The sequence below is a fragment of the Pedobacter rhizosphaerae genome (genome assembly GCF_900111155.1).
GTDB lineage: Bacteria > Bacteroidota > Bacteroidia > Sphingobacteriales > Sphingobacteriaceae > Pedobacter > Pedobacter rhizosphaerae.
In genome coordinates this window covers 1-115,343 of the sequence record NZ_FOGG01000015.1, presented here as the reverse complement: position 1 = coordinate 115,343, position 115,343 = coordinate 1, and the positions used below count along the sequence as shown (strand labels likewise).

Genomic DNA, 115,343 nt, shown 5'->3' with positions numbered 1-115,343 from the left:
ATTTTTTTTGTTACAATAAATTCTAACTCTCTAATAACAGCAAAGTTAACAATTTATTGCATTGACTTAAAATAAATTATGCAATGTATTATTTATTAGATATTTTGATGTAATTCTCAATCGCCATAGTCATGGAAGGGACTCCAGGAGTTGGCGCAGCAATATCTACTATTAAGTCCATGTCTGTAGCAGCCTTATTGGTGTTTGTTCCGAAGGCAGCAATACGCGTATTGTTCTGTTTAAAATCTGGGAAATTCTTAAACAGCGATTGAATACTCGATGGACTAAAGAAAGCGATTACATCATAAAAAACTTCGGCAAGATCAGAAAGGTCGCTTACTACCGTTCTGAACAAAACAGCAGGTGTAAAATCATACCCGCTTTTTTCCAAAAATTTCATTGTATCCTCTGTGGCGACATCCGAACAAGGGTATAAAAACTTCTCATTTGCATGTTTTTTCAACACTTCTGCCAAATCAGCAGCAGTTTGTTTGCCAAAAAATATTTTGCGTTTTCTATACTGAATATACTTCTGAAGATACAAAGCAATTGTCTCTGAAAGACAGAAATACTTCAGTTCTGCAGGTACATCATATCTCATTTCTTCACAAATCCTGAAGAAGTGATCAGCGGCATTTCTACTGGTAAAAATCACTGCTGTAAAATCGGCAAGGTTAATTTTATCTTTCCTAAAATCTCTTGCCGGCACTCCTTCAACATGAATGAATGACCTGAAGTCAACTTTAAGGTTGTGCTTCTTCGCCAAGTCGTAATAGGGAGATTTTTCTGTTTCAGGTTTTGGTAAAGTAACTAAAATACTTTTTACTTTACGAATTCTAGAGTCGTTCTTTTCTTGCATTTTTTCCTTTTTCCTGCTACAGTCCTATCGTTTTAATTAGTATCAAAATAGGACATATTTCGAGGGCGCAAAAGTACAAAAATAAATGCATTTTAGAAAACTTATTATTAGAAAGTATGCTTATGCCAGCCCTTAGTAACTGAAAGGCAAAGATGACTCCTAACAGCAAGTATGCCAGCACAATATACACTACACCGTACTTCAGAGGCGATAATGCGAAGGCCACAACCAAGGGAATAAACAATAAAGAAGCGTTAAAATAACTTAAATATAATATGGAAATATACTCACCGATTGGCTTCTGCACATTAAACACATACCCTAAAAACCTTAATATAACTAACTTAAGCGCGTAGAAAACAATAATCGTTATCGAAATGGTGAAGAAAAAACGGAATCCTTCCCTAACCTGATACATGTCGTAATACTGCGCTACAAGAAAGAAAAACATCCCCAATATAAAGCCAAATTGGATAAAAAGGAGCAAAAACGGCCAGGAACTAAAAAGGTTATCTTCCTTGTTGATGTTATTGAGTACACGATTACTAAAAAACGATTGTACAATTGCAGATAATTGCTTGTAAAAAGCATTTTTAAGTATCGCAAATATGACCAGCATAGCAAAAATAAACCCTAATAATCCAACATTTCCTTTGGGGATTAATTTACCAAGCTGGTATGGATTCTCCTTCTTTTTAAGGTGCTGATACTTCTTCTGCCAGGCCAGTAAATCTAAGGTTGGGAATAGATATTCTTTTTGTACACTATCTAAAAGCGCTGTTTTATTAATCAAACTATCGGGAAGCACCCATGTATGGGTCATGATAGAGTCGGTAACGAACTTTTGCCGGGCAAGTGTTGCCGAATCTGGCCTGTAACGCCTGTATTGTACAGGAGCTACCGTTGCAGTATCTACTTGCGTGGACAGTTCTTGAGCCTCTGCAAATTGCAAGGAGAGCACAATCGCTAGTAAAACAAATAGATATTTCTGCATTTAAACCAAAAGTTGAGCCGCAAAAATAGTTGATTATTCATTGTTTACCTAAAGAAAATAAATCCGATAGCAAATTCTGCTTTTTGATCTTGAAAAATTAGGTGGCGCTTGATAATTCCCCAATCATTTATTACCTGTATAACTGGTATGATTACAATTACGAACTTTAATTATGAATAATATATTATTCATTAATAGATAAATTAATAAAAATGATTAATATACTATTCAAAAAATACATATATCAGTGTAAGCTAATTAATCGATAAAATGAATAGTATAATATTCATTTTCACAATAAATGATATATTTGAATATTATTTTATTCAAAATGGCAATAATAAAATCCATTACTGTTAAGGATATAAAACTAGAACTCGGCGAACTGATTAGGCGGATTAGGAAAGAACATCGGCTTAATCAGGATGAATTGGCCGATGCCCTGAATATATCTAGGATTACAATATCCAATTTGGAACTGGGGAAAAACACTACATTAGATACTTTGCTTAAAGTTTTTCTCTATTTCGACAAACTTGACAATTTTCATGAATATATAAAGGAACTGGCAAGAAACAGCTCTCTAGAATCGCTTTATTGATTTTACCATGGCAAAAAACAATATTTTGTCGCTTTTCTGCTTCGGAAAGGAAATCGGCCGTATCGGTCTGGATATAGACAGCAATAGCTCAACATTTCAATATAACCCCGAATTTCTCAGTTCTGGCCAGTACAGCCGGCTGTTTCCCTATATCTTCAAAAAAACGCAGCTTCCGCAACGCTTTTCCAATTACAATAACGAAACGTTTAGGGGGCTTCCTCCCATGATTACAGATTCCCTTCCCGACGTATTCGGGAATATCATCTTCAAGACCTGGTTGGAATCACAGCATAAAGATTTCAAAAAGATAACCGTTCTCGAACAGCTCACCTATGTTGGCAACCGTGGAATGGGCGCATTAGAATATCGTCCAAACAGCCCACTACCAAAAGACGGCACGATTAACATTGAGGAGATAACAGCAGTACTGACGAAAGTACTTAACCAAAAAAACCACATTTCAGGCGATGAGCTCAGCGGCGAAGCCTTGCTCAACATCTTTAAAATTGGGAGTTCGGCTGGAGGAGTGCGTCCAAAAATATTGGTATCCCAGCACAAGCAGTCCGGAAAAATCATTCCTGGCGACCTAGAATATTCGGACGATTACGACCATTACCTGATTAAACTCAATATACCAGAGGAAGGGTATCACTACAACCGCGAGGTTGTGGAGTATTCCTATTACCTTACTGCAGTTGATCTCGGCATTACGATGATGCCATCAAAACTCATAGAAGGCAAACATTTTGCTACCTTGCGTTACGATCGGCAACAGGGCATCAAAAAACATGTCCTTACTGCCTCCGGTATGACGGGATGGGATTTCAAATCACCTAACGAATCAAGCTATGAGAACTTGTTCGAACTAGCCCTCAGCTTAAAGCTTCCTCCTAAGCAAATCGACGAGTTGTTTAAAAGAATGGTCTTTAATGTAGTATTCTTCAATATCGACGATCACTTGAAAAATCATTCATTTATATACAACGAACTGGAGGACAATTGGGACTTAGCCCCTGCCTACGACCTTACCTATGCACTGAACCCGCTATTAAGGGCAACTAAAGTAAACCGGGTACTGTCAGTCAACGGAAAAAGAACAGAAGTAACTACTGATGATATTTTGCACATAGCTGACCAATACACTATAAAGCAGCCTAAGAAGATCATAGAAAGCGTACAAAATGCCATTCCAAGATGGGAAGAAAATGCACGGAATCTTGAAATTCCCGGCAGGATTATAGGCGAGATGAAAAAGGACTTCATCATCTTTCCTTTATAACCCAAAAACAATACACAACACCAATGCCTCGTAGACTTGACAAATAGCTTTTAAGACTATGAATAACAGCTAGTTAACAAATAAACTCTTTGATCTACCCATTTGATTTTACTCATCATCCAATCAATTTTGTTTTTGTTACTTTTGTCACTCTAAATTTAGTCCGGGTAATACATGGGCAACGATAAAAGGACAAATTGATATAAAATGAGAAAGATGAGTAAAACAGTCCGCAAAAATAGCCCATTGATTTGTAATAACTTAACTCAAGAAAACTGTATTATTCTACAACACTTAGCTTCCTAAATAATGGCCGGTATTTACATCCATATTCCTTTTTGCAAGAAAGCTTGCCATTATTGTGATTTCCATTTTAGTACTTCCCTTAAGTATGCAGATGAAATGGTCGAAAGCATTTGCAAAGAAATTTTATTGAAAAAAGACAGAATAAATGGTTCAGTAGGCAGTATCTATTTGGGTGGTGGTACTCCCTCTATTCTTTCACAGCACCATTTGCAGAAGATTTTCGACACCATTAATCATGTTTTTTTTGTCGATTCGAACGCGGAAATTACCATAGAAACCAATCCCGACGATTTAACTGCTCAAAAGCTGAAGGAGCTTCGCCAGCTTCCGGTCAATCGCTTTAGTGTAGGCATTCAATCTTTCTACAACGAAGATTTGATTTGGATGAACCGGGCGCATAATGCCGATGAGGCCGAAAGTTGCATCAAACGGAGTCAGGATGCCGGGTTTGAAAACCTGACATTAGATCTTATTTATGGTTACCCGCTCTTAACTGATGCAAAATGGTTAAATAATATAGAGAAGGCGATTAATCTGCAGGTTCCTCACATTTCTGCTTACGCCTTAACAGTTGAGCCCAAAACAGCTCTGGCACATGCCATAAAAACTAAAAAACAGCCTCCTGTTAGCGATAACCAAAGCGCTGCTCAGTTTGTTATCCTGATGGATCAACTTCAAAATGCTGGCTTTGAGCATTATGAGATTTCCAATTTTGCATTTCCCCAGAGGTATGCAGTACACAATACAAACTACTGGAAAGGGGTTGATTACTTGGGTATTGGGCCATCGGCACATGGCTTTGACGGCCATAACAGATATATTAACCCCGCAAATAATGCACTTTATATGCAGGAGTTAAGCCACAGCAAACTCCCCGAGGTTGTAGAGGAACTGAGCAAGAATGACCGCTTTAATGAGTACATCATGACCGCTTTAAGAACCATGTGGGGAATCGATCTAGAAAAAATTAATACTGATTTTGGTCAAGATTTCTTAACAGAAACCAAGCAAAATATGGCACAATTAGAAAATAAAGATTGGTTAATTGCCACCGGGAATAACATAAAATTAAGCCCAGGCGGAAAATTATTTGCAGATCATATTGCTTCGGAGTTGTTTGTGGTTGATTAATTAGTGAATGTGGGAATGATTGAATTAGTGAATGATTGATTGAATGAATGAATGTTGAACGATTAAATAAAGATATGTCTAAAATTGTTTGGATTACAGGTGCATCATCAGGAATTGGTGAGGCTTTGGCTTACGAATATTTTAAAGCTGGTGATAAGTTAATTATTTCTGGACGTAACCGTGATGAGCTGTTTCGGGTGAAGGGGAACTGCCAGAATTCTTTTAATGTACATGTTTTACCTTTTGACTTGAGTGAAACCGCAACTTTAAAAGGCAAGGCCGAAGATGCTATCCGGATTTTTGGGAGAATAGACTTATTAATTAACAGTGGTGGTGTAAGTCAGCGAAGTCTGGCCTTAGAAACTAACCTTGAAACCGAACAAAAGATTATGGACACCAATTTTTGGGGTACTGTAGTTTTGAGTAAAACCGTACTTCCTTTAATGATTGCTAATGGTGGTGGGCACATTGTGTGTATTAGCAGTTTGGTGGGCAAGTTCGGCACGAAGTTACGCTCTGCCTATGCCGCATCTAAACATGCTTTGCATGGATATTTTGATTCGTTACGTTCTGAAGTTTACGACAAAAACATTGACATTACCATTGTATGCCCGGGTTTTATTAAAACGCAGGTTTCTGTTAATGCTTTAACCGCAAGCGGAACAAGTCAAGGTACAATGGACGATGCCCAGGCCAATGGTATGAGCGCAGCACAATGTGCTTCGGAAATTGTAAAGACTATAAAAGAAAAAAAGGAAGAGGTTTACATTGGGGGTAAAGAAACAAAAGCCGTTTGGTTAAAGCGCTTTTTACCAGCATATTTCTCTAAAAAAATACGTGAAGCGAAGGTGGTTTAAAATTTAACATTTAAGCATTTAATGTTTCCTATCCGCTACTGTTTGAGGTTAAATAAACCGCATTGAAGCGGTATACTTTTTTACCCCTTTCGGGTAAAAAAGATTTAGCGAAAAGGCGGACCTCCCTTTCCGATGAAATACCGCAGAAGCTTTTCAAAGAAAAAAACAAATTTTAATCACCTCAAAATCAACAATTTAATAACTTTTCATAGCTCTATAAAAACCAAGCTGCTCAAGGTCGTCGTAAATGCTGACAAACAACAGAAACTAAATTATAGAAACAATGAAAAGATTAATTTTAGCTGTATATGCTGTTATCGCAATGGCATCTACCACAACAGTTTTCGCACAAAAAAATCCAATGGTTGGCGGTGCAGCCATGTACGCTACGAAAGACATTGTTGACAATGCTGTAAACTCGAAAGACCATACCACTTTAGTTGCCGCAGTAAAAGCAGCAGGATTGGTAGAGACCTTAAAAAGTGCTGGTCCGTTTACGGTTTTTGCGCCAACAAATGCAGCTTTTGACAAGCTTCCAAAAGGCACGGTAGAGACTTTGGTGAAACCAGAAAATAAAGCTACACTAACCAAAATTTTAACTTATCATGTTGTAGCGGGCAAAATGGATAGTAAAGCCATTGCTGCAGCTATTAAAGCTGGTAATGGCAAAGCGGAGTTAACCACTGTAGAAGGCGGCAAACTTTGGGCCTGGATGGAAGGTAAAAAATTAGTATTGAAAGATGCTAAAGGAGGAATGAGTACAGTAACCATTGCCGATGTTTACCAAAAAAATGGTGTTATCCATGTAATTGACACCGTACTAATGCCTTAATAATAGTCATCCCCTGATTAATATCTAAACGTTCTTGCCAAAAGCAAGGGCGTTTTTTTTTGTTGCACGAATAACTTTCTGACCTTTATAGATTAATTGTCAGCTAACTTTCAAGTTTTATAAATTGTGGTGTTAGATATTTTGAGGTTTTTAATTTTGCCCCGTCTGCGTTAGATAGCGTAAAGAACAAAGAGCAAGGATTAGAAATCAAACCGTTAAGACAAACTAACAAAGAGTTTAAGACTCCTATTCATAAAAAATTGCGGTGTGTGTTGGAGATCATAATTCGAACAGACTGAAAATTAAATTTAAAAGAGAATGCACCCCAAGATTTCAAAAATCCAGGAAAGTATAGCGCCCTTAAGGCAGCAGATTATCAACCACAAAGTTTACACTGAAATTAGTGAATTAGAAGATCTCCGCATTTTTATGGAGCACCATATATATGCGGTTTGGGATTTCATGTCGCTTCTTAAAGCATTACAAGTTAATTTAACCTGCACAACCTTACCATGGGTACCTGTTGGGGATGCTGTTACCAGACAGTTAATTAATGAAATTGTTGCCGGCGAAGAGGCTGATGTAGATGCACACGGAAATGTTAAGAGTCATTTTGAGCTTTACTTAGATGCTATGGCACAATGCGGTGCTGATGTTTCTACTATTAATAAATTGCTGATTTCTTTAAATAACGGCAGAAGCTTAGAAATGGCGCTAGAGCTGGCCCAGGTTCCTGCAGCCGGACAAGCCTTTATCAATTCTACTTTTGAAACCATCAACAGCAATCAAGCCCACCTTCAAGCGGCCAGCTTTACTTTTGGTCGCGAGGATTTGATTCCTAACATGTTTTTAAGCATGGTTAACGATTTGAATAGCACTCAACCGGAACAGGTTTCTGATTTCAAGTATTATTTAGAGCGCCATATTGAAGTAGATGGAGATCACCACAGTCATTTAGCTTTAAGTATGACCGAAAAACTTTGTTCGGCGGATGAGGCTTTCTGGCTTGAGGCAGAAGAAACCGCAAAGCAGGCTTTGCAACAGCGCATTAATCTTTGGGATGCGGCTTATGCTGCAATTGTAAAAAACAAAGCGGTATTGGTAAGCTAATCCATTATTGTTTTTTAGATGATTATGTTAAGGTAAAACGCATTAGTAGTTAAGTAATTTACGTCACATTTCTTTTCGAATATTCAATTTGTAAAATAAAATTTACACTTTTGCTATTCGGCCATAAATACCCGAGTAGCAAACATGAGTTTCATTTTAAAACCTGTAGATACAGTTGAGAGTATAACTCCAGAAGATTTTAAGAAAAATTATCTGAAAACTAAACGTCCATTAGTGATTAAAGGCTTAACTAAAGACTGGCCTGCGAGAGAAAAATGGACTACAGAATACCTTAAAGAAATTGGTGGAGATTTAGAGGTTCCACTTTATGATAATTCAAAAGCTGATCCTTCAAAACCAATTAATGCGGCTACCGCTCACATGAAATTTGGTGATTACCTGGATTTGATTAAGCGTGAACCTACTGAATTGAGAATTTTCTTCTTCAACTTGTTTAAAAAAGTTCCAAGTTTAATTAACGATATCAAAATCCCTAAAGATTTAATGGGAGGTTTTATTGAGAGTATGCCTGCCATGTTTTTTGGCGGTTCTAACTCGGTAACTTTCCTGCATTACGATATTGATCTTCCTCATATTTTCCACACGCATTTTGGCGGAAGAAAGCACATTGTCTTGTTCGATTATAAATGGAAAGACCGTTTATACTGTCTTCCAAACGCAACTTATGCTTTAGAAGATTATCAGGTTGATAATCCAGACTTTGAAAAATTCCCTGCACTAAATGGTGTTGAAGGCTATGAAGTTTTCTTAGAACATGGCGATACCTTATTTATGCCTACAGGGATGTGGCACTGGATGAAATACGTTGATGGATCGTTTTCATTAAGTTTAAGGGCCTGGGATCAATCAATCAGCCGTAAGGTAGCCAGCGTATGGAGTTTGTTTACACACGGCGCTATAGACAGCTTAATTAAGATGACATTTAAAGAGAAGTATGCACATTGGAGGGAGAAAAAGGCCGTTAAGATTGCAGAAAGAGCTTTAGCAAAAGGTAAGCCTTAAATTATTGATAAAATATACTAAACGGGATATCGGCAACGATGTCCCGTTTTTGTTTAGAATGGAAATGTAATGGTTTTATTTTTAAATTAGCCGCTATGGAAGCTATCGTACTTACGGAAAAACAAAAAATGCTGGCAGGTAAAGCCTACCAGGCAGGTGATGCTGAACTATCAAAAGAAAGATTAAAGGCACGGGAAGTTGTTTACGAGTTTAACAACCTGGCCCCGAAGTTTATTAAACAACGAAAAGAATTACTGAAAAAGCTTTTTGGCAAAACAGAAAAGATGTTTTATGTTGAACCTCCCTTTAGATGTGATTATGGTTACAATATTAAAATTGGCGATAACTTTTATGCTAATTTTAATTTGGTCATACTAGATTGTGCCAAGGTAAGCATCGGCAACAATGTGTTTATTGCTCCTAATGTGGCCATTTATACTGCTGGTCATCCTATACACGCACACTTAAGAGATCAGGAATATGAATGGGCACAGCCTGTAACCATAGGCAACAGTGTTTGGATAGGCGGCAATGTGGTCATTAATGCGGGCGTTAAAATCGGGTCTAATGTGGTTATCGGTTCGGGCAGCGTAGTTACAAAAGACATCCCCGATAATGTACTGGCTTTTGGAAATCCCTGCAAGGTGATCCGTCCAATTACAGAGGAGGATAAAGATTACTATTACAAGAATTTTAAGTTAGGGGAATAGTGGGAGAAATGTGTTACGGGTTGCAAGTTGCATGGCTGAATGCCTAGTGCTGTAAGGCCGTAGGGAGACGGTACCAATGCTGTAACTTAAGCTAAATGCTGTCACCTAGAACAAGTAATCGACGCTACAACCAGCTATCTTAAAAAGCCACGGAAGCACGAAATACACGGAAGAAAACAGGAAATAGACCGCCTCAATACTTAGGTGCCTGAGTTGTATGAGGTGGTTTAAAAAAGAGTAGGTTAATATGCACCCAGCTTTGTGTACTTTGTGAAAATCTCTGCGTTCTCTGCGGTTAAATGTGTTGCGTGTCTGGATGCCTAGTTCTATAAGGCCGTAGGGAGACGCTACCAATGCTGTAACTTAAGCTAAATGCTGTCAGCTAGGACAAGTATTCGAATACCTTTCTTGATAAGTCGAAAACTAAAATGGATTACCCTTCGACAACTTGTCCCGATTTTACATCGGGAGGCTCAGAATTGACAATCTATTTTATTTTCTCCTTAAGATAATAGCATTCGAGACGCTACAACCAGCAATTTTAAAACGGCCACGGAAGCACGAAATACACGGAAGGAAAATATTTAACTCGAATGATCTACCACTACTTTCCATTCTCCTGCTATTTTCTTTAAAATCAATGTAAAATAGCCTTGTGGTTCATCTTTTTCTCGCTTAAGATGCCAGCTACCTAACACAAGGGCAGTTTCTTTGCTCAGAAAATCTACTTTTTTAATACCGAACGTTAAAAATCCCATGGCAGCCTTATCCGGATAACCACGTTTGTAATTGTCTAAAGTTTTTTGCCAGCCATAAGTTGGTCCGCTTTTTCCTACAAAAAGCAGACTATCTGTTTTCGCATAACCTTGCATATATGCCTCTATATTCCCTTTGTTCCAGTCGGTTCTTTGTTGCTCCAGCAAATCCAGAATGGCTTGTTTATCTTTCTTACTTTGGGCAAAGCCGTTTAAACAGGTAAAGAGCAGGATAACAAGGAAAATTCTTTTCATAAAAGTTAAGTATTGGGGTGATTTGAATAAAGATATGAAAACAAATATTTCGTTCCCTCATTAAAAATTGTTTATTTACGACTTTAATCGAAAAACATGCAAAATAAAGTTATTACAATAGGCGAAATATTATGGGATGTTTTCCCGGAAGGAAAAAAAGCGGGTGGTTCTAGTATGAATGTAGCTTTAAATCTTCACAAACAAAACATTGAAAGTAACTTTATCAGTGCGGTGGGCGATGATGAGAATGGCAGAGAACTCATCTCATTTTTGCATTCAAACGATTATCCAACACATTTGGTTCAGGTACACCCAAAGCTTCCAAGCAGTACAGTGGAGGTGCATCTGGATGAAAACCATCAAGCTACTTATACGATTAAACAGCCCGTTGCCTGGGATGATATTCAGATCAGCAACGAAAATATAGCCGCTGTAAAAGCAGCTGATGCACTTGTTTATTGTAGTCTGACTTGCAGAGCAGCATCCTCTAAAAACACGATACTCACCTTACTGGAAAATGCCAAGACGAAGATTTTCGACATTAATCTCCGAAGCCCATTCTACCATCCTGATCTTATTGGCGAACTGCTCAAGTATGCTGATATCTTAAAAATAAATGAGGATGAGTTGATCTGGGTAAAAGAATCCTTCCAACTCAGTGGAAATACAGACGAGCAACTTTTAAAACAACTTGCTAACGAATTTAATATAGAGATTATCTGTCTTACACTAGGTGATAAAGGAGCCTGTGTTCTTAAAGACGGTAAGCTTTTTAAGCACAGTGGCTACAAAGTACAAGTGGTTGACACTGTTGGTGCCGGAGATTCCTTCCTCGCAACTTTCATTGCCTGCTATCTAGAAGGATATCCTATGGAAAGAACTTTAGATTATGCATGTAAAGTTGGTGCTTTTGTAGCCTCACAAGCTGGCGCTAACCCTGAATACAACAAGAAAATTTATCAAATGGCGCTTTAAAGTTGAAGGTTAAAAGTGGAAAGTTTAAGGTTCTCCAAGCCAATTGTCTGATCATGTTAGACAGTATAATAGTAAACCAGTTTTCAGTTGGCAGTTTTCAGTTCACAGTTGCCCACAGCAATTCAACAATTAACCAATTAAACAGTTAAACGATAGTACAGTTCACAGTTGCCCGCAACAATTCAACAATTAAGCAATTAAGCAATTAAACAGTTAAACGATAGTACAGTTTTCAGTTTTCAGTTCACAGTTGCCCGCAACAATTCAACGATTAAGCAATTAAACAGTTAGACGATAGTACAGTTCACAGTTGCCCGCAGCAATTCAACAATTAACCAATTAAACAACCAAAACAGTTTTCGCACCAGACAGCTCAACAACTCAGCGATTAACCGACTAAACTATCCAGAGCAGTTTTCAGTTCGCAGTTGGCAGTTCACGGTTTTCAGTTCACAGTTGCCCACAGCAATTCAACAATTCAACAATTAAGCAATTAAACAATAGAAACACCAGTTAAACAGTTAATCAATAACCACATTATGACATCCCGCTTAAAATAATGCAAATTGAAACTTTTATCTTCGATTATTCGTTAATAAGAGCACATGAGAGGTTTTCGTTTTTCTGATTATAAGCCGGGTGATTCACCGCAAGGAGGTTTTGAAGAGTTGCTGAAATTATTTAGCGAGTTGCTCAATTATACCTCAGGAGATGCTGCCGAAGCCCTGAGCTGGCTAAATGAGTTAGACAAGCAATACAAACTCACCAACAATGATTATGGCATCGGCAATTTTATTGACGACCTGAAGGAGAAAGGCTATCTCACGGAAGATAACCAGTCGGGAGAATTTAAGATTACCGCCAAAACGGAGCAAACGATGCGTAAATCGGCACTGGAAGAAATTTTCGGAAAGCTAAAAAAAGCAGGAAAAGGTAACCATAACAGTAACCAATCGGGAATTGGTGAGGAAAAAAATGCTGACAGGCGAGAGTTTAACTTTGGCGACAGCCTGGATCAGATAGACATGACTGCCTCTATCCACAATGCGCAGATTAATCATGGCATTGGTAACTTCACCTTAACGGAAAGGGATTTAGAGGTTGAAGAGAAGGATTTTAAGACCCTTACCTCAACGGTTTTAATGATCGACATTTCCCACTCCATGATTTTATATGGAGAAGATCGGATTACACCAGCCAAAAAAGTGGCGATGGCACTTGCAGAGCTTATCAAAACCCGATATCCTAAAGACACTTTAGACATTGTAGTTTTTGGAAATGATGCCTGGCCAATTACTGTTAAAGATCTACCCTATCTTCAGGTTGGTCCTTATCATACCAACACCTATGCCGGCCTTGAGCTTGCCACTGATTTATTAAGAAGACGTAAAACCCATAACAAGCAAATCTTCATGATTACCGATGGAAAGCCTACCTGCTTAAAGGAAAATGGCAAATACTATAAAAACAGCATCGGATTAGACCGGAAGGTAATTAATAAAACATTAAACATGGCTGCCCAATGCAAGCGGTTAAAAATTCCGATTACAACATTCATGATTGCAAAAGATCCTTATTTACAACAATTTGTTCGCCAATTTACACAAATAAACGGTGGACGTGCCTTTTACAGTTCGTTAAACGGACTAGGTGAGTATATTTTTGAGGATTATATTAAAAACAGAAGAAGAACTGTGAAATAGTAGTAAAGATTAAGTAAAAATCTTCAAAAATAGCAACCGCTCTAATTAACTTCAAACATTAAACAACGAAATGCAAAATACAACACTAGGCCAACTTAAAACAACCGACTATAAATCAAGATCTGTAAAAGAAGAACTGCGGGAAAACCTGATCAAAAAACTGCGGGGAAACAAAGCGGATTTCGAAGGGATTATCGGATATGATGAGACTGTAATTCCGGAACTTCAAACTGCTATATTATCACGACATAACATTTTACTTTTAGGTTTACGTGGCCAAGCCAAAACACGTATTGCCCGCCTGATGGTTAATTTGTTAGATGAGTATATTCCGTATGTGGCAGGAAGCGAGATTTTCGATGATCCTTTAAACCCTATTTCCTGGTATGCCAAAAATGAGATCGCAACCAAGGGTGATGATACTGAAATTGCCTGGTTACATAGAAGTGAGCGTTACACAGAGAAATTAGCCACTCCGGATGTAACAGTAGCCGATCTTATCGGAGATGTTGACCCAATAAAGGCAGCGACATTAAAATTAACCTACAATGATGAGCGTGTAATTCACTTCGGATTAATCCCAAGGGCTCACCGTGGTATTTTTGTTATCAATGAATTACCTGATTTGCAAGCCCGTATTCAAGTGGCTTTATTTAATATGCTACAAGAGAAGGACATTCAAATCAGAGGTTTTAAACTGCGCTTGCCACTTGACATTCAGTTTGTATTTACAGCCAACCCGGAAGATTATACCAACCGTGGAAGCATTGTAACCCCATTAAAAGATCGGATTGAGAGTCAGATTTTAACACACTATCCAAAAAGTATTGAAATCTCCAGAAAAATCACCTTCCAGGAGGCTAGGTTAACTGCTGAACAGAAATCGAGTATAGAAACGGATGGTTTAATTAAGGATTTAATTGAGCAGATTGCATTTGAGGCGAGAAAAAGTGAATACATCGATCAGAAGTCGGGGGTTTCGGCCCGTTTGACCATTTCTGCTTATGAAAATTTAATCAGCACTGCTGAGCGCCGAATGATTATTGCTGGAGAAAAGGACACTTTTGCCCGGTTATCAGATTTAGCGGGAATTATTCCAGCCATTACCGGAAAAATTGAACTGGTTTATGAAGGGGAGCTTGAAGGCCCTGCGCACGTAGCAACAACCTTAATTGGAAAGGCTATTAAATCGCATTTTGCGAGATATTTCCCTGATCCGGAAAAGGCAAAGAAGAGTAAAAACGCTAATCCATACACCGAGATAGCAGAATGGTTTACTGAAGGAAATAATCTTGATGTAACAGATACTTTAACCAATGCTCAATACAAAAAAGTATTAATGAGCGTGCCTAGCTTGTATGATTTGGTGAAAAAGTTTCATCCGCGCCTTAGCGAAAACCAAACCCTGTTGCTAATGGAATTTGTTTTGCATGGCCTTGCAGAATATTCACAGTTGAGCAAGAACTTCTTAAACGGTGGTTTTGGCTTTACCGATATGTTTGGAAGCTTGTTCAATGCCGAATTTGATCAGGAAGATGAAGACGACTTTAGATAACTATCTATTTCTATAATTTATTTAGCTTTGAACAAACCTGCTATTGCAGAATTGTTCAAAGCTTTTTTTATATCACTATTACGCTTAAAATGGGAAGATTACCTTTTATCATTGCTGCCAGCATTTTTATCATTGCCTTTGATATTTACTGTTATAAAGCCATAATTGCCGTTTTCAAAAAATGGAAACCCAGCACTAAAAGGCTGTTCGCTATACTTTATTGGGGCTATAGCATCCTTCTGATTATAGGTGTTTTTGGAGGAATTTACCTGAATCTCTTTTTAACACTTCGTGCAGTAATATTGGTAGCATTCTTTTTAACTGTTGCCTGTAAAATCGTTATGCTTCCTTTCTTATTGATAGATGATCTCAGAAGAGGCCTGATTAAACTTTCCAGAATCATCAGGAAGAAAGAAAAAGTTAATGCAAAAGAACCCATTAGTGAGGCAGAGCCTATTACCCGTTCGGAGTTTTTAGTTAAGGCAGGATTAGTTGCCGCAGCTGTTCCTTTAACTTCTTTAAGCTGGGGCATCATTTCTGGTGCCTACGATTACCAAGTTAGAAGAGTAAACCTAATCCTCCCAAACTTACCAAAGGCCTTTGACGGGATTACTATGGCTCAAATTTCGGATATTCACTCCGGAAGTTTTTACAACAAAACCGCGGTAAAGGGTGGCGTGGAAATGTTGTTGGCAGAGAAGCCCGATTTTGTATTCTTTACAGGTGATTTAGTAAACAACCTCACCAATGAAGTAAGAGACTATCAGGATATTTTCGCTAAAGTGAAGGCTCCGCTGGGTGTATATTCTACTTTAGGTAATCATGATTACGGCGATTACACATTCGGTAAAAATCCATCACCTGCGCGTACCAAGAATCTAAAAGATATGATAGATGTGCACAAGATTATGGGTTATGACCTTTTGATGAACCAAAACCGCAGGCTAAAGGTAGACGGAGAGGAAATCGGGATTTTAGGTATAGAAAACTGGGGAATGGGACGTTTTCCTAAATATGGCAAAATGGAATTGGCGGTACAGCACACCGATGATTTACCTGTAAAATTATTATTAAGTCATGATCCTTCGCACTGGAGAGGAGAAGTGCTTCAAAAATACCCTCAAATAGATGCCATGTTTAGTGGACACACCCATGGAATGCAATTTGGGGTACGCTTCAAGGAAGCTCAATGGAGCCCCGTTCAATATATTTATAAAGAATGGGCAGGCTTATACCAGGAACAAAAGCAACAGTTATATGTTAACGTAGGTTACGGATTTTTAGGCTACCCGGGAAGAGTTGGGATATTACCAGAAATTACTGTATTTACACTCAAAAGAGCATAATTAATGAGTGAATGACTGAATTTTGAATGAGTGATTTGCATGATGCCTAGCCCATTCAAAATTCAAAATTCAATCCTTCATTCATTCACTCACTCATTCTCTAATTCTCTCATTCAAAATTCAATCCTTCAATCATTTCAACTTATCCCGCATTAAAGCGATATCCAACCCCTCTAACAGTTTGCAATAACTGAGGATTATCTGGATTAAGTTCTATCTTTTTACGTAAACGTACAATGTGCATGTCTAAGGTTCTGGTATTCACATCAGAGTTGTAGCCCCAAACCACCAACATTAGTTCATCGCGATTAATTACCTTTCCAGGGTTTCGCAAGAAGTACAACAAAATACGGTTTTCCAGAATGGTCAACTCAATTTTTCTACCATCTCTAAATAAGGTGTGGATATTGGGATGATGCTCCATATTGCCAAAGCGGTGAATCTCTGCAGAATCCTTATTGACAATAAATTTCACTTTACTTTCCAGCATGGCAACCAGCACATCCATATTAAAAGGCTTGGTGATGTAATCTGATGCACCAAAGTTATAAGCATCAATTTTATCCACATCTTGTGCTTTCGCTGTCATCATGATGATCAGGTTCTCGAAACCTTGCTTACGCACGTTTTCACAAACCTCAGCGCCCTGTCTGCCTGGCATCATCCAATCTAATAAAACGATATCGGGTTGATCTGCTAAGATCATTCTTTCGCCCGACTCGCCATCATTGGCTTCTAAAATGATGTAACCTTCGGCTTTTAAACGATGGGCTACTAAAAAACGAAGATTTTCATCATCTTCAACAATTAATATTTTTACTTCTTTAGACATTTTTGTGTGTTTAAATTACCTCATTGCTCTATTTTCATCTATCGATGAGAAAGAAAACCGAGATAATATTTCCATTTAATTATTATATGGGAGTACAATTTTAAACTCTGTACCTGTCCCGACTTTACTCTTTACTGTAATTTCGCCCTCCATAAAGTTAACCAGTTCTTTGCAGAAAGCCAAACCAAGTCCAACACTACCCATTTGGTTATACTCATTCTGTATCCGGAAAAACTTTTTAAAGATATTATTCAATTCCGATGCAGCAATACCAATTCCTTTATCAGCAAACCTAAAAACCAACACTCCCTTGATCAGCTTGGCTGAAATATGGAGCTTTTTATGATCTGGCTTAGAATATTTATAGGCATTCTCTGCTAAATTATCGAATAAGCTACCTAGTAACACCGGGTCGGTAATAAAGGTTTTAAAGCCCAACACCTCATAGGTAATCTGAAAATCCGGATGTTTTAAGGTATGAGATTCGATAGTACTTTCGATAAAATCTTCAATATTAACTTCTTCCTGATTGAGTTTAATGGCTTTGTTTTCTATCTGGGTAAATGCCAGCAACTTATTCATTAAGCCATTAAGCTTATCGGCCTCTTCATCTAAGATTTTCCCGTATAAGTTAAGTTCCCGTTCAGATAAGCTGGTTGCACTTTTAATGTTATTTCCAGCAATTTTAATCACACTGACGGGCGTTTTAAACTCATGCGTAAGATTATTCACAAAATCATATTGCAACTTAAACATTTTACTGTTGATGTTTAGATTCCGATAAATGAGGAAGGCAACCAACAATAATACACCGTAAACCAATAGTAACACCAGGGCAATAGGCATAAAATAAATGAATATCTCCTTCTTAATGTATGATTTTGAAGAGATGAGATACAATTTGAAGTCTGAGAAAGCACCTGGCAGTGCAATTTCTGTAGTAATATTTTCTTCTGATGTATCAATAGGATCGTAAGTTAAAGGCTCTATGCGGATAGTTTGATATAGCAATGGCCTTGTATTTACAATCTTAATCTTATTGGCATCAAGTTTAAAAACCAAAACATCCTGCTGATACACTGGTGAGGGATCAAGTTTCCTTCTCACCATATCCTTATAAGTTTTTAAATCTTCTCTTCTGGGAATATTGAGATAGGTAATCTTATTATCATTAGAGTTAACGATAGAAAAATTGGTAAACAGCTCTTCTTGCGTAGGTACGGCAGCGGTATCCAAATCCTCTACAAAAGTAGCCAGCTTAATAGCCATGGCATTAAAATCATCCCCAACATTAAAAGAACGGGTGTTATCTTCCGAATAGATTTTAATTGAATCAGGGCTTACCTGCTTGCCGAATTGAAATATGGCCTTTGGTCCTATACCCAGGTGATTGGCATTTACGCCGTCCTTAACCGGAACGTTTTTCACTTCCGTATCGTAGAAGGTTACTTTAGATACAAAAGGATATTTCAAAATTAAGGTATCAACAAATCTTGAAGCTGTAGCAGAATCCAGATAGCCGTTATAATAGGAAATCTCGGGCATTTTATTCTGAAAGAAATCGTTATATGGCTTAATGCTCTGCTCGAGTACATTTACCTTTTCTGCCACAAAATCATTCTCGATAGACTTTTTACTGTAGTTAAAAGCCAGGAATAAGGAGAGAATAAAAAGGATCGATATTAAGCCAATAAAGATAATGCCCAATGAAAAATTCTTACGGTAACCTGCTTTTTTATCCAAGGCCATAACCTATCTCTTATTTAGGTTATTGTGTAAAAATTCTTCTAAAGCCTTATAAAGTGCGGTTCTACTTTGTTGACGAATCACCCAGTTCGGACCTTCTTCTTTCTCGATATAGGTTACCGGGACGTTACGTTTTTTGAGTTCCTTAATAAATTGAACACCTTCTGCAACATTTACACGAGGATCTTTAGGGTTCTGCGCAATAAAAACAGGCGATTTAAACCTATCCGCATGGAACACGGGAGATGCAAAACGCATATATTCTGTATCTGTTACGGGGTTACCCACAATTTCGTAGTACATCTGTAAATTCGACTTTAGGAATGGTGGAATAGTTTTCAGGTAGCTGAATAAGTTGATGACACCTGAGTTTGATCCTCCACAAGCATAAATATCGGGATTTTTATACAAACAGTTAAGTGCAATATATCCGCCCAAACCATTTCCATAAATGGCTACCTTTTTGGGGTTAACAATCTTTTTAGCGACTAACCATTTCACACCATCGTTTACGTCCTCCTGAATTTTATCGCTCCATTGTTTCAAACCCGCAGCATAAAAGGCCTTTCCATACCCTGATGAGCCGCGGTAATTAACCTGCAACACTGCATAACCCCTGTTGGCCAGGAACTGGACATCGGCATTGTAGCCCCATGAATTCCTTAATCCGGGTCCATTGTGTGGAACAACAACCAATGGTAAATTTGTTGCCTTTTTTCCCTTCGGCAAAGTTAAATAGCCGTTAATCTTCAAACCGTCTTTGCTTTTGTAACAGATGGGCTTCATTTCACTCATATCCTCCTCTTTGATAGAAGAATTAATATCAGTGAGTTTTTTAAGCTTATTCTGGCTGGCGGTATATAAATAATAAGATCCCGGATTTCTATCGGTAAAGGTTCTGACTACAAAAACGCCATCGGCTTTGTCCTTATCCATTATCCGCCACTCGCTACCGGGTAAGAGTTTTTCTATCTTGGTGTAAGTTTGTTTCGTACTTTCATCCAGATAGAATTTGTTTTTTTTCCAGGTTTCGCAGGTTACAAAAATCATTTTCCGCTTGGTACGCGAATATTTGGCATCTACTACATTCAAGGTATCATTAGCAAACAGCACCTGTTTCTCCTTGCCTGTTTTCAAATCAAGCGCAACCAGTGCATTTTTATCACGGTTAACATTTGAAATGGCAAACAGCACGTTAGGCTCATCTTCAGAAAAAGCTATCGGTTGTAACGTTGTTTCAAAATTATTGGTTATGACCGGGCTAAAAGGCTGGCTTTCATTTTCTCTATAAAAAAGAGTTTCGTTTACACCATCGCTGGCAACAGCAATTTTTAAAACACCCTTATTGTCAGTCATCCACTCGGTAACATTGCCAGGATTTTTGGCTGCAATATCCATTTTCCCATTCCGTACGTTTAACCTGTAAACATCAAAAACGGTAGAATCCCGTTTGTTAGAAGCGACAATGATGTATTTATCGTCAATCAGCTGATCCTCTATTACGCGAAGCCTCGTTTTTTCATTCGAGCTCAGCTGAACCTGTCTGCTGCCATCTTTATTGATCACAAAAAGATCAGATTTCCTGTCATTGGAGTCGTCCTCAGTATAATAAACCAACTCATTATTACTGGTCCAAAAGTAGAAACTGATACTCTTATCTGTTAAATGAGTAAGTTGAACACTACTCCCTGAGGCCAGGTTCTCTACAAATAAATCTAATTTTTTATCGCGTAATTTAAGGTACGACAAGCTTTTACCATCTGGTGAGATACGATAATAAGCCTTGTCCTGTGTTTTGAAGAAATCATCCACAGGTATAATCTTCTCTTCTTTGAAACCCTTACAAGCCCAAACCAATACGATTAATACCAACACTATTATTCTCTTCAACATAAAAAAACCTTAACGGGGTAACAAAAATAACTATCCCGATTGCTTAAAAAAGTTATACACCAACAATGTTACCTTATCACGGGGTAAAATATGGTCGGGTTCAATTTAGTATTTATAAAATAGACACAAAACACAATACAAGTAACATTTAAAATACGTTTTATTGTTATTTAAGCTTTATTGAAAGATGTATTAAAATGTTACATTTAAACCATATAAATTTGATGTATGAACCGCTTGATTTTGTTCCTTCTGCTCTTTTTAACCGTTGATGCATCTGCTCAGGTCTTCCGGCAAGGTCAGCAAATGGCTCAGGATGAAAGTGCCTTGGCGGTTCAATATTACCAGGACGGAGATTATGAAAAAGCGGTGGTCCTTTTGGAAAAGCTGTTTTCTTCTCCTAATAACGAGGCCTATTTTGACCTCTATTTTAGTGCACTACTGAAATTAAAACGGTACGAAGTGGCTGAGAAAGTAGCCAAAAAAGCAATCAGGCAAAATCCAACTTCTGATCTTTATCCTATAGCCCTGGGGAAACTCTATCAGGAAAAGGGCGATGTACAAGGTGCCAACAAGGTGTTTACGGACATTATTAATAAACTACCCAAGGATGAATTTAAGATCCGGATGCTGGCCAATAATTTCTACCGTTTTGAAAATTACGATTTCGCTGTGCAAACCTTTAAACAGGGTAGAAAACTATTAAATAATGATCAACTTTTTGTTTTTGAGCTTTTAAATATCTATCGTTTTAAGAAAGACAAACCCATGCTGATGCAGGAATACCTGGATGCCATAGGCACCATGCCCCAGCTCCTGGCACAGGCACAATCGGTATTACCCCTGGTTTTTGATGAAAAAAGCGATTACGAGAATTTTCAAGTGGGCATTCTTAAGAAAATCCAGAAAGAGCCCGATGCAGAAATCTATGTTCAACTTTTAACCTGGAATTATATTCAGCAACGCGAATTCGACATGGCACTCCGCCAGTTGATTGCCTATGATAAAAGAACAAAATCGGATGGCACGATGCTTTTCAACACCGTTTACACTTTTGTGGATAACAATGCTTACGAAACGGCGATTAAAGCTTACGAATACCTTTTAACCAAGGGAAAAGAGAATCAGTATTATCTTCCTTCCAAAATTGAGCTCCTGAATACCAAATATAATTTACAACTTTCGGGCAAGTACAATGTGGCCGATTTAGAATTATTAGCTAAAGATTATGAGGTTTTAATGGAGGAGAATGGGAAGAATAAAGGAACATTGTTTGCGATAAAGCGACTGGCCAATCTCCAGGCATACTACCTAAATCAACCATCTAAGGCTGAAACCGCACTGGAAGCCGCCCTGCAATTCCCTGGACTTACACTTCAGGATATCGGGCAAATTAAACTTGACCTTGGTGATGTGTACATCTTAACCAACCAACCCTGGGAAGCTTTTTTAGTTTATGAACAGGTTAGCAAACAGTTTGAAGGACAGCCCATTGGAAATGAAGCCCGTTTTCGTAGTGCAAAGCTCTCCTTTTATCAGGGAAATTTCGAATATAGCAATGGTCAATGTCTGGTTCTTAAATCTGCAACCTCGCAACTGATTGCCAATGACGCACTTAACTTAAGCCTGTTAATTTCTGACAATATTCAAACCCCTGCAGATAGTAATGCTTTAAAAATGTATGCAGATGCAGAAATGCTGACTTTCAGAAATCTTCCTGCCCAAGCGATAAAAAAACTAGACAGCATTAATGTTGCTTACCCGCAGAACAGCTTGTCTGATGCGATTATGATGAGCAAGTCCAAAATTTTTATTAAAGCCAATGAGTTTCAAAAAGCAGCAGATATTCTTAAAAAAATAACAGAAGATTTTAAGGACGGCATTTGGACTGATGATGCTTTATTTACCCTTGCTGATCTTTACGAGAAGAAGCTGAATGACATTGTGCAGGCTAAGCTCTACTTCCAAAAATTAATTACCGATTACCCGGGAAGTATGTTTAGTGCAGAAGCCAGAAAAAGATTCAGAACGCTTAGAGGTGATGGGGTTTGATTTGGTTCATTAGTTCATTAGGCATTGGTCATTAGTTCATTCCCACATCCACTCATTCACTCATCCAATCATTCAATCATCCAGTCATTCACTCATCCACTCATTAATTAATTCAGTCACTCATTAATTCTATCATTCTTATCTTTGCATATGCTTTTATACAACGTAACTTTAATTTTAGAAGATTCAGTAGCCGAGGAGTGGCTTCAATGGATGCAAGATATACACATACCACAGGTCATGGGAACGGGCATGTTTGCCTCTCACCGCCTGCTCAAGGTACTCGATTCGCCGAATGAAGGAGTTACCTATTGCGCCCAATATGTTGCAGATAACCTTGCACTTTATAATGAGTACCAGGAAAAATATGCTCCTGCATTACAGGCAGAGCTAAACGAAAGATATAAAAATCGTTTCGTGGCTTACCGTACTTTAATGGAATTTGTAGGATAACTTTAGCCCTAAAAATTAGCGCAGTTTCTGATTATTCTTGTGTCGGTCTGCATCACGGATACTTTTCTTTTGAAGATTCTGCGCTAATGCTTCGGTTAAATCTATTCCGGTTTGATTGGCCAGGCAAATCAGCACAAACATTACATCAGCCATTTCATCTGCCAGATTCACCTCTTCATCACTTTTCTTAAAAGATTGTTCACCATACTTTCTGGCCATAATACGGGCTACCTCCCCTACTTCTTCCATGAGGATTGCCGTATTGGTTAATTCATTAAAATAACGGATTCCAGTGGAATTAATCCATTGATCTACGGTTTCTTGTGCTTCTTTAATGGTCATTTTGCTCTTCTTGTATTTCTTGTTCAATTCTGCTGTTAATATCAATCTTCGCATTTTCAAGTAAGAAAACGCTTGCACCCTTTTCTCGGGCATAGGGGTTCGTTACTTCACCGATTTTGGTAATTTTCTCAAAAAAGGGTCTTTCCTTCTTTCGCTCTGGATCCTCTTCATTGGGTTCTCTGATTAAAATCAGATGTTTTATCTCCTTATCCAACTTAAACCAGTATAAATAATCGGCATTGTATGAAACTGTATTGATGCTTTTAAACCTGGAGTAATAATTAACTGCACCAGCCTCGCCATAATTATCTGCCCTTACCAATACCTCCGACCTATCCTTCACTTGTGCATAAGCCATATCTGCGAGATGTGCCAATTCCTTCCAACCTTGCATATCTGCGTAATCTTGAGGCAGCTGATGATTTTTTCCGTCTTCCCAGCGTAAAGCTCCTACCCTTTTAAATCGCTGTTGATGGGCAACGATTTGTTTGGGTGAATATACAGGCATAATCAGCGGCAAAATATAAATAAACGAACCAACGGTAAACAAAACCAATAAGCCTGTTAGTATTTTACGCTGAGCCAACTTCTCTCCCAGGTAGCTTGCTCCAAAAACAAGTATTATGGGATATAAACCAAGTGCATAGTAATCTTTCGCCCTGAAATAACAAAACACGGTAAGGGTAAAGATATAAGTTAATATCACCCATCGATAAGCTTTAAAGGGCTTGTAAAAAATTAAGCTAAGTAACCCTGCGAATAAGATAAAAATAGCGTTCGCAAAGAAGAGTACCTGATGCCATAAAAAATCAACCCGACTTACGTTAACCAACTGGCTCCTTTGCAGTTCCTTCATATGACTAATAACCGGAAAGTGATGATTGACTTGCCAAATTAAATTAGGAGCGATAAGTATCAAACCTAAGGCTGCTGCAAAATAGAAGTGTTTATCGGTAAAAACATTTCGTCTGGTTGTAATCAAAAGTGACGGCAATAATCCAACCAGCAGAAAGAGAATATTGTATTTATTGAGAAAACCTAAAGCCACCCAAATGATCACCAAATAAATTGCCCGGTAATCTTTTTGTTCAAAATAAACCAGGAGGAAATAAAATACAGCTGTCCAGGCCAGCACGTCAAAAGAGTTAGGCTGGTAAAGCGTATTTAACCTTAAAAAAGCCGAACACAAACAAGCTATGGACACCAAACACCTGGCCAAAAGATTGCCTTTTAACAGCTCAATAGTTTTCCAGCAAAAGTAGATGGTCCATGCGCCAAACAACGCAGGAAAGAGCTTTATCCAAAAATAGCCATTACCTAAAATCTTAATCAACCAAGAGAAAATAGCGGTTAAAGGGGGAACGGAGGTATATCCGGCAGCCAGATGATTAGCCTGATCCAGGTGTAAAAATTCATCCCGATGAAGTTCATAAATGTTATTTATCAACAGGAAAGACAAAACAATTTTGAGCAACAGAAAAAAAGACAATATCAACTGATCTTTATATAGAGGATTGTTATTTCCCGTTGGTTCTTGCATAATCTGCCAATTAAATATTCCCTTATTCCTTGTTCTTGGTATCAATCATGATGGTAACTGGCCCATCGTTAACTAGTGAGATTTTCATGTCTGCACCAAAAATGCCGGTTTCAATCTTTTTATTGGTTAAAGCAGCCAGCTTCACAATCATTTCTTCATATAGCGGAATGGCCACATTGGGCTTAGCCGCACGCGTAAACCCTGGCCTGTTTCCCTTTTTAGTGGAGGCAAATAAGGTAAACTGACTAATCAGTAAAATATCTCCATTCACATCTGCAATAGATTTATTCATCAGGTCATTTTCATCGCCAAATATCCGCATACCCACAATTTTTTGAGCCAGCCAATCTAAATCTTCAGCTGTATCGGCTTCCTCAATTCCCAATAAAACTAAAAATCCCTTGTTAATCTCGCCTGTGGTATTTCCATCAACAACGCAACTTGCTTGTGTAACCCTTTGTAAAACTGCCCGCATTTTATACTATTTTTGGAGGAATAAAATTGATATGCGCAAGATAGGTATTTTAATAATTTCTACATTTTTATTGGTGGCAGGTTGCAGGGAGAAATCTATAATACACCCCACTTTCTATTACTGGAAAACCATTTATCAGGATAAAAAAGTAGAAACAGATTACCTCAATAGATTTAAATCGCCTGCGCTTTATGTTCGGATAATGGACGTAGATATCGATCCCAATACTTTAGAACCGGCACCGGTTTCGCCCATTACTTTTCAAGACCCCATACCTGCCAAAACTACCATTATACCTGTGGTTTACCTGGTAAATAACTTATTCAACACCATCGATTCGACTAAAAGCAACGTGCTAGCCAACCATATTGCCAAATTTGTTGATGCAAAGGTTAAACAAGCAGGAAAAAACAATTATTCGGAACTCCAAATTGATTGTGACTGGACCAAAACCACAAGAGATAGTTATTTTACTTTTTTGCGCCAACTTCAGGATCAACCTTTATTAAAAAGTAAATTGATATCGGTTACTTTACGCCTGCACCAGGTAAAAAATATTGTTTCTAGTGGCATTCCTCCTGTAAAAAAAGCCATTTTAATGTGCTATAACATGGGAAACCTGCGCAAGTACGGCGAACAGAATTCCATTTTAGATTTAAAAGAAATGGACACTTACCTCAAGAAATATCTGGAAAATTATCCGCTGAAGTTAGATGTGGCCTTGCCGATATTTGAATGGGCGGTTATTTTTAGAAATAAAGCGTATGCAGGGATCTCTAAACGCCTGAACAAGCAGCAGATTTTAGATCCGAGAATGTTTAAGCGAAGGGGATCATCAATATTATTCGACCTCTTGGTTAACCTTCCGCAAGCCGGGCTTAAAAAAGGTGATGTAGTGCGCTGGGAAGAGATTACTGCCGATGATTTGCTTGCCACTTCTAAATTTTTATCCCGATATTTAAAGCCAGATGATCGAAACCTGGTTTTTTATCATCTAGACACCGACCTATTAAAACATTATACCCATGACGACTTTCAAAAAGTTATCGCTAATTTCTAGCGTTTTCTTACTTTTTTATTTTGGAGAAATTGCCGTAAATATCGCCTGCGGTGGTGAATCAGATCCTTACGATTATTACATTACCTATTTCCACAACAACATTCAGGGCGATGAATATGCGCCTTTTGCATTCAACAAAATGGTTTCTCTTTATGACGACCAGGAGGTTAAATCCGAATCGGATGTGAACAGTGAAGACTGGGCTAAACACCTTAACATAAAGGAGCAGGATGTAAAACAAGTGATGTATAAAACAGATAGTGCCACCGATGTGAAACTATTGGCATTCAATGGGAATACAAGTGCGTTGCCCGATAGCCTTCAACGCAATACATTTGTGCAAGCTCTGGCAAAGAAAAAAGATCTGCTTCAATACTATCAGTTCGCTAAAGCCTGTGAGCCATTGGCTAATGTAGCCTTTGATTTATGGGATCCAAAACCCCGGGATACTTCTGCCATGCAAAATAAAGCTGAAGAGGCTTCAAAACTGCTTTCAACTTCAAAAGATGATTTCTTAAAGCTTCGTTACGCCTATCAGGCAGCCCGGATGTCTCATTACGCAGGAAACTACCCCGCGTGTAAAAGCACTTATGAACAATATATCAAAAATGCGAAAGGCAATAGCCCGGTAAAAGGCTGGGGATTGGCACTTTATGCAGGTGCAGTTAGAAAAACCGGCAATCCTGGTCAATCTGCTTATTTATTTTCCAAGGTCTTTAATTCTAACCCAGAGCGTAGAAACCAGGCCTACAGAAATTACTATTATACTGGTGCTCCCGCAGATGCTGCACTAAAATATGCAAAAGGCGATGCAGAAATTGCCAATATCTGGGCCATTAATGGTTTTGGTAATTACGATTATGACCTTAAAAGCCTAAACAAAGTTTATTTATTGGATCCTAAGAATGTAATTAATGGCGTACTGCTGTTAAGAGAAGTAAATAAATTAGAAGAAGCACTGATTAAAAGCAGTGATATCGCAAAGGTATCCTATAGCTATTATTTTGACGAAGGAAGATCTGCTAAATACAACGACAGTCTAAAAGCGGTGAACTTAAAACATCTCCTGGCAACCAAAGATTTTTCATTAAAACTGGCCAAAGAGAAGAAATATGCAGAGCCCGATTTAGGTTACGTTACGGCAGCTTACTTATCGTGGATTGAAAACAAGCCCGATCAGGGAACTTTATATTTAACCAGCATTAAAAATCCGGATAAACTTTCAGCAAGATTAAAAGATCAGATCAGAATTGTAAAGTTGCTTTGCGAATCGAGCAAAATAAAAAAAGGAAGTCCTTTTAATGAAAATGAATTAGTAGCCAGTTTAAAGTGGTTAGATGAAAAAAGGTTTGCTGAAAACCCTGTAGCGCCCAAAGGGGATTATTACGATTCATGGGGCAATGCCGATAAGAGATTTACACTGACTACCAGGAATTTCTACCAGCAAATTTTAGCACCAGCCTACCTGAGTTTAGGCGATACGGCTAAAGCTGCATTAGCAATGGTTAAGGGTGATTTGAAATACAAAACCTTGTCACAAAATTCGCTTTTTAAAAATATGAGCTACCAAACTCTATCTTTCTGGCAGCGCTATTTAAGTCCTAAAAGCATGCAAAACCTGAGTGCTTACAAAGCTAAGTCTGGCTCGGAAGATATGCTTGGTTTATTATCAAAGGGTTTAAATCAACTCAGCAATGACGATTTTTACGAGCTTTATGGTACAACTTACCTCAGAACACACCAATATGATAAGGCAGTAGAAATGTTCAGCAAAATATCTCCTGCGTATCAGTACTTCAGTCCGCAAAACTGGTACGCTGGTGATGACAATAAACTTTTTGCTAACCCGTTTATCGAAACCATTAAAGATTACCCTAAAAATTACGCCAGTAGCAAAACCGCTACCACTAAAAAAACCTTCGCCCAACAAATGCTGCGTTTGCAAAAACTAACGGTTACTGATAAGAAAAATGCAGCTTACTATTATTATAAAATGGCTAATGCGGTTTACCAAACCGGATATTATGGCAACAGCTGGTTTTTAATTAGCTATGACTGGTCGTCCTATGATAATTTCAGTAAGCCTAAATACAACTATGATGTAGATTATAAAAAAGCCCAAACCGCTAAAGCCTGGTATTTGAAAGCACGAACATTGAGCACTGACCCAGATTTTAAGGCAAAATGTACTTTTATGTTGGCCAAATGTGCGCAAAAACAAATCATCCTGAATGCCTATCCATTGTCGTTTAGTTGGTATGATAAAGACGATGTAAAGTTCAAAGACTTTATAGCAGCCAACTATAACAACCCCTACTTCAAAGAGTTAAGATTAAAATACAAACAAACGCCATTCTATCAGAAGGCTTCTGGTGAGTGTAGTTATTTGGGAGATTTCATTGGAAAATAGGCTTATAAGTCCGAGGCTTAAGTCTTGGTGCCGATTCTGTATTTATAAAATAAGAAAATCAATCAGAGAATTAAGAGTTGGTTTGACCCCAATTCTTAATTCTTTGGTTAGCCCTGCTTAGCTACATTATAGTAAGAGCGTATTAAGTTTAGTTTCTGCACTTGCCTGGCTACTTGCGTCTACCTTATGAAATAGATAGATTTAACGAGGAAAGCTCCTGTCCCAATTGCCTAATACCCGTTAAGATCCTATCAATTTGTTTTGGCCCCGGTTTTTTATGGCCATTAGCATATTGAGAAATCAATGTCTTATCCATACCTATCATGGCCCCAAGAGCACTTGCATTTATGATCTTATAATAATCAAAGAACTGTTTAACGTCCAATGTGATCAATATATCGTTGATGGAAACTTCCTTTAGGCCTTTAATTTCAGCATAGGAGTTGTAAGCATCAACAATATTTTTTTTTAATTCTGTTACATCGTCTCCTGAAGTTCCTATGGGAAACGACTCATCCGAAGCATACGCAGAAAAACCTGTATCGGTCTTTTCTACTATAAATTCAATTTTTGACATTTCGTACTGCCTTAAATGATTTAAAAACTACCATAAAACGGTTTATAACGGGGATTTGCATTACTTGAGGCTATTTTAGCCCTGCCTGTTTAAGTAATTTATGAGCTAGACCTGTAGTACCTACTTCTTTAGAATTATGGCTAGTGAGAACCATCTCACTGTTGGGTCTATCAGGATGGTGCCAAATCTCATGACTACCTTTTGCTTCTCTGAGGAAAACAAAACCTCCATCCTTCAGTTTGCGCTTAAGTTCGCTTCATTTCTCCTTGTTACCAATACCATAACAACAAAAGTAAACAATAGTATACCAAATTACAATAAAATAAAAGTAAACTATTTTATACTTCTATATTGCAATAAATTAAATACAGCGCTTTAGTCTTTATTCTTTGCTACTTGTTCTTTGCTCTTTATAAGCTCTTACCACCTAATCAACGCACTAGCCCAGGTAAAGCCAGAGCCGAAAGCAGCCAGGCAAACCAGATCGCCATCTTTAATTTTTCCGGCTTCCCAGGCTTCGCAAAGGGCAATAGGAACAGATGCTGCTGTAGTATTACCGTATTTTTGAATATTATTAAAAACCTGTTCGTCGTTTAAGCCCAACAGTTGTTGCACATATTGACTGATTCGTAAATTAGCCTGATGGGGTACCAGCATATCAATATCCTTTTCGGTAAGGTTATTGGCTGCTAAGGCTTCTTTAATAACCTCAGGGAATTTTACAACCGCTTTCTTAAATACTGCAGGGCCATCCATATAAGGTAATGCCGCTCCACTATTCAATATTTCTTCAGTCATAAATAAACCACCCAGCTCCTGATCGGGAAAAGCAGGTTTATCCTTCATCCATTTATTGGCATGAGAGCCTGGATAATACATCGCCAAAATCTCGGCATCAGCTCCATCACTATGTAGGTGCGTACTTAAGATTCCCTTTCCTGGTTCATCAGTAGGTTGTAGAACCACTGCACCTGCACCATCGCCAAAAATAACCGACACGTTTCTGCTACGGGTTTCAAAATCCATTGCAAAGGAATGCTTCTCACTCCCAACTACGAGTACGTTTTTATACATCCCTGTTTTTACAAACTGATCTGCTACAGATAAGGCATAAACAAAACCTGAGCATTGATTGCGGATATCCAGCGCGCCAATCTCACCCATCCCCATTTCTCGCTGCAATAAAACACCACATCCCGGAAAGTAGTAATCCGGACTTAGCGTAGCAAAAACAATAAAATCAATATCTTTAGCTGTAACACCAGCACGTTCGATGGCTATTTTAGCAGCCTCAATACCCATGGTTGTAGTCGTTTCCTCATTCCGATCTGCAAACCTCCGCTCTCTGATTCCTGTACGCTCCTGAATCCATTCATCACTGGTCTCCATGAAACGGCTCAAATCGTTATTGGTATATACATTTTTCGGAACGTAATACCCTATTCCCGCAATTTTAGATTGGTGCATGGTCATTATTTATAATTTGGTCGTACAAAGGTAGTTAATAAAAAAGATATGAGATGTGAGATATGAGACTCGAGAATGCACATTATCAATAGCTACTAGTTCAATATCTTACGCCCATGTTCTCAAATCTCACATCTCATGTCTCATATCTTCCAATTATTGTTTATTTTTGCAAATATGTCTACAGAAACCAAAGAAGAGACCTTTACGCTCGAAGAAATTTTAACTTCACTCAAAACTGTTCATCGCCTGATTTTATGGAACGATGATATCAATACGTTTGACCATGTTATTTTTTGCATGATGAAATATCTGGATTATAGCGAATCGCAGGCAGAAAAAATCGCCTGGAAGGTGCATAACGAAGGTAAATGTGCCGTATTGGAAGGTTCTTTTACAGAGATGGAAGTTTACCGGAAAATTTTGCAACAAGAAGGTTTAACGGTTTCTGTTGACTAGTCCTGGTTTATCTATTGGAGTAACTACCCCAACTTTTTAAACAGCTCGTTCATCTCTAATTGCGTAGTGAGTGTTTTATCTTTGGCGTACCATCCATGAAGCTTTTCGGCAATGATTGGCATTTCTGTAGTTTCTTTTTTCCACTCTGCCAACAGGTGTTGTAAAATTTGTGGTCTTGGTGCCCAACTGAGCAATACCTTGTCTCCCGTTTCATTTAAAACTAAAAGTACCGGGATTGCCCTACCACCATTAGTTAAATGTGCATCAATTAATGAAAGGTTCTGATCGCGAAGTACAAATTTCAAATCTAATTGTCCGCTTGCAGTAGAAGCTATTTTATTGAAAACAGGAATAATCTGTGCAGCATCACCACACCAACCTTCGGTAATAACCAGCAACTTGTAATTCCCCTTTAAGTGATGAAGGGTGGTTGTTAATTCTTCTGTTAAATTAACCGTTTTATCTACCCGGTTCATGCGCTGAACATTCATTTTACTGTAATGCAACATGGCTTCCGAATCATCTGGACCTGTTGTTTTACCCTCTGCCAGTAGCTGATCTACCAGTTGACGGTAAGTAGTATAATCCATTCCCTGCTGCTCAAAAATTTCGCGATAATTAACCATAACATTTTCAAAATTACAGCGCAAAGGAAAGGAGAAAAACGATGGAAATAATCATTGTTTTGCAAGAAAACGACAGGAAAAATTAATGGCTTGTCAGAAGGATTTTTTTCCTGTTATCCAGGGCGATAGCAAGAATCCATCAACTCTAAACGCAAGACTCCTCCGAATTGAGAATGACACACTCACCTTGATACTCTCAACCTATAACTTTCTACTCAATACTTGATACTCGATACTTTCTACTCAATACAAGCGCAGCGCCTCTACGGATTACAACATAACGTTGAATTTCATAACACAACATTACTTAAACCGAGTCCAAGACTCTCCTCCATTTAACAATCCGTAGAACTCCTGCGGAACTCGACGGACAGGATTGCAAGACTACTCCGAATTGGGAATGACACACTCGCCTTGATACTCTCAACCTATTACTTTATACTTTCTACTTGCTACTCGATACTTGATACTTTCTACTCAATACTCGATACTTTCTAAGCAGACATCAACTTACTCACATGCTGTGTTAAGGCTACAAAATCTGCAACTGTTAATTGCTCCGCGCGTTTTTCAAAATAAATATGGTCGTCCATTTTATCCTTAGGCATTACCGCAGAAACTGCATTACGCAAAGTTTTTCTCCGCTGATTGAATCCTGCTTTAACCACTCGCCAAAACAATTTCTCGTCGCAATCCAGCTGCTTCACTTCATTGCGGGTTAAACGAATTACGGCAGAATGCACCTTGGGCGGTGGATTGAAAGTTCCCGGTTTTACAGTAAACAAGTATTCAATTTTATAATAAGCCTGAAGAAAAACGCTCAAAATGCCATATTCTTTATTTCCGGCAGGGGCTGCACAACGCTGTGCCACTTCTTTTTGAAACATTCCTACCATTTCAACTACCTTGTGTCTGTTATCCAAAATCTTGAATAAGATCTGCGAAGAAATATTGTATGGAAAGTTTCCTATTATAGCGAACTGATCAGAAAAGATCGAATCAAAATCGAGCTTTAAAAAATCTCCATTAATTAAGCGATCACCCAGCTGAGGATATTTTTCATTCAGAAAATGAAAAGATTCAGTGTCAATATCAATTAAATAGGTTTGTAAATCCTCGCGCTGCAATAAAAAATCAGATAAAATCCCCATTCCTGGCCCCACTTCTAACACCTGATTATATTTATCGGTATTCACCAAACTTTCTACAATGCGATTGGCGATACCTTTATCGGTTAAGAAATGTTGTCCTAAATGTTTTTTTGCTTTTACTAAACTCATACCCGAACCCCAAAAGAGGCTTTAAAATTGAAATTATAACCACAAAGATAGGCTTATTATTTCTTTGCAAATAACTTCGTGTTGCTTAGGCTTTCATTTTTTTTAAAGTGTTTAAGCTAAAATCAGTAATTTGCGCTAAAATTTTCCATTAATTATGAGCAATAAACTTAAAATTGGTATCAGTATAGGCGATGTGAACGGCATAGGTTTAGAGGTGATTATTAAAACCTTATCTAATCCCGTAATTTTAAATTACTGCACACCAATAGTTTATGGTCATACCAAAGTTTCTTCTTTTCACCGCAAGGCGAATAACCTTGGCGACTTCAGCTTCAATGTGATCAATCAGGCTAATCAGGCCCAGCCTAAAAAGGCCAACATGATTAATTGTTGGGAAGAGGATGTTAAGATAGAGCTTGGCCAGGTAACAGAAACAGGTGGAAAATATGCGCTTTTATCTTTAGAAAGGGCAACGAGCGATTTAGTAAACGGTGATATTGATGCGCTGGTTACTGCTCCAATTAATAAACACAACATCCAATCTGAAACTTTTGCCTTTCCGGGGCATACCGAATACCTACAAGAAAAGAGTGGTAGTAAAGATGTATTGATGTTCCTGGTAAGCGAAGGCCTTCGTGTGGGGGTTGTAACCGGTCATATTCCAGTTAAGGATGTTCCTTCGGCCATTACCAAAGAGAAAATAATCAATAAGCTTAAACTCATTAATGAAAGCTTAAAAAAGGATTTCTGGATTGAAAAACCCAAAATTGCTGTTCTTGGGCTTAATCCCCACGCCAGTGATAACGGTTTATTGGGCACTGAGGAGGCCGAAATTATCAGTCCGGCCATACAAGAAGCTTTTGATAAAGGCATTATGTGTTTTGGCCCATACCCTGCCGATGGCTTTTTTGGCAACAGCAGTTACAAAAAATTCGATGCGGTATTGGCGATGTACCACGACCAAGGTCTTATCCCTTTCAAAACCCTGGCCTTCAGTAATGGCGTTAACTATACCGCAGGGCTAAACTTTGTGCGTACCTCTCCTGATCATGGTACAGGTTACGATATCGCAGGTAAAAACTTAGCCGATGAGACTTCATTCAGAGAAGCCCTTTTTGCAGCCATCCACATTGTAAAAAACAGACGCGAGCAAGAAGAAATGTTGAGCAATCAACTCAGAACTGGTGGAAAAATTGTGGAAACGCAGTTTGACATTAAGGATGATGCTTCTTAATTGGGTTGTGGGTTACATGTTACCTGTTACGGGGCTGGGTGACTAACACTTCGAGCGCTAAGGAGTCATCCTAGCACAATAGCTAATCGAATTGCAGGTTATAGGGTTACAAACTCTCCACTCAAAGCTTTGAACTAGCAGGCTAAGGTATAATGCCCTATTTCGGTAGCTTTTTGTAGCTATTTCCAATTGATGTAAGCTAATTATGACAGTTTTTTTTGAAAGTTAAACTTTTAATCTTTAATTGCATCAATAAACCAAACGCTTCTCTTGTTGAAAACCGCACTAAGCTTTATTTGTGTATTCCTAATATCTTTTATCGCATCATTTTCTGCTGCGTTTTATAAAAAAAACAGCTATCATTCAGTACCGCCTTATCCTGTTCAAGATTTTTCCAGCTTACACCAATCAAAGTTAAAGTATGCCTGCACAGCTACGTTAACGGGAAACGAATGTGTAGGCAGTGAGCTCCTGGTAACCAGTAACAGTGCAATTGCCGGCATTTCCTGGTTATTAGACGACGTTTCTATACTGGAACAAAGTAATGTTAAACAAAACAATGGTATTATCGTTGCAGGGGGAAATGGAAGCGGCTCAGCGCCCAACCAACTCTATAATCCTAATCGAATATTTGTAGATAAGGCAGGAAATATTTTCATACCTGATATGGCCAATAACAGGGTGCAGAAATGGGCACCAGGAGCTACTGTAGGTATTACTGTGGCAGGTGGAAACGGCACTGGAAATAGTTCCAACCAGTTTAACAGACCCACTGCAGTAGCGGTTGATGGTCTTGGAAACCTTTATGTAGTAGATCAATCCAACTCCCGTGTTCAAAAATTCAGTCCCGGAGCAACGTCTGGAATAACAATAGCCTCATCGCTTATTTTACCAACCGGCATTTGTATTGATGCACAAAACAATGTTTATGTATCTGAACAAAATGGTCAGCTGGTTAGAAAATACAGCGCCGGAACTGGCCCGGGAATAATAGTTGCGGGAGGAAATGGCTATGGGAGCGCAGCAAATCAGCTTGCTGCTCCTACCGGATTGTTTATACAAGACAACAACCTATACATCTGCGATACAGATAATTACAGGGTACAAAAATGGATTATAGGAGCTAATACTGGAACAACTGTTGCCCGTACTTCTGGTAACCCACTTGGTGTTTATGTTGATGGGAGTAAAAACATTTATGTATCAGATTACACTGGATATGCTGTTCTAAAATGGTTGCCTGGGGCGAATTCAGGCTCTATCATTGCTGGCGGAAATGGCCAGGGCAATGCCCCTAACCAGATTATGCCTACAGGCATTGGAATGGATGCTTTCAATAACTTATATGTTTCTGATTTTTTAAATGGACGGATTATTAAGTTTTCCAACATCTTTACAGGAACTTACACCACTTTAAAAGCCGGAACTTATCGCGCAAAAATAACTACAACAGACGGCTGTACAACCATTTCCAACCCCATAACTGTAAGTGAAAATCTCCTTCCTAAGATAACTATCTCTGCTGATAGAGATGTACTTTGTGATCATTTCCAACCCATATTTACTGCAGTTACTGTAAATGGAGGAGCTAATCCTGTACTGCAATGGCAAATAAATGGCAGAAACATTCCCGGAGAAAACAACGACACTTTTAGCCCCAATAACTTAACATCAACAGATGTTGTAACGTGCAACCTTACAAGTTCCGAAACCTGTGTTACAAGTAGATTGGTACCGAGCAACAGCATCTCACTAAGTAGTCAAGTTACAGAAGCTCCTGGTGTTACCATTCAGACTGATCAATCAACCACTTGTAAGGGTGCATTAATAAAATTTAAGGCAACAGCAACCCGTGCAGGCGAAAAACCTATTTATAAATGGAAAATAAACGGAAACGATGTGGGTATCGATTCAGATATTCTCGAATTAGATGATCTTGAAGATAAGGATCAGGTGAGTTGTACCGTGGTTAGCAATGCTCAAAATTGCCAGGTGAGTACTACCGCAGAAAGCAATGCAATTATTGTCAGAATCAATCCCATTCTCACGCCCACCGTTAGCATAGAGAGTGATATTAGTAAGATATACAGTTCATCTACTGTAAATTTTACTGCAACCACCACCAATGAAGGAACAAATCCAGAATACCAGTGGTTTGTGAATGGAATTCCAACTGGAGCAAACAGTCGTTTTTTCAGTAAAAATAATTTACAACAAGGAGATCAGGTAACCTGCGAGTTAACTGTCACCACCCCCTGTTCAAGCACAAATAGTGTATCATCTAATACAATAGACATTAACATTACTATAGTTGTCAAAATTAAACCAGCCAATGCATTTAGTCCCAATGGTGATGGGGTAAATGATTTGTGGCAGATAGCAGACCTTAAATCGTTCTCCAATTGCCAGGTATCAATTTTTAACCGGTATGGAAACTTGGTCTTCTTCTCCAAAGGTTACGAACATCCATGGGCAGGAAATTATCAAGGCAATACCTGTCCTCCGGGAGTTTATTATTACGTGATCAACCTAGATGGACAACAAACGCTAACCGGGAGCTTAAGCATTATCAAATAAGGCACCTCCCTGTCATAAAGCCCCCTTTAATTGGGTAACCCCATATAAACTGAAGAAATTAATTCGAGTCTGGATATAAAAACTACCCGCTACACAAAGATTGGCCTTCTATTGCTTAACTTTAACTAACCAAATACGACAACAATGAAAACCAAATTATTTATACTGGCAAACCTTTGTGCAATATTTCTATTTAGCCAACCAGCGCTTGCATCAGATATTTACTTAGAATATACCATGACTACCTCTGGTAGTAAGCCCATCCTCAGTAAGATGTACGGTAAAAATGGTGATTTACGTACAGAAACAAATATGATCATTGCGGGCAGGCAAATGTCTACCACACTGCTGATGCTTAAAAACAGGCCCGGGGTAACTCTTGTATTTAACTCGATGAACAGAACCTACACGGAAGCCAAAATGAGCAATAACGACGGCGAAAATATCGACATCAAGGTTTTAGGGAATGAAAAAATTGGCAACTACAATTGTTCTCACGTAAGAATGACTGCTGAAGGGAAATCATGGGATGCCTGGTATAGCAAAGAACTACCAACCTTTGATTTTCCAATGATGGGAAATAATGCCAATACTAAAAAAGTTCTGTCGCAATTAAAAAGCAAAGGAATATCAGGTATGCCTGTAAAGGTGATTGTATTTAAGCCTGGCACGCAAACGCCTACCCTAACCATGTTACTAACTAAGCATGAAACAAAAACCCTAAGTCCGGCACTATTTACCATCCCGGCAGGTTATAAAAAAAGCAGTATAGATTTTGATGCCAATAAAATAAAAAATATGACCACGCAACAAAAAAAGGAGATGATGGAAAAATTGATGAAAGAGCAATTGAAACACTAACGCTACTGCTTATTTTAGGTAACATTGTGCATTTAAAAGATGACCAGCATTAATCCACCCAAATTTGTTCTCCCCGTTATTGTTATAGGCCAGTTCTTATGCACCTCCTTATGGTTTGCAGGGAATGCAGTGTTGCCAGATCTGGTCAAAAATTTTGCGACAGATCCAAACCTTTTAGCCAATCTAACCAGTATGGTACAGTTTGGTTTTATTGCCGGAACACTGAGTTTTTCTTTACTTGCTATCGCAGATAAATTTCCCCCGTCAAAAGTCTTTTTTATTTGCGCTTTGGCTGCTGCCTTCTTCAACGCTGGCATTTGCCTGAAGATAAATGATGTTGCCTTTCTACATTTATTCAGATTTCTAACAGGATTCATGTTAGCAGGAATTTACCCGGTGGGAATGAAAATTGCATCCGATTATTTTAAGGAAGGCTTAGGCAAATCATTAGGCTTTCTAGTAGGTGCCTTGGTACTGGGCACGGCTTTTCCACATCTGCTTAAAACACTCACAGCCAATTTCCATTGGGAATATGTAATTTACACCACCTCATTTCTAGCCATTATTGGAGGTGCAATGATCGCTTTCTTCATTCCAAATGGTCCCTTTAGAAAAGCAGGACAACAACTCAGGTTCAATTCCTTTTTAGAGGGCTTTAAAAATGCTGAGTTTAGGGCTGTTGCCTTTGGTTATTTTGGACATATGTGGGAACTGTATACTTTCTGGGCATTTTTGCCGAGCATCCTTCTTTCTTACCAAACCAGATATCCAGATGCAAATCTTAACATTTCTTTGCTCACTTTTCTAATCATCGCCGCAGGCGGTTTATCTTGCATGGTAGGCGGGTTACTTTCGCAAAGATTCGGTGCCAAAAAACTAGCCACTATTGCTTTATTATTATCAGGTTTATGCTGCCTGCTCTCTCCGCTTTTCCTCTTTACTGATTATACGATGGTTCTTTTAGCCATATTGTTTTTTTGGGGCTTAGTTGTTACTGCTGATTCCCCGCTATTTTCCTCATTGATTGCCCAACATGCGCCAGAAGCATCAAGAGGTACATCGCTAACCATCGTAAACTGCATGGGCTTTGCCCTAACAATTGTGAGCATCCAGGTGATTAATCTATTGTCAAAACAACTGAATTCTCAATATCTTTATATGATCTTAGGCCTCGGCCCTGCATTGGGGTTATGGGCTTTGAAACAATCACCAAAAAAATAAATATAAAATGCAATCAAAATTATCACCCATTATAAAACCAGCAGATTTAATTCAGTTAAGTCAATCAGAGGAAATAATTATCATTGATGCCAGTGCGGGTTCGAAGGCCAGATATGAAGAAAACCATCTTGCCGGAGCGCTATTTGCAGATGTGAACACCGACCTTGCAAACATCGGAGATTTCGCCATTGGCGGACGACACCCCTTGCCAACATTGGAGCAGTTTGCAACATTTCTGGCCAAGTTTGGTATTTCTCCAGATAGCCATGTGGTAGTTTATGATGATAAAAACGGAGGAAACGCCGCAGCCAGACTTTGGTGGATGTTAAAGGCTATTGGACACCAGAAAGTACAGGTAATTGACGGTGGGTTTGATGCCGCGGTTAGAGCAGGTTTCCCGACCAGTTCAAAGGTAGAAACAGCCAAACCTGCTAAGCCTTACGCCCTTACTTCCTGGAATTTACCCTTATCAGATATCAATGAAGTAGAGCAAGTAGCCAAGAAGGATAACTATATTGTAATTGATGTTCGCGATGCCAATCGTTTTGCAGGCCTTACAGAGCCAATAGACCTCATTGCAGGCCATATCCCCGGCGCAACCAACATTCCCTTTACCGAGAACTTAGATGCAACCGGAGCGTTCTTAGCCCCTGAATTATTGAAAGCTAAATACACCCAATCATTAGCGGGTATTGAACCCGAAAATATAATTGTGCACTGCGGATCGGGAATTACTGCTTGCCATACACTACTGGCTCTGGATTATGCTGGCCTACCGATCCCCAAACTTTACGTAGGTTCTTGGAGTGAGTGGAGCAGAAATAATAAAGAAATGGTTTTAGCTCCTGCTCAGTAGCAGATACAATCTGGGCACCAATACTGAGGTAAAAAGGGCTGCGCTTCTAGAAGCATGGCTTGGTAATTTTGTGGCTGAAAGAATTCCCAACTGCATTAATAACTGCTGGCAGATGAACCAATGACTACTCAATAATGAACCAACAACCCCATAACTTCTTCAATACCTGCTCAATCAAAGGAATAATTTTTAAAAAACATTTTTAATCTAATTATTTTATCCCTACATTTGCAGGCTAAAATTTTACAGTACTTTGAACCCGCTAAAACAATTTTCAGTACCGTTTACCGGATTAAAATTGGGAACTCATGAGTTTGATTTTCAGCTTGATGACACCTTTTTTAATGCATTTGAGTATTCATTGATTAAAAGCGGCGACTTAAAAGTTAACCTGGAGCTTGAAAAACAAGAGACCATGTTGATCTTAAGGTTTAAAGTAATTGGCACTGTTAATTTGGATTGCGACAAATGTTTAGCCGAATTTCCATTGCCTGTAAATCTGTACGAAAGACAGATTGTAAAGTTTGCTGAAGACGAGCTGGAGAGTGATGATGATGAAATAATCTCATTGAGCAGAAAAGAAACAGCCATTGATATTGCAGAACCGTTATATGAAATGATCAACGTTTCGGTTCCATATATCAAAAACTGCGAGCAGGCTGATAAAGATTGCGACCAGGAAATGATTGATCGATTAGAGAAGCTTTCTATCGAAAATCAGAGTGAAGAGAACGAACAAACAAGCGACCCACGTTGGGAAGCATTAAATAAGTTAAAAAAATAATTAGATTATACACCAATGGCACATCCAAAACGGAAGATCTCGAAACAGAGAAAAAATAAAAGAAGAACTCACTATAAAGCTGTGGCTCCTTCTTTAGCAACATGCTCGGCAACAGGTGCTATCCACGTACCTCACCGTGCTTACAACGTTGATGGTAACTTATACTACAACGGCAAACTGGTTATCGAAAATACTCAGATTGGTTAATTTTCTTAAAAAATTGTTTGCGTTTTCAGCGGCTTTAGTCATACCTTAGTCCACTGAAAAATTTAGGATTAACCCTAATTTAACACAAACAGATTTTTTCTATGAAAATAGGCCTCGACATAATGGGCGGAGACTATGCTCCCAAAGCAATTGTTTTGGGAGCAATAGCTGCTCATCAATCGCTAAATGCCGGAGAACACCTGGTTCTCATCGGCGATACCGAACAGATTAAACCCATTCTTATTGAGGAAGGTTTTAATCCGGATCATTTTGAATACGTTCATACTGATGAAGTTATTGGTATGGGCGAACATCCCACAAAAGCAATTGTTCAGAAACCAAAATCGAGCATTTCTGTTGGCTTTAACCTTTTAAAAGAAGGTAAAATCGACTCATTTGCAAGTGCAGGTAACTCTGGAGCCATGTTAGTTGGCGCTGTTTTTAGCGTTAAAACTATTCCGGGCATTATCCGCCCATGCTTATGTACTATCCTTCCTAAAATAAAAGGCGGCACTGGTTTATTATTAGACGTTGGTGCAAATGCCGATTGCAAACCTGATATCTTACTTCAATTTGGTGCCCTGGGCAGTTTATATGCAGAAAATTTACTGCAGATAGACAACCCGAAAGTGGCCCTGATGAATATTGGTGAAGAGGACGAGAAGGGTAATATGCTAAGTATGGCAACTTTTCCGTTAATGAAGGATACAAACTTGTTTAACTTTGTAGGCAACGTAGAAGGAAGAGATTTATTTAACGATAAAGCGGATGTAATTGTTTGTGATGGTTTTACTGGAAATGTAATGCTTAAATTAGCAGAATCATTTTACGTAATGACTGTTAAGAAAGGGATGAAAGATGAATTTTTCGATCGTTTCAATTATGAGCAATATGGTGGCAGCCCGGTTTTAGGTGTTAATGCACCCGTAGTAATCGGCCACGGTATTTCGAGTCCGTTAGCAGTTAAAAATATGGTCCTTCAATCACGAGAAATGATTACAACAGGATTAGTAGATAAAATTAAAACGGCATTTAAATAATTTATTTAATTTATTAAAATGAGTAAAATTCACGCTGCTATTACAGCAGTAAATGGTTACGTCCCCGACTATGTGCTTACCAACGCAGAGTTAGAAACCATTGTTGATACTTCGGATGAATGGATCACCAGCAGAACGGGAATTAAAGAGCGCAGAATTTTAAAAGGCGAAGGTTTAGGTACATCCGATATGGCTGTACACGCTGTAAATGGATTGCTTAAAAAAAGAGGTATTGATGCAAAGGAAATTGATTTAATTATCTTTTGCACTACTACACCTGACTTTACCTTCCCGGCTACAGCAAACGTACTTGCCGATAAAGTAGGCGCAACAAATGCCTGGGGTTACGATTTACAGGCGGCCTGTTCAGGATTCATTTTCGGATTAAGTACTGGTGCTCAGTTTATCGAATCGGGTAAACACAAGAAAGTATTAGTGGTTGGTGGAGACAAAATGTCTTCAATCATTAACTATGAAGATAGAACTACCTGCATTATTTTTGGAGATGGTTGTGGTTGTGCTTTGTTAGAACCAAACGAAGAAGGATTAGGTATTCAGGACTCTATTCTTAGATCTGATGGTTCGGGAAGAGATTTCTTAGGCATGAAAGCCGGAGGTTCTGTTAAACCTGCAACTCACGAAAGTATTGATGCACGTGAACATTTTGCTCACCAGGAGGGTCCTACCGTGTTTAAATTTGCGGTTACCAATATGGCTGATGTTGCTGCTGAAATTATGGAGCGTAATAACCTAACTGCAGATGATGTAGCCTGGTTAGTTCCTCACCAAGCCAACAAACGCATTATTGATGCTACTGCCAACCGTATGGGTGTAGGTACCGATAAAGTAATGATCAATATTGAGCGTTATGGCAATACCACTAACGGAACAATTCCACTTTGTTTATGGGAATGGGAAAGCCGATTAAAAAAAGGCGACAATATTGTTTTAGCTGCCTTTGGAGGTGGATTTACATGGGGTTCTATTTACCTCAAATGGGCTTACGACTCCAATTAGTCTGAAGTTCTTAGTCTGAAGCCGACAGGCTGATTATCAGATAAAAATAAAACAAAAAAAGTATAACTTAGTTAAATTATATAAACACTATTTTTTACATAACTAGCCTAAAAAATGGATATTAAACAAATACAGGAACTGATAAAATTTGTTTCTCGTTCTGGTGTAAACGAAGTTGCTATTGAGCAAGAAGACTTTAAAATCACCATCAAAACAAACCAAACCCCAACAGTTGTTCACGCTACAGTGCCACAAGTTCCACTTGTACAAGCTGCAGCCCCTGTAGCTTCTGCTCCTACTGCACCAGCTGCTGTTGCAACTCCAGCTGCTTCTGCTGCGGAAGACACGTCTAAATACATTACGATCAAATCTCCTATGATCGGTACTTTCTACCGTTCTTCGAGCCCTGATAAGCCAATGTTTGTAAACGTTGGTGATGAAATCGGTACTGGAAAGGTAGTTTGTATCATCGAGGCAATGAAGCTTTTCAATGAAATTGAGAGTGAAGTTTCTGGCCGTATCGTTAAAATTTTGGTTGATAACGCTTCTCCTGTTGAGTACGACCAACCATTATTCTTAGTAGAGCCAATTTAATTATAAAAACATTGACGTCACCCAGTCCCGTTACCCGGGATTTGGGTCTTCTTTTTAATATAGATGCTGATCAACCAGCATGACGATTATTTTAAAACAGATTGACGAAAAATAAAAAATCATGTTTAAAAAAATACTAATTGCCAACAGGGGTGAAATCGCTTTGCGTATTATCCGTACCTGTAAGGAAATGGGCATCAAAACAGTTGCTGTTTACTCTACCGCAGATCGCGAAAGTTTACACGTACGTTTTGCTGATGAAGCTGTTTGTATCGGACCTCCCCCAAGTAAAGATTCTTATTTAAATATTCCTAACATTATTTCTGCAGCAGAGCTTACCAACGCTGATGCGATTCATCCTGGATATGGATTTTTATCTGAAAATGCTAAGTTTTCAAATATCTGCAGAGAATATGGTATTAAGTTTATCGGTGCTACTCCAGAGCAGATAGATGATATGGGTGATAAGGCTTCTGCCAAATCGACTATGAAAAAAGCAGGGGTACCTACTATTCCTGGATCTGAAGGTTTATTAACCAGCGTTAAAGAAGGTATCAAAATCGCCAACGAAATGGGCTATCCTGTAATTCTTAAAGCAACTGCCGGTGGTGGTGGCCGTGGAATGCGCGTAGTTTGGAAAGATGAAGATTTCGAAAATGCCTGGGATAGTGCCCGTCAGGAATCTGGCGCAGCTTTCGGTAACGATGGCTTATACCTGGAAAAATACATTGAAGATCCACGCCACATTGAAATCCAGATTATTGGTGATCAATTCGGTAAAGCTTGTCACTTATCAGAACGCGATTGTTCTATTCAACGCCGTCACCAGAAATTGGTTGAAGAATCTCCTTCTCCATTCATGACTGATGAATTACGTGTTCGTATGGGTGAAGCCGCAATTAAAGGTGCTGTTGCCGTTAATTATGAAGGTGCCGGAACAATTGAGTTTTTAGTAGATAAACACCGTAACTTCTACTTCATGGAAATGAATACCCGTATCCAGGTAGAACACCCGGTTACTGAAGAGGTAATCAACTTCGACTTAATTAAAGAACAAATTAAAGTAGCTGCAGGAATTCCTATTTCTGGTAAAAACTACTTCCCTGATATGCACGCCATTGAGTGCCGTATTAATGCAGAAGATCCGTTTAATAACTTCCGTCCATCACCAGGAAAGATTACTAACTTTCACTCACCAGGTGGCCATGGCGTACGTGTAGACACACATGTTTATGCAGGTTATCAAATTCCACCTAACTATGATAGTATGATTGCCAAACTGATTTGCGTAGCGCAAACTCGCGAAGAAGCAATTTGTACCATGGAACGTGCATTAGGCGAATTTGTAATTGAAGGGATTAAAACAACGATTCCTTTCCATTTACAACTGATGAAAGATCCTAACTTCAGAGCAGGAAATTTCACTACCAAATTCATGGAAACATTTGACTTATCAGAATAATTTAGATCATACTGGTATTAAAATTTTTAAAAGGCTGTTTCAAAAATTTGAAACGGCCTTTTTTGTTATACTTAACCCAGCTGATCGCTTCAACCAACATTAACTTATTATCTTGTAGCGTTTTAGTAACGGGAAACGTTTTGACTAAAAAACCTAACCAACATGAAAAAAAATCTATTTAACGGATTACTGCTGCTCCTCACGATGGCGGTATTTACTCAATGCAAAAAAAATACTGATGAATTTGAAGTGATACAAATCGCCAAAACAATTTCCCTTCAGGAAATGCGGGCGTTACCAGTAGGCATAAAAAGTGCCGTAAAAGCTAAAAAGACAGGAAAGATCTATATCTATAACGACTACCTTTTTATCAATGAACCAAACAAAGGAATCCATATTTATAACAACGTCAATCCGGCTGCACCCGTTAATCTCGCATTCTTGCAAATCCCAGGTAATGTAGATCTTGCTATACGCGATAACATTCTCTATGCAGATAGTTATGTAGATTTACTGGCTTTTGATATCTCATCGATAAATAACATCAAACAAATAAAAAGGGTAAATGAAGTTTTTAAACAGTTTTTCACTACTGGTGTGCAAAAATATGTGGTTATTTATAAAGATACCGTTGTTAGAAAGGAAACCTATAAAAATATAATGTATGACGCGAGCTACAGTAGTAGTTCGGGCGGCTCATCGGGTCAGGGTGGCTCAATGGCCAGATTCACCTTGTTAAGTGATTATCTGTATACCGTTGGTCATGCTGATTTGAGTCTCTTTGATGTAAAAACACCTTCAAATCCAACCTTTGTAAAAACCATTGCTTTAGACTGGGGCGTTGAAACTATTTTCCCGTATGAAAATAAATTATTTATCGGCACCAACAGAGGAATGCATATTTTTAATGCTAGCGACCCAGCCAATCCGGTAAAGCTATCTACTTATAGCCATGTTTTTGCTTGCGACCCTGTGGTAGTACAAGGAAAATATGCATTCGTTACCTTACGTACAGGCAATTTTTGTAGGCAAACCGTAAATCAATTAGAGGTTGTAGATATTGAAGATCCAACAAAGCCAAAACAAACTGCAGTTTTTCAGATGCAAAACCCGCATGGCTTAAGTGTGAGTGGCAACAACTTATTTCTCTGCGAAGGCACTTATGGTATAAAAAGCTTCAATATTACCGATAAAAATGCCATTGGGAATAATCTGCTACAGCATTTAAATAACATTAAAAGCTTTGATGTAATTGCCGGCCCAAAATCTTTAATCGTTACTGGCGAAGACGGGGTGTATCAATTTAACTATATTAATCCCGCAAGTATGAAGCAGCTGAGTGTAATCAAAGTACTTCAGTAAAAAGTTTAATCTTTTACTTATTGCTGTGATTAAAATTCTATTTTTAATCACGAATTCACACAATAATATAAACTATTTCTATATTTAACACGTAAATACCATTCTATTCATTTAGAATGGTATTTTTGTTTTCAACATGAGCAGCACTAAAGAAAAATCATCACTAATAAAAGCTATAGGGGAAAAAGGTAAAAATTTAGAGGCAGAGATGTCCTTTTTTGATCACCTTGATATTTTACGTAAACACCTGATTAGAGCAGTTATTGCCGTTGCCGTTTTTACGGGTATCGCCTTTTACTTCAACGAAGAAATTTTAGACAAGGTTATTTTCGGACCTAAAAAACCTGATTTCTGGACTTACAGAATGATGTGTAAATTGGTTGAGCGTTTTCCTTCTTTAGGGAAAGACATGTGTATCACCAAAATTAATGGTGAGATCATCAATACTGAAATGGCCGGGCAGTTTAACCTGCAGTTAAATGTTTGTGTGATGTGCGGAATTGTGGTAGGTTTTCCTTATCTATTATGGGAAATTTGGCGCTTTATTAAACCCGCACTTCATGAAAATGAACGCAAATCGGCCAGTGGTTTTGTTTTCTTTGCTTCAGTGCTTTTCGTTATCGGTATCTTATTCGGTTATTTTGTTGTATGCCCATTGTCAGTTAACTTTTTAACGGGTTACACCGTGAGTGAGGAAATAAAAAACACCTTTACCGTTGATTCATACTTATCATCGGTAGCTACCCTAACCTTAGGAACGGGAATTATTTTTGAACTTCCGGTAATTATCTTTATCCTATCAAAACTAGGCTTAATGACACCAAAACTGATGAGATCGAGCAGAAGATATGCGGCTGTTATCATTCTTATTATTGCGGCAATTGTAACGCCTACACCAGATATCATGACGATGTTAATTGTAGCAACACCTCTTTTCTTACTTTATGAACTGAGCATTTTTGTTTCAGCATACATCGAGAAGAAAAAGAAAAAAGCTGAAGCTGCGTTCTATGCTAACTAACAAAAACATTACGAATAGATTTTATATTTCTCTCTAAATTTGAACATGTCTGATACAAAGATTAAAATTGCCATTGGCGCTGACCACGCTGGTTTCGAATACAAAGAAGTACTGAAAGATTTTTTAAAAGATTACGATCTTAAAGATTTTGGCCCGTATTCTTCTGATTCTGTGGATTATCCGGATTTTGCTCATCCTGTAGCGTCAGCAGTAGAAAGCGGCGAATTTACTTATGGTATTTTGCTTTGTGGATCGGCCAACGGCGTAGCCATTACCGCCAACAAACACGAAGGCATTAGAGCAGGTCTTTGCTGGGAAAATGAAGTGGCTTCTTTGGTTCGTAAACACAATAATGCCAATGTGCTGTGTATTCCTGCCAGGTTTGTATCAGAAGAAGTAGCAAAGGAAATTACCACAACCTTTTTAAATACTGAATTTGAGGCTGGTCGTCATCAAAACAGAATTGATAAGATTTCCTGTTAACTAAAACTCAACTAACTATTATCATAATGAACAAAAATTTTTTAACCCTTGGCTTGGCTACTGTGCTTTACGCAAGTTGCTTTGCACAAGTAAAACCCCTTGTAGCCAATAAGGATGCCATTAGATTCAGTAAGGCTATTAATCCGGATAACGCTTACAAGCATCTTTCAGTTTTAGCTTCTGATGCCTATGAGGGTAGAGAAACAGGTACCAAAGGTGCCTGGATGGCAGCAGATTATATTCGCGATTATTTTAAATCATTAGGATTAAAAGCACCTGTTAACGGTTCATATTTCCAGAATATAGATTTAGTTAACTATAGTGTTAGCGAAAGTATGCTAACAATCAATGGTCAGCCGAAGGTAGCTTATAAAGATTTTTTAATCGCCAGTAATGCCGTAGGTTTAAATGGTTTTACTTTTAGTACAGATGATATCGTGTTTGCAGGTTACGGTGTAACTAAAGACGGTTATAATGATTATGAAGGACTAAATGTAGATGGCAAAGTGGTATTGGTTTTCCTATCGGGCGATCCAACCGTAAAATCTGGAGAAAAACAAACTGGCCGTCAGCTTTTGATGGCTAAAGCTAGAAAAACCTCATATTTAGCTCAGGCTAAAGCTAAGGCCGTAATTTTTATTGACCCAAGCTTAGATAATATTACCGAAGAACAGAAGGCGGCTTATACCAAGGGTTCTAACCTGATGAAAACGCAGGATAATATTGATCGTATGAAAAAACAAAATCCTTTCACCACGATCTCTATATCAACTGCTACGGCTAACGATATTTTAAAAACAGCAGGAACATCTGTAGAAGCGGTTCAAAAGAAAATTGCTGAAACTTCTAAACCAGCATCTCAAACCATAAATGTGGCCATTTCTGCCAGCGCCATGAAAAAGGAAACGCCTGTTCGTTGCGAAAATGTATTGGGCTTTTTAGAAGGTTCTGATCCCGTGTTAAAGAAAGAAGTAGTTGTACTTACAGGTCATTATGACCATATCGGCATCACCCCGGAAGTAGAAGGACCAGATAAAATTAACAATGGTGCTGATGATGACGGATCTGGAACTACGGGTGTGTTATTAATGGCAAAAGCTTTTGTTGATGCAAAAAAAGCAGGCAAAGGCCCTAAACGCAGTATCTTGTTTATGACGGTTGTTGGAGAAGAAAAAGGACTTTGGGGTTCTGAATGGTATTCTTTACATCCGGTATTCCCGGTAGAAAATACCATCGCCAACTTAAATACCGATATGATTGGCCGTACTGGCGAAGAATATTTAGGTAAGCCCGATTCTGCGAACTACATTTATTCTGTAGGTTCCAATATGTTAAGTAGCGATTTAGGTAAATTAAGTGAGCAGGTTAACGCTACTTATACTAAAATGAAACTGGATTATAAATACGACGATCCAAAAGATCCTGAGCGTATTTATTACCGTTCAGACCATTATAACTTTGCGAAGTTGGGTATTCCAATCATTTTCTACTATGATGGAATGTTACAACAAGATTATCACAGGCCAGGGGATGAAGTAAGCAAAATCAACTTCCCGCTATTGGCCAAGAGAGCACAGCTCACCTACTACACCGCCTGGGAATTAGCCAATAGAGCAAAACGCCCGGCTGTTGATATGGATGGTAAGGGTAACCCAAAATAATAAAGTCAAAGCATTGAGCCTCAACAAATCGTTGAGGCTTTTTTATGCACATTAACTTTTGCTGGCACAAGAATTTCCTATCTTTGAAATATGATCAAAACTGCTGAGGAATTTTTAGAGAAGAGTGATGAGAAAGCGTTCGATTTATCACACCGTAAAACCATCAATTACAATATCGGTAAGTATAATGTCGCGGTAGAACGTGGATTATCCAAATTCGAAAACCTGGAGGCATCGAAAAAGAAAGCGCACGTCATTAAATGGCGTGTAATGGAAAATCTCGATAAATTCTTGCCAGAATTTGAATCTAACTTCCAACGCAGAGGTGGTAAAGTAATTTGGGCAAATGATGCTGCAGAAGCTCAAAGAGAGATTCTGAACATCATTAAAAAGAACAATGGTAAATCAGTCATCAAGTCAAAATCGATGACTACTGAAGAAATCCATTTAAATGAATTTCTGGAAAGTAATCAGATTGAATCTTTGGAAAGTGATTTAGGCGAGTATATTGTTCAGCTTCTGGGGCAGCCACCTTACCACATTGTTACCCCAGCCATGCACCTGAGTGCCACAGACATTGCGCAGCTTTTTCACGATAAGTTTGGTACTCCCTTAGATGCAACACCGCCTCAACTCGTGCAAAAAGCAAGAGAGTTGCTGAGGGAAAAATATTTAAATGCTGATATCGGTATCAGTGGCGGTAATTTTTTAATTGCAGATACCGGAAGCATTGCCTTAACAGAAAATGAGGGAAATGCCCGCTTAAGTACCACATTTCCAAAGATCCATATCGCCATCGTTGGTATTGAAAAGGTAATTCCGTCTATGACAGACCTGGATTTGTTTTGGCCACTATTGGCTTCTCATGGAACAGGCCAAAATTTAACGGTATACAACACTATTTTAAGTGGACCAAGGCAAGCCGATGAAACAGATGGTCCGGAAGAAATGTATGTCATCTTGCTGGATAACGGCAGGACGAACCTTTTAGCACAAAAAGATCAGCGCCAGGGCCTTTATTGCATCCGTTGTGGTGCCTGCTTAAATGCCTGCCCTGTTTATAAAAACATTGGCGGTCATACATATAATACTACTTACAGCGGCCCTATCGGCTCTGTAATCACACCACATTTAAAAGGAATGGAAGAATTTAAGCATTTAAGTTATGCTTCTAGTCTTTGTGGAAAATGTTCGGAGGTATGCCCCGTTAAAATTGATATCCACAAAATGCTTTTATTGAATCGCAGAGATGCCGCTACAGCACATGAAAATGGAAAGACAGAAGAGATGGGCTGGAACATGTTCAATAAAATGATGCAAAAACGTAAATGGATGGACTTTTTTGGTGGAAGATTTAAAAATTTCATGCTTAAAACCTTCTTCAAAAAAAGCTGGGGTAAATACAGAGAGATGCCAAAAGTGGCAGATAAATCTTTTGCCAAACAGTGGGAAGAATTGAAAAAAAGTAAAGAATCTTAATCTATTCACTATAAATCACCTCATATGTACTTCAACCGAAGAGATAAAGACGACCAATTCTTATTGAATTTATACAAAAGGCTTCTTTATCCCCGAATGGTTGAAGAGAAAATGCTCAAACTCCTACGCCAGGGTAGAATTGGTAAATGGTTTTCGGGTATTGGCCAGGAAGCCATTGCTGTTGGGAGTACCCTTGCGATGCAAAACGATGAATATATTTTGCCCATGCACCGTAATCTGGGGGTATTCACCACACGCGATATTCCATTAAAAAAATTAATGGCACAATGGCAAGGCAAGGTAACGGGATTTACTAAAGGTCGCGATCGCTCCTTTCATTTCGGCACGCAAGATTATAAAATTATAGGGATGATATCCCATTTAGGCCCTCAATTGGCGTTGGCTGATGGAATAGCACTGGCCGATGTACTAGCCGAACAACCAAAAGCCACCTTGGTTTTTACCGGTGAAGGGGCAACAAGTGAGGGCGATTTCCATGAGGCACTCAATGTTGCGGCTGTTTGGAACCTTCCTGTCATCTTCCTGATAGAAAATAATGGCTATGGTCTATCCACACCTACTCAGGAACAATACAGGTGCAAAAATCTCATCGATAAAGCTATTGGATATGGAATGGAAGGTATCCAGATTGATGGCAATAATATTTTAGAAGTTTTTGATACTATAAGCCTTATCTCAGCCGAGATTAGAAAGGATCCCCGTCCTGTTTTATTAGAGTGCTTAACCTTTAGAATGCGTGGTCATGAAGAAGCCTCCGGAACAAAATACGTTCCCCAGGAGCTATTTGACCAGTGGGAGAAAAAAGATCCGATCAGCAATTTCGAAACCTATTTAATGACTGAAGGCATTTTGAATCCTGAACTCGTCAACGAACTCAAAACACAGCTCAAAAAAGCCATTGAATTAGATGTAGAGGCAGCTTTTAAGGAGGAAGAGCCTCATGCAGATGTCAATCAGGAATTGAAAGACATGTATTATCCATTCGAGCAAGAGGTAGTGGAACCCGGAACATCATCAACAGAAAAAAGATATTTAGATGCCATTTCTGAAGGCCTGGAGCTTGCCATGCTGAAATATCCTAACCTGGTGCTGATGGGACAGGACATTGCAGATTATGGAGGTGCATTTAAAATTACAGATGGGTTTACTGATAAATTTGGTAAAGGAAGAGTAAGAAATACCCCGATTTGCGAATCGGCCATTGTTGGAGCAGGATTAGGCTTATCTATTAATGGTTTCAAAGCTGTTGTGGAAATGCAATTTGCTGATTTTGTAAGCGTAGGCTTTAATCAAATCGTGAATAACCTGGCTAAGACCCATTACCGCTGGGGAGAAAAAGCAGATGTAGTTGTACGAATGCCAACAGGCGCCGGAACAGGTGCTGGTCCTTTTCACTCACAAAGTAATGAAGCATGGTTTACCAAAACACCCGGATTAAAAATAGTCTATCCGGCATTTCCTGCAGACGCGAAGGGTTTACTTTTGGCAGCTATCGAAGAGCCAAACCCTGTAATTTATTTTGAGCATAAATATCTTTACAGAAGCTTAAGCGCAGCAGTTCCTGATGGCTATTACACCACAGAAATCGGTAAAGCGGTAGAGCTCAGTTCGGGTAATCAACTGGCTATTATAACTTATGGATTAGGCGTTCACTGGGCATTGGATTACTTAAAGGAGCATCCAGAGTGCGATGCAACACTCATTGATCTAAGAACGCTCCAACCTTGGGATAAAGCTACTGTGGAGGCAACTGTAAAGGCTACAGGAAGGATATTGATCTTACACGAAGACACCCTAACCAATGGCTTTGGCGCTGAAATAGCAGCGTGGATTGGGGAACACTGTTTTCAATACCTTGATGCACCTGTTATGCGTTGCGCCAGCCTGGATACTGCCATCCCCATGAACAAGATTTTGGAAGACGATTTTCTGGCTAAAGCCAGATTAGCGGAAACAATAGAGAAATTATTGAAATACTAAGGTGTTTAAACCAAAACTCGTCATGCTCAATTTATTTCAGCATCTTCTATAAAAGACCCTGAAATAAATTCAGGGTGACGGATAAATTAAAAAAAATCTGATGAACACATTTAAAGTCGAAGGCAATATAGTCGATATCTTAAAACGCAATATTTTCTTCGGAGAGATTGAGGTTGACAATGGGAAAATCAAATCAATCCACAGGCATTCAGAAGCAAAAGAAAATACCCATTTTATTCTTCCCGGGTTTATCGATAGTCATGTGCATATCGAAAGCAGCATGTTAATTCCGAGTGAATTTGCAAGGCTGGCAGTGGTTCATGGAACGGTATCCACCATCAGCGATCCACACGAAATTGCCAATGTTTGCGGAATTGAGGGAGTAGAATTCATGATAGAAAACGGTAAAACGGTTCCCTTTAAGTTTAATTTTGGCGCTCCCAGTTGCGTTCCGGCTACTGTATTTGAAACCGCAGGTGCTGAACTTAATCACGATGATGTAGAAAGTCTTTTGAAGCGTCCGGAAATAAAATATCTGAGTGAGATGATGAATTTCCCCGGGGTGATTTATAAAGATGATGAGGTACTGAAAAAGATTTCAACTGCACATCGATTGGGTAAACCGGTTGACGGACATGCACCAGGTCTGCGTGGCGATGCGCTTCAACAATATATCCATGCAGGTATTTCTACTGACCATGAATGTTTTACCGCCGAGGAAGCTCTTGACAAACTCCAGAGAGGGATGAAAATTCTCATTCGCGAAGGTAGTGCAGCAAAAAATTTCGATGCTTTGATTGATCTGTTAAACGATTGGCCAAAAATGATTATGTTTTGCAGTGACGATAAGCATCCGGACAGTTTAGTGGAAAATCACATCAATGCCCTTTGCGCAAGAGCAGTTGCCAAAGGAATCGACATTTTCCATGTACTTAGGGCAGCCTGCATCAATCCAGTTCATCATTATAAGTTGGATGTGGGCCAGCTGGGCATTGACGATTATGCCGACTTTATCATTATCGAAGATTTAAAGGACTTTAAAGTTAAACAGACCTATATAGATGGGGTTTTAGTGGCACAGAATGGCAGAATGGTTGGCGATTGGATTACACACATTGAAGCCGAGGAATCTGTAAATCACTTCAAATGCAGTTTAAAAAAAGAAACTGATTTCGCTTATCTTTATTCTGACCAACAAGAAATACCGCTTATTGAGGCGTTAGAGGGACAACTTATCACTAAAAAGCTTTCATTTCTTCCAAAAGTTATAACCGGCAATGCAGTAAGCGATGTAGAACGGGATATTTTAAAGATAGTAGTGGTTAACCGCTACCTTGATGCGCCGGTGGCCGTTTCCTTTGTAAAAAATTTCGGCTTAAAAAAAGGGGCTATTGCTTCTAGTGTTGCCCACGATAGCCATAATATCATTGCTGTTGGTGTAAATGATGAAAGTATTTGCGAGGCAGTTAATCTCGTAATTAAAGAAACCGGTGGTGTTGTGGCCTTAGGAAACGGCAAAGAAGAAGTTTTACCCCTTCCGGTTGCAGGCTTAATGAGTACTCAGAATGGTTACGAAATAGCCGAGCGTTATACTTCTATTGATAATTTTGCAAAGGAACTAGGTTCTACCTTAGTAGCTCCCTTCATGACACTTTCTTTTATGGCTTTACTCGTTATCCCACATTTGAAGTTAAGCGACAAAGGCTTGTTTGATGGAGATGAGTTTAGGCTGATTTAAGGCTTGAGGTGCAGTGCTGAAGGTTGAAGCCTAAGTAAACAAAAGAGCATTAGCAGTGGCATTTTTTATACGCCCCGTCTTGATACTTGATACTTGATACTTGATACTAAATACTTTATACTAAATACTTTATACTAAGTACTTGATACTAAATAAACCTCCGCCAAAGGATTAAACAAATAAATCCGCTTATCATCTAAACACACACAGCGGTAGCGTTTTCTAATCCGCTCTCCTTTTGTAAATCGTCGCCCATCTTTAATTTTAAAAGTTGTGTGTATGGGCAATTGCTCCAGGTGCAGGGTATCGGCTTTGTCGGTATCGTATTTTTTTAAAGCGCGTGATAAATGCAGATCCGAACAACTTGAAGCGGCTGGGTTAGACATGTAATTGTCAATCGCTTTGTGGATATCATGAGGAAAGATGTTCAAATCGAAAAATGGGACCATCATCCGCTGGAAATTCTTTTTCCACTCTGCACCGTGTGGCTTAACCTTATTTTTGAAATCGTTCCAGGTAATCAGGTGCGCAAACTCGTGAACGGTGGTCACTAAAAAAGCGTAATGATTTAAGTTAAAGTTGACAGAGATTCTATGACCTTTCCCTCCATAAGGATGGCGATAATCACCGAGCTTAGTTGAACGGGTTTTAGAAATCTTAAATTCACACTGAAAGTAATCTATCCACTTAGCAATTAGCGGCGCCGCCTCGGCAGGCATGTATTGCGCTAAAACTTTAACCTTTTCCATTTAACCGCAAAGTTCGCAAAGTTTTTCGCAAAGACAGGAAGAAAAAGGTTTGGTTAATCATATTTTACATACCATTGGCTATTCTCTTCAAACCGTCCTTTAAAAGCAATACATTGAAATTTATTAACAGCCCTAATCTATAATTTCCCAATTTCATATAAGTGAGTGTTTGCGCTAAATGAATATCATTTAGCGCATCAACACACTTCAGTTCAAGAACAAGTTTATGTTCAACCAGAATATCGATTCTATACCCACAATCGAGCTTTATGTCTTCGAATACGAGTGGCATTTTCTTTTCTTTTTCGGCAAACAGACCTGATTTCCTAATTTTATACAATAAACATTCCTGATAGGCACTTTCCAATAATCCAGGCCCAAGCGCATCATGTACTTTGATTGCTAGTCCGATTACAATTCTTGAGAGTTCATTTTCATCCATGGCTGGCGGTTAACTTAGCGTTCTTTGCGTTTCATCTTTGAGCACTTTGCGGTTTAACTTACTCTTCACTTGGAAACATCGATGCCAGTACCAACTTAATCTCCCCGAATGAATAATCCTTTCCTAAAAACTCTCTAATAGTGGCCATGGATTTGGTTTTCTGGCTTTCTATAGCGTCGCTGATGTTTTTGATTTTGTTGGGTTTAACCAGCTTAGCTACATCCAGCTGCTGGGTAGAGACATAGTAAGCTAAATGTGTTTCAATTGTACCCACAGATAAGCCCCGCTCCTTCGCAATCTCCGATGGGTCTTTCCCCTGGTTATACAGGTCAAAACTTACAAATTTGGTGTCTACTTTAGGTTCCTTTTTCTTTTTCTCCATTGGTGATTTGACCTTTAAAGTAGTTCCTTTCAACTGAATTGCCTTTTGAAGCTGTTGAGTGCGTTCAGCCTCATTTAATAGAGCATCAGTATCGGCTTTATTAAATTCCTTTCCTTCTATCAATGCCTGAAGCAATGCCTTTCCTTTATGAATTTTCTTTAATTGCTCGTAAACCAGAATTTCTAACTCAAGCAATTCTGTAAGATAGGTTTTGATTTGCTTCTCCTCCTTTATGGCTTCAATTTGTTCCAGAAAGCGGTCGGATAGTTCTTTAATGAGTGGATTAAAATATTTCAATGCAGCCTCTACCCTAATGAGCACATTACCTAAAGCATGGTCATGTTGTTGAGCGAAAAGATTTTTAAGCTGATTGATAAAAGTATCGGCCGTTGCCGTAATTTTTTGAAAATCTACATACAGATTCATCGTCCATTCATCATGGCGTTGCTTGGCTGATTTCCCTTCACTTTTATCAAAAGTTTGCGAATGCTCTTTCAAATAGTACCGCACAACATTCAAATCAAAAGCGGAAATTAAATATGCTTTGATAAATTCTATACTCTCCGTACTGATCTGTGCCGTTAAAACATCCGAGGGTTGTTTGGTTTGCGAAAAATAATGCACATTCTGATCTTGCTGTAAGCCACTATCACGCAGTTGAGAGGTTAAAACCAAACCCTTCAGTGAGCGCAACCTCGACAAAGCTACATAAGCCTGACCTGCAGCAAAAGCATCACCCACATCAATTATAGCTTTATCGAAGGTTAAACCCTGGCTTTTATGCACGGTAATGGCCCAGGCCAGTTTTATTGGATATTGTGTGAAGGAGCCGGCAACATTCTCTTTGATCTCGTTAGTGGCTTCATCCAGTTTATACTTTACATTTTCCCAGGTATAGGGAGAAATCTGAATCACCACTTTGTCTTCAGGTAATTCAATTTCTATTAAATCTTTTTCAATGTAATGTACAATCCCAATTTTACCATTGTAGTAACGCTTTTCGGCAGTCATGTCATTCTTGATAAACATTACCTGGGCACCAACTTTCAGTTCCAGACTTTTATCATTGGGATAGGCATACTCGTTAAACTCGCCCTGAACCTTGGCTTCAAAAAAGTACGATTTCGTTTGTAGCTGTGTTAACCGTTCGCGATTAATTCCATCGGCCTTATTGTTGTGCGTAGTTAGGGTAATATAATTTTCATCGGCAGCCGGTTTAAAATCACGTTTAAAATGTTGCTGCAGCAAGGCTGTATCTTCAGGTGTGATTTTATTATTCCGAAGGTTATTTAATAGATTAATGAAAACAGCATCATCCTGACGATATATCTTATCCAGTTCGATATAGACCGGCGGATTGTTTTGGAGTGCCAATGCATCGAAAAAGAAGATACTTTTATAAAATCTGGCCATAATTCGCCATTCATCATTCTTAACTACGGGTGGGAGCTGGTGTAAATCGCCTATAAACAATAACTGAACCCCTCCAAAAGGTATATTTCTATTCCTCCTAACATACCTCAAAGCAAAATCAATAGCATCCAGCATATCTGCCCGAAGCATACTTACCTCATCAATAACCAGCAACTCCAGCTCTTGCAGCATTCGCCGTTTATTTCCCTGCATATTTAAATGCTTCACCAAAGTTTTAGGCGTATTAAAGTTGAAAGTGATATTTTCGTTAATCAAAGATGCCGCCGCGTCTGGAAAAAAAGCCCCAAAGGGCAGCTGAAAAAGTGAGTGTATGGTGGTACCCGAAGCATTAATGGCCGCAATGCCCGTAGGTGCACAAATCAGGGTCTTCTTATGCGTGAGCTTAATCAGCTTACGTAAAAAAGTAGTTTTACCTGTACCAGCTTTCCCGGTTAAAAAAACGTGTTTGGAGGTATAATTCACAAATTTTGCCGCGATTTCTGCGGGCATAGAACTTTCTTCTAAAATTGGCATCTACAATAAAATTTTGGTTTGCTTTATTCTGAAGGGATAGTTAAAGCTAAACATTTTAGCACAAAAATAGGCATGATTTAAGAGAATACTGAAATTTAATTCAATGGCTATTGGGGAACTGGTGCATTGGTTCATTAGTCACTGGTTCATTAGCTCATTAGTCATCGGTTAATTCGGGTTATAGTCAGAAAAGAACAAAAAAGTACGGCAAACAAACCACCTATGATGAAAGGGCTCTATTTACAACACTATGTCTTGATTCTCAATACTTGGTTCTTGATACTCGATTCTTAACACTTGATACTCAATTACCAAGCTTTTTCTTATCTTTGCGGCTAGATGAAACAACAATATCAATATCTTATCGCTGTTAAATTCCTTTAACCAGGTTTCATCATTCTTTATATCCTAATTTTATTATGCTTAACCCTGAAATAGAAAAACGTAAAACCTTTGCCATTATTAGTCACCCCGATGCGGGAAAAACTACTTTAACAGAAAAATTTCTGCTTTTTGGTGGTGCGATTAATACTGCTGGTGCGGTAAAAAGAAATAAAGCCAACCAAAGTAATACTTCAGATTTTATGGAGATTGAACGTCAAAGGGGAATCTCTGTGGCCACTTCTGTAATGGGATTTGAATACAGCGGTAAGCGTATTAACATTTTGGATACCCCTGGTCACAAGGATTTTGCTGAAGATACTTACCGAACTTTATCTGCAGTGGATAGTGTTGTTTTGGTAGTAGATTGCGTAAAGGGGGTTGAGGAACAAACGGAAAAACTAATGTCTGTTTGCCGTATGCGGAATACTCCGGTGATTATTTTCGTTAATAAGATGGACCGTGAGGGTAAAGATGCTTTCGATCTTTTAGATGAAATAGAAGAAAAACTATCCATTAGCCTTTGTCCACTATCTTGGCCAATTGGTCAGGGACACACTTTTAAAGGGGTATATAGCATATACAACAAGCATTTAAATTTATTCAATTCTGACAAGAGTAAGGTTACAGAATCGGTTGTTGCGGTAAACGACTTAGACGATAGCGCTTTACTCGATTACCTAAAAGATACTGAGGTTCAAACGTTAAAGGACGATGCTGAACTGGTAAATGGTGTTTACGGAGATCTTGACTTAAGTTTGTATAAAGAAGGATTAGTTGCTCCGGTATTTTTCGGAAGTGCCATTAACAACTTCGGTATCAAAGAATTACTGGATACTTTTATTGATATAGCACCAAGTCCGAAACATCGTGAGGCAGAAGAACGCGACGTATTGGTGGAAGAGAAAAACTTCACTGGATTTGTATTTAAAATCCACGCCAACCTTGATCCTAAACACCGGGATAGAATTGCTTTCTTAAGGATTTGCTCAGGAAAATTTGAGCGTAATAAATTTTATTACCATACCCGTCAGGATAAAAAGCTAAAATTTAGCAACCCGATGGATTTTATGGCCAACGAGAAAAGCATTGTAGAAGAGGCATGGCCAGGTGATGTTGTGGGCTTATATGATAGTGGAAACTTTAAAATTGGCGATACTTTAACTGAAGGTGAAAAACTGCAGTTTAAAGGTATCCCAAGCTTCTCTCCTTCTATCTTCAAGGAAGTAGAAAATATGGATCCGATGCGTACCAAGCAATTGGAAAAAGGTATAGAGCAGTTAACTGATGAAGGGGTTGCGCAGCTTTTTGTAATGCAACCAGGAAACAGAAAAGTGATTGGTGCGGTTGGAGAACTGCAGTTCGAGGTAATCAATTTCCGTTTAGAGCATGAGTATGGTGCCAAATGTCGTTTCCGTACATTGAGCTACAGCCGCTCTAGCTGGGTAAATTCTACCGATAGAAAAAAACTGGATGAGTTTGTAAAACGTAAGCAAGCCCATATCGGGACAGATAAAGAAGGAAACCCGGTTTATCTGGCTGACAATGATTACATGATCAATCTAACCAAACAGGATTATCCTGATATTGAGTTCTTCAAAACCAGTGAGTTTAAGTAGTGGATATTTGAAGGATTGAATCAGTGATTGATTGAATGATTGAATATAGGATGATTGAGTTTTGAACGTTGAATTCAAAACTCAATCATTGGTAACTCATATTTGTATTTCTGTTTTGCGTTCAGGTTCTTCGTCTGTTATCTTGTATTGACTGAAAGTTCTGGCTAGCCTTGCTTTTATTTTAGAAATCAATAACCTCGGAGCCAATACTTTAACACATTCCCCAAAGCCCAATATCTCTCTTTCCAATTCGAAGTTTAATACCACATCTATCCTGAAAGTTGTTGTTTTTTCATTTTGGGTTAAAATAACCTGAGAATGATGCAGCGGTTTTGTAATCACATAGGGCGCGTGATCGTTCGTAAACTCCAAAATCACCTTCTGTGCCCGGTCTCTTTCGCTTTTGGTTACACCAATTAAGTCATCGTAATATCGATCGAAATCTACTCCCCGATATGGGAAAAAATCCTCGTTGGGCAATTCCTGAAATTCAACAATTCTATCTAGTGCCAGGTTTAAAATACCAGGTCTTTTCTTCGCCTTACAAATCAAAAACCACCTGTTGCGATATTCCTTTAGTAAATAAGGGTAGTAAATCCCCTGTTGTGCCTGATGTGCTTTGAACGATTTATATTCGATGAGCAGGGATCTTTTATTCAAAACAGCCTGATACAAAGACGGAATACATTCCAAACCTTTAACCAGCTTATTGCTCTCTAACTGAATGTTATTACCACTTTGCTTGGTCGATTTGTAAAGATTGTTTTCTAAACGGGCAATCATATCGCTCATCTCATCGAAGTAATTGAAGGCATTAAACTGTTTTAATACCCCAACAATTTCTTTCATTTTATCTACATCTGCATTATTGATCGGCGCATTTGTGATGCTAAAGCTTGGATCTTCATAAGCATAGAAACGTTTATCCTTAACCACAATAGGTGCATTGTATCCGAGCTTATCACTTCGCATCAATTGAATATCCGCCTGGATAGTCCGCTTACTTACACCAGAAGTAATCCCTTCAAGCTGGTACAAAGTGTCGGCAACCTTTTCGATAATATCATCCAGCGTCCATTTCCTGAATCGATTTCTCAAACAATCATCTATTGTTTTGTATCGGATAAGGGCTAGTTTATTTACGGCCATTGCGAGCGGTTTTAAGTTTATCGGCACAATCTATTCCTCATGCCTGATTTAAATATAAAGAAAGTCTCTCTCATCTACGCAATAGAATTGCGCAATTGAAGACAAAAAGCACTAAACCAGTTGAAAAATAAAAATTATCACACTAATTAACAACCACTTACAACAGAAGTGCAGAACAAATTTAAACTACGCAAATCGGCCGCGCATTGGTGGTGGCATCTTTGTAATGTCGCCAGTCGATAAAAGTTCTTTGAGCAAATATAAATCATGATATAAAGAAATCCCGAAAGGGATAGCAGTACAAAATAATAATCTATCCAAAGTTGTGGGTTTCTGAATAGCCCCAAAGTGTTCGGGTAAATTGCCTTGAACATACTGATAGAAATTAGATAGGCTGTTAAACACGTTGTGTGGGTGGGTTCGAATCCCACTTCTGGATTACCAGAATAACTCAGGGGTAGAGTGACAACAAAGTGCAGGTTCGAATCCTGCTTCCAACCATCACTTGGAATCGCATAAGGGTAGTGCAATGGAATCTTAATCCATCTAAAGAAGGGCAACTTCAAATGGCCCACCAGAATCAGCGCTGCGCAACCGCATTTGGCTACAGGCTTTACACGAAATCCTGAAAGCAAATTTGCCTTCAGCTCAGTAAGTATCAGCGAAGCATGACAGATTTTAAAAATCAATCATTCAATCGAAAAAAGTATTCAGCTCCAAGTAGCCCAATACTCATAAGAAAGACTGAATCATTTTTAAAAACATTGTGAAGAACTTTTACTTCCGCAGAAAACAAATAAATGTTCTTCCGCAGCGCTTTATGAACAAAAATAATTATAAACAAATAAAACATCAGAAAACATGAAAAGAGTAACAATTAACACCAATTATGTTGGATTGGTGTTCAAAAAAGGAAAATTAAAAACCGTACTAACAGCTGGTAGCCACTGGTTAGGATTCGGTGAAAACCTGTACATGTATGATATGGGTAAAGAGCATACTTACACTGCTGCCGAGTTGGATATCTTATTAGAAAATGCAGATTTTGTGAATTTAATTCACTTAGTGAACGTTGCCGATAATGAATTGGCTTTGGTTTATCAAAACCAAAATTTTAAAACCGTTCTATCTGCCGGAAGACATGCCATTTGGAAAGGTTTATCTACATATAATTTTGTTAAAGTTGATATTTCTAATATCGAGATTGCCAACAACCTGGATAAAAATCTTTTGGAAAAAGCACCTTTATCCAATTTTGTAAGAACTTTTAAAGTAGAGCCTTCAGAAAAAGCCTTGCTATTTATTGATGGCAAGTTTGAAAAAACTATGGAGGCTGGCAATTATAGCTTCTGGAAAAACAGTACCAGCATTCAAATCGCAAAAACCGATATGAGACAATTGAATATGGAGATTGTTGGACAAGAGATTTTAACTAAGGATAAAGCACAATTGCGAATCAATTTTAGTATCCAATACAAGGTAGAAGACATTGTTAAGACGTTGTTGGAAAACAAAGAGTTCGACAAACAACTGTACATCATCATGCAATTGGCTTTAAGAGAGTCGGTAGGACTGATGACCTTCGATGAGTTGATGGAGAGCAAAGAAAAAATTGCTGATCGGGTAATGGATATCACCATCAATAAAACGGCAGCCTTAGGGGTAAAATTGGCTGGTTGTGGCGTTAAGGATATTGTGTTGCCAGGCGATGTGAAGGAAATCATGAATCAAGTTCTGGTTGCCGAAAAGAGAGCACAAGCCAACATCATTACCCGAAGAGAGGAAACGGCTTCTACCAGAAGCTTGTTAAACACTGCGAAATTAATGGAAGACAACGCTATGCTATTCAAGTTAAAAGAGATGGAATACGTTGAAAAAATTGCAGAGAAAATCAATAACATCAGCTTGTCTGGAAGCGGACAAATCGTAGATCAATTGAAACAAATCTTCGTCAAATAAATTAAATTTAGATGCCCCCGGTTAGGTGAATGTTGCCTGCCGGGGATTAACTGAGAAAAAATGAAAAATAACATATCAGGAAAACACCTTATTGAAATAGGTTATTCCGAAGGAAAAATACTAGGCTTAGCTTTAGAAATCTTAAACGAAAATTTCTCAGAAATTGAAGAAAAAGAGCTGTTGGCCTTGTTTAAAAAAGTGAAAGATTATCCGGAAAGCTTTTTGTACGATCCAGTTTTAGATAAATTGGCAAAAGCCATGATTGAAGAGGCTAATTTAAAATCAGATGATACCATGAAGCTGAAAGAAGGTGTGACGGCCTATACCATTTTTGGGGAAAATTATATTGAAGAGGGAGCCCGAAATCAGATGGATATTGCCATGAAATTACCTGTAACTGCTGCCGGGGCACTAATGCCCGACGCACATCAAGGTTATGGCCTACCTATTGGTGGGGTGCTAGCCACCAGGAATGCGATCATCCCATATGGAGTAGGCGTAGACATCGGCTGCCGTATGGCCCTGAGTATTTTTGATATTCCAGAGGAACATTATTTGGCAAAGGAAGCCATGTATAAGCGAGAGCTGATTGCCTTTACCAAATTCGGTGCAGGACAAAATTTTAAAGGTAAGGAACGGGCAGATCATGCAGTTTTAGAAAATGAAGCTTTTAAAGCTACGCCATTTTTGAAAAACCTTCATGAAAAAGCCTGGGCACAGTTGGGTACCTCTGGTGGTGGAAATCACTTTGTTGAATGGGGAATCATAGAATTCGCAGTGAGGGATGAAGTATTGAATGTTGAAAAAGGCAGATATTTAGCACTACTTACACATTCGGGTTCTCGAGGCCTTGGCGCAACAATTGCCGGTCATTACACCAAAGTAGCCAAAGAGATCTGTAAGCTTCCTAAAGAGGCCATAAACCTGGCGTATTTGGATTTAAATACTGCTGAAGGCCAGGAGTACTGGATAGCCATGAATTTAGCTGGCGACTATGCTTCTGCCTGCCACGAGGTAATTCACAACAGGTTAACCCAGGCCATTGGTGCAAGGGTGCTGGCTAAAGTTGAAAATCACCATAACTTTGCCTGGAAAGAAGTATTAAACGGTGAAGAAGTAATCGTTCACCGAAAAGGTGCCACGCCTGCGGCTAAAGGGGTAATGGGAATTATCCCTGGAAGCATGACTGCCCCTGGATTTTTGGTAAGAGGCAAAGGTGAGGCAAGGGCTATTCATTCGGCCTCGCATGGTGCGGGTAGGCAAATGAGCAGAACAAAAGCCATTCAAAACATTACCCGATCAGAAATGAAAGCAATTTTAAAAGATCATGGTGTAACCTTAATCGGTGCGGGCTTAGATGAAGCACCCATGGCTTATAAAGACATCCATAAGGTGATGGCTGCGCAAACTGATCTGGTAGACGTTGTTGCCAAATTTGAGCCGAAAATGGTCAGAATGGCGGATGATGGAAGCCGGGAGGATTAGTTTCTTAGTCCTTAGTCTTCAGTCTTGAGTCTGGAGTCTGATTGTGAACACGGAAAAAGAGGCTGTATAATAAATGCAGTTCGAATCAGATCTGTCAAGTTGAGCTTGTCGAAACTCCCTAACGCTTAATGGGGGCCCTTCGGCAAGCTCAAGGATGACAATCGATTTTATGATACAGCCTCTCTTTTAATGCTATTTCAATTTCTCTAGTGCTACTTTAATTCTCGGCATCATATCTTTGATATCTTGTAGCGTACAGGCACCTACTGAAGCCCTGAACCAAGGCATGCTGTCTTCATTCCCAAAAGCAGATAAAGGTACTAATGCCACTCCAGCTTCTTTAATCAGGTAGAAGTTCACATCTGCACTATCCTTTAAAGTTTGTCCTTCAGGAGTGGTTTTACCAATGTAATCGATTTTAATCGTTAAATAGATTGCGCCCATAGGTTCAACTGCATCTACAGCGAAACCTGCAGATTTAAGCGACTGAAAGCCTTCATAAAGTGCTGATAAGCTGTCTTGTATTTTTGCTTTGAAGCTCGTTAAGAAACTATCCAATTCTGCATTATCGGCAAAGTATTTAGACATGGCTACTTGTTCAGCTTTTGGCGACCAGGCCCCCATGTGCCCAACAAGCGCTTTCATTTTATCGATTATGGCTGCCGGACCAAAGCCCCAGCCTACCCTCACTCCTGTTGCGGCTAAACATTTCGAACTTCCATCCACAAATACGGTGTAATCGCGCATTTCCGGACGTAAGCTTACCGGATTTACATGCTCCACTCCAAAAGTAAGCAACGAATAAATCTGATCGTACATCATGTACAACGGTTTTTCATCTGCTCCACGAGATTTATTCTCTTCTAAAACTGCATCACAAATCTCTGCTAATGATTCGGCTGTAAACATCGTACCCGTAGGGTTTAACGGAGAGCATAAAGCCAATAAGGTTGCCCCTTTTAAATGTGGTTTCAACTGTGCCGCTGTAGGCATGAAATTATGCTCAGCATCGGTATCTACCGCTATCACATTAGCCGATGTTAAATGACTGTAGTGATTGTTATTCCATGATGGAGCAGGAAACACAACAGTATCTCCCGCATCAATCAATGCTAAATAAGTAGCATAAATTAATGGACGCGAACCTCCGGCAACTAAAATCTCATTGTTTTTATATTCCAGGTTATAACGTTCCTTTAATACCTGAACTACCGTATCACGCAAAGGCAAAATACCATCTGCAGGTGGATAATTGGTTTGATTTTGGTTATATGCCTCTACAATACCTGCTTTTAAAGCCGTCGGGATTGGATAAATATTGGAATCAAAATCGCCAATGGTTAAATTCGCAATGGTTGCCCCCTTGCGTTTCATCTCATTTACCTCGTTACCGATTTTTATAATTTCTGAGCCAATTAATGAGTTGGCTAGTACTGAAACTTTCATATATGTATTTTGAATGCTGAATTCAGCAATTTTATAATGCTTTAATTATTTTTTGAAGTTCCTTAATATTAATATTACTTTCTTCAGACTAGTCATACATGGTCAGCATATTAATAACTGTTCCATCAGGATAGTTTGAAACTAAGTAAGTTACTATCCTGAAACCACCGCTTTTACCTTTTCCTCTACTCTTCACTGCAAGTCTGACTTTATAAAGCCCAGCTCCTAAATCATTTCCCTGCATGGGATTTTCTAAAAGATTTTGCTCCAGTTCATAAAGGTCTTCGACTAAAGAAAAGTGTTTCTTTTTATAGATTTTAGCTTTTCTAATAAAAACAGCAGAATAAATAATGCTATTGTGCATTAAATGTCCTTTAGACTTAAAGGCTTGCGCTTACCCTGCTGCATTTCTTTAATCTCTTTTAAGGCTTGCGCAATTTCTGAAGTAATCTGATTTGTTGGATCAGCTTTAACTTTAGCCCCAATCTTGCTTAGCAATTCTTTTACGAATCCAGCATCCTTATCTTCTATTTCTATAGTTAAAGTTGTCATAACTACAAAATTAATAAAATTTTACTTAACTAAATCTTCTATCGCCTTATTCACTTTTTCAAATCCAAACTGGTGTAATACCTGTTGCATTCCAGCCTGAATCTCCTCATTGCAAAGGTTGCCGATACTTCCTTCATGGGTATGGTGTATTTCACTTGATGGTGCAAAAGTACCATTCTCGATTTGTTCACCAACAATTTTGTAGGCCTCTCTAAAAGGCACTCCTTGCAAAGCTAAATCGTTTACCACTTCCACACTGAAAAGATAGTCGTACTTCTTATCTTTTAAAATATCGTCTTTAATGGTGATATTCTGGAACATGAAAGTAGCAATTTCCAAACACTCATTTAAAGAGGTGATAGCTGGGAAAAGGTTTTCCTTTAGCAACTGCAAATCACGGTGATATCCTGAAGGTAAATTGGTAATCATCATGGCAATTTCGTTGGGCAGCGCCTGTATTTTATTGCAACGTGAACGAATTAGCTCAAAAACATCAGGATTTTTTTTGTGCGGCATAATGCTCGATCCTGTGGTTAACTCAGGAGGAAAACTGATAAAACCAAAGTTTTGGTTAATGAATAAGCATACATCCATGGCCATTTTGGCCAGCGTTGCAGCAACAGCCGACATCGCCTGGGCTAAAATCCGTTCGGTTTTACCCCTACCCATTTGTGCATAAACCACATTGTAATTGAGACTTTCAAAACCGAGTAATTGGGTGGTTAACGTTCTGTTTAAAGGGAAAGATGAGCCATAACCTGCTGCCGATCCTAATGGATTTTTATTGGTTATTTTCCATGCGGCCAGCATCAGTTCCATATCGTCTGCAAGGCTTTCTGCATAAGCGCCGAACCAAAGTCCGAATGAAGATGGCATGGCGATTTGTAAATGTGTATAACCAGGCATTAACTTATCCTTATGGGTATTGCTGAGCTCGATAAGCTGGTTAAACAAAGTTGTGGTTTGCATCACCATATCTTCAATACAAGACCTGAAGAATAGCTTTAAATCCACCAAAACCTGATCATTACGGGAACGGCCACTGTGGATTTTCTTTCCTGCTTCGCCAATACGCTGTGTTAAAAGCCACTCTACTTGAGAGTGAACATCTTCAACACTTTTTTCAATGGTAAAGTTACCTGCTTCTATCTCTGCATAAATATTTTTAAGCTCCTGCTGAACTACTTTCAACTCCTCGGCAGTAAGCAGGTTAATGGTTTCCAGCATTTGTGTATGCGCCAGAGAGCCCAATACATCAAATTTTGCCATCTGTAAGTCCAGTTCACGATCTTTACCTACTGTAAAGTTCTCTACAAACTGATTTACGTCGATATTTTTTTGCCAAATTTTCATTTGAATTACGATTTTAGAGTTACGATTTACGATTCTGTTCGTTACGTCGCAAAGTTATAATTGATGCTACAATAATGGAAAGTAATTCATTTGCCTCTTTCCAATTTTGTTGTATAACATCTTTTTTGTCAGGATTAAATTCTTCCAGCAGCTCAAGAAAGAACATGCTCTCATCCAATTCTTCCTCAACAATTTTCAATTTATTGATAAAATCAGCAGTGGATTTTGCTCGACAAGCTGCCCTATAATTTGCTCCAACAGAACTAGAACATCTCACCAACTGATTTGAATAATTCTTGTTAATCACATTAAAGGGGAGCGCGATTATTAATTGACCAATCGAAACTGAATAGGCTTTAGTTCTTTGCTTTAAAATATCGCTATTCATAAATCGTACTTCGTCAATCTAAAATCTAAAATTCTATCACCGGCTTTAACATATTTACATACCCCTCAACACCTTCTGCAACTTCTCTAACGTATAAAAACTCGTCGGCCATATGCGAGCGACCCGAAAAACCGGGCCCTACCTTAACCGATGGGATATTTAATAGCGCTTGATCTGAAGTGGTTGGTGAACCATAAGTAGTTCTACCCAAAGCTACACCAGCCAATACCACCGGATGATCTTTATCTATTGATGAAGGCTTCAACCGGATTGATCGCGGCGTAACATCACAATCTACATTCGCGCGGATAATTTCCAAAACTTCTTCGTTGGTATAGGCATCCGTTACCCTAACATCTACAGTGAAGGTACAGTTAGCCGGAACAACATTGTGCTGAGAACCTGCATTGATAATGGTAACGGTCATTTTTAAGGGGCCAAAAACCTCCGATACCTTTGGAAACTGATAGTTTCTGAACCATTCAATATCCTTTAAAGCCTTATAAATCGCATTTTCGCCCTCTTCTCTCGCTGCATGTCCTGCCTTGCCATGAGATACACAATCCAACACCAATAAACCGCGTTCTGCGATAGCTAGATTCATTTCGGTTGGCTCGCCTACAATCCCGAATTCTAAGTCTCCCAGATCAGGGAGTACTAATTCTAAACCATTATTTCCAGATATTTCCTCTTCCGCCGTTGCGGCTAAACAGATATTATATTTTAAATTATCTGCCTCATAAAAATAAAGGAAGGTTCCAATTAAAGACACCAAACAACCACCGGCATCATTACTGCCCAATCCGAATAATTTATCACCTTCAATGGCAGCATCATAAGGATCGCGGGTATAGCCAGAGTTTGGTTTTACCGTGTCATGATGTGAATTTAACAGCAGTGTAGGTTTATTTGCATCGAAGTGCTTATTATAAGCCCAAACATTGTTCATCTTCCGATGTGTTTTTACTCCCCTTTCTTCCAGAAACTGTGCTATTAAATTAGCCGTTCTATCTTCTTCCTTACTGAAAGATTGAATTCTGATGAGTTGTCTCAATAAATCCAGACTTTCCTTTTGTATATTTTGTAGTAACATAGTATCAAGTAGTTAGTATCGAGTATCAAGACTGGTTGCATAAAGCAAATCCATCTTCAACTTTCTACCGTTTGTATTCATTGTCCGAGGATGTTTAGTTTGATGTTAATACCCATCTCATTCACCTTCCAGGACTCCAGACTTTTTCCTAACATTAAGAAGTTAAGGCAAGTTAAGTTCCACGTTCCATCCTCGCCTTAAACCCTACATCTTTAACCTCATTCAAATTCTCCTACCAAGACTCAAGACTTCCGACTCAAGACTTCCGACTTTTTCCTAACATTAAGAAGTTAAGGCAAGTTTCATCTCTATCCTAACTTCAAACCCTACACCTTTAACCTCATCCAAATTCACCTCCCAAGACTCAAGACTTCCGACTCAAGACTCCAGACTTTTTCCTAACATTAAGAAGTTAAGTTCCCGCTCCATCCTCGCCTTAAACCCTACATCCTTAACCTCATCCAAATTCACCTCCCAAGACTCAAGACTCAAGACTCAAGACTCATCAACCTTCCTTAGTATACAAATTCCCTGCTTTTAAGGCCGAGAGTTTAATTCCTTTGATTAGAGAAGAACTGAAACCGTTATGTTCCATTTCGTTTAACCCGGCAATGGTACAACCTTTCGGCGAAGTTACCTTATCTATTTCTGATTCTGGGTGTGTTCCGTGTAATAAAAGTAAGTCTGCCGCCCCTTTTGCCGTTTGAACAGCCATTTTTAACGCCTCATCTGCATGAAAACCAATTTCAACACCACCCTGAGAAGCCGCTCTGATTGCCCTTAAAAAGAAAGCGATACCGCAGGCACATAAGGCTGTTGCCGAGGTCATTAAATCTTCATTAATCTTAACCACCGATCCTACGGTTTCAAACATCCTTGTTACATCTGCAATGTTTTGAGCTGATGCATTATCGCTTGCCATGCAAGTCATGGATTGGCCAATGGCAATGGCGGTATTTGGCATTACGCGGATAACTTCCACAGTATCACCTAATTTTTCACGAACAGCTGCACAGCTTACACCAGAAATCACAGAAATTACCAAATGTTTAGCCGGATCAATTACAGGTTTAATTTCATCTAATACAGTGTTTAACTGTTGCGGTAAAACGGCAAGAATAACCACTTCTGCATCAATAACAGCTTGTTTATTTTGGTTACTCACCTTAAAACCAGCAGCTGCAAATGATTGTAAATGATCAATATTTCTCCGGGTAAGGGTAATATCTCCTGCCTGAGCGAAATCAGCTTTAACTAATCCTTTTGCTAAAGACAAGCCTATGTTCCCACTTCCTATGATGGCTATTTTTTTTGTCATGATTATAATTTGGTTATACTACTTTGTTAATTGCTAAAATTTCAATCTGTTTTATCAACATATGAAAAGCAATGGCTGTACTATTAGGTTCCTGTAGTCCTGCTATCCACTACAAGTTTTATTTCCCCTTGCGCTGCCCTGGCAAATAAAAGCTTTCCACTGCTATCAGGTTTATGGAGCACAGGCAGTACCCATTCATCTCCGCCCTAAAACCTTACGTCCAAAACCTATTTGAGCATCTTAGTGCCAAAATTACCCGTTGAAAGCTCATTTAATTCATCGGCCTTGCCAATGTAAACAGCAGCAACACCTTTTTTTATAGCTTCAAAAGCATTGTGCAATTTCGGGATCATTCCCCCTGCTACCGTTCCATCTGCCTTCAATCCTTCAAATTCATCAGCTTTGATTTCTCGCACAACAGAATCTTCATTATTTATATCTCTTAAAACACCCTTTTTCTCAAAGCAATATACCAATTGGGTATCGTATAAGCTTGACATGGCTACTGCAACCGAAGAAGCAATAGTATCAGCATTGGTATTAAGCAGTTGCGAATCACCATCATGTGTAATGGCGCATAAAACGGGTACTAAACCCGCTTTAAGTAATGCACCTAATGTTGTTATGGATACAGATGCTTCATTTAAATCACCTACAAAACCGTAATCTATTGCTGTTCCGGTTCTTTTGGTAGCCTTAATTACATTACCATCTGCACCACTTAAGCCGATAGCATTGCTGCCCTTGGCTTGCAGTTGGGCAACCATATTTTTATTGATGAGCCCGGCATAAACCATGGTTACGATTCTTAAGGTTTCGATATCGGTAATCCGTCGGCCATCTACCATTTTGGCTTCAATTCCTAAAGACTCGCTCAATTCGGTTGCAATTTTCCCTCCTCCGTGAACCAGGATTTTATTTCCTGGTAGCGCAGTAAAATCTTCTAAAAACCGGTGAAGATTCTCTGAATTATCGATTACGTTACCGCCTATTTTTATTATGGTAAGTTTTTCCATGATTGAGTTATGAGTTGCGTGTTGTACGTTAAAGGTCTAATGCCTTAACCATTACACGAGACGTATTTGAGTTATAAAAAGTTAAACCGCTAAGCTACAAATTATGGGTTACGTGTTTGGGTGCCCTGCCCCATAACATGCAACCCAAAACGGGTAACAATTTAAAGTTCTTCCAGCATCGCTTTAATCACTGCCTGTGCAGCCCATAAGCGATTTCCAGCTTCATGAATGACTAATGAATTGGGTCCATCTAAAATTTCAGAAGAAAGTTCTAAATCGCGACGAACAGGTAGGCAGTGCATCACTTTGGCATCATTGGTAAATTTAAGCTTTTCGTTGTTCATCATCCATCCATCAGGATAGGTTAAAACTTTACCATACTCTTTATAACTACTCCAGTTTTTAACATAAACATAATCAGCACCAGCTAAAGCTTCTTCCAAATTATATTGAATGTTTGCTCCAGGAGTAAATTCGTCTGCCAATTCATAACCTTCAGGTTGTGCAATGGTAAAATCTACCATTCCCTCAGCTTGTGCTTTGCACATCCACTCTGCAAAAGAGTTCGGAACGGCTTGTGGTAATGCCTTAACATGCGGAGCCCAGGCCAAAACTACTTTAGGCTTTGCACCATCAGGTTTCTTGGTCCAGGTTTCGTGAATGGTAATAATATCTGCAAAACTTTGCAAGGGGTGACGGGTTGCACTTTCCAAACTCACTACCGGAACCGCGCAATATTTCACAAACTTGTTGAAGAAATCTTCACTGTAATCCTCTTCACGGTTGTTTAATTTCGGGAATGAACGTAAACCCAAAATATCGCAATATTGCCCCATAACGGCCGCAGCCTCACGGATATGCTCTACGGTAGTGCCATTCATTACTACACCATCTTGTGTTTCCAGTGCCCAGCCTTCTTTATCCAGATTCATCACCATCACATTCATCCCTAAGTTTAAAGCTGCTTTCTGTGTGCTTAAACGAGTACGCAAACTGGGGTTCATAAATACCAATCCAAGGGTTTTATTTTTCCCTAGATCCTGGTGTGCATACGGATTTGCCTTCAGTGCTAAGGCATCTGTTACAAATTGTTTGATGCTTGGTACATCGTGTACGGAAGTGAAAAGTTTCATCTTTTTAAGCTTAAAGATTAAGGCTTAAGGCTGAAAGCTTTTTGCAAAATTCGCAAGCAAATTGCTAGCCCAAACACTAATCTAATTATCGTCGTAAACGTTTAAGCAAGCCTATTAGCATTGCCTTAACTTAATTTGTTTTATTATTTATTTCAAGATACTTCTCTTCATCTAAGTATCTTAAATCTTTTGCTAGTAAGCAAGCGTATTCAGCTTCATAACAAGAGCCTGATGCCATGCCCAGAAAACGGGAAAATCTAATTCAGTCCTTCTTCCCGCACCTTTTACAATATTTAATGGCACCGGGTACACGGCCCTTTTAACATGGCTATACAAATCGTATTTCTCTGACGAAGGGAACATTGGAAGTATATCCGAATATATAAACAGCACCATTTCATGTGCCTTCTTCCATACTTCTAATTTTTGATAATCTCTCATTTTCATTTAGCTTAAATAGTAAAGCAGAAAGACAGAAATCTTTCCATTGAAAATAGGGATACTTCTAAATTAGTTCTTATTCATCATTTTAGCTAATTATAATTTACTTTAAGCACTATTTTTTCGACACCACCTTCGCTTAGTCTTTGTGCTTTAAGCTTTGGAATCTTAATTAATTAATTTCCCAAACGCTTCCAAAAATTCATCAGCATGTGCCTTCGTTAAATTCAATGCAGGCAACAAACGGATTACATTGGGTTTAGCTTCGCCCGTAAAAATATGGTGTGTAAACAATAGCTCCTTTTTAACATGAGCCAGTTCTGCCGGCAGTTCGATTCCTATCATTAATCCACGGCCACGAACTTCTATAACCTGCTTAAATTTCTTTAATTCTGCAATCAGGTAGTTTCCAACTTCTTCGGCATTTTTCATCAGGTTATCCTGATCCATGATTTCTAATACCGCCAAAGCAGCAGCACAAGCCAAATGGTTACCACCAAAAGTAGTCCCCAGCTCGCCATGCCAAGCCTTAAATTTAGGTGCAATTGAAATGCCTGCTACCGGAAATCCATTGCCCATTCCTTTTGCCATGGTATATACATCAGCTTCAACCCCTGCATAATCATGAGAGTAAAACAAGCCTGTACGGCCATAGCCACATTGAACACTATCGGCAATATAAACCGCATTGTATTCATCGCAAAGCGAACGGATCTTTTGCAAGAAACTTTTTGAAGCCTCTTTAATTCCGCCCACCCCTTGAATGCCTTCAATAATAACCGCAGCGATTTCATTCCCTTGCGCTTTAAATGTTTCTTCTAAAGCCACCTCGTTATTATGTGGTAAGAAGATCACATTTTCCGTTTGGTTAACCGGCGCTACAATTTTAGGATTATCGGTCACTGCAACAGCTAAAGAAGTACGCCCGTGGAAAGCACCTGTAAATGCCACCACTTTCTTTCTTCCGTTGTAAAAAGAAGCCAGTTTCAAAGCATTTTCATTCGCTTCTGCGCCAGAATTGCAAAGAAACAATTGATAATCCTTTTTACCAGAAACTTCTCCTAGTTTTTCAGCAAGCTGAACCTGCAAAGGAATTTTTACCGAATTGGAGTAAAAACCAACTTTACTTAACTGCTCGGTTAGTCGCTTTACATAATGCGGGTGGGTGTGACCAATGGAAATTACAGCATGACCACCGTATAAATCCAAATATTTCTGTTCGTTAGCATCCCAAACATTACTGCCAGATGCTTTTGTTATTTCTATATCGTTAAGAGGGTAAACGTCGAATAAATTCATAATCTGAGGTGTGAGGTTTGAGGTGGAGGGTTTAAGGTTTAACCCCTCCACTTCTCAAAAATTTTAAAAATGAAATTAGCATTGCTCTAACTTCGTTAATTGAATGGTTAACCTTCAAATAATCATCTTCATTTATGTATTGCAATTCTAATGCACATAAACAACAATAATCAATTTCATTGGTGGAACCTAATGCAGTATCTAAAAAATGAGCGAAATCTTTATCTGTAAATCGCCCACAACCTTCTACTATATTTAAAGGAATCGACAAGGAGGCTCGCGTAAGCTGGGAGGTTAACTCGAATCTTTCTTCTTTTGGAAATTGTACTGCAATCACTTTCTTAATGAACATATTTAGTTCATGCGATTTTTTCCAAACGTCAAGCTTTTTATAATCTCTCATATGCTCCTTACGCCTTAAACCTTATACCTTTAACCAATTTAAAAGTTCGCAGCCTTCAACCTCAATCCCGCTGTTTCATCAAGGCCAAACATCAGGTTCATATTTTGAACCGCTTGTCCGCTGGCGCCTTTTAAAAGGTTATCGATAATACTGATGACAAACAACTTATCGCCGTGTTTCTCGAGGTGGATTAGGGCCTTATTGGTATTTACAACCTGTTTTAAATCGATGTTTTTCCGGCTTACGTGGGTAAAAGGGTGAGCGCTGTAATATTGCTCGTAAATCTCTTGTGCTTCTTCCAGGCTTAAATCAGACTCCAGATACATTGCGGCCAAAATACCTCTGGTAAAGGCTCCACGTTGAGGAATAAAGCTTAGTGGAGCAGATAATTCGGGTTGTAACTGCACTAAACTCTCGCCAATTTCATTTAAGTGCTGGTGTTCAAAAGCTTTATATACCGAAAGGTTATTGTTTCTCCAGCTAAAGTGCGAAGTAGCAGATAAACTTTGCCCAGCACCAGTTGAACCTGTAGTTGCATTGATATGCACCTCATTGTTTATCAGCCCTTTTGCTGCCAATGGCAATAATCCCAATTGAACACAAGTTGCGAAACAACCTGGATTAGCAATATTTTTAGCTGATTTTATGTTATCTCTGTTTAATTCAGGAAGCCCGTAAACGAATTGACGATCATCGATTGACGAATTACGGTTTAACCTGAAATCTTGAGATAGATCGATGATTTTGATGTTATCATTAATTGGATTTGCGGTCAGAAATTTCCTGGCATCTCCGTGTCCAACACACAAAAACAATACATCAATATCTTGTGGAATGTCGTTAACAAATCTTAAATCGGTATCGCCGATTAAATCTGTATGCACATCAGAAATTAAGTTTCCGGCATTGCTGGTACTGTTTACGAAAGCGATTTCAACATTTGGGTGGTTAACCAAAATGCGTAACATTTCGCCTCCTGTATATCCTGCGCCACCTATTATTCCTGCTTTTATTTTATTCATTACTTAAGGTTTAGGGTTTAGGGTGTAAGGTGTAAGGCTAGGCGCAATGACCTTAAACCTTACACCTTTTACCTTATGCCTCGTTATTTACTTTATGCCAAATCATTACCTGGTTACCGAAGATTTTAGAGAAACCTTTAACGTCTTCACCAGACCAGGCGTTGTTCATTTCACCGTAGCTACCAAATTTATTGCTCATTAAATCGTGGTTAGATTCAATTCCAATAATGTGGAATCGGTATGGCAACAATTCAATAAACACTTTACCGCTTACTACTTTTTGCGTATCGGTTAAAAATGCCTCGATATTCCGCATAATCGGATCGTGGAATTGGCCTTCATGCAACCAGTTGCCATAGAATGAAGACAATTGTTCTTTCCAGCTCAGCTGCCATTTCGTTAAAGTGTGTTTTTCTAAGGTATGGTGTGCCTTAATAATGATGATTGGTCCGGCAGCTTCAAAACCTACGCGACCTTTAATACCGATGATGGTATCACCAACGTGAATATCTCTACCGATACCGAAAGGTTGAGCAATAGCCTGTAGCTTTTGGATCGCTCTAACTGGTGCCAATTTTTCACCATCAATTGCCACTAACTCTCCTTTTTCGAAAGTTAATTCGATTTTACGCGAAGCTGTTTCAGTAACCTGAGTTGGCCATGCAGATTCAGGTAAGGTATCATGAGAGGTTAAAGTTTCCTTTCCACCTACAGATGTACCCCATAAACCCTTATTAATTGAATATTGTGCTTTTTCTGCGCTATATTCAACACCGTGCTCTTTTAAATATTCTATTTCCGCTTCGCGGGATAATTTCAGATCTCTGATTGGGGTAATGATTTCAACTTCCGGAATTAAGATATTAAAAATCATATCAAAACGTACCTGGTCATTACCGGCACCCGTACTGCCGTGTGCTACGTAATCAGCTCCAATTTTCTTTACATAGTTTGCAATAGCAGTAGCCTGACTAACACGTTCAGCACTTACAGAAAGTGGGTAAGTAGCATTTTTAAGTACATTGCCGAAAATCAAATACTTGATACAATCTTCGTAGTAATCTTCAGTTTCATCTACTACAGCATGAGACACAACACCTAAAGCGTAAGCTCTTTTCTCGATTTCCTGTAATTCTTCATCAGAAAAGCCACCAGTATTCACAATTACTGAGTGCACCTCAAGACCACGATCCTGAGCCAAGTAAATACAACAAAATGAGGTATCTAAACCTCCGCTAAAAGCTAAAACAACTTTTTTCTTCATGCTATTTATTAAATAAGAATGTAAATAAAAATAAAATGGCCTTCAATCCCGATTTAGGTTTGGGCTTTACTACCAAGCGTTGCTTAATGCGCATAAAACGCTCATATAATTTAGGTTTCTTTTGCAGTTCTTCAGCAAATCTCTTTGCAGCCTCATGTTTTTGAGTTGCCGGATCATAGAGCATGGCTGTACACATGCAGTTCTTGCGCTCCTTCATCTTTAAAATCTCGAAGTTGACACAGCTTTGGCAACCTTTCCAAAATTCTTCATCCTGAGTCAATTCAGAATAAGTTACGGGTTCATAGCCCAAATCAGAATTGATTTTCATTACTGCCAAACCTGTTGTTAAACCAAAAATCTTGGCTTTAGGATATAATGCTCTCGAAAGCTCGAAAATCTTTTCTTTGATGGCATGAGCGAGACCAGCCTTACGGAATTCCGGAGACACGATGAGTCCCGAATTGGCCACAAATTGCCCATGGCTCCATGTTTCGATATAGCAGAATCCTGCCCAGGTACCGTCTACGTGGAACGCAATTACAGCTTTGCCTTCTTGCATTTTATTGGCAACATATTCTGGTGAACGCTTAGCGATACCAGTGCCACGTGCTTTCGCAGATTCGGCCATCTCGGTTACGATCTGTTCAGCAAATACACGATGTTCAGGGAGTGCAACCTGTACAATAAATTCGTTAATATCCATTAAATTTCTAACGAAAAAATATAAGTATTCTTGTTAATTGGGTTTTTAGAGAGGATCAATTCCTCGTATCGCTTAGTATAGGGTACTAAATGCGTGGAGTAAAATTTTGCCGGTTCATGGGGTAGTGAAATACAGCTTCGTAACGATTAATAAACGTACTTTTTTCTACAACAAGTGATGTTGCAGAAGCAGAATGTTTATGTAAAAAATTTTTAATCATTTCTAGCGTATTAAAACGGCTTTAACTCTATTGAGGTGCAAAGGTTTAAATAATAATTGAGTTCCACAATATTTTTTAACTTTTTTACGAAATTTATGTGAAATAAAAGACATAAAACGATCATTCCCTTACATAAAATCGAAAAAGGGATTGATGGACGGTGGACTGAACAGCGGGGCGGCCTCCCATTTTACATCAACAATCTTACATATAATGGTAGAGGGAAAAATGGACGATGGACTGAATAGCGGGGCGGCTTTTCCATTTTCCATTAAACCATTTTACATATAAAGAAAGGGGTTGTAATGGACGATGGACTGAACAGCGGAGCGGCCTTCCCATTTTACATCAACAATCTTACATATAATGGAAGAGGGAAAAATGGACGATGAACTAAATAGCGGGGCGGCTTTTCCATTTTCCATTAAACCATTTTACATTAGGATGGAATAGGGAAAAATGGACGATGGACTGAACAGCGGGGCGGGTTTCCATTTTACATCAAACCATCTTACATTTTATTTAAGCGGCACTAACGGACGATGGGAATGTGCAAATCATCAAATAAAAGCCATTTTTAACATCAATTAACAAGTTTTAACACTCTCAATTGCTATTTAAAGTTAATATTTGCATTTGAAACCGTGTTATTTAATTAAAAGGTTCCATCATTAGATAAATTGTTAATCATCAAACACTAATTATGAAAAATTCTACGCTGAAAAATTTTAAATTCCTGTCCTTAACTTTAATGTTTCTTATTACGCTTAGCGCATGTAAAAAGGATGAAGTAAGTACAACCATTTCTTACCTGAGAACTGTTAACGCCTCTCCAACCCTGGCCACATATAATATTTATTTAAATGGAAGTGTTATTAATTCTGCTGCCATTCCTTACGCAGGTTCAGTAGCTTATACCGCACGCGAGGCAGGATCTTACAGCCTGAAATTTACAACGGCCAGTTCTACCGAAAATTTGTTAACCAAAACTGTTTCCCTATCACCGAACATGTATCAGTCGTTTTTCTTAATCAATAAGGGTACTTCTTTAGATGGATTAACAGTTAGCGATGATCTTAGTGTTCCTGCTACTGATAAAGCTTACATCAGATTTATCAACCTATCGCCAGATGCACCGGCAATGGATTTAATTAAAAACGGAGCCACTACAGCATTATTCACCAACAAAACATATAAAACAGCCACTGCATTTGTACAAGTAGATGCAGGCTCATACACGCTGGATGCTAAAGAAACATCGGGAGGAGCGGTTAAAGCATCGTTAACAGGCTTCACCTTTGTTGCCGGCTATCACTACGATGTTATTTATGGTGGATTGGTTACTCCGGCAGATGATACTCAGCGCCCTGTTAATCTACAAGCGGTTACAATCAAATAATTGAGGGTTAAACCTGATATAATAAAACCATAAATTTGGATTGCCATGCATCATACCGCTAATCACAGACATTCCTAAAACGGAAAAGTGATGCCGTCCCCCCAACCATACAAAAGTAAGTGTTAGTAAACCTGGGATAACTTCCGATGCACGGCAATCCATGTTTTGTTTCTCCAAAAATACCACACCAACTACAATCGATTGAAGCAAATTACTTCAGGAAGCACCTTCTTGAAGGTTTTTAGGTGCTTAACTCCTTCCTTTGTTAAAAAGCAAGTCTTGCTTAGGGCATTCTAAAAGTCGTCATTCTCTCCATCAATTAACACTCATCTGCTGTAGGTTAATTTTGACCTCACCAAAATACCATTCCAGCCATTAATACTTTTGTTTTAATATCGCCTGTAGAATTTATTTCATTTAACAAAGAATTAATCGTTTTAGCTTGAAATAGCTAATCATTAAAATTTAACGTATTATTATTTAGATTAATTAAAAATAATTTGGATTATTAGAATTTGCTCCGTTATTTTGCCGCTACTTAGAATTAATCCAAATAAAAATTTAATATGCTTAAAATCAAACCCTTTTGTTTAACGATTATCCTCTCTTTTATCGTTTTATTTTCCTATGCACAGCAGTTGGGGACCATAAAAGGTAAGGTAACTACATCTGACGGAAAATCTGCTCCCTATATTTCTGTTGGCTTAAAGGGAAAAGGCTTAGGCAATATGACGAATGAAAAGGGTTTTTTTGAAATCCAGCGGGTTAAACCAGGCTCTTACACTGTACGTGTATCAGGTGTAGGGATCGAGAATATTGAAAAAAATATAACGGTAGTTGCGGGTGAAGATAAAATAGTAGACTTTGTTATCAGTCAAAATGCCAATCAATTAAATGAAGTGAACATTAGCCAGGGCAGAGTAAATAAATATGCTGCTAAAAAGAGCGAGTTTGTCTCTAAAATGCCATTGAATAATTTAGAGAATCCACAAGTTTACACCACCATCACTAAAGAAACCTTAAATGATCAACTGGTATTTTCTGTAGATGACGCAACCAGAAACGCAACGGGTATTCAAAAAATGTGGGATGCAACATCTCGTGGTGGCGATGGCGGTGCTTATTATGCATCTAGAGGTTTTATTGTTCAGGCTAAACTACGAAATGGACTTGCAGGATTGGTAACCAGTCGTAATGATGCCGCTAATTTAGAAAGCGTAGAAGTAATTAAAGGTCCTTCTGCTACCCTATTCGGAAGTACCCTTACTTCTTATGGGGGCTTAATTAATCGCATAACCAAAAAGCCTTTTGAAGGAATTGGCGGAGAAGTAAGCTATGCAACAGGCAGCTATGATTTAAATCGGGTAACAACAGATTTTAATTTCCCTGTTGATAAAAACAATAAAATTTACGCCCGCTTAAATGCTTCTTACAACTACAGAGGCTCTTTCCAGGAAAATGTTTACGATAGAGGCTTTTTTCTTGCACCCAGTTTATCTTATAAAGTAAACGATAAATTAGACTTTACTTTCGATGCCGAAATTGCTAATGGTACCAACACTTTAAAACCTTTTGTTTTCTTTTACTTCCCTGTTGCCCAATTGGGTTTTGACAGAGCCGATCAGGCTGGAATTGATTACAACAAATCATTTATCGGTGATGGCATTAAGCAAAATTATAAGAGCACCAACTTCTTCGGGCAAGCCAATTATAAATTTAACGAAAACTGGTCGTCACATACCAGCGTATCCTCAAGCTATAGCTTTTCTAACGGCCGTGGTTCTTATTTCTTTTTGGTTCCAAATAGCGTCCTCAATCCAGGTGCAGCTCCCGGAGCAGATTATCTTTCAAGAGCAGACCAATCTACAGATAACAGCAAAGTTTACACCTACGAAATACAACAAAACTTTAACGGCACTTTTCATATAGGCTCGGTTAAAAACAGAATTGTTTTAGGATTGGATTATTTACGCCAAAATTCTGATCAGTTGTTCTATTCTATCGACACATTCGATTTAACCAATAAAAATGGCCAAGATGCTAACTATAATGATTTTAACGAAACCAATTTAGCTGCTTTTTATTCCAGACTTGCAAACGATCCCAGTGTGGTTTTCAGATATCCTTACAACTTCAAAACGAATACCTACAGTGCTTACGCATCAGATGTGATCAACTTAACTGAAAGATTAATTGCGCTTGCAGCATTAAGGGTGGATAGGTACGATAACAAAGGGAACTCTGATCGTGCAGGTTCGGCACCAACGGGAGCCTACAAGCAAACCGCTTTCTCTCCTAAATTCGGGTTAGTTTACCAACCTATTAAAGATCAATTATCATTATTTGCCAACTACCAAAACGGCTTTAATAATGTTAATGGAATCGATTATCAAGGAAATACCTTTAAGCCAGAGCAGGCCAACCAAATGGAAGGCGGAGTTAAAATGAATGCTTTTGGTAATAAACTAACCGGGTCTGTTTCTTATTACTACATCAAAGTAAAAGACATTGTTAGGGGCTATAATGGCGACCCGTCAAATCCAAATGCACAGATTCAGGATGGAAATAAAATTAGTAAAGGTATTGAAGCTGAAATTATCGCCAATCCGATTAACGGTTTAAATGTGATTGCAGGTTTTGCCTACAATGATAACCGCTTAGAAAATGCATCTCCAGATGTAGAAGGTAGAAGAGATGCCTACTCAGCAGCGCCCTACTCGGCTAATTTATGGATCAGCTATAAATTCAATACAGGTTCTCTGAGAGGTTTTGGATTAGGTGCTGGTGGAAATTACGCAAGCGACAACAAAATTGTAAATAGTGTAAGCCAGGGCGTTTTCATTTTACCTGCTTATGAAATATTTAATGCATCGGTATTTTATGACCACCATAGCTTTAGAATTGGGGCAAAAGTAGACAATATTACTAATGAAAAATATTGGACAGGCTATAGTACAATGAACCCTCAGGACATAAGAACATTTACAGGCAGCATATCTTACAAATTTTAATATCTCATCCCCAGTTTTGGATCAGATCAGAGCTGGGGTCATTTTAACCTTAAAACTAAAAACAATGAAAACGAAAATCTCCTTACTCGCCCTATTTCTGGTCTTCAGTATTTCCAGTGCTTTTGCACACGCCTTATGGATTGAAACAGCCTCCACCGGGAAAAAAGGCCAGGCACAAGAGGTAAAAATCTTCTTCGGAGAATATGAATCTAACGAGCCTGATTCTGCAGCCAAATGGTTTAGCAACTTAAAAGAATTTAGTCTGGTATTAACAACTCCAAATGGCACAACTAAAATTTTAACGGCTACTCCTGATGTGCATTTCTTTAAAACCAGTTTCACGCCAGATCAAAACGGGACTTATAAACTTTCTATCGTTCATGAAGTGAGAGATATTTACGAGAAGGCCAAAATTGAATATTATGCTTTTGCTGATGTTGCTGTTGGAACGGCTAAAGTAAATACCACCTATCCGGCTACGGCTGCATTAACCATCAGACCAGAAAAGCAAGGCTTAAAAGTTGGCGAAACTTCCAGTCATCAATTAATTTACAATAATGCACCCTTTGCCAAACAGAAGCTAACGATTGTAAATCCAGCCAGAAAAGCAGAATCGACTGAAACCGATGCTACCGGTAAATTTGTTTTTAAACCTGCCGAACAAGGAAATTACTTTTTCGAAGCCTTTACAGAAGATAAAACTCCGGGAAAACTAAATGGCAAAGACTATGAAAAAGTTTGGCATTTGGTAACCTATACTACCCAGGTAAAGTAGAAAATTTAAGCATACCACTGCACAACCAATTGATTTGTAAGAGGATCAATTGGTTATTTTATTAAATATAGCTTTAATGGCGCTAAAAAAACAAATCAAAAAAAAACCTGCTAAATCGCGGATCAGGAGAATCAGCGATTGGTTACACCTGTGGCTAGGCATTGCCTCCGGCCTCATTGTTTTCCACTTAGGGATAACGGGGTGTATCTTCGCCTTTCAAAAAGAAATCACGGAATTTATCCATCGAAAAGAGGTTTTTATTGAAGTACCAGCCAACCGCCAAACGCTACCCTTAAGTACTTTAAAAGCAAACGCGGAAAAAGCTTTAGGGGGAAAGAAAAAAATCAGTTTCATCTCTACTTACCAAACACCAGATCGCGCCTGGGAATTTGGCACCTACAAAGCTGGAGATCCCAAAGCTTTTTGGTACTTCGATTCGATAGACTACTATGATTTGGTGCTGATTAATCCCTACACCGGGAAAGTCACCTTAGTTGCCGATCACAAATACGAGTTCTTTGCCATCATTAAAATGCTTCATTGGAGCTTTCTGATCAATCATCCAATAGGCCAGCAAATTATTGGCTGGGCAACATTCATTTTCGTTTTTCTGCTCATTTCAGGTATTGTAATGTGGTGGCCAAAAAATCTGAAGAAATCAAACTTTGAAAAGAGTTTCAAAGTGAAATGGAAAGCCAAATTTAAACGGGTAAATTACGATCTACACAATGTTTTGGGCTTTTACGTCATGACTATTTGCCTGATGCTTGCCTTAACCGGTTTGGTTTGGGCCTTTCAATGGTTTCAGGCTACGGTTTATGTGGTAGCCGCCAGAAGCATTACACCTCCTGCCCAGGTCGATGTAAAGTCTGATTCAACCAAAACCATTACAGCCATTCCCTTTGATGTTGCCTTTGAACAAGCCAAAAAAGAGTTTAAAGGAGCTGATCGTATTGGAATGTCTCCTGCAGAAGGTGGAACAGCTACCATTTACGCTACAGGCTACCGCGGAGATGAAACCTATTGGAATTATGACATGATCCAATTTGACCAATATACCGGCAAATTACTTCAGCGAAGAAATCAATCAGAAAAGAATGCTGGAGAGGTCGTAGTCGGGATGAACTATGATATCCATGTTGGCGCAATCTTAGGTTTACCAGGAAAAATTCTTGCATTTTTTGCAAGCTTCATTGCTGCAAGCTTACCCATAACCGGATTTATCATTTGGTGGGGAAAAAAGAAGAAAAAGAAAAATCCCGCAGCAGCGGAAAATTAAAAACAAAGTAATAAATCAATATAAAATGAAAATTTTAACCCTAATCTTAGTCCTTACAGGTATGGCTACTGTTGGTGCCCATGCTCAAAATAAACTGGAGCAAGACAGACAAGCGATAAAAGCCCTGGCTGGTTTTTATAAAGTTAACTTCAATTATGCCGAAGTGACCGCACCAGATACTGCATACAAATTTAGTAAGCCCTACAAAAGCCATGCAAATGAATGGGCAGAAATCATTGTCGATGAACCTAAAAGAATCGTTATCCAGCACATGCTGGCCATAGATGACAGTACCGTAATTAAACACTGGCGCCAGGACTGGACTTATGAGGATACCGATTTGATGCTTTATACGCAGGACAATGCCTGGAAAAAAGCTAAAGTAAGCCCGGCAGATGTAAAAGGCAAATGGACGCAGAAAGTTTATCAGGTAGATGATAGCCCACGTTATCAAGGTTACGGCACATGGAGTCACGTAGGTGGCCGTGATGCCTGGCAGAGTGAAACCGATTCTCCTCTACCTAGAAGAGAGTCTACTACCCGCAATGATTATAACGTATTAAATCGCGGTAGCAGAATTAACATTACCAAAGAGGGCTGGATGTTTGAACAGGACAATAAAAAGGTGATACGTACGGCTAATGGGGATAAGCTTCTAGCCGTTGAAAAAGGTTATGAGGAGTTCAGCAAAATTGCACCTGAAAAATTCGCATTCGCACAAAAATGGTGGGCTAGCCAGGAAAAGTATTGGGCAGATGTTCGCGCTGTATGGGCAGATATCCTTGCAAATAACAGCAACCTAAAAGTTCAGACTAAAACCAATGGCAAATTACTTTATGAAGTACTTTTCGCATTAGGCTACCAGTCGGTTAAAGAAAAATGGACTACAGCACAAAATCAAGAAAAGGTTAAAGCAGGTCTTCAACCGTATTTGGTAAAATAAAGATCGTTAGTTAAATAGGAGATGGTTAGTTGCGAAAGGAGCTGACCATTTTTTTTATCACCCATGGTCTGTGGCTCACAGACCAGTAAACTTTCGAGTGTTATTAAATTAGCGAACTCACAATTGCAGTTTAATTATACTAACCACCCCCTGCCCCTCCTTGAAAAAAGGAGGGGAGCTAGATTATGATATCATTCTTCAAAACTCATTTTGTTTTAGTGTAAAACACTATATTAGATTCTTGACCATGAAAAAACTCATTTTAATACTCCTCCTGCTACCGGCATTTTGTGTTGCTCAAGATTCAATATACGTTCGCGAAACCATCAATACCTTAACTTCAAAGGCACTTTGGGGTAGAGGGTACACGAGGGATGGAATGAAAAAAGCCGGAGCGTTTATAGCTTCAGAATATCAAAAAATAGGCTTAAAACCCATGGGCAGTAGTTACCTACAAACTTTCAACTTCCCTGTGAATACATTTCCGGGCAAGATGAGCGTAGAATTAAATGGCAAAAAGTTAATCCCCGGTAAAGACTTTATTGTTAACAATGAAAGTACAGGATTAAAAGGCAAATTCACATTAAGCAAAACAGACACTTTAAATTACGAAAGTAATCAAGGCCTTAAAGTAACATTGAAAGATAAACTCACCTGGTCTGTAGCTACCGAAACCACCCCCAATCTTACTATTCAGCTCAATAAAAAATCTTTTAATTACATTCCGAAAGATATCAAAACAGATATTGAAAACCAGTTCGTCCCTAATTTTCAAGCCGCCAACATTTGTGGTTTTGTTAAAGGAACACGGAAACCCGATTCACTGTTAATCATTACCGCCCATTATGATCACTTGGGTGGCATGGGCAGCGAAACTTACTTCCCCGGAGCCAATGATAACGCTGCAGGAGTGGCTACACTTTTAAGTCTGGCAAAATATTACGCGGCCAATCCTCAACCCTATTCCATAGGTTTTATCTGCTTTGCTGCAGAAGAAGCAGGGTTAATAGGATCGCATTACTTTACAGAAAACCCATTAATTCCACTTTCCAATATCAAGTTTCTATTAAACCTGGATTTAGTAGGAACGGGAGCATCAGGTATGACAGTTGTTAACGCCAGTGTTTACCCTAAAGCCTTTGCACAGCTTAATGAACTGAACAATGCACATCAATATATCATTAAAATAAATCCGAGGGGTAAGGCCGCCAATAGCGACCATTATTTCTTTACCGAAAAAGGGGTTCCGGCCTTCTTTATTTATACCCAGGGAGGTCCTTCCGCCTACCATGATATTTTTGATCAGCCAGAAAGCCTTCCTTTAACCGAATACAATGATCTGTTTAAATTGATAGTTGGCTTCAATCAAAAGCAAATGGAATGATGCTTAAGCGCCTTCTGACAAGAACAAATCGGCGAGAAGCTGATAAGATTTAATCCGGTCTTCAAAATGCTCGGTAATCGTTACCGCCATTAATTCATTTACATCATAATCATCTGCAAGTTGGGTTAACCGATCTTTAATTACTTCCGGGGTACCGTAAATCATTCGGGGTTTATTGGCTTTAATCCGTTCCTGTTCGGCAAAATTATAGCTGATATCCTTAATATCATCGTAACCCGTGGAAGTTAATCCCCCACCCTTTTCCAGTTGCAAAAACCGATAACTCATTAAGGCCTCCTGTTGCATCACCTTTTCTTCATCTTCAGAACAGAAAACAAAGAGGGCAACATTTTCTTCAGGTGCTACCAAATCAACCGAAGGTTTGAAGTGATCACGATAATATTGAACAGCCTGTGGGCCGCCATGTGGATTGATAAAATGGGCGAAAGAAAAACCCATTCCAAAATGGGCTGCAAATAAAGCGCTTTGACCGCTACTGCTTAATAGCCATTGAGTAGGAACGGTTTCGGCAATTGGAATGGCTTTTATTTTGGCCTGAATGCCACCATCAGAAGTATCATGAAGGTAATGTTGTAACTGAAGCAATTGTTCCGCAAAATCCTGCTCACTCCAGTTGTTTGATGGATTAAGCATTGAAGCAGTAATGCGATCTGTTCCCGGTGCTCTGCCCATGCCTAAATCAATACGTCCGGGATGTAAAACTTCCAATAAACGGAAACTCTCGGCAACCTTTAAGGCGCTGTGGTTGGGCAACATAATCCCCCCAGAACCAATACGCAAGGTTTGGGTATGATTGGCCAGGTGGGCTATAAGTACTTCGGGTGTGGAGCCTGCTAAACTGGTTGTATTATGATGTTCAGAAACCCAAAACCGATGGTATCCCAATCGTTCTGCCTCCTGAGCCAATAGCGTTGTTTCTTCAATCGCCCTGCGGGCATTTACCCCCTTACGTACGGGCGATTGATCTAATACGCTTAATTTTATCTTTTTACTCATCATCTGCTAACAAATTTATGAGCCTTGAGATTAAAACTTATACCGGTTGCCGCCTTATGACTTTAATATTATTGCGCTAAAGTTAATTTGACCAAATACTGATCTTCCCCATCCTCAAAAATAATCTCACTCTCCCAACCCGTTTCTTTAGCGATAGTTTCTATAGTTGCCTCATCAACATAAATCCAGTTAAACCAATTGCCTTTCTCCCCTTTATATTCATATTGGTAAGAAACCTCCCCGTAATATTGGTTAAGTGGCTTTGGCATATCTTCATACAAATAAGCGATATCCGAAGAATCGAAAATGACTTGCCCGCCCGGATTTAACAGGTTTTTAATATTGATTAAGAATTCCTTAAACCCTGGCAATGTTCCGGTTAAGCCAATACCATTCATGAGTAATAAAATAGTATCAAATTTTTGCTGATAGCTGAATATATCCTGAACAAAGGCTTTCTTTACACCACGGTCTTTCATAATATTTACCGCAGCCTCCGAAATATCAATAGCGGTAACATCTATATTAAAAGCTTGTAACAGCAACGCATGACTCCCTACTCCTGCACCAATATCCAATACCTTACCACTACACATATGCAAAGCCTGAAGCTCTAACACCGGCATATCTTCATCATCTCTAAAGAAAAATTCTACAGGCATCTCCTCTGGTTCTCCATAAGAATTGTGCAACCAAAGCGTGTCTGCCTCGCCAGTTCTATATACATCGGTTAAAGCCTTACCAAAAACATCCATGGTGCAAAGATAAGGAACAAGCAGCAGAAAAAAGGAAAGCAGAAAGACTCTAACCGGCGCTCTTGATACTAAATACCCGATACTTTTTAACAGTACTTAGTATTTAGTCGTTAGTATATAGACAATTAGCCTAACCATGCACCCAATCTTGATACTTGATACTTGATACTCGATACTAACCTAAAGTTCAAACTCCTGATGATACTCCGGAATAGCCACATGTTTAAAGCCATGATCTTTTAATCTGGTGGCAAAATTTTGCTGTACATCATATTCACCATGAACCAGGAAGAGCCGTTTCACTTTCGCTGGATCCTGACAAGATAAAAACTGCAATAAATCTTCGTAATCGCCATGGGCACTCATCGATTTGATCGAGCGAACCTCTGCTTTTACTTCGTAATCCTCTCTAAAAATATCGACTACTTTTTGCCCTGCAATTAATCTTCCTCCTAGAGAAGAAGGCTCACAATACCCCACCATCAATATGGTATTTTTGGCATTACTGATATTGTTTCGGATGTGGTGTTTTACCCGACCAGCCTCTGCCATCCCCGATGCGGATATGATTACACATGGCCGTGGATCATTATTTAATGCTTTAGATTCCTCTAAACTTTCAATAAACCGTAATCCTTTAAAGGCAAAAACATCATGATCAATTTTCAGCGTTTCCTTTACGCCATTATTATAAACTTCCGGGTGACTTTTTAAAATCTCGGTAGCTTTTGATGAAAGTGGACTATCAACATAATATAGTACATCAGGAAGCTTTCCTTTCAACTCTAGCCCATTTAAGGCGTAAAGTAATTCTTGCGTTCTACCTACGCTAAATGCTGGGATGATCACTTTTCCCTTTTTAATTTTGCAGGTGTTCTGGATGATTTCTAAGAGCATATCCTCGATGGGATCAAGGTCTTTATGCAGCGAATCACCATAAGTAGATTCCATTAAAATATAATCTGCCTGTGCAAACTGTTGAGGACTTTTTAAGAGTAAATCGCCATAACGACCTACATCACCTGAGAAAGTAACTTTAGTTGTTCTCCCTTCCTCTGTGATAGTCAAATGCACAGCGGCACTCCCTAAAATATGACCAGCATCGGTAAACTTTAGCCGAATGTGAGGTTCTATTTCGAAATCTTCTTCATAATCTACAATTTTCATTTGACTAACCGCCTGTACCACATCATCATCAGTGTATAAGGGTGCTTCAGGTTCTTCGCCCTGACGGAGGTGGCGGTTGGCAAATTCGGCATCCTGCATTTGAATCTTCGCAGAATCCATCATTAAAATGCGGGCAAGATCCATAGTAGCTGCCGTGCAGAAAATTTTCCCACTAAAACCATCAGCTACTAATTTGGGTAATAACCCACAGTGATCTATATGTGCATGAGACAATACCAGATAAGTAATCTTACCCGGATCAAAACCAAAATAATCATTTAGTTTTTCTGTAACTGCACCCATTCCTTGAAATAGGCCACAGTCTAGTAATATTTGGGTATTATTTTTTAAAGTAATGAGGTGCTTACTTCCCGTAACTGTACGGGCCGCACCGTGAAAAGCAATCTTCATTTAACAGCGGTTAGAAATATGTCAGAATAAAAATGCCGGATATTTCCGGCACTTCCAATTCTTTATGCATTTATTTCTGCTATTTTATCTTTAACCTTATCTGCAACTCCCGCTGCTTTATCTGCAACACCAGCAAGCTTCTCTTTTGATGCATCTAGTATTCCAGCCAACCAATCTGAAACTTTTCCTTTAATTTCACTGGAAGAATCTGAAGATAATGCCAATGCAATGGTTGCTCCAAGTGCAGCTCCTGCTAATACGCCTACTATAATTTTTGTTTCCTTTTTCATAATAAATGATTTTAAATGGTAATTCAATTAACACTTGATTATTTTATCTGAGCAATACCTGATTGATAATTAACAACTTTAGTTTGTCAACATTAATAACATAAATTTGCCACAGCTGTTTTATTTTTTACAACATTCAAGCCAAAATATATGAAAAAAGTCTTTTTTATTGATTTAGATAATACCATTTACTTTACTAAGCCGAATGAAAAACAGCTTATGGGTGGCTTATATGCACTTTTAGCGGGCGAAGATCTCGGTATTACACCTGAGCAATACCTTTTAGCCAAGGCCGATATGCTGAGAACGCCGTTTCAAAAAGTAGCCAAAAAATATGGTTTTAAACAAGAGGCAGTAAATCATGCCATTCGATACCTCAAAAATGGGGAAGTAACCGAAGCCCTTTCCCCAAGTGAAGATTACCCCCATATCAAAAATTTAAAAGGAAGAAAATTTATAGTCACTGCTGGCTTTTTAAAGAAACAAACAACTAAAGTAAAAATGCTAGGCATAGCCGATGATTTTGAAGAGCTTTATGTGGTTGATGCCAGCACATCTAACGAAAGTAAAAAAGATGCTTTTGAAGCATTAATTGCGAAACACAATCTAAACCCTGATGACATTTTGGTAATTGGCGACGATGCTGAATCGGAAATTAAATTTGGACTGGAACTCGGTCTTTCTACCTTTTTATTAGATCCTGAAAACCTGCACCCCGAAGCTGAAACTACGTTTCGTGCTAAAAATTTAAAAGAACTGGCAAAAGCAGCTGGCCAATAAAAATAAAAGTCCCGACTTTCATCGGAACTTTATTGAATTATCCTCTTCCGCCTCGTGAAGGTCTGCCTCCTTCTGAACTTCCTCTTTCACCACCCCTATTTTGTTGTTGAGGGGCTTCCGATCTTCTTTGCTCCTGGCGTTGTTGCATTTGTTGTTGCTGTTGTTGTGCCCTCTGTTGCGCCTGCGCTTCTCTCTGTTGTTGTTGTGCTTGCTGACGTTGTTGGTCTTGTTGCGCACGTTGCTGTTGCATCTGTTCGTTGTTGCGTTGTGCCCTTTGTTGCTCCATCTGCTGGCGTTGCTGCTGCATTTGCTCGTTACGTTGAGCCCTTTGCTGATCTGCTTGTTGCTGGCGTTGTTGTTGCGCCTGAGCATCACGCTGAGACCGCTGCTGCTCCATCTGCGCAGAACGCTGTTGTTCTACCTGTTGCTGGCGTTGTTGCATTTGCGCATCACGTTGGGCACGCTGTTGTTCCTGGCTTACACGATCTTGTTGCGTTCTTTCAAAACGTTGATTTTGCTGCTCACGTTGCTGCTGCTGAGTTCTTTCGGCACCTGCCTGTCTGTTTCTCCAATCAGCATTGTTGTTCTGATCTGCACGCTGTGTTCTACCATTGCCATTATTGTTAAACCTATCATCTCTGCTGGCAGAAGAATTATTGCCACGATTGTTATTAGGTTCATTTCCTCTATTTGGCTGACCTACAGAGCGGTCTGGTCTTGTTCCAAATCTATTGTCGTTACCATTATTATTTCCTCTGTTATCGCGATTCGCCATACCTTCTCTTCCATTTCTGGTAAATCCGGCATTCCCCCTATCAAATTTCTTCGGAGCGGCACTTCGGTTATCTACATTGCGATCTGTTCTTGGTCTGTAAATTGAAACCTCACGTCCACCTACTCTGCTTGCTCCTGGCCTACTGCTTTGTGAGAATCTATACACCCGCACATCACGATTGGTTGCCCGTCTGATATCTTCCGCTCTTGGACCACCATAATATGTTCTTCTGTTATATACATAAGTATTATTGATGATGGTGGTATTGCGGATGTAAACATTGTTTCTTCCGTAGTCATATCTTGGGAAAGTATTTACATAGATATTGGCCTGTGGAATAAAGTTCCAGCAATAATCAGGAACTACGTATCTTCTACCAAAACTGATGTTAATACTGATACTCGGTGCCATTGGTGCCCAGCCATAGTAACCATCTCCACTTCTCCAATCAACCCAAGCAGGACCCCAGTTGGTATCTGGTAACCAAATCCATTGTCTGTAGCTATTATATACCCAACGGCCATAGTGGAAAGGTGCCCAACCCCAGTCGTAATTTGAAACCCAGGTATTTCCGTATTCGGTCATTACCCACCTACCATTGGTGTAGTAGGGGCGAAAATCTGCCTGATTTACATCTGGCCGCCAAACGTACCCGTATTGAGGATCCTGAATCCAGGTTCCATAGGGAGAAAGTTCATCATAAAAAGTTTGAAGAGAGACGTTGCCATCATTGTAATATTCATCATCCTGATAGCTATCAGGATAGCCCTGCGCCCTGACTAAGGTAGTGGTTCCGGCAAGGAGCGCAAAAAGCCCCAGCACAAGTGCCGATTTTTTCAGTGTTTTCATTTGTGTGTTTTTTATATTAACCTAACATTGTGTGTGTATCAATTAGAGAACCAAAACCATTTAAGGTTTAATATGCTTGCATAGTTTTTTGGTTTTCCTTTAAATATTGCTCGTAAGGGCATATTTAACTTATATTTAACGTTTTGCGACGAGTATAATTGTGCAGAAAAGAAGTCATTTAAAAATAAAATTTGCTACACCACTGCTTAAAAAATAGATTATACTGCTCCAAGCCGAAACTTTAAAACTTAAATTCTATTTATTGTCAGTATTTTTGCGCTATGCAAAACGGCACTTTATATCTTATTCCTGTTCCTTTAGCGGAAGAAGCAGCACATAAAACCTTTACCCCCTATTTGGTAGATACCATCAACCAGATCGACACCTATATTGTTGAAAACAGTAAAACGGCGAGGAAATTCCTGAAAGAAGCAGGATTGAAAACACCTCAAAAAGATTTAATAGTACACGATTATGGCAAACATAACCGTAACAATCTGTCACCCTTTTTTGCGGAGCTTACCCAGGGAAAAGATGTAGGCTTAATGAGTGAGGCTGGCTGTCCGGGCATTGCCGATCCAGGGGCAGAGATTGTTGCCGAAGCACATAAAAGAGGCATAAAGGTAGTTCCATTGGTAGGGCCAAGCTCTATTTTACTGGCTTTAATGGCATCTGGCTTTAATGGTCAAAGCTTTACCTTTTGGGGATACCTTCCTATTGATAAAGAGCAACGCAGTAAGCGCATTAAAGATTTAGAGGTATCTGCTACTCGGTATAAACAAACCCAATTGTTTATTGAAACCCCTTTTAGAAATAATCAGCTGCTGGAAGATATTTTAAAAAGCTGTAAATCCAACACGCAACTTTGCATTGCCTGCAACATCACAGCAACAGATGAGTTTATCAAAACACAGAGTATTGCCCAGTGGCGTAAAGAAGAAGTAGATTTACATAAAAAACCGACCATCTTCTTGCTTTCTTAATCCATATGATGAAGCCTTTAATACTTCAGGTGAGCACGGATATCCAGCTGGAATTGATTAACAGGCATCATGCTGAGGCTTTGTTTTCCTGTATCGATGCCAATAGAGCTCACCTGGGGCAATTTTTACCTTGGGTAGAGCACATGAAGTCAGTTGCAGATGTTATGGCTTATATTCAAAGTTGTGAACAGCTTCAGGAAGAAGATAAGGAGATTAGCTTTGTTATTATTCATCAAAATAAACTTGTAGGCAGAATTGGTTTGCATCATATTCAAACAGCCAATCGCAATGGTGCCATCGGCTATTGGCTAGCCAAAACAGCTGTTGGTAAAGGTATTATGCTCAATTCCTGCAAGAAAATTCTTGATCACGGCTTTGGCGTAATGGGCCTAAACAGAATTGAAATTAAGGCAGCAACCGAAAACCGGAGAAGCCAGGCCATCCCTGAGAAATTAAATTTCGTAAAAGAGGGTATTTTGAGGCAGGCTGAACTGGTTAATAATAAATTTCTCGACCTCGTGCTTTACGCTATGCTGAGGGAAGATTGGACAAATTAGATTTCGCGTAATACTTTTACCATATAAGCCACATAAGAATTATAAGCTGCAATGCTAATCATTCCATCAATCACAACTGATTGGGAGTCGTTTTGGCTGAAAATTACCTTTTAGTACATTCCGCAGGCGCGAGAATGACGACTGTTTGTGGTTAAGGAATTGGAAATAAGAGGCTTCCTATCTATACATTCCCTTACCATCAATAAAATCAATCACTTTATCTGGCAGGAAAAACTGCACATTCTTTTTTTCCTTTATCGCTTTGCGAATAAATGTGGAGGATATTTCCATTAAAGGAGTTGATGTAAAAGTAATGGCAGGATGGTTTTCCCATTCGCTCACATCTGCTCCCGGCCTTGGGTAAACGTAAATTTGGTAATTTTTAAGCAGTACTTCATAATTTTTCCATTTTTTGAATGACACCAGGTTGTCTGCTCCCATAATTAAAACAAATTCCCTGTCCGGATATTTCTCATGCAGATGCGTGAGGGTATCAATGGTATAAGAAGGTTGGGGTAGCGTGAATTCGATATCGCTTACGCGGATATGTTCAACATTTTCGGTAGCCAGCCTGGCCATTTCCAAACGGTCGTACATATTCGTTAGGCCTTTTTTATCTTTTAAGGGATTATGTGGTGAAACCACTAACCAAACTTCATCAAGTGCTGTATAGTTGGCCAGGTAATTGGCCATAATTAAATGCCCAGTATGTATGGGGTTGTACGAACCGAAAAAGAGGCCTGTTTTCATGTTTACCAAAGAACAGTTACGTTGTAAAGTTTAAAATTTTGGTCCATAGTTAAAATAGTTATTTTTTCAGAAATACCTTGAGCAATAAGGATACGATCAAATGGATCTCGATGTTGAAAATCCAGTTCATTTAACGTCTGAATATGATTGAAAGTAATGGGTAAGATTTCTATTTGATTTTCTGTAAGAAACTCTTCTAGCTTATCGAATCCCCCGGAAAAAGATAGCTTTCCTAATTTGGATTTAATAGCGATCTCCCAAATACTGGCAATACTGATAAAACATTGATTTTTTAAGCTCTGAATTTCTTTAATTACTCCTTTAGGAAGATTGGGATCGCCGTTTATAAACCAGATAAAAGTATGTGTATCTAATAAAAATGGCATTTACATATAGTCCTTAAAATCGTCTAATGGCTCATCAAAGTCATCATTGATTTGAAAAAATCCTTTTGCATAGCCAAAATGCCTTTCCTTCTGTTTTTTGCCTTCTCCAGACTTTTTCCTAAGTGAAGATACAAAATCAGATACTTGCTTCTTCAGGTCTGAAGGCAGGGCAGAAATCTGGCTATACAATTGAATATCAGTCATAATATAAATATAAGACTTTTAATGTTTACTCAAGATCATTTATTCAAAAAGTCCGAAACAAGCTGCTCTGCTTCTGCACAGGCAATATCCAAATCGAAATTCTTCAATACTACATCAAACTTATCTGCATACTGAAGTTCTTTTTCGGCTTTGGCAAAGCGTTCCTGCAATTTTGCAGCACTGTCGGTTCCACGGCCGGCCAAACGCTCTTTAAGCACTTCTAATGACGGAGGTTGAACAAAAATAGCTAATGCATCTTCTTCATATTTTCTTTTTAAACGCAAGCCACCTTCTACATCAATATCAAAAATTACATGTTTATCGGCATCCCAAATGCGCTGAATCTCCGAACGCAACGTTCCATAAAATGTTCCGTTGTATACCTCTTCAAACTCTACAAAGTCGTGTTGTGAAACACGGTGCAAGAATTCTTCTTTAGAGATAAAATAGTAATCCTTTTTATGTTGCTCAGTGCCTCTGCTTTCGCGTGTGGTAGCAGAAATAGAAAAACTCAACTCAGGGAATTTGGTTAAAAGATGTTGTACAATTGTTGTTTTACCTGCTCCAGATGGTGCCGAAAATATAATTAATTTGCCTTGTTTCATTTTATTAAGACTAAAGACTAAAGCAGAAAAACCAAAGATTAGGCTTTGGTTTTGCGCTTTGAGCTGCTATAATACGTTTAGTAATTGTTCTTTAATTTTTTCTAACTCTTCTTTCATTCCCACCACGAACTGTTGCATTTGCGCATCATTTGCTTTGGCACCCATGGTATTAATTTCTCTTCCAATTTCCTGAGAGATAAATCCCATTTTCTTTCCGTTAGCTTCTTTACTGTCTAAAGTTTGCAAGAAATAATCACAGTGGCTTTTCAACCTCGTTTTTTCTTCAGTAATATCAATTTTATCAATGTAATAGATTAATTCCTGTTCAAAACGATTCTGATCAATATTTACCTTACCTACTGCATCATCTAAAAACTGAGCAAATTTATCGCGAATAGCAGTAATTCTTCTCGGTTCCAGTTCTTCTACTGATTTGAAATAAGACAGAATATTGGTAATACGAAGTGCAAGATCTGCCTTTAAAACAGCTCCCTCATCTTCTCTAAATTGATTGAAATTGCTTAGTGCCTGTGTAAACACTTTGTACAGATGATTCCACTCATCTTCGCTTACACTCTCCTCTTTGTAATTAATTACATCGGGAAAGGTTAAAGCCGTTTGTAAAAGATTGCTGCTATTGGCATTCAGCGATTCGTTTACCGCAATTAATTGGTTATAATAATGACTGAGTAATGCAGTATTGATGGTAGCCCCGGTAACTTCGCCGCCATTTCTTTCTACGGTGATACTTAAGCTTACCTTACCTCTTTCAATGTCTTTACTACAGATATTTCTAATAATCAGTTCCTTTTCAGAAAAAGCCTTAGGGAATTTTAAATTCAGCTCCAGAAACTTGCTGTTGAGCGATTTGATTTCGACACTGTACTTTGCATTTGCATAATCAGCTGTTGCTAAGCCGTATCCCGTCATGGATTTAATCATGCGCAAAGCTAGCTATAAATAAGAGATAACACAAAAACACAATAGATAATAATTAAATAGCTTATACTAATTTTTTTAGCGCTTTGATATTGATTACTTTTGATATACTTTCATACACTATTACCAACTGAAAAGTGATTACATGAAAGAATCATTTAAGAAAGCTTTCAGCACGCTAATGGGCAACGATATTATGAATGTTTTTAACTAAAAATCAGTGTAATTTTTTGAATCTAAATTAAAAGCTCATGAGTAAAATCAATTTAAAGGGAGTGGAGATAAGCATAGTGGCAAAAAACGATCAAGATTACATCTGCCTTACAGACATGGTAAAGGGTGAGGAAGGCGTAGACCATATAAAAAATTGGATGCGGAACAGAAACACAGTTGAGTTCCTCGGAATTTGGGAAAAGTTATACAACCCAGATTTTAAAGGTGTCGAATTCGACACCTTTAGAAAAGAAGCCGGCTTAAATAATTTTACCCTAACACCAAAAAAATGGATTGATGCCACGGGAGCCATTGGTATAATTTCAAAATCAGGAAAATATGGGGGAACCTATGCTCATAAGGATATAGCTTTCGAATTCGGGACATGGATTAGTCCGGAATTTAAGCTTTTGCTGATACAGGAATTCCAAAGACTAAAGGACTTTGAGTCAAAACAACTGAATCAAGCTTGGGACGTACGTCGTGTTCTTACAAAAGCAAATTACAGGGTTCAAACAGACGCAATAAAAGACGTATTAATACCAGCCAAAAATCTCCCAAAGGATAAGGAAGGTTTTCTATACGCTACGGAAGCAGACCTATTGAATCAAGCTATGTACGGATATACCGCTAAGCAGTGGAAAGAAAATAATCCGCAACTGGCATTAAATGGTGAAAATATGAGGGATTACGCTACAGTCCACCAACTGATCGTATTGAATGGTTTGGAGGTTGTAAACGCAGAACTCATCCGGGCCAATATGAGTATTGATGACCGTTTCAAAATATTACGTAGATCTGCAATTCAACAATTAAAGTCTCTACAATCTTCAAAAAGCATTGAAGATGCGGATGCCGAAAGCCCAAACATGCTGAGGGCTATTGTACATAAGAAGGAAGACCCAAAGAAATAAATATGTATATAAAGACCTATACAATGTTTACTACTACTTTAAAAAAAAAGTCTTACAATGCATTAAAGAATGATAATTAATCTAGCTCATTTTATAATGGAAAGGTAAGAAAAATTAGTGAACTGTTTTTAGATTGATCGCTTCCCCAGTGGCAGGGTTTTCTAACATAGATAGTATTGTACTGAACGTAGTTGCCTTTAATTTTTCTAAATCGGTAGCCTGTAAGCCATCTACCGGTATTGCCGTTCCAAACTTCATGTCAATAATACCAGGGTTTAATAATAAGGGGTTTTTACGGGGTAAATGTTCTTTGCTATTCAAAATAGCGAAAGGCATAATAGGGGTTTGAGTTTCTATAGCTAAGCGAAAAGCTCCATCGTAAAAGGGTGCCAAAGGCTCGTCGGTTTTATTCATTGTTCCCTCCGGAAAAATTAAAATGGACTGTCCATCGGCTAAATCCTTTCTCAGCTCTGCTACCGATTGGTCTCTACTTTCCCTGCTGCTTCTATCAATCATCACCACCAAACGTTTGTAAATCCAGCCAAAAACCGGAATCTTCAACATTTCTATCTTTCCCAGCGGACTAAAAGCCTGCGGGATGCAGATTACTATCGCTACAGCATCCAGAAAAGAACCATGGTTACCAACATAAATGTAAGCCTTATCGGTATCTATGCTTTTTCTACCTTGACTGCTAAACCATAAAAAAGTTGACAGACTAAAACCCCAGGCCCATACCTTAAGAAAAAAGAAGGCCATCTTCCTGCCTGTTTTTTCTTTAAACAAGGCGGTAGATAACACAATGAAGGGACAAACCAGCAGCATTAACAGGAAAAATATCAAGCCTGAATACAACAAATAAATTAGCCCAACAAACTTTCTCATGCGGATTAACGTTTTTTTAACAACTTTCCCAGTTAACAATTGTTAATTTTACAAAAAATATCTTATACCTGATGAAAGCCCTCAAAATCTTTTCCTGTTTACTGGTTACCTTAATTTGCTTTAATTTTGTGGCGCGGAGTCAGGATTTTATTGTAAAGGGTGTAGTGATTGAGCGGGGTTCTAACATCAGAATTGCACTGGCAGAAATTACCAACATGCGCACGGGTATAGGCGTAGGTAGTAATGATATGGGCATGTTTCAGCTGAGAGCTAAGGTTGGCGATACGCTCTACATTTCTAAAAGAAACCTGATAGATCAACGCGTAGCGGTTAACGGCACTCAAGACCTTATTATCTATTTAATAAGGGAAACGACTACACTGGATGAGGTTACCGTAAGGGGAAATACCAAGCAACAGGACCTGGCTGAAATTAAACAGGAGTTTAAAAATAAAGGCGTTTATAACGGTGGTAAAACCAAATTTCTCTCTGCTGTTTTCCAGCCTTTAAATGCCCTGTATAATCTTCTGGGTAAAGACCCTAAAAATGCAAGACGTTTTGGTCGTTATGCGGATAATGAAATTAAGCAAAGCCAGATTGATCAATATTTCAATGGCACAATTATCCAGAATAATACCGATTTAAGAGGAAAAAACCTGGAAACTTACATGTTAAATTGCCGACCAGAATATGAAAAAGCCCAGTTCTGGAACAGCTACGATTACATCAAATACATTAAGGAATCTTCGAAAAAGTTTACAGATACGCTGGGAAAGGGGAAGTAGTTTGGAGATTGGAGTTGGGAGTATCGCTCAATCGCCTTTAGCAGTTTGCAGTTCTCAGTTCTCAGTTTGCAGTAAACAGTTTGCAGTCGCGGTTAAACAATTTAGCAATTAAACAGTTAAGCAATTCAATGACTCTAGCAGCTTAAAGTTAACCGATAAACTAGATACTCAACGCTTCGCAAGCTTTCTCTGCCGCCAATTTTTCAGCGTTCTTCTTGTTGTAATCGCGTCCTGTACCATGCTTTTCTCCATCTACAATGGCACTGATGGTAAACAATTTAGCGCTTTCACCCTCATCGTTCTGTACGAGCTCAAACATCACATCTTTACCATGGCGCTGACACCATTCTATCAATTTACTTTTGAAATTGGTTTCAGTAAGCTCTAATGTATGAATATCGATGTGTGGCTTAACAATTCTGCGCAGTAAAAATTCTTTGGTAAAATTATAGCCCTTATCCAGGTAAATGGCTCCAATAATGGCTTCGAAGGCATCGCCCAGCATAGAATTATGCTTGGTTTGAACACTCACGGATCTCTGATCGAATTGAATGAGTTTATCAAACCCGATCTTCTTTGCCAATTGGTTTAAGTTTGCCCGGTTTACAATCTTCGATCGCATTTCAGTTAAAAAGCCTTCCTCTTTGTAGGGATAATGTTTAAAAAGTAGCTCTGCGATCACAGAGCCCAAAACAGCATCCCCTAAAAATTCGAGCCTTTCATTACTACTTCGACTTCCATTCTTTAAAACTTTGGCCACAGAACGATGTCTGAACGCCATTTTATAAAGCGCAACATTGCCCGGAACAAAGCCCAAAATGTTCTTAAGCTTTTTTACAAACTCCTTTTCAGGAGAAATATAAAGTTTATATAATTTGAATATCGGCATTAAATAAATAACACAATTAGCGGCTTATGAGCATATTTAACTAAGTTATCTATTTTTAGTCAGCATACAAAATTATAAAGCAAGCTGCAGGATTAATCTTCGTATTTTTTGAAAATTACCGAAGCATTGTGCCCACCGAAACCGAAAGTATTGCTTAACGCCGCTCTAACTGTACGTTTTTGAGCTTTGTTGAAAGTGAAGTTCAGTTTTGGATCAAACGCAGGATCATCTGTAAAGTGATTAATTGTTGGAGGAACAATATCATTTTGTACAGAAAGAATTGCGGCAATTGCCTCAATTGCTCCAGCTGCCCCTAATAGGTGACCAGTCATAGATTTTGTCGAGCTGATATTCAGTTTGTAAGCATCCTCACCGAATAAATCTGCAATGGCCTTGGTTTCACTAATATCACCCAAAGGTGTAGAAGTTCCATGAACATTGATATAATCGATATCGGCAGTACTTAAACCTGCGTCTCTTAAAGCGTTAGACATTACCATTTTAGCACCTAAACCTTCAGGATGTGGAGCGGTAATGTGATTTGCATCAGCACTCATTCCACCACCCACAAGTTCGGCATAAATTTTTGCTCCCCTTGCTTTTGCGTGTTCAAGTTCTTCTAAGATAATTGTTCCAGCGCCTTCACCAGCAACAAAACCATCACGGTCTTTATCAAACGGACGTGAAGCTGTAGTTGGATCGTCATTACGTGTGGATAATGCATGCATGGCATTGAAACCACCCATCCCCGCTTCATTAATGATCGCCTCAGAACCACCACTGATAATTACATCGGCCATACCCAAGCGGATATAGTTAAATGCATCAATCATGGCATTGGTTGAAGAAGCACAAGCAGAAACGGTTGCAAAATTTGGCCCACGTAAGCCGTATTTGATAGAGATATGCCCTGGGGCAATATCAATAATCATTTTAGGAATAAAAAATGGATTGTATCTTGGCGTACCATCTCCCTTAGCGAAATTTGAAATTTCATCTAAAAAAGTTTTCAATCCACCTATGCCAGCACCCCAGATTACACCGATACGGTTGGTATCCAGATTTGTAAAATCAAACCCACCATCCTTTACCGCCTCCTCTGTAGCTACAAGAGCATATTGTACAAACGGATCAAGCTTACGGGCTTCTTTTTTCTCCAAAAAGTCTTCTGGATTAAAGTTTTTTACCTCACAAGCGAATTTAGTTTTGAACTTTTCAGTGTCAAAACCTTTAATAGGAGCGGCACCGCTCACTCCGTTAGTCAACCCTTCCCAAAAATCAGGAACATTATTGCCTATAGGAGTGAGCGCACCCAAACCTGTTACTACTACTCTTTTTAATTCCATTTATACTGAAAAAGCGTACTTTCTATTTAACGTTTTTTTCCAAATAAGCGATTGCTTGACCAACTGTACCGATGGTTTCAGCCTGATCATCAGGAATGGCTACATTAAATTCTTTTTCAAATTCCATAATTAATTCTACGGTATCTAAAGAATCTGCACCCAAATCGTTGGTGAATGAAGCCTCTGGTGTAACTTCGCTTTCATCAACACCTAGTTTTTCTACGATAATAGCCTTTACTCTTGAAGCAATATCAGACATAATTTTATAATTTAATGGTTAAATAATTCTGTGCAAAGAAAAATAAATTCTTACAATTTTCAAATGTTTTTATTTCGACACGTATTTTTGGCATCTTAATAACACAACGAATATAGAATTAGTTTTTTAATTTCGTTCTGTTTAAAATTTATTTTACCTTGAATAAAACTTACCTAAAATTAACCTTAGACCTTGATTTTATATTAATTGCGATCACAGCGCCATTAAAAGACTATGTATTGTGCCACAAAATTAATACGAGATTAAACACTGAATTTGAGAAGGTAGAAGATCATGAAATATTTTTTAATATTGACGAACCGGCCTGGTCTTTTTCCAAATATTACTTTTTTGTAGAGCAAGGAGAGGTAGAATATTATTTAATCAGCAACAGAAGTAGCGACGGACTGCTGATTCCGGAGATGTCTAACGTAGATTTTTTCATGATTATTAGAGAATTTATTGACAAAGAAGATCTTAATTATTTAATTGCCGGATTAAACAAACTGCCTGATATACAGGTTGCTGCAAAGATAGAGCCTACCAAATTGAAGAGCAGGGAAAATTTGGTAATATAAAAATTATATACTTGGTGTATTAATTACACTATATTTGAGGGTTACAAACAACGAACAGAAGAACAAAATATATAAAAATTGATGTAGTTTAATTACTTTAGATAGTGAATTAGCGACGAATAAACTACATTGCTAAAAATCAATTATTAAATGAAACCTTTTCATTCCAGAACCAAAATTGTTGCCACACTTGGGCCAGCATCGGCAAAACCTGATGTATTATACAGTATGTTTAACGCAGGTTTAGATGTTTGCCGGTTAAATTTTTCACATGGTTCACAAGCAGATCACCAAGCGGTTTTAGACACTATCCGCGATCTTAATAAAAAATACGATTACAATGTGGGTATCCTTGCTGATTTACAAGGGCCTAAAATCCGTATTGGCTTAGTTAAAGAAGGTGGTATTAACCTGATTAACGGAAGCACAACTGTCATCACCACCAATGAATGCATTGGTAACGAAGAACGCATTTATATCACTTACCAAAACTTCCCTCAAGACGTTCAGGCTGGAGAAATCATCCTTTTAGATGATGGAAAACTTCAAATGAAAGTTTTATCTACCAACTTAAAAGATGAGGTAGTTTGTGAGGTTGTTCACGGTGGTATTTTAACATCAAGAAAAGGAGTTAACCTTCCGAACACTAAAGTTTCTATCCCTTCTTTAACTGCTGAGGATCGTGAAAACTTAGAGTTTGTATTGGAAAATAATGTAGAGTGGATTGGTTTATCTTTCGTTCGTAAGGCAGAAGATATCATCGAGCTTAAAAAAATTATTGCTGAGCGTGGTAAAACTGCCCGCGTTATTGCTAAAATTGAGAAACCAGAGGCCATTGCTAATATCGATGAGATTATTGCAGTTACTGATGGTGTAATGGTTGCCCGTGGTGACCTGGGTGTTGAATGTCCGATGGAAGAAGTTCCATTACTACAAAAAATGATTGTTCAGAAATGTAGGGCGGCTTCGAAACCTGTAATTATTGCTACTCAAATGCTTGAAAGCATGATTACAACTCCTCGTCCAACCCGTGCAGAGGTGAATGACGTGGCTAACTCTGTTCTAGATGGTGCTGATGCTGTGATGTTAAGTGGAGAAACTTCGGTAGGTGAATTCCCGCTGATCGTTATCGAAACCATGCAAAAAATTATTCAGAACATTGAAGAGAACAATTATCCGTTTAATCCAGATAAATTCTTAAAACCAAAATCACCTTCATTTTTAAGTGATGCAATCTGTGATTCGGCTTGTTTCTTAGCTAAGCAAACCAATGCTGTAGGTATTGTATCGATGACTTTAAGCGGTTATACTGCCTTCGAAATTTCGAGCCACCGTTCAGAATCATTGGTGTTTATTTTTACCAGCAACAGAGAATTATTAAACACAGTTAGTTTACTTTGGGGTGTTAGAGGTTTTTATTACGATAAGTTTGAAAGCACTGATAATACCATTATTGAGGTGAACGACTTCTTAAAGAGCAAGAAATTGGTTAAAGCAGGTGATATCTTAATCAACACTGCAGCCATTCCAATGGAAGTTAAGGGAAAAACCAACATGTTGAAAATCACTGTAGTTGAGTAATCCTTTCTAAAATAATTAATAAAAATGCCCGGGTTATGGCCTGGGCATTTTTGTTAACCAAATAAAAAATATATTTTTGCAACCCGCTCGGAGAGGTGTCAGAGTGGTCGATCGAGCACGCTTGGAAAGCGTGTGTACTGCAAGGTACCGCGGGTTCGAATCCCGCCCTCTCCGCCAATAAACAAAAAGCACTGATTTACAGTGCTTTTTGTTTATAATAGTAAAGCAAAATCGAACGCTTAATTACCACATGTTCTTTCGAATGCTCAAAATCTGAAAGCAAAGTTTATTGCAAAAAACTATCCATAAACCCGAATATTGCCTTTGTCTGCTGCATCAGGCTAACATGGCTTTGATTGGGAATAATGACCAGATGCGATTTTGGCATAGGTTGCATGTCTGCAGCAACTCCCCCACCCAATAATTTATATGTTTTAGCCAATTCGATTTTATCCATCCCATCATTATCGCCTGATATGATTAATACAGGAGCCGTGATTTTAGCAATATTGGCGTCGCCCAAATTATATGGCTCCCCAGCTAAAGCAATCATCTGCTCGAGGAACTTGTTCCATTTTGTCTTATCTGGTGCCACTGCATCATAAGCGACTTGCAGAGGTGAGTTTGCAAAAAACTCAGGCTTCATTTTTTTAAAAATACCTGCCACTTCGGTTACCCAGCCTTCAGTTTTATAAACGGCAGAAATGATAACCAATTTTTTCAATCGTTTAGGACTTTGTATGGCAAACTGGTAGGCGATATGACCACCAAAACTATATCCCGCTATATCTGCGCTGTCAATTTTCAGGTAATCCATTACTTTCTCTACATCGTTGGCTAAAGTTGCCGATGATAATTTTCTATCTGAAAAGGGGGTATGTCCATGTCCTTGCAATTCCAGCGCAATAACCTTTCTTGTTTTCGCTAATTCAGGTATTAGTTGAGCCCAATTCATCTCTATGGTGTAGTAAGCGCCGTGCAATAGCACAATAGGCTTGCCCTCGCCATATACTTCGTAATAAACTTGAGTTCCATTAGCTGGGGCGTAACCACTGCTGCTGGGTTTAACTTGTTGTGCTTTGGATTGAGATGCAGAAGTCATAATGATTGCGATTAGGAGTAATTTAATCAGATTTCCTGGTTTTAATAGTTTTTTCATCATGTTACCCAGTTTAGTTTGATCGTATAAATATCAGGAGCATTTATCAAATCTGTGGGGTGCAAAAATGACAATTTAGGGGCGAATTACGACAGGTGCTTTTATTTATCCATCTCTCCATTATGAAACGTTGCACCATGTAAGTTCATTGTAACAACCACCCCCGCCACTTCACACCCTACCCCACCCATTTAAGAAATGTAAGGGGATTTAAGTTTGATTAGGTTTTAGAGTCATTTTTTTACCGCAGAGTGCGCAGAGAGAAGGCACAAAGTACACAAAGCTGGGCTTACATTTTCTTATGTGGCTTATATGGTTCAAAAATAAAGCACATACTTTTACCATTTAAGACATGTAAGCTCGTTGTAAAAACCACCCCCGCCACTTCACCACCCTACCCAGCCCCTCCTTGAAAAAAGGAGGGGAGCATACTTTTACCATTAAAGGCGTGTAGGCGAATTTAAGTTTTAGAGTCATTTTTTTTACCGCAGAGTGCGCAGAGAGAAGGCACAAAGTACACAAAGCCGGGCTTACATTTTCTTATGTGGCTTATATGGTTCAAAAATAAAGCACATACTTTTACCATTTAAGGCATGTAAGCGCATTGTAAAAACCACCCCCACCACTTCACTACCCTACCCTCCCCCTCCTTGAAAAAAGGAGGGGAGTTGAACGTCGAGGCCTAAGGGAGAGTATTCTTTGTGTACTCCTACCAATAGCGAAACTATCTCTGTGTACCTTGTGTAAAACCAAGGGTTATTTTTGGTAAAAAAGAGCGTACTAAAAAGGCCGCAAGATAACTTACGGCCTTTTGTAAACATTGTGGCGGGTACAATTCTCAGATTGCCCTACTCCAATCACTAAATATTTTAATTCGTAATTTTTGTTGCTCCTGCCATTTCCTGAATCACTGCCAGTGCAGCAGTTTTAGGAACAGCAATAGTTTTTTGTAATCGTTTTACCGGCCAGGTTTTGGTTGCTACATCGTAAACGCCGCCCAGATAGGTAAATTGAGATGCCTCTGGATTGGCCGCCACTTTACCTGTGTTATTACCTTGTCTGTAAAAAGGTTGAAAAGTAGTTCCGTTATATCTTTTGTAATAATCATTATCGCAAATCGCATAACCTACACGGGTAACAGGATCATAAACACTACCACCTGTACCTGCGTAAAACACCACATCGGATGGAACCGTATTAAGATCTACAGTTTTAGTGGCGAAAATGGCTATACCTGCCGGATTTCCACTATTGGCGAGTAAATTTGCTGTTTTTTCACCAATGCCGTCATCTCCATCAAAATCGTTATAAAGTTTACTTACTACCCAGTTCGCCTGGCTAATATCGGTAGAGTTTAAGCCACCAATTAGCTTATATCCGCCCACATAGAAGAAAGTTCCCTTGGCCACTGTTCCTTTGGTGATGTTGAATTTATAGGTTCTTAATCCACCCGTAGCCCAGCCATTTACCGGAAAACCTGTTGGTGTAGATGCCCCTGCATTATTGGTAGTAATTAAAGAAAAAGGTTTTTGCCTGAAATCCAGATCCTGTGTAGCCATTAACTGAATGTACTCATGGTTGGCATCTGTACTTTCTGGATCGGCAAAGTAACCCGTAATAATGGCAGGGTTTGGACCAAGTGGTATAGTTGGATCAACCACAATACTGGTGGCCATAAAATCAGCCTTAATGCGTGGCCAAATTTGTGGAATTCCGGTGGTAGCTGAAGGAATAACAATTCCCCTAACATTAGCAGAATACGGCAATAGTTCGGTTTTAAAAAGCGCAGTGCTATTAATGTTCATCTGCATATCACCAGAACCTTCATTAAGGGTTTTTACGCCTTCAATACGCTCTACACCAATATTAGGTTCAAAGTTAGCGTTATAAACCACTCCAAATAAGCCCTCAAAATTTTCGGGCTTGGCGAGCATGGTCAATGTAGAAACGGGGGTCATTATTACTTTTATACCTGTGGCTACCCTTTGTACATTGGCAGCAGGAATTCCGGTAATTTGTAAAATTCCATTCACCCTTTTCAATACCCCACCCTCTAATTTAATGTGTACAGAATCGCCCGGAACATAGTTTGCCGCAGCTGCACCAATATTGATGGCCATTCCTCTAAGCGAATCGATGGTTGCACTAACCATTCGCGAGTTTTGAATAAACAATAACCCATCAGGCAGGTTTTTGCCCGAATGGTCGGAAGTTACCTGGCCGGCCACTACAGTTGCTGACCTGGTTATTTCTGTAGTTAAGGTCACATCACTCCCCTTGTAAAGCTTACGCAAATCGAGGTTAGAGATATATGGACTTGGTGTGCTGATCACAAAATTATGATCTCCTTTACTGCAGCCAGCAAAGATGGATAACAATGATCCGGCGATAATTAAATGTCTTTTTAAGATCTTTCTCATCGTAGTATCGAGATTAAGGTTTTTGCCACCAAACCAAGGTATTGATATCATCTGCACCTTGAACGGCAATGGCATTTTTATAGCTGGTTGGATTTGTAGATTGTGTAATTAAGGGATAATTTAATCGGGCCGGCATACGCTGACCATTAACCAAACCTGGTCCTTTTGGTAAAATAGGATGCCCTGTACGGCGGTACTCAAACCACTGCTGCATATCTACCAGGAACATGGCATAGTATTTCTGAAGCTGAATCATTTCCATCTGGCTTTTGCTTCCAAATGCCGTTGCCTCTAAAGGTAAGGTTGGATCCCATTGCAAGCCTGCATCGACTATGTAGGAGATAAACCTGGCATCTGTTGGTTTTACAATATAGGCTGGCATCCAATAATTAATGGCATCGGCCATGCCTTTATAATAGTAAGCATCTACAGGCCCGTTAATCCAGCCTTTTGCAGCTGCTTCTGCCTTAATAAAAGCAACCTCAGCGCTGTTCATGATAATTCCTGTATTCTGATCGGTTTGTAAGGTTAGTTTATTCTCTGTATCCGAATTGAAGTGCGTTTGCATAACAATCCCCGAACCTGGAGAATATCCGCTGGATACCCCTACCCAACCATCGGGGCCTCTGTCTATCCCAAAACGAGGTACGCTGGCTGTACCTAAGCTTGGTACCACACAAGGGTGTTCCCAAGTTACCAGCTTGCCTAAAAAAAAATCGCAAACGGGCATGTTTCTAAAATCAACCGCACGGATATTTACCATAAATGGCGATGAGTATACTGCTGTACTGCTATTGGTTCCGTTCCAAAGAATCTTAGCGGTATGGCTATTGTTTTCCATTACCGGATATTCTGCCGGGTTAGTATCTACCATTTGCTTGATCTTTGCGATGGTAGTTGCAGCTACTTCAGCCTTGCCAGACACACGTAATAACAACCTTAGGTATAAGGAGTTACCAAACCTTCTCCATTTCGAAACATCACCATTAAATACTGGGTCGCTGCTAGCTACAATAGCAGTACCTTCCTTCAGCAATTGGTTGGCTTGTTCCAGTTTGGTAAACATATCGGCATAAATATCCTTCTGCTTATCAAACACAGGTTGCAAATTATCTTCTCTACCTGAGTTCGCTTCCGAATAAGGTACGTCTCCGTAAGTATCTGTTAGCAAGGAATAAACCCAGCTCTGTGTAATTAAGGATATGGCCTGATAAGATTTATTTAACGACTCAGGCTTACTGGCAATGGTGTAAATATCTTTTAAATCGGTGAGATTCGTATACCAGTTATTCCAGGTATAATCGGCCAGATTTCTTCTTACATCGTAGCGGAATACCCTACCCTCCGAATCGTTAATCTCAACTGTTACCTGCATCAGCTGGTTATTGAAGTTCCAGTTACGAACCATATTGGTATTAAGTACATTAACCAGTGCAGGTGCTAACAACTGGTGAGCTTCTGCGTTCCTCTTACCAATTGGATCGGTATTTACCTCGGTGAAATCCTTTGTACAGGAAAGCATGGTGAGCGTAAACACGGTTAGCAATAAATAAATGATGGTATTTTTATTATTTTTCATGATTGCTATAAATTAAAGACCAACAACTAAACGTACTCCGTATGTTCGTGTAGAGGGTAACTGACCTGTTTCAAATCCCTGAACGATATCAGAACCGGCAAGCGTACCAAACTCAGGATCGAATGCAGGCCATTCTGACCAGATGAATAGGTTACGGCCATAAGCGCCCAGTGTTAGTTTACTAAAGCCTATTTTTTTAAGGAATTTTTTATTGAATGCATAGGTTATGTTAGCTTCTCTAAACTTTAAATAATCGGTTTTGAAGATACTTCCCTCGGCTTGTCCGCTACCATAAAGCGACTCGTAGTATGCTGCGATATCGGTTGCTATCACATCATTTTTACGGTATGTTCCATCGGCATTTTGAAGTACACCATCTCCAATTACACCATTGTATCTGCCGGGTACCGTAATGGCATGTTTTCCTAAAGAAGCCATTCTCGAAAAGGTAAGCGAATGGCCAATTGCACCCAATTGCGCATCAAACAAGGCAGTGAAACTGATTTGTTTATAAGTAAAGCCTGTTCCGAAACTGAACCTGAACTTCGGTGTAGTATTGCCTAAATAAATCAGGTCGGGGTTTTCTAAAGCAACGCCAGTAGTTGGGTTAAAAACAATCTGTCCGTCTGGAGAACGTAGATATCCCCTTCCATACATATCGCCCATACTGCCACCAACATTAGCCACTACCTGCCCACTACCTAAAGCGCCTGTACGAAGCACCAGTGAACTATCTGATAACTCTTTAATTTTATTTCGGTTGGCAGAAAAAGTTCCGTTAAGTGTCCATTTAAAAGATTTGGTTTGAACCGGTGTTCCATTTACGGCCAATTCAAGTCCTTTGTTATCCACCCTTCCAATGTTTACTACCTGTACGTTATAACCTGTTGATTTGTCTACAATCCTGTTTAGAATCTGATTTTTGGTGTTTCCTGAATAGGCTGCCAAATCGAAGTTTAATCGATTTTTAAATAGCCTTAAATCTAATCCCAGCTCTACAGTAGTGGTGATGAGAGGTTTTAAATTTGGATTAGGTAGTATTCTGGTATTATTAAGGGCTCCATCGGGGTAAATACCATCCGCGGCAGAAAGATAAGCATACTCTGTTCTGTATGGAACGGTACTTCCACTTCCTACCTGCGCAATTGATCCTCTTAATTTAGCGTAGCTGATGGTTTTTGGAAGTTTCCAAACATCAGAGGCAATGAATGCTAAACTTGCAGATGGATAGAAGAAACCTACGTTATCGGTTCTGGTAATGGTTGCTAAGGTACTGTTCCAATCCTGGCGGGCAGTAACATCTAAGTACAGGTAGTTTTTATAACTCAATGAACCCGTGGCGTAGAAACTATTAATCCTGTATCGTGCGGTATCGGGTGCATAAACCAGAGGACTTCGGTTATTATCTAATGAATAAACGCCTGGAATGATTAATCCATCAGCTCTGGTTTCTAACCTGTTATAACTATTACGTAACTGACTCCCACCTAAGCTGGTTGTCATATCCCAGTCTTTACCAAACTTCTTATTGTAGCGCAACATAAAATCTGCACTAATTTCGTAAGAGCGGATATTACCTACTCTGTAGGAGCCTTGAGCAAATTTATTTCCTGCAGCATCCCATGGGCGCATGGTTTCACGCACATCATTATTCAAATCTGCCGATGCCCTCAACATTAAGCTTAATTCTGAGGTGATTTTATAATTTGCCGATAGGTTACCTAACCAGCCATTACGCCTTTGTGCATTAAGGTATTGCTCTGAAATGGCATAAGGCGCTTCGGGGTTGGTGGTTGTAATGTTTACAAATTGTTGTAACTCTTTCCCGGTTACCCAATAATCTCTGTACCAATCTACGTTTACATTGGGTTGAGCAAACATAAACCAATACATTAAGGATTGATTACCATAACCTGTAGCAGGCAAGTTATCGCTATTTCTGTTGCTATATTGCCCCTTAAAGTTTAAGGTTAATTTTTTAGCAATGGTGGTATTGGCGTTCAAGGAAACGGTTGTTCTTTCTAAACCTGTATTGGGAACAATCCATTCGTTATTGCCATGGCTTGCAGATAAACGCAGGCCAACACCTTTATATGTTCCATCCAAACTAACAGAGTTTGTCGATTCAAATCCGGTAACAAAAAATGCATCAACCGGATCTTTATATGCTACCCAAGGGGTACGTTCAGCTCCCCGGGCCTTGGTTACAGGATCATATTGATAAAACATACTACCTGCTGAAAAGGCAGGCCCCCATGTTGAACTTGTTGCATTGGTACTGGGTCCATCAGGACTTGTTCCGTACGAAAAATACGAGTTGCCATAAACTCCGGCACCGAATTCCTGCTGTCTATCAGGCCCGCTATTTACTTCTTCCCAGGCGCTATTAGAGGTAAAAGTAATGCCTAATTTCTTTCTTCCAACCGTTGCAGATTTGGTGGTAATGATAATGGCACCGTTTGCACCTCTCTGACCATAGAGTGCCGAAGCTGCAGGCCCTTTAAGTACCGTAACGTTTTCAATATCATCAGGGTTTAAATCATTTAATCCGCTACCAAAATCGGCAGGCATAATATCTCCTGATGTACCATAAACACCCCCACCTGTTGCCGAGCTACGCCTGGCGCTACTACTGGCCACTACACCATCAATTACGATTAAGGCTTCATTATCGCCGGTAAGGTTGTTTTCTCCCCGCAGGATAATTTTATTTGAACCAGCCGGGCCACTATTCCTCACCAGGTTTAAACCTGCAACCTTACCAGATAAAGCGTCGGTCCAGTTACTGGCAACTGCATTGGTAAATTCGGTGCTATCTAATTTGTTTACTGCATAACCAAGAGAGCGCTCTTCACGTTTAATACCCAAAGCAGTAACCACCACCTCGTTCAGTGTATTTTCTCCAGCTTTAAGGCGAATATTAAGCAGGGTTGTATTTTGATTAACCACTCTCTTAACAACCGAATAGCCAAGCATGCTGAAATTTAGCTCCGTTCCTAAGGGTACGTTTACGCTAAATTCGCCATCATTGTTGGTTATTGCGTATACTTTCTTGTTGGCATCCATAATGTTTACGCCTGGCAAAGGCTGGCTGTCTGCCTCATCAACTACCTTGCCCTTTACTGTAATATTTTGCCGGGTTTGTAAAGGGGAAAATTTCATTTTTTCATCAGCCCTTATCTGATTTGGCTGGACAAAAAAGAGTATCAAGATCACACAAGTTATTCTTGTGGGTACAAGATACTTAAGGCCTTGTTTCACAAGGTGCTCAAGTAAATTTTTCTTCATTAGTCAGTTTTAATTGGTTTCCTTTTATTGCGGCAAAGGTTGATTTTTAACTTAAACCAAAAGTTAACTGGGGATTAAAAGAAGTTACTTAAACAAACGGCAGATCACAGGGCAACAAATCAACCACAAAGCATTAGCTAACAAGTGGTTACTGTAAAAGAAAGTGAATGAAATTTAATTTTGATAGATTTTATGCAACAATATTTTTATTCAAGGGTAACATCAAATTAAAACAGAAGACATTTATTCCGGATAAGAATGTGTTCAAAAGTTTAAAACGTTTTAGCCTATTGTTTTCTCATCTCCTTTAGCTTAGCTTTTACCAGGTTATTCCTGATATCCTGAAAAGTTTCCTGATAGACTTGAATATGCATTTCAATATCGGATAGCTTACTTAGGTACTCCACGTACAATGCCTGTAATCTCAACCGGCTTGCTTTAACTTCATTTAAATCGTTAAAGGCATTTAAGGCTTCCTCCTGAGTCATTTCGTCACATTTGTTTGTTTCTAAAAAACACTCCAGTTTACTGAGGATTGATTTTAAATATTCGTGATTGTTTCGGTCTATTCCGTGCATAAAATTGGTTAGTACATACAACGCGAAGGGCTTCGCTTTGCAAGATGAGGCGTAATTGATTGAGATAATTTGATAAAATTCGGTTCAGAAAAACCCGATTAATAAATTAATTTACAGGGTTCTAATTGGTTAAAGGATTTTAAACCGCACAACAATAGGCTCCGCGTAGCAGAATATTTTTTCATGTTAATTCATTATTAGTTATCTGGCTTAAAGCAGCCATATTTTTTCCGTTTTCCGATGGAATAAGTAAAACTAAAATTTTAATGTAAACAGGGCATTAAATTACGTTAACTTCTTGCGCTTATAGGAAATATATCCTTTTCTAGTTGTAGCGTCTCGGTACTACTTAATAGTTTCTCTTTTCCTCACCACTGGAAGGGCTCGTAACTTTTTCTTGGCAAAAAGGTACCCAAACCGAGCCTTAGCGAGCTCATAAATGCCATTAAAAGCAATAAATACTAATGAATAAACCCAAGGCTTGCATCCTTTCTTGGCTAAGATCATCCGAATGCTATTGGCGGAAATATTTGTGTTATAGGTTTTGGGTTACGTGTTATGGGTTGTCAATGCCTAAATAAGGTTGAATGATGTTAGTTTGCTATTTGAAAAACTCAGCGTGGCTATGCGCCCAGACTCGTAACCCACAGCTCAGTGTTGTCCGGTAAAATTCTGAATTAGTTAAGAAAGTTCGTCCTAGAGTTTTCAAGGCATATTTTTTCCTGTTAGATAAAAGTAAGCCCCC

101 protein-coding genes, 1 tRNA gene and 2 pseudogenes are annotated in these 115,343 nt (G+C 38.9%); 52 read left to right on the top strand and 52 right to left on the bottom strand.

Annotation, left to right across the window (positions count from 1 at the left end):
• Positions 1 to 88: 88 nt before the first annotated feature.
• Both BMX11_RS13600 and BMX11_RS13595 read right to left on the bottom strand, forming a co-directional pair.
• A complete protein-coding gene (locus BMX11_RS13600) occupies positions 89 to 859 on the bottom strand; it encodes a uroporphyrinogen-III synthase (protein WP_090885172.1) in 771 nt (256 codons plus the stop codon).
• A gap of 16 nt (positions 860 to 875) precedes the next feature.
• Entirely contained in the window at positions 876 to 1,853 is a 978-nt protein-coding gene (locus BMX11_RS13595; protein ID WP_090885171.1) for a DUF4271 domain-containing protein, read from the bottom strand.
• 331 nt (positions 1,854 to 2,184) lie between these two features.
• Here BMX11_RS13595 and BMX11_RS13590 point away from each other — a divergent pair, with 331 nt between their 5' ends.
• From BMX11_RS13590 to BMX11_RS13555, 8 genes are all read left to right on the top strand, one after another.
• The gene (locus BMX11_RS13590) at positions 2,185 to 2,454 is read left to right on the top strand and encodes a helix-turn-helix transcriptional regulator (RefSeq protein ID WP_175474561.1); all 270 of its coding nucleotides are present in this window, start codon (positions 2,185 to 2,187) and stop codon (positions 2,452 to 2,454) included.
• 7 nt (positions 2,455 to 2,461) lie between these two features.
• Positions 2,462 to 3,733 (top strand): type II toxin-antitoxin system HipA family toxin, encoded by a 1,272-nt coding sequence (locus BMX11_RS13585; protein ID WP_090885169.1) that lies wholly within the window; start codon positions 2,462 to 2,464, stop codon positions 3,731 to 3,733.
• A 309-nt stretch (positions 3,734 to 4,042) separates the two neighbouring features.
• Complete coding sequence (gene hemW, locus BMX11_RS13580; protein WP_090885168.1) at positions 4,043 to 5,170, top strand: radical SAM family heme chaperone HemW; 1,128 nt, start codon at positions 4,043 to 4,045, stop codon at positions 5,168 to 5,170.
• A 74-nt stretch (positions 5,171 to 5,244) separates the two neighbouring features.
• Entirely contained in the window at positions 5,245 to 6,027 is a 783-nt protein-coding gene (locus tag BMX11_RS13575; protein ID WP_090885200.1) for an SDR family oxidoreductase, read from the top strand.
• A 283-nt stretch (positions 6,028 to 6,310) separates the two neighbouring features.
• Positions 6,311 to 6,859, top strand: a complete 549-nt coding sequence (locus BMX11_RS13570) for a fasciclin domain-containing protein (RefSeq protein WP_090885167.1) — start codon at positions 6,311 to 6,313, stop codon at positions 6,857 to 6,859.
• A gap of 318 nt (positions 6,860 to 7,177) precedes the next feature.
• The gene (locus BMX11_RS13565; RefSeq protein WP_090885165.1) at positions 7,178 to 7,969 is read left to right on the top strand and encodes a DUF3050 domain-containing protein; all 792 of its coding nucleotides are present in this window, start codon (positions 7,178 to 7,180) and stop codon (positions 7,967 to 7,969) included.
• Positions 7,970 to 8,113: 144 nt separating this feature from the next.
• Positions 8,114 to 8,992 (top strand): cupin-like domain-containing protein, encoded by an 879-nt coding sequence (locus BMX11_RS13560; RefSeq protein ID WP_090885164.1) that lies wholly within the window; start codon positions 8,114 to 8,116, stop codon positions 8,990 to 8,992.
• A 95-nt stretch (positions 8,993 to 9,087) separates the two neighbouring features.
• The gene (locus BMX11_RS13555; protein WP_090885198.1) at positions 9,088 to 9,702 is read left to right on the top strand and encodes a sugar O-acetyltransferase; all 615 of its coding nucleotides are present in this window, start codon (positions 9,088 to 9,090) and stop codon (positions 9,700 to 9,702) included.
• 584 nt (positions 9,703 to 10,286) lie between these two features.
• Here BMX11_RS13555 and BMX11_RS13550 read toward each other — a convergent pair.
• Complete coding sequence (locus tag BMX11_RS13550; RefSeq protein WP_090885163.1) at positions 10,287 to 10,712, bottom strand: YybH family protein; 426 nt, start codon at positions 10,710 to 10,712, stop codon at positions 10,287 to 10,289.
• Between the two features lie 96 nt (positions 10,713 to 10,808).
• On the opposite strand from BMX11_RS13550, the gene BMX11_RS13545 reads away from it, so the two are divergent.
• The 4 genes from BMX11_RS13545 (at position 10,809) to BMX11_RS13530 (ending at position 16,291) form a co-directional block, all read left to right on the top strand.
• Positions 10,809 to 11,687: a carbohydrate kinase family protein gene (locus BMX11_RS13545; RefSeq protein ID WP_090885162.1), complete on the top strand. Its 879-nt coding sequence runs from the start codon at positions 10,809 to 10,811 to the stop codon at positions 11,685 to 11,687.
• Positions 11,688 to 12,292: 605 nt separating this feature from the next.
• Positions 12,293 to 13,390: a vWA domain-containing protein gene (locus BMX11_RS13540; RefSeq protein ID WP_090885161.1), complete on the top strand. Its 1,098-nt coding sequence runs from the start codon at positions 12,293 to 12,295 to the stop codon at positions 13,388 to 13,390.
• A 70-nt stretch (positions 13,391 to 13,460) separates the two neighbouring features.
• Complete coding sequence (locus BMX11_RS13535) at positions 13,461 to 14,945, top strand: sigma 54-interacting transcriptional regulator (RefSeq protein WP_090885160.1); 1,485 nt, start codon at positions 13,461 to 13,463, stop codon at positions 14,943 to 14,945.
• An 89-nt stretch (positions 14,946 to 15,034) separates the two neighbouring features.
• Entirely contained in the window at positions 15,035 to 16,291 is a 1,257-nt protein-coding gene (locus tag BMX11_RS13530) for a metallophosphoesterase (RefSeq protein ID WP_090885159.1), read from the top strand.
• Between the two features lie 142 nt (positions 16,292 to 16,433).
• Here the strand turns inward: BMX11_RS13530 and BMX11_RS13525 are convergent, their stop codons facing one another.
• The 3 genes from BMX11_RS13525 to BMX11_RS13515 all read right to left on the bottom strand — a co-directional run bounded on the left by BMX11_RS13525 (position 16,434) and on the right by BMX11_RS13515 (position 20,762).
• Positions 16,434 to 17,123, bottom strand: coding sequence for a response regulator transcription factor (locus tag BMX11_RS13525; protein ID WP_090885158.1), 690 nt, complete (start codon positions 17,121 to 17,123; stop codon positions 16,434 to 16,436).
• Positions 17,124 to 17,198: 75 nt separating this feature from the next.
• Positions 17,199 to 18,872: a sensor histidine kinase gene (locus BMX11_RS13520; protein WP_090885157.1), complete on the bottom strand. Its 1,674-nt coding sequence runs from the start codon at positions 18,870 to 18,872 to the stop codon at positions 17,199 to 17,201.
• A 3-nt stretch (positions 18,873 to 18,875) separates the two neighbouring features.
• Complete coding sequence (locus BMX11_RS13515) at positions 18,876 to 20,762, bottom strand: S9 family peptidase (protein WP_090885156.1); 1,887 nt, start codon at positions 20,760 to 20,762, stop codon at positions 18,876 to 18,878.
• 228 nt (positions 20,763 to 20,990) lie between these two features.
• On the opposite strand from BMX11_RS13515, the gene BMX11_RS13510 reads away from it, so the two are divergent.
• Together BMX11_RS13510 and BMX11_RS13505 are read left to right on the top strand one after the other, a co-directional pair.
• Positions 20,991 to 22,814 carry a tetratricopeptide repeat protein gene (locus tag BMX11_RS13510; protein ID WP_090885155.1) on the top strand — a complete coding sequence of 608 codons (1,824 nt, stop codon included), beginning with the start codon at positions 20,991 to 20,993 and terminating at the stop codon, positions 22,812 to 22,814.
• A gap of 150 nt (positions 22,815 to 22,964) precedes the next feature.
• Positions 22,965 to 23,267, top strand: a complete 303-nt coding sequence (locus tag BMX11_RS13505) for a DUF4286 family protein (protein WP_090885153.1) — start codon at positions 22,965 to 22,967, stop codon at positions 23,265 to 23,267.
• Between the two features lie 15 nt (positions 23,268 to 23,282).
• On the opposite strand, the gene BMX11_RS13500 is transcribed toward BMX11_RS13505, so the two are convergent.
• From BMX11_RS13500 to dtd, 3 genes are read right to left on the bottom strand one after another with little or no spacing between them, the layout of a single operon-like run.
• Positions 23,283 to 23,609, bottom strand: coding sequence for a nucleotide pyrophosphohydrolase (locus BMX11_RS13500; protein ID WP_090885152.1), 327 nt, complete (start codon positions 23,607 to 23,609; stop codon positions 23,283 to 23,285).
• On the bottom strand, positions 23,599 to 25,149 hold the full coding sequence (locus BMX11_RS13495) for an ArnT family glycosyltransferase (RefSeq protein ID WP_090885151.1): 1,551 nt from the start codon (positions 25,147 to 25,149) through the stop codon (positions 23,599 to 23,601). Before BMX11_RS13495 ends, BMX11_RS13500 begins: the two co-directional genes overlap by 11 nt.
• A 22-nt stretch (positions 25,150 to 25,171) precedes the next feature.
• Positions 25,172 to 25,624 (bottom strand): D-aminoacyl-tRNA deacylase, encoded by a 453-nt coding sequence (gene dtd / locus BMX11_RS13490; RefSeq protein WP_090885150.1) that lies wholly within the window; start codon positions 25,622 to 25,624, stop codon positions 25,172 to 25,174.
• A gap of 31 nt (positions 25,625 to 25,655) precedes the next feature.
• Between dtd and BMX11_RS13485 the strand changes: the two genes are divergently transcribed.
• Entirely contained in the window at positions 25,656 to 26,684 is a 1,029-nt protein-coding gene (locus BMX11_RS13485; protein ID WP_090885149.1) for a hypothetical protein, read from the top strand.
• Positions 26,650 to 29,094, top strand: coding sequence for a BamA/TamA family outer membrane protein (locus BMX11_RS13480; RefSeq protein ID WP_090885148.1), 2,445 nt, complete (start codon positions 26,650 to 26,652; stop codon positions 29,092 to 29,094). Before BMX11_RS13485 ends, BMX11_RS13480 begins: the two co-directional genes overlap by 35 nt.
• A 184-nt stretch (positions 29,095 to 29,278) precedes the next feature.
• Here BMX11_RS13480 and BMX11_RS13475 read toward each other — a convergent pair whose 3' ends face one another.
• The 3 genes and pseudogenes from BMX11_RS13475 to BMX11_RS13465 form a co-directional block, all read right to left on the bottom strand.
• Positions 29,279 to 29,671 carry a hypothetical protein gene (locus BMX11_RS13475; RefSeq protein WP_090885147.1) on the bottom strand — a complete coding sequence of 131 codons (393 nt, stop codon included), beginning with the start codon at positions 29,669 to 29,671 and terminating at the stop codon, positions 29,279 to 29,281.
• Positions 29,672 to 29,741: 70 nt separating this feature from the next.
• Positions 29,742 to 29,915: pseudogene (locus tag BMX11_RS24835) on the bottom strand (type II toxin-antitoxin system HicA family toxin); the annotation flags it as partial.
• Positions 29,916 to 30,091: 176 nt separating this feature from the next.
• The gene (locus tag BMX11_RS13465; RefSeq protein WP_175474560.1) at positions 30,092 to 31,138 is read right to left on the bottom strand and encodes a 3-oxoacyl-ACP synthase III family protein; all 1,047 of its coding nucleotides are present in this window, start codon (positions 31,136 to 31,138) and stop codon (positions 30,092 to 30,094) included.
• Positions 31,139 to 31,315: 177 nt separating this feature from the next.
• Between BMX11_RS13465 and BMX11_RS13460 the strand changes: the two genes are divergently transcribed.
• Positions 31,316 to 31,597 carry an ATP-dependent Clp protease adaptor ClpS gene (locus BMX11_RS13460; protein ID WP_090885142.1) on the top strand — a complete coding sequence of 94 codons (282 nt, stop codon included), beginning with the start codon at positions 31,316 to 31,318 and terminating at the stop codon, positions 31,595 to 31,597.
• A gap of 23 nt (positions 31,598 to 31,620) precedes the next feature.
• Here the strand turns inward: BMX11_RS13460 and BMX11_RS13455 are convergent, their stop codons facing one another.
• Both BMX11_RS13455 and rsmA read right to left on the bottom strand, forming a co-directional pair.
• A complete protein-coding gene (locus tag BMX11_RS13455) occupies positions 31,621 to 32,223 on the bottom strand; it encodes a thioredoxin family protein (RefSeq protein ID WP_090885139.1) in 603 nt (200 codons plus the stop codon).
• Between the two features lie 494 nt (positions 32,224 to 32,717).
• On the bottom strand, positions 32,718 to 33,503 hold the full coding sequence (gene rsmA, locus BMX11_RS13450) for a 16S rRNA (adenine(1518)-N(6)/adenine(1519)-N(6))-dimethyltransferase RsmA (protein WP_090885137.1): 786 nt from the start codon (positions 33,501 to 33,503) through the stop codon (positions 32,718 to 32,720).
• A 154-nt stretch (positions 33,504 to 33,657) separates the two neighbouring features.
• Between rsmA and pdxA the strand changes: the two genes are divergently transcribed.
• From pdxA to ade, 18 genes are all read left to right on the top strand, one after another.
• Positions 33,658 to 34,737, top strand: a complete 1,080-nt coding sequence (gene pdxA / locus BMX11_RS13445) for a 4-hydroxythreonine-4-phosphate dehydrogenase PdxA (protein WP_090885135.1) — start codon at positions 33,658 to 33,660, stop codon at positions 34,735 to 34,737.
• 273 nt (positions 34,738 to 35,010) lie between these two features.
• Positions 35,011 to 37,314 carry a T9SS type B sorting domain-containing protein gene (locus BMX11_RS13440; protein WP_139180189.1) on the top strand — a complete coding sequence of 768 codons (2,304 nt, stop codon included), beginning with the start codon at positions 35,011 to 35,013 and terminating at the stop codon, positions 37,312 to 37,314.
• A 144-nt stretch (positions 37,315 to 37,458) separates the two neighbouring features.
• Entirely contained in the window at positions 37,459 to 38,175 is a 717-nt protein-coding gene (locus BMX11_RS13435) for a DUF4412 domain-containing protein (protein ID WP_090885132.1), read from the top strand.
• 39 nt (positions 38,176 to 38,214) lie between these two features.
• The gene (locus tag BMX11_RS13430; RefSeq protein ID WP_090885131.1) at positions 38,215 to 39,396 is read left to right on the top strand and encodes an MFS transporter; all 1,182 of its coding nucleotides are present in this window, start codon (positions 38,215 to 38,217) and stop codon (positions 39,394 to 39,396) included.
• Between the two features lie 7 nt (positions 39,397 to 39,403).
• Complete coding sequence (locus tag BMX11_RS13425) at positions 39,404 to 40,252, top strand: sulfurtransferase (protein WP_090885130.1); 849 nt, start codon at positions 39,404 to 39,406, stop codon at positions 40,250 to 40,252.
• Positions 40,253 to 40,505: 253 nt separating this feature from the next.
• Complete coding sequence (locus tag BMX11_RS13420; RefSeq protein ID WP_090885128.1) at positions 40,506 to 41,036, top strand: YceD family protein; 531 nt, start codon at positions 40,506 to 40,508, stop codon at positions 41,034 to 41,036.
• A 15-nt stretch (positions 41,037 to 41,051) separates the two neighbouring features.
• A complete protein-coding gene (gene rpmF, locus BMX11_RS13415; protein WP_039480510.1) occupies positions 41,052 to 41,243 on the top strand; it encodes a 50S ribosomal protein L32 in 192 nt (63 codons plus the stop codon).
• Positions 41,244 to 41,344: 101 nt separating this feature from the next.
• On the top strand, positions 41,345 to 42,283 hold the full coding sequence (gene plsX, locus BMX11_RS13410; protein ID WP_090885126.1) for a phosphate acyltransferase PlsX: 939 nt from the start codon (positions 41,345 to 41,347) through the stop codon (positions 42,281 to 42,283).
• An 18-nt stretch (positions 42,284 to 42,301) separates the two neighbouring features.
• On the top strand, positions 42,302 to 43,300 hold the full coding sequence (locus BMX11_RS13405) for a beta-ketoacyl-ACP synthase III (RefSeq protein ID WP_090885124.1): 999 nt from the start codon (positions 42,302 to 42,304) through the stop codon (positions 43,298 to 43,300).
• A gap of 114 nt (positions 43,301 to 43,414) precedes the next feature.
• Entirely contained in the window at positions 43,415 to 43,894 is a 480-nt protein-coding gene (accB, locus tag BMX11_RS13400) for an acetyl-CoA carboxylase biotin carboxyl carrier protein (RefSeq protein ID WP_090885122.1), read from the top strand.
• A 121-nt stretch (positions 43,895 to 44,015) separates the two neighbouring features.
• Positions 44,016 to 45,356 carry an acetyl-CoA carboxylase biotin carboxylase subunit gene (gene accC, locus BMX11_RS13395; RefSeq protein ID WP_090885120.1) on the top strand — a complete coding sequence of 447 codons (1,341 nt, stop codon included), beginning with the start codon at positions 44,016 to 44,018 and terminating at the stop codon, positions 45,354 to 45,356.
• Positions 45,357 to 45,518: 162 nt separating this feature from the next.
• Positions 45,519 to 46,718, top strand: coding sequence for an LVIVD repeat-containing protein (locus tag BMX11_RS13390; RefSeq protein WP_090885117.1), 1,200 nt, complete (start codon positions 45,519 to 45,521; stop codon positions 46,716 to 46,718).
• A gap of 136 nt (positions 46,719 to 46,854) precedes the next feature.
• A complete protein-coding gene (gene tatC / locus BMX11_RS13385; protein ID WP_090885116.1) occupies positions 46,855 to 47,739 on the top strand; it encodes a twin-arginine translocase subunit TatC in 885 nt (294 codons plus the stop codon).
• Positions 47,740 to 47,784: 45 nt separating this feature from the next.
• Complete coding sequence (rpiB, locus tag BMX11_RS13380) at positions 47,785 to 48,222, top strand: ribose 5-phosphate isomerase B (protein WP_090885115.1); 438 nt, start codon at positions 47,785 to 47,787, stop codon at positions 48,220 to 48,222.
• A gap of 26 nt (positions 48,223 to 48,248) precedes the next feature.
• Positions 48,249 to 49,883: a M28 family peptidase gene (locus tag BMX11_RS13375; RefSeq protein ID WP_090885112.1), complete on the top strand. Its 1,635-nt coding sequence runs from the start codon at positions 48,249 to 48,251 to the stop codon at positions 49,881 to 49,883.
• Positions 49,884 to 49,973: 90 nt separating this feature from the next.
• Complete coding sequence (locus BMX11_RS13370) at positions 49,974 to 51,362, top strand: LutB/LldF family L-lactate oxidation iron-sulfur protein (RefSeq protein ID WP_090885110.1); 1,389 nt, start codon at positions 49,974 to 49,976, stop codon at positions 51,360 to 51,362.
• A gap of 24 nt (positions 51,363 to 51,386) precedes the next feature.
• Positions 51,387 to 53,363: an alpha-ketoacid dehydrogenase subunit alpha/beta gene (locus BMX11_RS13365; RefSeq protein ID WP_090885108.1), complete on the top strand. Its 1,977-nt coding sequence runs from the start codon at positions 51,387 to 51,389 to the stop codon at positions 53,361 to 53,363.
• A gap of 100 nt (positions 53,364 to 53,463) precedes the next feature.
• Positions 53,464 to 55,101 (top strand): adenine deaminase, encoded by a 1,638-nt coding sequence (ade, locus tag BMX11_RS13360; RefSeq protein WP_090885106.1) that lies wholly within the window; start codon positions 53,464 to 53,466, stop codon positions 55,099 to 55,101.
• A 134-nt stretch (positions 55,102 to 55,235) separates the two neighbouring features.
• Here ade and BMX11_RS13355 read toward each other — a convergent pair whose 3' ends face one another.
• The 3 genes from BMX11_RS13355 to BMX11_RS24760 all read right to left on the bottom strand — a co-directional run bounded on the left by BMX11_RS13355 (position 55,236) and on the right by BMX11_RS24760 (position 58,621).
• Complete coding sequence (locus BMX11_RS13355) at positions 55,236 to 55,850, bottom strand: SprT-like domain-containing protein (protein ID WP_090885104.1); 615 nt, start codon at positions 55,848 to 55,850, stop codon at positions 55,236 to 55,238.
• A 64-nt stretch (positions 55,851 to 55,914) separates the two neighbouring features.
• Entirely contained in the window at positions 55,915 to 56,292 is a 378-nt protein-coding gene (locus tag BMX11_RS13350; protein WP_090885103.1) for a GxxExxY protein, read from the bottom strand.
• A 58-nt stretch (positions 56,293 to 56,350) separates the two neighbouring features.
• Positions 56,351 to 58,621, bottom strand: a complete 2,271-nt coding sequence (locus tag BMX11_RS24760) for a helix-turn-helix domain-containing protein (RefSeq protein ID WP_090885097.1) — start codon at positions 58,619 to 58,621, stop codon at positions 56,351 to 56,353.
• Positions 58,622 to 59,040: 419 nt separating this feature from the next.
• Between BMX11_RS24760 and BMX11_RS13340 the strand changes: the two genes are divergently transcribed.
• Positions 59,041 to 60,621 (top strand): peptide chain release factor 3, encoded by a 1,581-nt coding sequence (locus BMX11_RS13340; RefSeq protein WP_090885096.1) that lies wholly within the window; start codon positions 59,041 to 59,043, stop codon positions 60,619 to 60,621.
• 96 nt (positions 60,622 to 60,717) lie between these two features.
• On the opposite strand, the gene BMX11_RS13335 is transcribed toward BMX11_RS13340, so the two are convergent.
• Positions 60,718 to 61,770 (bottom strand): helix-turn-helix transcriptional regulator, encoded by a 1,053-nt coding sequence (locus tag BMX11_RS13335; protein ID WP_090885095.1) that lies wholly within the window; start codon positions 61,768 to 61,770, stop codon positions 60,718 to 60,720.
• An 861-nt stretch (positions 61,771 to 62,631) separates the two neighbouring features.
• Between BMX11_RS13335 and BMX11_RS13330 the strand changes: the two genes are divergently transcribed.
• Positions 62,632 to 63,729 (top strand): slipin family protein, encoded by a 1,098-nt coding sequence (locus tag BMX11_RS13330; RefSeq protein ID WP_090885094.1) that lies wholly within the window; start codon positions 62,632 to 62,634, stop codon positions 63,727 to 63,729.
• A gap of 60 nt (positions 63,730 to 63,789) precedes the next feature.
• Positions 63,790 to 65,214, top strand: coding sequence for an RtcB family protein (locus tag BMX11_RS13325; RefSeq protein WP_090885093.1), 1,425 nt, complete (start codon positions 63,790 to 63,792; stop codon positions 65,212 to 65,214).
• A gap of 192 nt (positions 65,215 to 65,406) precedes the next feature.
• Here BMX11_RS13325 and BMX11_RS13320 read toward each other — a convergent pair whose 3' ends face one another.
• The 15 genes and pseudogenes from BMX11_RS13320 to BMX11_RS13245 form a co-directional block, all read right to left on the bottom strand.
• Positions 65,407 to 66,660: a pyridoxal phosphate-dependent aminotransferase gene (locus BMX11_RS13320; protein ID WP_090885092.1), complete on the bottom strand. Its 1,254-nt coding sequence runs from the start codon at positions 66,658 to 66,660 to the stop codon at positions 65,407 to 65,409.
• A gap of 88 nt (positions 66,661 to 66,748) precedes the next feature.
• Entirely contained in the window at positions 66,749 to 67,024 is a 276-nt protein-coding gene (locus BMX11_RS13315) for a type II toxin-antitoxin system RelE/ParE family toxin (protein ID WP_090885091.1), read from the bottom strand.
• Positions 67,024 to 67,212, bottom strand: coding sequence for a hypothetical protein (locus BMX11_RS13310; RefSeq protein WP_090885089.1), 189 nt, complete (start codon positions 67,210 to 67,212; stop codon positions 67,024 to 67,026). The genes BMX11_RS13315 and BMX11_RS13310 overlap by 1 nt, the downstream gene beginning before the upstream one ends.
• Before the next feature lie 21 nt (positions 67,213 to 67,233).
• Complete coding sequence (gene argH / locus BMX11_RS13305; RefSeq protein ID WP_090885088.1) at positions 67,234 to 68,565, bottom strand: argininosuccinate lyase; 1,332 nt, start codon at positions 68,563 to 68,565, stop codon at positions 67,234 to 67,236.
• A gap of 19 nt (positions 68,566 to 68,584) precedes the next feature.
• Positions 68,585 to 68,953, bottom strand: coding sequence for a four helix bundle protein (locus tag BMX11_RS13300; protein ID WP_090885087.1), 369 nt, complete (start codon positions 68,951 to 68,953; stop codon positions 68,585 to 68,587).
• 25 nt (positions 68,954 to 68,978) lie between these two features.
• On the bottom strand, positions 68,979 to 70,046 hold the full coding sequence (locus BMX11_RS13295; RefSeq protein WP_090885081.1) for a M20 family metallo-hydrolase: 1,068 nt from the start codon (positions 70,044 to 70,046) through the stop codon (positions 68,979 to 68,981).
• A gap of 505 nt (positions 70,047 to 70,551) precedes the next feature.
• Positions 70,552 to 71,364: a pyrroline-5-carboxylate reductase gene (gene proC, locus BMX11_RS13290; protein WP_090885079.1), complete on the bottom strand. Its 813-nt coding sequence runs from the start codon at positions 71,362 to 71,364 to the stop codon at positions 70,552 to 70,554.
• A gap of 227 nt (positions 71,365 to 71,591) precedes the next feature.
• Complete coding sequence (argB, locus tag BMX11_RS13285; RefSeq protein ID WP_090885077.1) at positions 71,592 to 72,380, bottom strand: acetylglutamate kinase; 789 nt, start codon at positions 72,378 to 72,380, stop codon at positions 71,592 to 71,594.
• 161 nt (positions 72,381 to 72,541) lie between these two features.
• A complete protein-coding gene (locus BMX11_RS13280) occupies positions 72,542 to 73,513 on the bottom strand; it encodes a Rossmann-fold NAD(P)-binding domain-containing protein (RefSeq protein WP_090885074.1) in 972 nt (323 codons plus the stop codon).
• 130 nt (positions 73,514 to 73,643) lie between these two features.
• Positions 73,644 to 73,909: pseudogene (locus tag BMX11_RS13270) on the bottom strand (four helix bundle protein).
• A gap of 213 nt (positions 73,910 to 74,122) precedes the next feature.
• Positions 74,123 to 75,253: an aspartate aminotransferase family protein gene (locus BMX11_RS13265; protein WP_090885068.1), complete on the bottom strand. Its 1,131-nt coding sequence runs from the start codon at positions 75,251 to 75,253 to the stop codon at positions 74,123 to 74,125.
• Positions 75,254 to 75,284: 31 nt separating this feature from the next.
• On the bottom strand, positions 75,285 to 75,656 hold the full coding sequence (locus BMX11_RS13260; protein WP_090885067.1) for a four helix bundle protein: 372 nt from the start codon (positions 75,654 to 75,656) through the stop codon (positions 75,285 to 75,287).
• 38 nt (positions 75,657 to 75,694) lie between these two features.
• A complete protein-coding gene (gene argC, locus BMX11_RS13255; RefSeq protein ID WP_090885059.1) occupies positions 75,695 to 76,678 on the bottom strand; it encodes an N-acetyl-gamma-glutamyl-phosphate reductase in 984 nt (327 codons plus the stop codon).
• 73 nt (positions 76,679 to 76,751) lie between these two features.
• Positions 76,752 to 77,942, bottom strand: a complete 1,191-nt coding sequence (gene argG, locus BMX11_RS13250; RefSeq protein WP_090885057.1) for an argininosuccinate synthase — start codon at positions 77,940 to 77,942, stop codon at positions 76,752 to 76,754.
• Between the two features lies 1 nt (position 77,943).
• Positions 77,944 to 78,645 carry an N-acetyltransferase gene (locus tag BMX11_RS13245; protein ID WP_090885055.1) on the bottom strand — a complete coding sequence of 234 codons (702 nt, stop codon included), beginning with the start codon at positions 78,643 to 78,645 and terminating at the stop codon, positions 77,944 to 77,946.
• A gap of 923 nt (positions 78,646 to 79,568) precedes the next feature.
• Here BMX11_RS13245 and BMX11_RS13240 point away from each other — a divergent pair.
• The 6 genes from BMX11_RS13240 (at position 79,569) to BMX11_RS13215 (ending at position 87,656) form a co-directional block, all read left to right on the top strand.
• Positions 79,569 to 80,264: a DUF4397 domain-containing protein gene (locus tag BMX11_RS13240; protein WP_090885053.1), complete on the top strand. Its 696-nt coding sequence runs from the start codon at positions 79,569 to 79,571 to the stop codon at positions 80,262 to 80,264.
• A gap of 566 nt (positions 80,265 to 80,830) precedes the next feature.
• On the top strand, positions 80,831 to 83,275 hold the full coding sequence (locus BMX11_RS13235) for a TonB-dependent receptor (RefSeq protein ID WP_090885051.1): 2,445 nt from the start codon (positions 80,831 to 80,833) through the stop codon (positions 83,273 to 83,275).
• 64 nt (positions 83,276 to 83,339) lie between these two features.
• Positions 83,340 to 84,050, top strand: a complete 711-nt coding sequence (locus tag BMX11_RS13230; protein WP_139180188.1) for a DUF4198 domain-containing protein — start codon at positions 83,340 to 83,342, stop codon at positions 84,048 to 84,050.
• 76 nt (positions 84,051 to 84,126) lie between these two features.
• The gene (locus BMX11_RS13225; protein ID WP_090885046.1) at positions 84,127 to 85,329 is read left to right on the top strand and encodes a PepSY-associated TM helix domain-containing protein; all 1,203 of its coding nucleotides are present in this window, start codon (positions 84,127 to 84,129) and stop codon (positions 85,327 to 85,329) included.
• Positions 85,330 to 85,354: 25 nt separating this feature from the next.
• Complete coding sequence (locus BMX11_RS13220; RefSeq protein ID WP_139180187.1) at positions 85,355 to 86,272, top strand: DUF6607 family protein; 918 nt, start codon at positions 85,355 to 85,357, stop codon at positions 86,270 to 86,272.
• 247 nt (positions 86,273 to 86,519) lie between these two features.
• Positions 86,520 to 87,656, top strand: a complete 1,137-nt coding sequence (locus BMX11_RS13215) for a M28 family metallopeptidase (RefSeq protein WP_090885042.1) — start codon at positions 86,520 to 86,522, stop codon at positions 87,654 to 87,656.
• 3 nt (positions 87,657 to 87,659) lie between these two features.
• On the opposite strand, the gene BMX11_RS13210 is transcribed toward BMX11_RS13215, so the two are convergent.
• From BMX11_RS13210 to BMX11_RS13195, 4 genes are all read right to left on the bottom strand, one after another.
• Positions 87,660 to 88,676 carry an LLM class flavin-dependent oxidoreductase gene (locus tag BMX11_RS13210; RefSeq protein WP_090885040.1) on the bottom strand — a complete coding sequence of 339 codons (1,017 nt, stop codon included), beginning with the start codon at positions 88,674 to 88,676 and terminating at the stop codon, positions 87,660 to 87,662.
• A 65-nt stretch (positions 88,677 to 88,741) separates the two neighbouring features.
• Positions 88,742 to 89,428 carry a class I SAM-dependent methyltransferase gene (locus BMX11_RS13205; protein WP_090885038.1) on the bottom strand — a complete coding sequence of 229 codons (687 nt, stop codon included), beginning with the start codon at positions 89,426 to 89,428 and terminating at the stop codon, positions 88,742 to 88,744.
• A 180-nt stretch (positions 89,429 to 89,608) separates the two neighbouring features.
• Positions 89,609 to 91,006, bottom strand: coding sequence for an MBL fold metallo-hydrolase RNA specificity domain-containing protein (locus BMX11_RS13200; protein ID WP_090885036.1), 1,398 nt, complete (start codon positions 91,004 to 91,006; stop codon positions 89,609 to 89,611).
• 62 nt (positions 91,007 to 91,068) lie between these two features.
• Positions 91,069 to 91,296: a YtxH domain-containing protein gene (locus tag BMX11_RS13195; protein ID WP_090885034.1), complete on the bottom strand. Its 228-nt coding sequence runs from the start codon at positions 91,294 to 91,296 to the stop codon at positions 91,069 to 91,071.
• A 150-nt stretch (positions 91,297 to 91,446) separates the two neighbouring features.
• Here BMX11_RS13195 and BMX11_RS13190 point away from each other — a divergent pair, with 150 nt between their 5' ends.
• Positions 91,447 to 92,076, top strand: coding sequence for an HAD family hydrolase (locus BMX11_RS13190; protein ID WP_090885031.1), 630 nt, complete (start codon positions 91,447 to 91,449; stop codon positions 92,074 to 92,076).
• Positions 92,077 to 92,113: 37 nt separating this feature from the next.
• Here the strand turns inward: BMX11_RS13190 and BMX11_RS13185 are convergent, their stop codons facing one another.
• The gene (locus tag BMX11_RS13185) at positions 92,114 to 93,700 is read right to left on the bottom strand and encodes a DUF6600 domain-containing protein (RefSeq protein ID WP_090885029.1); all 1,587 of its coding nucleotides are present in this window, start codon (positions 93,698 to 93,700) and stop codon (positions 92,114 to 92,116) included.
• Between the two features lie 281 nt (positions 93,701 to 93,981).
• Here BMX11_RS13185 and BMX11_RS13180 point away from each other — a divergent pair, with 281 nt between their 5' ends.
• Together BMX11_RS13180 and BMX11_RS13175 are read left to right on the top strand one after the other, a co-directional pair.
• Positions 93,982 to 94,683: an SAM-dependent methyltransferase gene (locus tag BMX11_RS13180; RefSeq protein ID WP_090885027.1), complete on the top strand. Its 702-nt coding sequence runs from the start codon at positions 93,982 to 93,984 to the stop codon at positions 94,681 to 94,683.
• A gap of 5 nt (positions 94,684 to 94,688) precedes the next feature.
• Positions 94,689 to 95,240 (top strand): GNAT family N-acetyltransferase, encoded by a 552-nt coding sequence (locus BMX11_RS13175; RefSeq protein WP_245738666.1) that lies wholly within the window; start codon positions 94,689 to 94,691, stop codon positions 95,238 to 95,240.
• 177 nt (positions 95,241 to 95,417) lie between these two features.
• Here BMX11_RS13175 and nadD read toward each other — a convergent pair whose 3' ends face one another.
• The 5 genes from nadD to BMX11_RS13150 form a co-directional block, all read right to left on the bottom strand.
• Positions 95,418 to 95,990 (bottom strand): nicotinate (nicotinamide) nucleotide adenylyltransferase, encoded by a 573-nt coding sequence (gene nadD, locus BMX11_RS13170; RefSeq protein ID WP_090885025.1) that lies wholly within the window; start codon positions 95,988 to 95,990, stop codon positions 95,418 to 95,420.
• Between the two features lie 2 nt (positions 95,991 to 95,992).
• Positions 95,993 to 96,376: a type II toxin-antitoxin system VapC family toxin gene (locus tag BMX11_RS13165; RefSeq protein WP_090885024.1), complete on the bottom strand. Its 384-nt coding sequence runs from the start codon at positions 96,374 to 96,376 to the stop codon at positions 95,993 to 95,995.
• Positions 96,377 to 96,580, bottom strand: a complete 204-nt coding sequence (gene vapB / locus BMX11_RS13160; protein ID WP_090885023.1) for a type II toxin-antitoxin system VapB family antitoxin — start codon at positions 96,578 to 96,580, stop codon at positions 96,377 to 96,379.
• A 35-nt stretch (positions 96,581 to 96,615) separates the two neighbouring features.
• Positions 96,616 to 97,185, bottom strand: coding sequence for a guanylate kinase (gene gmk, locus BMX11_RS13155; protein WP_090885022.1), 570 nt, complete (start codon positions 97,183 to 97,185; stop codon positions 96,616 to 96,618).
• Between the two features lie 66 nt (positions 97,186 to 97,251).
• A complete protein-coding gene (locus tag BMX11_RS13150; RefSeq protein WP_090885020.1) occupies positions 97,252 to 98,115 on the bottom strand; it encodes a YicC/YloC family endoribonuclease in 864 nt (287 codons plus the stop codon).
• A gap of 260 nt (positions 98,116 to 98,375) precedes the next feature.
• Here BMX11_RS13150 and BMX11_RS13145 point away from each other — a divergent pair, with 260 nt between their 5' ends.
• Positions 98,376 to 99,251, top strand: a complete 876-nt coding sequence (locus BMX11_RS13145) for a KilA-N domain-containing protein (protein WP_090885017.1) — start codon at positions 98,376 to 98,378, stop codon at positions 99,249 to 99,251.
• A gap of 114 nt (positions 99,252 to 99,365) precedes the next feature.
• On the opposite strand, the gene BMX11_RS13140 is transcribed toward BMX11_RS13145, so the two are convergent.
• Positions 99,366 to 100,136 (bottom strand): lysophospholipid acyltransferase family protein, encoded by a 771-nt coding sequence (locus BMX11_RS13140; RefSeq protein ID WP_139180186.1) that lies wholly within the window; start codon positions 100,134 to 100,136, stop codon positions 99,366 to 99,368.
• 71 nt (positions 100,137 to 100,207) lie between these two features.
• On the opposite strand from BMX11_RS13140, the gene BMX11_RS13135 reads away from it, so the two are divergent.
• Positions 100,208 to 100,921: a hypothetical protein gene (locus tag BMX11_RS13135; protein WP_090885013.1), complete on the top strand. Its 714-nt coding sequence runs from the start codon at positions 100,208 to 100,210 to the stop codon at positions 100,919 to 100,921.
• A gap of 160 nt (positions 100,922 to 101,081) precedes the next feature.
• On the opposite strand, the gene rnc is transcribed toward BMX11_RS13135, so the two are convergent.
• The 3 genes from rnc to BMX11_RS13120 all read right to left on the bottom strand — a co-directional run bounded on the left by rnc (position 101,082) and on the right by BMX11_RS13120 (position 103,415).
• Complete coding sequence (gene rnc, locus BMX11_RS13130) at positions 101,082 to 101,810, bottom strand: ribonuclease III (protein ID WP_090885011.1); 729 nt, start codon at positions 101,808 to 101,810, stop codon at positions 101,082 to 101,084.
• Between the two features lie 92 nt (positions 101,811 to 101,902).
• The gene (gene fabF / locus BMX11_RS13125) at positions 101,903 to 103,156 is read right to left on the bottom strand and encodes a beta-ketoacyl-ACP synthase II (RefSeq protein ID WP_090885009.1); all 1,254 of its coding nucleotides are present in this window, start codon (positions 103,154 to 103,156) and stop codon (positions 101,903 to 101,905) included.
• Between the two features lie 22 nt (positions 103,157 to 103,178).
• Positions 103,179 to 103,415, bottom strand: coding sequence for an acyl carrier protein (locus tag BMX11_RS13120; protein ID WP_008508386.1), 237 nt, complete (start codon positions 103,413 to 103,415; stop codon positions 103,179 to 103,181).
• Positions 103,416 to 103,573: 158 nt separating this feature from the next.
• On the opposite strand from BMX11_RS13120, the gene BMX11_RS13115 reads away from it, so the two are divergent.
• The 3 genes from BMX11_RS13115 to BMX11_RS13105 all read left to right on the top strand — a co-directional run bounded on the left by BMX11_RS13115 (position 103,574) and on the right by BMX11_RS13105 (position 105,751).
• Positions 103,574 to 103,993 (top strand): IPExxxVDY family protein, encoded by a 420-nt coding sequence (locus tag BMX11_RS13115; protein WP_090885007.1) that lies wholly within the window; start codon positions 103,574 to 103,576, stop codon positions 103,991 to 103,993.
• A 150-nt stretch (positions 103,994 to 104,143) separates the two neighbouring features.
• Positions 104,144 to 105,574, top strand: coding sequence for a pyruvate kinase (gene pyk, locus BMX11_RS13110; protein ID WP_090885005.1), 1,431 nt, complete (start codon positions 104,144 to 104,146; stop codon positions 105,572 to 105,574).
• Positions 105,575 to 105,663: 89 nt separating this feature from the next.
• Positions 105,664 to 105,751: transfer RNA gene (locus BMX11_RS13105), tRNA-Ser, on the top strand.
• 109 nt (positions 105,752 to 105,860) lie between these two features.
• On the opposite strand, the gene BMX11_RS13100 is transcribed toward BMX11_RS13105, so the two are convergent.
• The 5 genes from BMX11_RS13100 to BMX11_RS13080 form a co-directional block, all read right to left on the bottom strand.
• Positions 105,861 to 106,736, bottom strand: coding sequence for an alpha/beta fold hydrolase (locus BMX11_RS13100; protein ID WP_245738665.1), 876 nt, complete (start codon positions 106,734 to 106,736; stop codon positions 105,861 to 105,863).
• Positions 106,737 to 107,602: 866 nt separating this feature from the next.
• Positions 107,603 to 109,153 (bottom strand): DUF5689 domain-containing protein, encoded by a 1,551-nt coding sequence (locus BMX11_RS13095; protein ID WP_139180185.1) that lies wholly within the window; start codon positions 109,151 to 109,153, stop codon positions 107,603 to 107,605.
• Between the two features lie 13 nt (positions 109,154 to 109,166).
• Entirely contained in the window at positions 109,167 to 110,732 is a 1,566-nt protein-coding gene (locus BMX11_RS13090) for a SusD/RagB family nutrient-binding outer membrane lipoprotein (protein ID WP_090885000.1), read from the bottom strand.
• Positions 110,733 to 110,744: 12 nt separating this feature from the next.
• A complete protein-coding gene (locus BMX11_RS13085; protein ID WP_245738664.1) occupies positions 110,745 to 113,894 on the bottom strand; it encodes a SusC/RagA family TonB-linked outer membrane protein in 3,150 nt (1,049 codons plus the stop codon).
• Positions 113,895 to 114,307: 413 nt separating this feature from the next.
• Positions 114,308 to 114,598, bottom strand: coding sequence for a hypothetical protein (locus BMX11_RS13080; RefSeq protein ID WP_139180184.1), 291 nt, complete (start codon positions 114,596 to 114,598; stop codon positions 114,308 to 114,310).
• Positions 114,599 to 115,343 lie beyond the last annotated feature (745 nt).

Bases quoted from the DNA above. Each gene is read 5' to 3' on its own strand.
- BMX11_RS13390 (WP_090885117.1), top strand. From the start codon at position 45,519: ATGAAAAAAAATCTATTTAACGGATTACTGCTGCTCCTCACGATGGCG.
- argH (WP_090885088.1), bottom strand. From the start codon at position 68,565: ATGAAAATTTGGCAAAAAAATATCGACGTAAATCAGTTTGTAGAGAAC.
- dtd (WP_090885150.1), bottom strand. From the start codon at position 25,624: ATGCGGGCAGTTTTACAAAGGGTTACACAAGCAAGTTGCGTTGTTGAT.
- hemW (WP_090885168.1), top strand. From the start codon at position 4,043: ATGGCCGGTATTTACATCCATATTCCTTTTTGCAAGAAAGCTTGCCAT.
- BMX11_RS13225 (WP_090885046.1), top strand. From the start codon at position 84,127: ATGGCGCTAAAAAAACAAATCAAAAAAAAACCTGCTAAATCGCGGATC.
- BMX11_RS13485 (WP_090885149.1), top strand. From the start codon at position 25,656: ATGCGCAAGATAGGTATTTTAATAATTTCTACATTTTTATTGGTGGCA.
- BMX11_RS13195 (WP_090885034.1), bottom strand. From the start codon at position 91,296: ATGAAAAAGGAAACAAAAATTATAGTAGGCGTATTAGCAGGAGCTGCA.
- BMX11_RS13140 (WP_139180186.1), bottom strand. From the start codon at position 100,136: ATGAGAAAGTTTGTTGGGCTAATTTATTTGTTGTATTCAGGCTTGATA.
- rsmA (WP_090885137.1), bottom strand. From the start codon at position 33,503: ATGAGTTTAGTAAAAGCAAAAAAACATTTAGGACAACATTTCTTAACC.
- BMX11_RS13245 (WP_090885055.1), bottom strand. From the start codon at position 78,645: ATGGATATTAACGAATTTATTGTACAGGTTGCACTCCCTGAACATCGT.
- BMX11_RS13100 (WP_245738665.1), bottom strand. From the start codon at position 106,736: ATGATGAAAAAACTATTAAAACCAGGAAATCTGATTAAATTACTCCTA.
- fabF (WP_090885009.1), bottom strand. From the start codon at position 103,156: ATGGAATTAAAAAGAGTAGTAGTAACAGGTTTGGGTGCGCTCACTCCT.
- BMX11_RS13600 (WP_090885172.1), bottom strand. From the start codon at position 859: ATGCAAGAAAAGAACGACTCTAGAATTCGTAAAGTAAAAAGTATTTTA.
- BMX11_RS13120 (WP_008508386.1), bottom strand. From the start codon at position 103,415: ATGTCTGATATTGCTTCAAGAGTAAAGGCTATTATCGTAGAAAAACTA.
- BMX11_RS13080 (WP_139180184.1), bottom strand. From the start codon at position 114,598: ATGCACGGAATAGACCGAAACAATCACGAATATTTAAAATCAATCCTC.
- BMX11_RS13325 (WP_090885093.1), top strand. From the start codon at position 63,790: ATGAAAAATAACATATCAGGAAAACACCTTATTGAAATAGGTTATTCC.
- BMX11_RS13535 (WP_090885160.1), top strand. From the start codon at position 13,461: ATGCAAAATACAACACTAGGCCAACTTAAAACAACCGACTATAAATCA.
- BMX11_RS13570 (WP_090885167.1), top strand. From the start codon at position 6,311: ATGAAAAGATTAATTTTAGCTGTATATGCTGTTATCGCAATGGCATCT.
- BMX11_RS13315 (WP_090885091.1), bottom strand. From the start codon at position 67,024: ATGCACAATAGCATTATTTATTCTGCTGTTTTTATTAGAAAAGCTAAA.
- ade (WP_090885106.1), top strand. From the start codon at position 53,464: ATGAACACATTTAAAGTCGAAGGCAATATAGTCGATATCTTAAAACGC.
- BMX11_RS13235 (WP_090885051.1), top strand. From the start codon at position 80,831: ATGCTTAAAATCAAACCCTTTTGTTTAACGATTATCCTCTCTTTTATC.
- BMX11_RS13435 (WP_090885132.1), top strand. From the start codon at position 37,459: ATGAAAACCAAATTATTTATACTGGCAAACCTTTGTGCAATATTTCTA.
- tatC (WP_090885116.1), top strand. From the start codon at position 46,855: ATGAGCAGCACTAAAGAAAAATCATCACTAATAAAAGCTATAGGGGAA.
- BMX11_RS13540 (WP_090885161.1), top strand. From the start codon at position 12,293: ATGAGAGGTTTTCGTTTTTCTGATTATAAGCCGGGTGATTCACCGCAA.
- BMX11_RS13340 (WP_090885096.1), top strand. From the start codon at position 59,041: ATGCTTAACCCTGAAATAGAAAAACGTAAAACCTTTGCCATTATTAGT.
- BMX11_RS13330 (WP_090885094.1), top strand. From the start codon at position 62,632: ATGAAAAGAGTAACAATTAACACCAATTATGTTGGATTGGTGTTCAAA.
- BMX11_RS13565 (WP_090885165.1), top strand. From the start codon at position 7,178: ATGCACCCCAAGATTTCAAAAATCCAGGAAAGTATAGCGCCCTTAAGG.
- BMX11_RS13320 (WP_090885092.1), bottom strand. From the start codon at position 66,660: ATGAAAGTTTCAGTACTAGCCAACTCATTAATTGGCTCAGAAATTATA.
- BMX11_RS13480 (WP_090885148.1), top strand. From the start codon at position 26,650: ATGACGACTTTCAAAAAGTTATCGCTAATTTCTAGCGTTTTCTTACTT.
- argG (WP_090885057.1), bottom strand. From the start codon at position 77,942: ATGAAGAAAAAAGTTGTTTTAGCTTTTAGCGGAGGTTTAGATACCTCA.
- BMX11_RS13460 (WP_090885142.1), top strand. From the start codon at position 31,316: ATGTCTACAGAAACCAAAGAAGAGACCTTTACGCTCGAAGAAATTTTA.
- BMX11_RS13555 (WP_090885198.1), top strand. From the start codon at position 9,088: ATGGAAGCTATCGTACTTACGGAAAAACAAAAAATGCTGGCAGGTAAA.
- BMX11_RS13090 (WP_090885000.1), bottom strand. From the start codon at position 110,732: ATGAAAAATAATAAAAATACCATCATTTATTTATTGCTAACCGTGTTT.
- BMX11_RS13095 (WP_139180185.1), bottom strand. From the start codon at position 109,153: ATGAGAAAGATCTTAAAAAGACATTTAATTATCGCCGGATCATTGTTA.
- BMX11_RS13175 (WP_245738666.1), top strand. From the start codon at position 94,689: ATGATGAAGCCTTTAATACTTCAGGTGAGCACGGATATCCAGCTGGAA.
- BMX11_RS13085 (WP_245738664.1), bottom strand. From the start codon at position 113,894: ATGAAATTTTCCCCTTTACAAACCCGGCAAAATATTACAGTAAAGGGC.
- BMX11_RS13210 (WP_090885040.1), bottom strand. From the start codon at position 88,676: ATGATGAGTAAAAAGATAAAATTAAGCGTATTAGATCAATCGCCCGTA.
- BMX11_RS13585 (WP_090885169.1), top strand. From the start codon at position 2,462: ATGGCAAAAAACAATATTTTGTCGCTTTTCTGCTTCGGAAAGGAAATC.
- BMX11_RS13135 (WP_090885013.1), top strand. From the start codon at position 100,208: ATGAAAGCCCTCAAAATCTTTTCCTGTTTACTGGTTACCTTAATTTGC.
- BMX11_RS13515 (WP_090885156.1), bottom strand. From the start codon at position 20,762: ATGTTGAAGAGAATAATAGTGTTGGTATTAATCGTATTGGTTTGGGCT.
- BMX11_RS13520 (WP_090885157.1), bottom strand. From the start codon at position 18,872: ATGGCCTTGGATAAAAAAGCAGGTTACCGTAAGAATTTTTCATTGGGC.
- BMX11_RS13370 (WP_090885110.1), top strand. From the start codon at position 49,974: ATGATCAAAACTGCTGAGGAATTTTTAGAGAAGAGTGATGAGAAAGCG.
- vapB (WP_090885023.1), bottom strand. From the start codon at position 96,580: ATGACTGATATTCAATTGTATAGCCAGATTTCTGCCCTGCCTTCAGAC.
- BMX11_RS13310 (WP_090885089.1), bottom strand. From the start codon at position 67,212: ATGACAACTTTAACTATAGAAATAGAAGATAAGGATGCTGGATTCGTA.
- BMX11_RS13220 (WP_139180187.1), top strand. From the start codon at position 85,355: ATGAAAATTTTAACCCTAATCTTAGTCCTTACAGGTATGGCTACTGTT.
- BMX11_RS13355 (WP_090885104.1), bottom strand. From the start codon at position 55,850: ATGGAAAAGGTTAAAGTTTTAGCGCAATACATGCCTGCCGAGGCGGCG.
- proC (WP_090885079.1), bottom strand. From the start codon at position 71,364: ATGACAAAAAAAATAGCCATCATAGGAAGTGGGAACATAGGCTTGTCT.
- argC (WP_090885059.1), bottom strand. From the start codon at position 76,678: ATGAATAAAATAAAAGCAGGAATAATAGGTGGCGCAGGATATACAGGA.
- accB (WP_090885122.1), top strand. From the start codon at position 43,415: ATGGATATTAAACAAATACAGGAACTGATAAAATTTGTTTCTCGTTCT.
- BMX11_RS13145 (WP_090885017.1), top strand. From the start codon at position 98,376: ATGAGTAAAATCAATTTAAAGGGAGTGGAGATAAGCATAGTGGCAAAA.
- BMX11_RS13560 (WP_090885164.1), top strand. From the start codon at position 8,114: ATGAGTTTCATTTTAAAACCTGTAGATACAGTTGAGAGTATAACTCCA.
- BMX11_RS13505 (WP_090885153.1), top strand. From the start codon at position 22,965: ATGCTTTTATACAACGTAACTTTAATTTTAGAAGATTCAGTAGCCGAG.
- BMX11_RS13530 (WP_090885159.1), top strand. From the start codon at position 15,035: ATGGGAAGATTACCTTTTATCATTGCTGCCAGCATTTTTATCATTGCC.
- BMX11_RS13260 (WP_090885067.1), bottom strand. From the start codon at position 75,656: ATGAGAGATTATAAAAAGCTTGACGTTTGGAAAAAATCGCATGAACTA.
- accC (WP_090885120.1), top strand. From the start codon at position 44,016: ATGTTTAAAAAAATACTAATTGCCAACAGGGGTGAAATCGCTTTGCGT.
- BMX11_RS13265 (WP_090885068.1), bottom strand. From the start codon at position 75,253: ATGAATTTATTCGACGTTTACCCTCTTAACGATATAGAAATAACAAAA.
- BMX11_RS13150 (WP_090885020.1), bottom strand. From the start codon at position 98,115: ATGACGGGATACGGCTTAGCAACAGCTGATTATGCAAATGCAAAGTAC.
- BMX11_RS13240 (WP_090885053.1), top strand. From the start codon at position 79,569: ATGAAAAATTCTACGCTGAAAAATTTTAAATTCCTGTCCTTAACTTTA.
- BMX11_RS13300 (WP_090885087.1), bottom strand. From the start codon at position 68,953: ATGAATAGCGATATTTTAAAGCAAAGAACTAAAGCCTATTCAGTTTCG.
- argB (WP_090885077.1), bottom strand. From the start codon at position 72,380: ATGGAAAAACTTACCATAATAAAAATAGGCGGTAACGTAATCGATAAT.
- BMX11_RS13335 (WP_090885095.1), bottom strand. From the start codon at position 61,770: ATGGCCGTAAATAAACTAGCCCTTATCCGATACAAAACAATAGATGAT.
- BMX11_RS13350 (WP_090885103.1), bottom strand. From the start codon at position 56,292: ATGGATGAAAATGAACTCTCAAGAATTGTAATCGGACTAGCAATCAAA.
- BMX11_RS13190 (WP_090885031.1), top strand. From the start codon at position 91,447: ATGAAAAAAGTCTTTTTTATTGATTTAGATAATACCATTTACTTTACT.
- BMX11_RS13200 (WP_090885036.1), bottom strand. From the start codon at position 91,006: ATGAAGATTGCTTTTCACGGTGCGGCCCGTACAGTTACGGGAAGTAAG.
- BMX11_RS13375 (WP_090885112.1), top strand. From the start codon at position 48,249: ATGAACAAAAATTTTTTAACCCTTGGCTTGGCTACTGTGCTTTACGCA.
- BMX11_RS24760 (WP_090885097.1), bottom strand. From the start codon at position 58,621: ATGCCAATTTTAGAAGAAAGTTCTATGCCCGCAGAAATCGCGGCAAAA.
- rnc (WP_090885011.1), bottom strand. From the start codon at position 101,810: ATGCCGATATTCAAATTATATAAACTTTATATTTCTCCTGAAAAGGAG.
- BMX11_RS13510 (WP_090885155.1), top strand. From the start codon at position 20,991: ATGAACCGCTTGATTTTGTTCCTTCTGCTCTTTTTAACCGTTGATGCA.
- BMX11_RS13425 (WP_090885130.1), top strand. From the start codon at position 39,404: ATGCAATCAAAATTATCACCCATTATAAAACCAGCAGATTTAATTCAG.
- BMX11_RS13545 (WP_090885162.1), top strand. From the start codon at position 10,809: ATGCAAAATAAAGTTATTACAATAGGCGAAATATTATGGGATGTTTTC.
- BMX11_RS13455 (WP_090885139.1), bottom strand. From the start codon at position 32,223: ATGGTTAATTATCGCGAAATTTTTGAGCAGCAGGGAATGGATTATACT.
- rpmF (WP_039480510.1), top strand. From the start codon at position 41,052: ATGGCACATCCAAAACGGAAGATCTCGAAACAGAGAAAAAATAAAAGA.
- BMX11_RS13215 (WP_090885042.1), top strand. From the start codon at position 86,520: ATGAAAAAACTCATTTTAATACTCCTCCTGCTACCGGCATTTTGTGTT.
- pyk (WP_090885005.1), top strand. From the start codon at position 104,144: ATGAAACCTTTTCATTCCAGAACCAAAATTGTTGCCACACTTGGGCCA.
- BMX11_RS13525 (WP_090885158.1), bottom strand. From the start codon at position 17,123: ATGTCTAAAGAAGTAAAAATATTAATTGTTGAAGATGATGAAAATCTT.
- BMX11_RS13185 (WP_090885029.1), bottom strand. From the start codon at position 93,700: ATGAAAACACTGAAAAAATCGGCACTTGTGCTGGGGCTTTTTGCGCTC.
- BMX11_RS13550 (WP_090885163.1), bottom strand. From the start codon at position 10,712: ATGAAAAGAATTTTCCTTGTTATCCTGCTCTTTACCTGTTTAAACGGC.
- BMX11_RS13465 (WP_175474560.1), bottom strand. From the start codon at position 31,138: ATGCACCAATCTAAAATTGCGGGAATAGGGTATTACGTTCCGAAAAAT.
- BMX11_RS13165 (WP_090885024.1), bottom strand. From the start codon at position 96,376: ATGCCATTTTTATTAGATACACATACTTTTATCTGGTTTATAAACGGC.
- BMX11_RS13295 (WP_090885081.1), bottom strand. From the start codon at position 70,046: ATGTTACTACAAAATATACAAAAGGAAAGTCTGGATTTATTGAGACAA.
- gmk (WP_090885022.1), bottom strand. From the start codon at position 97,185: ATGAAACAAGGCAAATTAATTATATTTTCGGCACCATCTGGAGCAGGT.
- BMX11_RS13180 (WP_090885027.1), top strand. From the start codon at position 93,982: ATGCAAAACGGCACTTTATATCTTATTCCTGTTCCTTTAGCGGAAGAA.
- BMX11_RS13365 (WP_090885108.1), top strand. From the start codon at position 51,387: ATGTACTTCAACCGAAGAGATAAAGACGACCAATTCTTATTGAATTTA.
- nadD (WP_090885025.1), bottom strand. From the start codon at position 95,990: ATGAAAACAGGCCTCTTTTTCGGTTCGTACAACCCCATACATACTGGG.
- BMX11_RS13430 (WP_090885131.1), top strand. From the start codon at position 38,215: ATGACCAGCATTAATCCACCCAAATTTGTTCTCCCCGTTATTGTTATA.
- BMX11_RS13280 (WP_090885074.1), bottom strand. From the start codon at position 73,513: ATGAAACTTTTCACTTCCGTACACGATGTACCAAGCATCAAACAATTT.
- BMX11_RS13205 (WP_090885038.1), bottom strand. From the start codon at position 89,428: ATGGATGTTTTTGGTAAGGCTTTAACCGATGTATATAGAACTGGCGAG.
- BMX11_RS13495 (WP_090885151.1), bottom strand. From the start codon at position 25,149: ATGCAAGAACCAACGGGAAATAACAATCCTCTATATAAAGATCAGTTG.
- plsX (WP_090885126.1), top strand. From the start codon at position 41,345: ATGAAAATAGGCCTCGACATAATGGGCGGAGACTATGCTCCCAAAGCA.
- BMX11_RS13500 (WP_090885152.1), bottom strand. From the start codon at position 23,609: ATGACCATTAAAGAAGCACAAGAAACCGTAGATCAATGGATTAATTCC.
- BMX11_RS13590 (WP_175474561.1), top strand. From the start codon at position 2,185: ATGGCAATAATAAAATCCATTACTGTTAAGGATATAAAACTAGAACTC.
- pdxA (WP_090885135.1), top strand. From the start codon at position 33,658: ATGAGCAATAAACTTAAAATTGGTATCAGTATAGGCGATGTGAACGGC.
- BMX11_RS13405 (WP_090885124.1), top strand. From the start codon at position 42,302: ATGAGTAAAATTCACGCTGCTATTACAGCAGTAAATGGTTACGTCCCC.
- BMX11_RS13475 (WP_090885147.1), bottom strand. From the start codon at position 29,671: ATGTCAAAAATTGAATTTATAGTAGAAAAGACCGATACAGGTTTTTCT.
- rpiB (WP_090885115.1), top strand. From the start codon at position 47,785: ATGTCTGATACAAAGATTAAAATTGCCATTGGCGCTGACCACGCTGGT.
- BMX11_RS13230 (WP_139180188.1), top strand. From the start codon at position 83,340: ATGAAAACGAAAATCTCCTTACTCGCCCTATTTCTGGTCTTCAGTATT.
- BMX11_RS13575 (WP_090885200.1), top strand. From the start codon at position 5,245: ATGTCTAAAATTGTTTGGATTACAGGTGCATCATCAGGAATTGGTGAG.
- BMX11_RS13595 (WP_090885171.1), bottom strand. From the start codon at position 1,853: ATGCAGAAATATCTATTTGTTTTACTAGCGATTGTGCTCTCCTTGCAA.